Genomic DNA, 94,630 nt, shown 5'->3' with positions numbered 1-94,630 from the left:
CACTGCCTATAAAACCGCACGAAGCAAATTCTATAAGCTTCTCCCTGTCTGTTCTCAGGTTACTATTTTTTTTGTCTTACATCACTTCAAAGAACTTAGTGTCACTCATTTGTGACTCTGGTCAGATCCCGGTAACTCGCGTTTTCCGATCCGTTTTTTTCCCTTCCTTGCTGAAGGGAGTGCAAAGGTAAGAGGATAATTTTAACTTCCAATAACCTTCCCAAAATTTAATTCCTAAAGTTTCTTAGAGGCTAACCCCTCTCCGCTTTATCCCCCTTCCGTCCTGAAGGGAGCGCAAAGGTAAGTGATCATTCCTGACTTCCTAGCACCCTCGCAAAATTAATTTTTCAATACTTTCTGAGCTTCTCAACTCTTCCCTTTTCCGACGCCGTTCGCCTCGTTTGGGAGTGCAAATATCTACCTTTTTATTTTATTGACAAGAGCAGGCACAAAGAAAATCATAAAAAAGTGGGAGGATTTTCGCAGTCCATTAATTATCAGGACTTTTGTTTTTTGTAGAGCGGTACCGTACTACATGGCTCTCCATACATAATGGATTTTGCACGGCTTTGTACTAGTGCGATTATTTTGCCGTAGGCGAATAAAGGAATGGGGAAATCACTACATCCTTTAACTACAACTGGTCTATCCACAAATGACTCTAGGTCTAATTTTTTCAAACAATCCTCAGAAATCATCACTTCAAGCTCTTTTAAATCGCCAATGGCAAAGCCACGAGCAAAAGAATGAAGGTAAGTACCGACTAACATAAATGCCCAATTCGGAACAATTGCATCCGCAGTGCATGTGATCGCTACCCATTTATTCTCATACTGGGCCCAATCGATTTCCTTCAGAGCTGCCCTGAAATCCTTTTCCCTTAGAATTAACTCTTGAAAGAGAAAAGGCTTCAGATCAAACATCACACGTTCTTCCTTCGGATAAATCTCTTCCAGGTTAATCGTAATGATCGGACTACTTGCAACTCTATTTATTATTTCACTCATATAAGCAATGGATTCTTTTTGGACTGAAGGGCTTTAAACTCCTTCAGATAATTTGGGACAAAATAAGCCAGGTCGGCAAACTCTCCTTTTTGAAACTTTTCAAAAGCCAGAACACCTACATACTCGGCTGATATTTTTATATCTAGAAAAACCGCATTTGCCTGATGAATTACCTTTGATACTTTCTCTAATGCATCTCCCACAAAATAGACTTTACCCTTGTCAAGCAAATCGGAATATGATTCCTCATCGATGACCTCCGAGTCAAGTTTTCTGACAGAATTCAAATCCTGATCAAACACTTCCCTATAAACTTCCATCCGGCGAGCGTCTAGCATAGCCACTATCAACCCCGTTTCCTTGTTATTTATTAATGACTTTGCTCCGTATGACAGCGCTTTCATCGTGCGAACTGAAATCAGAGGTATATCACCCGCGAATGCTAAACCTTTAGCAACTGAAACACCAATTCTTAACCCTGTATAAGATCCTGGCCCCTCAGATACTGCTACTGCATTTATTTGCCCAATCGTAATCTGACATTCATCAAGGAGAGTAGCTATCATCCCCATCAATTTCTCAGAATGAGCTCCTGGAACGTCTAGAGATTTCTCTCCTATCAACACTCCGTTCTGATGAAGTGCAATGGAACAAATCGTTGTGGAAGTCTCCAGTGAGAGAATAATTGCCATAATCCCTATTTTGATGAGGCGGTTAAAATGGTTTTGATTTTCGCGGGCTCCTTCAAATACTCTTTTGCAAGCATCACATCTTCGTCACCCTGCAATCCAGCTTGGATCATTCCCTCCTGAAAGTAGTACCTAGAAACGATTTCCTGAGATAGGATTTCTTTGATCTCCTCCTTATTGGTAACCAAATCTTGCTCTTTGCTATGATTCACTCTCTTTTCAAGTAAATCTATCTGAGCTTTGATCTCTTCATAGTAATCTACTTTCTCTGCATTCTTTCGCATATCCTCCACAGATTTCTCTAAGTAGGTAGTGTAATCGTATTCTTTTCCGACTAGCCATTTTACAAAACCATCATAATCTGCATCCGAGATAGAAAAGCTGGATGGATCATCAATCTTAGCGTGCTCATAGAAGTACTTTGTACCATAATCAAACACGTGATTTCTAGCCACCAAACTGTAAGAAATTGGCGCATAGCTTTTCTGCTCCATTTTTTTGTCAGGCTCTATTCCCGCACCATCCAATACTTTTCTGCCATTTTTAGTGTAGAACACCTTTCTCAAGGAGTCAGGAACAGTAACCAATTCATTGCTTTCTCTACTTTGTAAATAATCAATAGCCTGAATACAGCGCCCACTTGGAATATAGTATTTAGCAGTAGTCACTTTCATCTGAGCATTGTAAGTCAGCGGTACTGTAGTCTGAACCAACCCTTTGCCAAATGATTTTCTACCAATTAACACAGCCCGATCATAATCCTGCAGCGTACCAGCAACAATTTCTGATGCAGAGGCGCTATGCTCATTGAGCAATACGACCATTGGAATATCCTTATCCACCGGAGTTTTGGTAGTCTTATAGGTGTAATTCACATTTTCAAGCTTACCTATAGTCTTAACCACCTCTTTACCTTTTGGAATAAAAAGGTTAATAATCTCAACGGCTTCATTCACCAATCCACCTGGATTATCTCTCACATCTAACACCAAACGATCTATCCCTTGGCTTTTCAAGTCAACCAAGGCATTTCTAACTTCAGTGGAAGCATTGGTAGTAAACTCAGCCAACTTGATATATCCTGTATGCTCATCAAGTTTCCCATAGTAAGGCACATTTTTAATTGCGATTTTCTTTCTGACTATGTCAAATTCAAGCGTATCCATATCTCGTTTCACTTGCAAATGTACAGGCGTGTTTGCTGGACCTTTTAGAAGTGTTGATACATCAGCCGTCCCTAGGCTTGTAACGTCAGTTGTGTCTATTTTTAGAATATAATCAGCAATCTTCAAACCAACGGTTTGAGCGGGGAAACCTGTGTATGGCATAATAACCATACTTCCTTCGCCTCGATTACCTATCAAAGCTCCAATCCCTGCATATTCGCCTGTAGTCATCATGCGATAATCGTCTGAATCCTCTTCAGGTACATAGGTAGTATAAGGATCTAGTTCTTCCAGCATCGCGTTGATCCCGATAGTCACCAAAGCATCCGGATCAATATCATCCACATAATAGGAATCCAGCTCCCTTATAAGCGTAGCGAAAATGTCAATATTCTTAGCTATCGCAAATAGCTTATCGTTTTTAGCTTTGAATGCAAAAAATCCTGTAAGTACAAATGCTCCCAATACGAAGATCAGGAGGGATTTTTTCAATGATTTATTCATATGATTATAATTTATCTTCAATTGCCATATGGAATCTCGCAAGGTTTACAATCATCCCAGAGTGTGACTTTTTAGTCATGCTCGATTTCATGTGTTTATAATTTTATTTCAAAGGTCACATGGAATCTCGCACCAAATAATCATTCCAGTGTAGGACGACGTTGGTCATGCTCGATTTCATGCTTTTTTTGGTTTTCGCTTACAATGCTGGCCAATTTTTTTAGAACCAGAGTGATTTTAGTCTGAATTTCTAAGAACTCCATCAAATCCGAACTTACATAAATTAAGCCAATAGACATAGCTGGTGCAGAAGGCGGGATCAGATCTTTATTAAGCCTATAAGCCTCGCGTATTCTTCTTTTCACGAAGTTACGCCCGACGGCTTTTTTGATCTTCTTCTTCGAAACGGAGAAAAGTACCTGCGAGGTTCCACTACCCTGATCCTTTTTAACAAAAAATTGGACTTTAAATGGGTATAAAAAAAAAGAGGAACCTTCGTTAAAAAGTTCCTTGATAAGTTTGTCGGCATGAAGCCGCTCACTTTTTGGGAGTCTGTAATTCATCACAAGGACTTAATTGCATGTAAACATACAATTATCAGTGCTAAGAATTACTTCTTCAATGTCTTTTCGGAAGAAACAGACAATTTATGTCTTCCTTTTGCTCTTCTAGCTTTCAGTACTCTTCTACCGTTAGCAGAAGACATTCTTTCTTTAAAGCCGTGCTTATTTTTTCTTTTTCTACGAGAAGGTTGAAATGTTCTTTTCATGATCGAATATCTTTATCTAATTGCTTTCTATTTCTTTGTTCCCCAGGTTCACCCCTGAAAAGGACTGCAAAGATAAGTACCATTTCTTAAAATTCAAACAGGGTAAAAAACATTTGTTTGAAATCATTCAACTTCACAATGATTAAATACCACATAAAATCAAAGAGCCCAGTATCCCAATTCATAGAAATCAAGCTATTCATCCCTGTGAGGCATCTTTCGCAGGTAAGATTGCAACTTCCTGCTTGGCGGGCAGGGCGATATCAGCTGGCAAATTACGTTCAAAATATTCGGAATCTCAACGTATACTCACCTGCAGGAAAGCAGATTTTAGCCTCTAAACTCACCAAAGATTTGTGGGAATTCACTCCTGATCATGTGGGTGACTACGAAGTGCGCTACGAATATTACTGTGCAAAAATGGATGCAGGTTCTTGCTGGGTAGACGACGAGCAGATATACTTAAACTTTGTCAATTGCTGTTTTGATGTCGAAGGCAGGTCAGACGAAAAGATCCAGGTCGAAGTCGCCTATCCCAAACACTTCCAATCCTGCACTACTTTGCTAGCAGAAAATAACGAATTATTTGCCTCCAACTTCCAGCAACTGGCAGACGGAAGCTTTCTGGCTTCGCAAAGTTTGACTCATGAGTCCTTTGAAATCGATGATGTAATATTCCATCTGTGGTTTCATGGGGAAGTCCATTTTGATTTAGCTGAGTTTAAAGCAAACGTCCAACGGTTCTCAGAAAAGCAAATCGAGGCTTTCGGGGAATTCCCAGTTGATGAATATCATTTCATCTATCAACTCCTGCCCTATCCTCACTACCATGGAGTGGAGCATCAGCGAGGCACGGTAATCACCTTTGGGCCTGCAGAAAGCTTGGTAGATAGAATGCATATGAATGAACTCATGGGTGTGAGTTGTCATGAACTCTATCATGCTTGGAATGTCTGTCAGATCAGACCAAAAGAAATTATGCCTTACGACTTCTCAAAAGAAGCATATCACGAAGCTGGATGGATAGTAGAAGGAGTTACAACTTACATGGGAGACATTTTCCTTCTACAATCTGGCTATTTCTCGTTGAGAGAATACTGTGAAACGTTTGAAAAAGTGCTGAACAGAGAATCCGTGAACTTTGGTTGGCAGAATCAATCCATTCTAGAATCTAGCTTTGATCTATGGATAGACGGGTATGTTGCTGGAATTCCTGATAAAAAGGTTAGCATCTACACCCATGGTGCTTTGATCGCCTTTTGCCTGGATGCGATGCTCTTGGATGAAAACTCTACTCTCCATGAAGTGATGAAGATACTGTGGAAGCGTTTCGGGAAACCTAAAATCGGCTACAGCCTAGATGAGGTTTGGGAAGTCGTGCTCTCACAAACGGAACACCCTATTTATTTCAATCAATTCTATGATGATTTTATCACAGGTAAAGAAGATATTTTCCCTGTGGTAGGGAAGCATCTCGCTTCTTTAGGCTTCGAACTTGAAACCAGAAGTAGAGAAGACAACTTATCTTCTTCTTACGGTATAATTAAACTGGATGAAGGTAAAATTACTAAACTCCACCCAAACAGTGAGGCTTCCAAGAAACTTATGGTGGGTGACTTGATTAAATCACAAGAACTGATATCCACTGGTATTAACTTGTCTATAGATAGATTTGGTAGAAATCTAGAAATAGAATTATTGATTTCTCATGAGCAATTATTTAGAGACCATCTCATCGTTGACAATAAAAGTAATCCCAAAAGAGAAGCTTGGATAAATGGCTAAAACAAAAGGGCTGTCTTCACAGACAGCCCTTTTAAAACTAATATTTCATTTACGCTCTAATTAAACACAGAGTCATCCAAATCCTGATTGAACTTAATAGAAGTAATCTTGGCTTCCAATGGCATCGGTATCATACTATTTTTAATGATCATAGTCATTGGCATCATTAGCCCGTCGACTTCCTTATAATCCTTATATACGATAGTTCCTGCTACTTTTGATTCCGTTTGCAGCTTCAGGCCGCTAGCCACACTGTAGTATTCTGTGGTATTAGCATCTCCTCCAGCTTCAAAAGACAGCTTATAAGCTTGCTCGCCCTCTACCTCCTCAGTTCCATCATATATCACAGTGATACCTAATTCTTCCAAATACAATTCACGGAACAGATATACTTGATTTTTCAGCACATCAGCCACTTGCGCATCTGTTAAGACTTGTTCTTGACCCATCGCGGACACCGAACCAGCTCCATCTTTTACAACAGTCTTGGAAACCACATTACCGTTCATCTCGGTCACATTCACCATCCGTTGGTTTTCCTGATCCGTCACTCCAGACATAATCAGTTGCATTCCCTGAATCTCAGCTTGCATGTTCATTTCCATGTTACGTACTGATTTCATCTTAGTCTCTCCACCAGTCGCTTTGACGTAATTATCGATTACTTCCTTGACAGAATTTTCAACAACACGTTTAGATGAAACTTCCTTTTCTACTACACTAGCTTGTGTAGTCAATGGCGCTGCAAGCAGGCCAAGAGCTAATACTAATATGCTTTTCTTCATTATTATTTAGTTAAAATCTGCCTCAGTCAATTCCGGATTGATTTCAAGACTTGTGATTTTTGCCTCAAGTGGAACAGGAATCATCGCCGACTTGATGGTCTGAGTCATTGGTATCAAAACGCCGTTTTTCTCCTCATAATCACTGTAGAACGTATCTCCTGAAACAGGGTTCTCATTTTTGATTTTCAATCCAGATTCAACTGAATAGTAATTAGTCACAGTAGATCCTAATGGAGTGGTGACGATTACTTTGTATGCAGGAGTTCCCTCTACATCCTTAATTCCGTCCAACGTCAAAGTATATCCCATAGCTGCGAAATGCAATTCAGGTAAGAAGTAGGTGCCCAGCTTTGCTGCATCCACTTGCTCGTCTGTCATTGCCATAGATTGACCTTGCACACTTGCAGTCCCTTTACCATCCTTCACTACGGAAGTTTGCATTACATTTCCTCCCACAAGCGTCTTCTGTGCAAATCTCATATTTGCATCATCATGGATTAATTGAATGGTTAACTGTGTACCCATCACTTCTGCTACCATTTCTAGTTTCGCAGCTTTGATGGATTTTGCTTTATCCATCCCCCCTATTGCAGCAATATAATTTTCAATCACTTTTTCAGAAGTCATATCAGCATCCACAGCTACCATTTCTTTGGCGGGAAAGCCCATATTATCATACATCGTCACTTCTCCAAACTGTGCCAGTTTATCCTTAATCTCTGTACCATTACCTACTGCAGTGATATAAAGCTTACTTGGATCTATCAGATCGCCAGCAGTTTTGTTGATATCAGCGACGGTCAAAGCATTCATTTTTTGCAAATATGTTTCGTAGTAATCTTTAGGAAGATCATACCGCTCGATATTCAAGGCAAAATTCGCTATCGCTGCCGGGCTTTCTAGAGATCTTCCAAATGAGCCAGCTAGGTTAGCCTTCGCCTTATCCAATTCTTCCTGAGTTACTCCATCTTTTACCAATCGGTTGATTTCATAGATGAATTCATAGACTGCAGAATCCGTCACCTCTGTACGAACTGAAGCGCTAGCAGAGAATTGTCCAATAAGTTTGTCAGCAGCGAATGAAGAATAAGCTCCATAAGTGTAGCCTTTGTCCTCGCGAAGATTCATGAAAAGTCTTGATGAAGATCCTCCACCAAAGATTTGATTCAAAACTCTACTTGAAATATATTCCTCATCACCAAGCGTCAAATCAATCGGCTGAGCAATATCAATCACAGTTTGCACAGATGAACTGCGATCCACCAAGCCTACAACATTTTTGGTCGCTGGAGCCGGAGCATCATAGGTGAATTTCGGCACATCTCCACTTTTCCATTTTGAAAAATGCTCCTTCACTACTTTCTCCGCTTCCGCCTTACTCATATCACCCACAATAGCTAAGTAAGCAATATTCGGTTTGAAGAATGTTTTATAATAAGTTTTCAAATCCTCCACACTCACGTTACTCAGTGAAGCTTCAGTAGTTACTTCGCCATAAGGATGATCTTTTCCGTACACCATCGCATTGGAAAGTCTACCCGATATAGCATTTGGCTCATCCTTACTAGTAGCCAAAGCCGTCAGCGATTGCTTCTTCAATTTCTCCAATTCTTCTTCAGGAAAAACAGGATTATACAACACATCAGCCATCAAGTCAAGAATTTTGCCCTGATGCTTTTTAAGTGAGGATGCAGAAACGGAAGTAGCGGAAACACCGAGGTTAGCTCCAATAAAATCAACTTCTTCGTCTATCTGATCCTTGGTCCGGCTGGTAGTACCTGCCATCATCATCTGACCTACATAACCCGTCAAACCGGCTTTATCGCCTTCAAATAAAGGATCTCTTTCAAGTACTAGCGTGAATGAAACTCGAGGGAGCTTATCATTTTCTACTACAAAAACTTTCAGCCCATTGTCCAGGGTAAAAGTCTCTGCCTCGCCTATTTTAATTACGGGCGCTGGCCCAGCTTTTGGGAATTGACTTCTGTCCACCTGAGCAAAGCTCGCGACAGACACCAAAAGGCTCAATACAAAGGATATTGTTATTTTTAACATGTCATTTCGATTAATAAGGTGAATCAATTACTGAGCTGGTTCAGCTGCCTTTGGCAAATAATACAAAACTACGCGACCGTCTAGTGTCAAATACTCTTTGGCTACTCTCTGAAGATCAGCCTTTGTCACTTTACCGTATGCTTCCATCACCTTATTCACGTACTGTGTATCACCGTAAATCACGTGAGCCTCCGCAAGGTTTTCAGCTACTCCTGCCATTGAAGAGTTTCCACTCACGATATTATTCTCCATGATATTCTGAAGCTTCTCAAAATCCTTGTCTGAGATTCCCTGATCCTGCACCTGCTTGATCAACTTATCTATTTCTGTTTCCAGATCCTTTGGTTCTACGCCCATGTTGGTAATTCCATACATGATAAAAATGCCACCGTCTTCCAAATCCAATGGAATCGCAGCCAATGCTAGAGCCTTTTGTTGCTTATCTACCAACTCTTTGGTCATCAAGGAAGAATTCCCGCCTGTCAGGTAAGTAGAAAGCATAGACATGGCATAAGAATCCTCATCCGTTTTAGGAGGAAGATTGTACGCCTGAATCACCGCAGGAATCTGAATATTGTCATAGATGATATCTCTGATCTCAGCAGTTTTCTTTGGCTCCTTTATATCAGGTCTATAGATCGCTTTCGTACCCTTAGGGATTTCAGAGAAGTATTTTTTCACCCACTCTTCCGTCGTCTTGTAATCTATATCTCCGGCAATGGTCAAAGTTGCATTGTTTGGCACATAGAAATCCTTGTAGAACTGCTGGAATTCTTCAATGGAAGCTGCGTTCAAATCATCCAAAGAACCAATTGGCGCCCAACGGTAAGGATGCTCAGTATAAGATCTTTTCAGAGTTTCGATTAGAATACTTCCGTAAGGTCTGTTATCATAGCTCTGACGCTTTTCTTCTTTTACCACTTCGCGCTGAGTCTCCACTCCCGTCATATCCACTTTAGAATGAAGCATACGCTCACTTTCCATATAAAGTGCGAGCTCCAATTCATTGGAAGGCAATGACTCATAATAATAAGTAATATCATTTGACGTGTAGGCATTCAGCGTACCACCGTGTGCCTGAATAATATTCATGTATTCTCCCCGGTCGATATTCTCAGTTCCTTCAAACATCAGGTGCTCAAAAAAGTGTGCAAAACCAGTTCTGTCTGGCTGCTCATTCTTAGAGCCTACATGGTAAAGAACTGAAGTCACCACGATTGGCGTGGTATTGTCTTGGTGCATGATTACATGCAGACCATTGTCCAAGTCAAATTCCTTGAACTCAATTTTGGTTTGTGAAAAAGCCGGGACGCTTAGCATCCCTGCCACTAACCCCAAAGCAGTAAGTTTTCTCATCATAGTATATTGGATTTTATTCTCATTCTTTAATCTGGAAGAAGATCTATCAGTGCAGTCTTTTCAAAAGCCTAATTCAACGCTGATATAACCATTCGACACAATTTTACCCTAAAAAAATACTATTAATTGTAATCTAAAAATTTAGGATAAAATTTTAATAAAAAATAAGGCCCTGAAAAATCAATTTCAGGGCCTTATTTTATGGATTTAGCTTTGCCAAAATATCCTTCGCTTCATGCCATTGTAATCTTGGACCATATTGACTTACGATCTTCGAACTAGCCATCGATGCAAGTTTCCCACTCGAAGCATAACTATGGCCATTAGTAATACCATACATAAATGCTCCTGCAAACATATCGCCTGCTCCATTGCTGTCAATCGCCGTAGTAGCATAAGGTTCAATATCAATAAAGGTATCTCCATCAAAGATCATTGCGCCGTTTTTACCTTGGGTAATCACAAAGTGCTTGGCTACTTTTTTCAACTCTTCACGAGCCTCCAGCAAATTGTCTTTGCCAGTGAAAGTCATCGCTTCTTCCTCATTTGCAAAAAGCAAATCCACACTTGCTCCGATCACTTCTGCCATCGGATCCTTGAAATACTTCACCATCGCTGGATCAGAAAAAGTCAAGGCTACTTTTACACCATTTTCTTCAGCGGTTTTCTTTGCATGAATCATCGCTTGCTTCCCGTTCTCAGAAGTAATCAAATAACCTTCTATATATAAATACTGCGAATCTTTGATCGCTACTTCATCTACATCTGCAGTGGAATAGGTCTCAGTGATTCCCAAAAATGTATTCATGGTACGCTCGGCGTCTTCGGTCACCATTACCAGACATTTACCGGTTATTCCTTCCGCTAAATTGCTTTCATTCAGATTGTGTGAAACTCCAGCGTCATTCATGTCATTCATGTAGAAATGACCTAGTTCGTCATTGGCAACCTTACAGGAATAGTAGGATTTCCCTCCAAACTGCGAAAGTGCAATCACTGTATTTCCAGCTGATCCACCACACTGCTTCTTTGCTTGCTCGGTATTGATGACTTGCATCAATGCATTTTGGCGATCCTCATCTACCAAAGTCATCAATCCTTTCTCTACGCCATTGTCAGCAAAAAACTGATCTTTTACTTTGAACTCTATATCTACTAAGGCATTTCCAATGCCGGTTACGTCGTATTTTTTCATTTTTTATTCTGTATTGGAAAATTGAAATATTTTAAAAACTAGTCCGCCGTGGCGGATTGGAAGATTGGGTTTCAAAGGCGGTAAAGTTGAAAGGTGGAACATGTCAGACTGAGCGAAGTCGAAGTCATTAAGAAATCGTCCTCTTGCCTTCAGACTTTCGTCTTGCAGGTGCTCGGACTGACACCAGTCAAATTGTATCTTGCTCACCATTCGAAATGATAGAATTGGAAAATAGGGTCAAATACTACTTTGAATCTCGTACTTCGTATATCGTCAATCGAAGATACGGTGTCTTTCAAAAGGCTTCTCTCTGTCAAATAAGAATCTATAGGTATGGTGCGTCTTGTAAATATCTGCCAAAAGCTGTTCGCAAACACGCATCATCTTTGGATTGAAATCCCCTATCCAGTTCATCTCAATAGTTTTGTATTGGAAATCTGGCTTGCCACTCATCTTGTCGTAAGTGATGATCATCGCACTTTCCACACCTTTTCCCTGATGCTCCGGCACTACTCCAAACACCAAACCGAGCATTTTGTTAGGCGGTGAAAAGGTTTTGTACCATAGAAATTTGAGTTTACCAATCAGATCCATCTTGCCATTCACATGCTTGAAGATCTGATTAATTTCCGGGATCTGGATAAAGAATGAAACCGGCTCTCCTTTATAAAAACCAAAGTAGATCAGCTTTTCGTCAATGATTGGTTTCATCTTGGCAAACATCATCTGTGCTTCTTTTAGTGCAAGTGATTTGCCCATGTGCCTGGCCCAAGCTTTATTATACACAGTCATGAAGTACTCTGGTGCTTTTTCTTTTAGCTCCTTTCCTTTCAAGTAATGGAATTCATAATCAGGATTGTCCATGACTACTTTTGCTCGGGCTTTCATTTTATCATCAAAGCCCAAGTTCTGTACAGGCCTGGCGTAGGTAAATTGCTTGAAGTAAATCTGAAACCCGTAATCCTCGAAAAATTTCTGATAATAGCCAAAGTTCCAAGGCATATTATAGTTCGGCTCAGTGAATCCATCTACGAGCAATCCCCACCATTTGTCGCGCTCGCCAAAGTTGATCGGGCCGTCCATGGCTTCCATTCCTTCGCTTTCCAGCCAAGCTTTCGCCGTGTCAAAAAGTAAATATGCTGCTTCCTGATCGTTGATACACTCGAAAAAGCCCAATCCACCCGTAGGTTGCTTTTCCTTCATCTTTGGATTGATGAAGGCAGCTACACGTCCGATGGTTTCTGCTTTGTCATTTTGCAAAAGCCAGCGCTTAGACTTTGCTCCATTTCTAAAAAGCTTATTGGTTTCCTTGTGAAAAAGCCCCTCGATATCTGCATCAAGAGGCCGAATCCAATTCTTTTCATTTTTATACAACCTGACGGCCATCTCGATAAACTCTTTCTGATGGGCAGCTGTGGTGACTTCGATCAAATTCATGAGATTATTATTTGTTCTTCAATTGCCTCATGGAATCTCGCAAGTGACATACTCATCCCTGCGTCTGACTTCCTAGTGGTGCTCGATTTCATTCGGGTGATTTTAGAATGCTAAAATACGGGAAGTAGTTCAAAGGGCAAAAATCAAGCAAATGCCAATATGTGAATTTCAATAAAACTGAAGTACTATCCTAAAGTGAAATCTAAACTATTAAAAAAATAGTTAATAATTAATCATTCCAAAGGGATCAATGGACCCGATTTTTAAAGTTTAAAGGGTGAAATTCTTTCTGGGCAGAACCTAATGCACTATCGTTAGGATTTGTTTTATATGGATTAAAGTTTGACTGGGATGGTATAGTAGTACTTTCATCACTAGGAATATATTCGGGTCTATACTCAATCTGATCAATTAGTTCTCCTTCGAAACTATAAAAATCCCAAACTCCTCTTTTTTCTGAATCTTCGAATCTTCCTGTAGAAACTAGGTTATTCGAATTTGGATAATAAAAAAACCATTTTCTAACTCTTTGCCCCTTAGTGATCTTTCCTTTTGCCTGGATAAATCCGTCCTTATTAATATAAATCCGTTGGCCTTTTCCATTGTTTACAATTTCCGGCCTTTTAAGTTTCTCTGCATGACGAATCTCAATTACAGAAACCAAGTTTCCATTTTGATATTTTTCAGATTGCAAAATTTCTCCATTACTATCAAGCACAAACCACTCTCCTTCCTTCATGCCTTTAGTGTAGTTTCCTTTTCTAAAATATTCCGGGATTATATCCACCTGCTCAAGCCATTCACCAGATCGAACCCCTTCCTGAAAGCTACCTTGAATTTCAATTTTCCTATCTGAATTTTTACTTAACCATTCCCCCTCAGGGTTTCCATTTTTGAATATTCCTTTTTCTTTAATCTCTCCATCTGGAAAATAAGCCTCATATAACCCATTGGGTTCGCCTTGTGCATACGACATTTTGAATTCCAAGAGGCCATCAGGATAATAGTAAAGTGCATTCCCTTCAACTATTCCCTCGACATAGGCAATTGAAGACTTTATCTGACCTGATTCAAAATACTCCTGCCAATCTCCAACCCTTTTTCCCTTATCTAATTGCCCAGTGGATTTTTTTTCTCCATTTTCATAAAACTCCTTATAACCATTCATCAACTCTCCATCCTCAAAAAATGCCAAGCTTTTAATCGATCCACCAGGATAATTTTCCTGAAAAATACCATTTGGTAAATCATCAGAAAAATTAATAATAAACATAGGAAACTCTTGATTGAATTGTTTGTCGAAAACCTTTGGATCTGCTTCGTCAAAAATGGAATTGTCAGTAGTCTCAGGATTGATTTTGGAATAAACTTTCCACTCTCCCCATTTCTTTCCCTGGTCGAGATTCCCCACTCCAATTAGATTAGAACTCCCAAAATAATAATAGTGCTGCTCTGTTTCAAATTGTAAAAAAAGGCTAAATAATATAGAAAAAACGATGGCTAACATATGGATAAGATTAAAACATTATCAAGTTAAAAAACTCTTGCCTATACTCAAAAAATAAATTGATAATTAGCTTATTACGAACTTATTAGAAAATTTATCTACTATAAATCATGCTTTTTCAATTTAATTGTTTCAGTAGATTCTCACGATATCTCATTCCAATAGGAATCATTTTACCTCGGATTTTGATCTGATTCCCTTCGATAAATTCCACTTTGGAAGTATTAATAATATAAGATTTATGGGTCCTGACGAAAAGCTCCTTTGGTAATTCTGCCTCCATTTTTTTCATCGTCGAAGTAATGATCAACACCTGACTTTCCAAATACACTTTAGCATAATCTCCAAAAGCCTCGAAAAATAAAATATCCTCAAACGCAGTCCGATATAACTTCTTATCCACCTTTAGCATAATGTACTCAGGCGAATCCTGCTGAGTCTTCAGCCGTTCTTTTACTTTCTGAATGGCTTGCAAAAAGCGGTCAAAAGGAATGGGCTTCATCAAATAATCGACAGCATTAAGCTCAAACCCCTCCAAGGCAAATTCCGGATAAGCTGTCGTGAAAATCACAAGTGGCTTGTTTACCAGAGTTTTATAAAAATTGATACCAGAAAGCTTTGGAAGATTGATATCCAAAAGCAATAAGTCAACCGGATTGGTTTCTAAACCATTAATTGATTCCAATGCATCTTTATACTCTCCAGCCAAAATGAGATCTGGATGATCAGAGATAAATTGTCTCAAAACATCCCGACTAAGCGGTTCATCATCTATGATTGCACATCGGATCATACGAGCGTCAAGTTAACTTGAAATTCTGTTTCGGTTTTTAAAATCTCTAATTCATAAGAATTAGGATAAATAAGTTCCAGTCTTCTTTTCACGTTTTCTAGACCAATGCCTCCATATTTCCCTTTTTCCATGTCATCGATCTGGCCCAGTTTATTCTTGATTGAAAAAGAGATAGCTGTATCCACTTTCAGTCGGATATCAATAAATTCCTGTTTAGAATCGTCTTTCTTCCCATGTTTGAAAGCATTTTCCACCAAGGGAAATAACAACAGGGGTGCAATCACCACCCCTTCTAATTCACCTTCCAAAGTAAACCCGACTTTGGACCCCTCTTCCAATCTAAGCTTTTGCAACTCGATGTAATTTTCCAGCATTTCCACTTCCTTCACCAAAGGCACCTTATCCTCTTCCACCTCATACAACATGTAGCGAAGCAAATTAGAAAGCTCCAACACCGTTTCTGAAGTCTGGTCGCTTTTGGCCAAAGCCTGTGAATAAATGCTGTTCAGGCTATTAAATAGAAAGTGAGGGTTAATCTGAGTTTTCAGCGAATTGAGTTCTAGGGATAATTTCTCTTTCTCTACCTGCTGCAGCGTGTACCAGGATTTGGACAACTTAATAAGCGTAGTCAAGATCAAATAAATCGTAAAAATACTCACCAAGACCTGCCACTCAGTAAATGAAACCATGTAAAAATCCGAATCCATCAACGGAAACATCACCTCAAACGTCAGTTCATGAAATGCATAGGTAGCGAGTAAAAGCAACGGAATGCTTAGGAAGTATATGAGATATTTGCCCTGATCAAGAAATCTAGGAATCAGCACTCTCAAATTGACATAAACCAGAAAGAACAATGGCACATGAAACAGCAAACCATAAAATACATCTATGAACTTGAAGACATTGGAAATAGAAAAATAACTTCCGATTGCATAAATGGAAAGCATCCAAAAAACCGGATGCTGAAACCATTTCGAATTGATAAGCTTGACCATAGGATTGATTAGCTAGCTCTTTTGTACTTCTCCGTTTCCTCAAACACCGATTCGTCATCAGAATATCGATCGATAAATTTCTGAATTTCCTTAGGCTGAGCTGTAATCAGAATTGTTCCATCCACATTTTCATGTCTCAGGCGGATGAGATTACTTTCAAAAAGCTTATTCAGTTTTTCCAGATCAAAGGAAGTCAAGTATAATTGCTTACCGCTGAATTTCAACTTAACAAAAGTATGGACTGGAATCACGTTTGAAAGTGTTGATCCATTAGAATAAGGATCGTCAGGATACAGATCAAGAAATAAGTCATTGCCAATTTTAGCAATATGTCCGACAAACGCCATTAATTCTTCACCATCCATAATCTCAATAGAGTATGCTTTATTTTTAGATAAGTCGGTGGATTCGGATGAACTTCCAAAAAAACTAGGTCCGGATGAAGCATTGCTAAATTCAATATAATCTTCATCATCCATCTCCCATCGACCAATTAATTCGGGAAAATACACCAGCGTGTCATCAGTGTAAATAGGGAAAAGTGAATACACACAGGAATTCAATAAGACGACCAGAAGTCCAAACGCGAGGATTGATTTTGCTTTTTGCATAATTAGAGTATTTGAGTTGTTAACAGGCTCAAATTGACTAATTAACTAATGTCGAGAAAAAAATCTCTATGAACACAGCAAATATCCAGACGAACAGGTGATTTTAGCGAATTAGACTTTTTGGGTTCTTCGAAATCCGGAGTACATAAAAAAATGCTGCTTCTTGAGAAGCTGGACTTACACTCTGAAATTTTGATACCTCCGTTGTGCTGCTTCTCCAGAAGCAGTACTCTAAGAACTAGTACAATTCTACTTTTACCAAACCTTTTCTACCTGCATAATCTCTCGCGGAGCTGAACAAATATTCCTCTGGTTCATCTACAATCATAGCTTCAACCGGATTTTGATGAATGTAATGCAGTTTCTGTTCCAAAAAATGATTTGATTCTATTGCTACTGTATGCAATCCATCAACCCTAAACTTATAATTAGTTATTCTATTTTGATTTGCTCCCTTTTCCTTAAAAGTTTTCAAAATCCATGCTGCTCTGGATTCAATTGATTCTCTTTCCATACTGGCTAAAATCTTTCTTGCAGTGAATTTTTTAAAATCTTGAATAGTATCACTTAATCTAAAAGCCTCTTTTGATCTACATAACAAATGGAGGTGATTGCTCATTAAGCACCAAGCAAAAATCTCTAATCCCTTTCTCTCAACGCAGAAATTTAGGCTATCAACAACTTCTAGCTTGTATTCTTTCCTTGTAAAAACATCTATCCAGTCGACAATCGTTAATGTCAAAAAATAAACTGCATGCTAATCAGAAACTTGAAATGGCCTCATTATTAAAGTTTAAAAATTAGTTCACAAATAATATGAAGTCAGTTGCACACTGAACTTTAAAAATAATAAAAATGCTGCTTCTGGAGAAGCAGCATAACGTCACCTACTCCTCCACCGTCGCATACAGATCAAACTCTGTCGCATCAGTTACTTTCACATTTACAAAGTCTCCTACTCGGCAATAGAATTTTGAAGCATCAATCAACACTTCATTATCCACTTCAACAGAATCGTATTCTGTACGACCTACGAAGTGACCACCTTCTTTTTTGTCGATCAATACTTTGAAAGACTTGCCGATTTTTTCCTGATTCAGATCATAAGAAATCTGCTCTTGAATCTCCATCAGATTATTTGCACGCTCTTGTTTTACTTCCTGCGGAATGTTGTCTTCCATCGTATAAGCATGCGTACTTTCTTCGTGAGAATAAGTAAACACTCCAAGACGCTCAAATTTCATTCGCTCCACGAAGTCAACCATTTCCTGATATTCTTTCTCGCCTTCACCTGGATGACCAGCGATCAGCGTCGTACGGATAGCGATATCTGGTAAAATATCGCGGATATTATGGATTAAACTCTCCTGCTTCTCACGCGTAGTACCGCGACGCATCGCCTTCAATACATCTGAAGAACCGTGCTGCAAAGGAATATCTAGGTAATTACAGATATTGTCACGCTCTTTCATCACCTCAATCACATCCATCGGGAAACCAGTTGGATAGGCATAATGCAAGCGAATCCAGTCGATCCCCTCTACATCAGAAAGTCTTCGCATCAACTCAGCAAGATTTCTCTTTTTGTAGATATCCAATCCGTAATAAGTAGAATCCTGAGCGATCAGAAGCAACTCTTTCGTTCCGCCAGCTGCTTTATGCTGAGCCTCTTTCACCAATTCTTCAATCGGTCTGGAAATGTGACCTCCACGCATAATAGGAATAGCGCAAAAAGAGCAAGGTCTATCACAACCTTCGGAAATCTTCATATAAGCATAGTGAGAAGAGTGAGTCAACAGACGCTCTCCAACCAACTCATGCTTATAATCTGCTTTGAATTTCTTCAAAATAGCTGGCAAATCCCTGGTACCAAAAAATGCATCGACCTGAGGAATTTCCTTCTCCAGATCATCTTTGTAGCGCTGCGAAAGACATCCCGTCACATAGACTTTATCCACCAAACCTTGCTCTTTGGCCTCCACGTACTGCAAAATAGTATCAATTGACTCCTGCTTTGCATTGTCGATAAACCCACAAGTATTGATAATGATGATGTTATTGTCATCCGTACCAGACTCATGGCTGGCGTTGATGCCGTTACCTCGAAGCTGGGTAAGTAACACTTCCGAATCAACAAGATTCTTGGAGCAACCCATGGTTACAATATTGACTTTGTCTTTTTTTAACGTTCTCGCTTTCACAGTTTTCCTACATTTTGAGGCTGCAAAGGTAGACAAAAAAGTGCGAAGCGAAATTTTGAATTGGAAAATTGGAAAATTAAAAGATTGAAAAATTATTAGCTACCGACATCGGGAGACAAGAAGCGATTGCTCTTGAATACTAAAAGCGTTGATTTTTATCTTTTACCACAAAGTCGCTGAGAACACGAAGGAAAACGCAAAGGTTAGTATTTCAATAGTAGAAGGCTTAAAAAGAGTTATAAACGATTTGTACAACAAACAATTCCTACTCTTTGCGATTCTTCTCTGCGAACTTAGCGGCTCTGCGGTAAAAAGAACCTCTTGCATTCTTTACGCAAATTTCAAATTCTCTCAATACCCTGTAATCTCCTTCAGCAACTCAAAAAAACCTTTCTTCCGCTCAGAATTGATCCCCCAATCAACCGGCACGCTTTGATAACCTTCTTCAAATCCCTCGTCTTTCATGCGGTAATCAAAGTATCCCCAAGATGCATAGGCAGAAACTGAAGCGGTAAAATTGTTTAAATCCTGATCAAAATTGAAGTGATCGTCCTCATTGTAAACGATTGGTTTATTCGTATATCCATTCACTTTGCGCGTCGCTTCCACCTGCTCGATAATCTTATTCGGATCTTTTACGCCATTTCCATGAAGCAAAATATAATCAGAAGCTCTCACTACATTTTCCTTCGGCACCTCACCTCCACCATAGCTGGTGCTCACTAGAAATCTATAGCCATTTTTCTCCTTGCTTTTCACCAGCTCTATCAATTCATGAACTCGCTCAGGCTGGAGAATTGGATGATCGTAGCGAATATTACATTCATTATTCACTTCGATTAGCACATTCCTATAGTCCTTGCTGTGCAACCAATCAATCACATTGCTCACAGCATTTATGACAGCTTGTTCATCAGCGAGATTTTCATCTTGTCCAAAGTAAAATAACCCTAGCATGGGAGCCATTCCCAATTCATCTGCTTTATCCAAAATCCGCTCCAGTCGTTTGAAATAGGCTGGTATCAGTTCTCCACTTTCTGTATATGCGGAATTGATCCAAGGCTGACTCTGTGAATAGCCATAAGGGCTTCCTCCTTGTAGATTCAGCGTAAATGATAAAAGCCCATACGACTTCCAAATAGACATATTCGCCACAAACTCATCCGTATTCCGATCTGCATCCCACTTTTTGGTGTCAGTATATTGCCAGTTTTTGACAGTCTCGGCATTCAAGTCGTCAAACACTCCTTGCACCATTCTGGAATTCATCAACAAACCTTCAATTGGATTTCCTTTCCAATTTCTGTCCGAATAGGTCAATTCATTATTGATGTAGAATTTCCCTTCAGAGATACTGACCTCAGTCTTTCGTGCAGTTTGGGAAAAGGAAGCAAAAGCAGAGAAAAGAAATAAAAAGGCTATTAATGCGGTGGACTTAAGGTTCATAAATTCAGGTTTTCGGGTTTTGGTAATATTTCTAATTTCCAGTTTCTTTTGGACATCAGCCTATTAACACCCATTTTTTTTTATCCGAAAGTCCAATATTATCTAAAGATCATTTCCTGCAACGTAATGTTAAACTAAGCTTAACTCGCTTCATGAGTTGGGGCAACCGCGTTTTACTACTTTTGAGACGTACAGCAAACTTTTTAACTCCTTGCATTTATTTTTCGCCCCGATTAACGTCGGGGCCCTTTTGCAGGGCGCGGATTCATCCTTTGGCTTTTTGCTTCCTTCCTGTAACTTAGAATGGAAATCACCAATCTATGGAAACCACTACCCCAATTTTAGCTTTCGATCGTAAAGATTTATCGGACAAAAAACTGATCGAACTATACGAATCGCTCATCATACCTCGCAGGATTGAGGAAAAGATGCTCATTCTCTTACGCCAAGGCAAAATATCCAAATGGTTTAGTGGCTGGGGTCAGGAAGCAATTTCCATCGGAGTTGTCAATGCCCTTCTAGCTGATGAGTTCATCCTTCCTATGCATAGAAATCTCGGGATTTTCACTGGGAGAAATATGCCACTGGAACGACTGTTTGCACAATTTCAGGGAAAGCTTTCAGGTTTCACCAAAGGCCGTGACCGCTCCTTTCACTTTGGCTCAATCGAGCATCATATCGTAGGGATGATCTCACATCTTGGACCTCAGTTAGCCATTGCAGATGGAATCGCTTTGGCAGATAAGCTTTCAGATGAAAAGAAAGTGACGGTTGTTTTTTCGGGAGATGGTGCAAGTTCGGAAGGTGATTTTCATGAGGGATTAAATGTGGCTGCCGTCTGGAAATTGCCGGTGATCTTTGTCATAGAGCATAATGGCTACGGGCTTTCCACGCCTAGCGAAGAGCAATTTGCATTCAAAAACTTCACTGATAAAGGCCTTGGATATGGAATGGAAGCCATTCGAATTCAGGGAAATAATGTACTTGAAGTCTATACAGCAATCAAAAGTCTAGCGGAAGATATCCGTCAAAATCCACGTCCAGTGCTCGTAGAAGCAATCACTTTTCGGATGAGAGGACATGAGGAAGCTTCTGGGACAAAATATGTCCCAAAACAGCTCATGGAAGATTGGAGCAAACTGGATCCCGTGGAAAACTACGAGCGCTATTTGGAAGAAAATGGCGTCTTGGATGAGAAGACAAAGGAACGCATTAACAAAAAAGTCAAAAAAGCGATAAACGATGCCTTGGAAGTTGCCTTCGCTGAGGAGGCCATTTCCCCAGACTTAGAAACTGAGCTAGCGGATGTCTATGCGCCATTTTCTCAGGAAGTCATTTTCCCATCAGCAAATAGCCCCAAGTCTGAAAAGCGGCTCGTCGATGCGATTTCAGATGCATTGCGACAATCCATTGAAAAGTATTCGAACCTCATCCTCATGGGACAAGACATAGGTGAATACGGGGGAGTTTTCAAAATTACTGATGGTTTCAAAGCTCAATTCGGAGCGGATCGTGTTCGCAACACACCGCTTTGCGAAAGCGCAATTATAGGAACTGGACTGGGACTTTCCATCAAGGGCTACAAAGCCATGGTAGAAATGCAATTCGCAGACTTTGTATCGGTAGGATTCAATCAAATAGTAAATAATCTAGCTAAGATCCATTACCGCTGGGGACAGCAAGCAGATGTAGTGATCCGCATGCCAACTGGAGCCGGGATGTCTGCCGGACCTTTCCATTCCCAATCCAACGAAGCTTGGTTCTTCCATACTCCCGGGCTTAAAATCGTTTATCCTTCCAATCCATACGATGCCAAAGGCTTGCTAAATGCTGCTTTGGAAGACCCAAACCCTTATCTCTATTTTGAACATAAGGGAATGTATAGATCCATCAGTGCTGAGATCCCAGACGAGTTTTACACGGTGGAAATTGGAAAGGCAAATTTGGTAAAAGAAGGAAGCCAGGTTTCCATAATCACCTATGGGATGGGTGTTCATTGGGCGCTGAAAGCCGCGGAAGAACTTGGTATTTCTGCTGATATTTTGGATTTGCGAACACTTCTACCTTGGGACAAAGAGTCTGTAAAAGCCACAGTGAAAAAGACCGGGAAAGTTATCTTTCTTCAGGAAGACTGTCTGACTGGCGGAGTCGGCGCAGAAATTTGTGCTTGGATTTCAGAACATTGTTTTGAATACTTAGATGCGCCCGTGATGCGAGAAGGGAGCTTAGATACGCCAGTTCCTTTTGCTCCAAACTTGGAAAAGCAGTTTCTGCCTGTGGAGCGTTTCAAAACTAAATTGACTCAACTTTCAGTCTATTAGAATTGCATTTCGAGCGCATTTTCAATTATTTTGTTCTGCTTTATTTTTTGCTTGTCAGATAATACCTTCTAAATCCCATCTATTATGAAATCACACTTTTCACTATTCACTCTTACTTTTTTCTCACTAATCCTATCTGGGAATTTAGCAGCCCAATCCTACATCGGTAGCACTGTTGGCAATTACGGCGGCATACAATCCGTACTGATCAACCCTGCAAATGCTGCTGATTCAAGAATGCGATTAGAAATCAACCTCATCTCCACAAGTGCATTTGTAGGAAATGATTTTATAAGTATCGATGTCAGTGATATTGGAGGTTTCTCAGATGGCTTTGATTTCGATTCGGATACGGATACGAATCCTTTAGACAACAATAATTTCTTTGGAAACATAGATATTCTCGGGCCATCTGCCCTTTTCAATATAAATTCTAAAAACAGTCTTGCTCTCACTACCCGGGTTCGGGGCTTCTTTAATATTCATAATCTGGGCGGAGATTTGTATCAAGTTGCCAATGGTAGCCAAGGTGTAGACAACTTCAATATATCCATGGAAAACACGTCGGGCGTAGTACATGCTTGGGCAGAAGTAGGACTGACCTATGGAAGGGTTGTTTTGGAAAATAAGGATCATTTTCTGAAAGCTGGCGCTACGCTAAAATACCTTGGAGGAGCCGGTGGGGTATTTGGATTCAGTCCTCAGCTTGGTGCAAATTTCAATTCATCCTCCAATACCTTGAACACTTCGGGTAATCTCAATTATGGTTATACCTCAGAATTCGATTCGGAAAATATCAGTTTCTCAGATATTACCTCCAGTTTTGGCGCGGATCTAGGCGTAGTCTATGAACTCCGAGGTGACAGAGAATATTATCAAGTACCATACAAATTGCGAGTAGGCATCTCGGTGACTGACATAGGCGCGATCAACTACAGCGGCGCTAGCAACTTTCGCTATGACATGAATGCGACAATTGATGCAAGTGAGTTTGAAAACAAAGACTTGGATGAGGTTCTTGATGAAAATTACTCCAGTACGGAGACGATAGAGAAAACAAAGATGGGATTGCCTACAGCTATTCAGGTATTTGCTGATTATCCTATTACCAACAAGTTCTTTGTCAGTGCGCAAGGAGCCATATCCGTCAAAAAACTTGATCAAGTCCCTGTAAGCAATATCATCAACTCTTTCACGCTTACTCCTAGATTTGAGATGCGATGGATTTCTGTCTACAGCCCCGTCTCTTTCCGTAAATATGATTCTAGCATCGCATGGGGATTTGGCTTACGTGCGGGGCCACTCATGGTAGGTTCAGGCTCAATTTTCACCAATCTGATCTCCAAAACCTCCAGAAGTGCTGATGTGTATGTGGGTTTTAAAATACCACTCTATAAATAAGGAGGCTTCCATCACAAGAAAGGGGCAGATGAAATTGATAATTCATCTGCCCCTTTTTTATTTAAATCTGAGCCCGAAGCAATTCCAAAAACTTCCGATCCAGTTTCTCTCCGTACCAATCTTCATACTGGACATCTTTTCGGCCGGAATTCAATACTCCGAAAGTCCCTGAGAATTCCCAGATCCCGAAGCCAATTCCATTTTCTTTTAATACCGTCAACACATCACCGAACCAGCTTAGGAACACGTCATGAGGCGTTTCATTATAGCAACCGCATTCTCCACAATGCACTCCGATCCCCTGATCGACCAAAGCTTTCCAAGGAGCATAATACCTCCTGATTTCCTCAATATCTAAAATCCTTTCTCCCTGTGTCAATGGCCAATCCACTGGCGGAACGCTTTCCGGATCCTTATATACCCATCCGGCTTTGTAATGTGATATTGGAAAAGGATGGTATCCGCGACAACTTTGCGCCAGCTCCAAATCCGCCAACTCAGGCATGGCTGTCCCTCCTCCACCATTTCCATCAGCAATCACCAATCGGGATTTCTTCACGGATTTGATGGTATCTAAAGCTGCTTCGGCCACCCGATGATAATCCGCTACATTTACAGGCCCTCCGGGACTATGCTGATCATTTGGATCGAGCCGCTGATAAGGTTCATTCACTAAGTCGAAGCTCAATTTCTTTTTGGAGATTCCTTTGTACCGATTTGCCCACATTTCCCAGTGCGCACAGAATGCATCCAGAGCTTCCTGATCCTTCCAGAGATTATAGGGTTCTACAAAACCTGCATTGATGCAAAATCCAGGAGCACGATGAAGATTTAAGCTCACATGCAATCCTTGGGAAATGCATCGCTCTACTAGCTCATCCACTTTCTCCAAGCGACTTTCGTCAAAATTCAACACTTCATCTGGACGAATCGGACGCGAGCGATCTATATCCAAATAGCTTGGATAGGAAATAGGAATGCGGGCAAAATCAAATCCCCAATCAGCAATCCATTTCACGTATTCTGGTTTGGTCGGCCTACCTCGATCTGGATGATCTGAGAAAAAGTCGAGTAGGTTAAAGCCTTTCCAGGCAGGTAGTTTGTTTTTGGACTTGGCAACTTCGGCAAAAGCCTGAAGCGAAGTACTAGCAGCTAAGCTAAGTCCTGTACCAAGCAAGGCGGATTTCTTTAGAAAATCCCTGCGGGAATCTGAGGTATTCATGGGTTAGTTTTAGGTTTGACATCATTAAGTTACTAAAGTCAGTCAAACCAACAGAAGACAATACATAGATGGCTTCTTCTTTATTTTTTTGGAATTCGCTAAACAAACCCACCTATTTATCCCGTATGCATAACTAACTGTATGATTATCCTAAACGCTGCCAGTAGCGATAGTTTCTTTGCTTTACAGGACGGAAGACCGATGACCGATGACCGAAGTGGCCTAAATGCCAACTTTTACCATATTAGAAGTCGCTTTTAGGCCTTTACTGGTGCGATTGCGGATTTACATAACTAACTCTAAGCTCATGCGGAAATCCTTACTCATTCTTCTTTTTATAGCCAGCGCCACAAGTCTACAAGCGCAATTTTTCATAGCCGGAGGGCATCTCAATGGCGGATTCCCTGCATCCAATCTAAAGCAAGAAGTGGATAAAACATTTTTCCCATCCCTATCCGGAATACTACTGTATGAATTCTATGCACAACCTATCCAAGTGGGAATGGAATTGAGCTATGGAATCTATGGTACCAAAGTAGAGGTGCGAGACGATCTTTACCCTGGGTATACAGTTGATTACAGGATCAGAAGAAACAATAATTATACTTCCGGCATGACAGTATTCCGATACTTACCTTCCCTGACCAGCAAACTAACACCATTTATTGAGATCCAAGCAGGCGCAAATTACCTCTACTCCAGATTTAAAATTCGCCCATCCATTTTTGAAGATGTGGTGGAAGCAGGTAAAGACATGCAGGACTGGGCATTTGCCTATAAGATCGGCGGAGGAATCCAATTTCCACTTCCGGGAATAGAGGGAGGAAAACTGGAATTAAGAATCAATTACCAAGATGGAGGAAGCATGCGTTTTCTGACCAAGGGAGACACTAATTTCTTACCGGACAAAGGCGATGGAGAATTCGAATACAGTCCCCGCCAAAGCCCGCTTCATCTGATTACAGGCTCTGTGGGAATAGTGATATATGATGCGTTTAGGTAAACCCCTTTAACAAATTAGTCTTGGATAGATTTCCCAAATTTATACTTCACCTTCACCAAAATCATCTCTTCAACTTCCTTATGATATCTCACCAGATATATTTCTGAATCACTTGCCCAGAGAATCATCTGAAAAGGATCAACAAGTGTTGAGTAGGTTAATTGATTCTCCAGATCCTCCACAAATAACACCCCTTGGTGATTTAACCTATTCCGTCTTTCATCTTTAAATAACATACCAAAAGACACTATTCGGTTAGTACTGGCCACTTTCATCCCATAATTATGATCGCTCACAGAAGCTTGAAACCACTCCTCCCCATCCTTATTTTCGAATATATTATAAGAAAGAAATGATGATCCTAGATCATAGGAATTCTCTAGATTCCCGGCTGCATCATACTTATTTACCGTAGAAGAACCAACCGTCTCTCTGATGTAGAATTCATCATTAAAGGAATCAAAATTGATAAGACCTTGGCTATTGACATAAGCATCTATCTTTTTTCTCTCTTCACTAAACTCACCGAAAGACGTTTTTAGCTTACCCGAATTCCCATCGAATACTCCAACAAATCTTGTTTCATTTGAAAATGCCCTATGATCTTCCAGCTTACCGCTCAACATTCCTATATAGTATTCTTGTCTAGTTGAATCATAGAAAAACACCTGACCATAAGGCATATACATATAGGTCAATTCTTGGATGCCGCTTAAATTCACTTCCTTTTCTATTTCAAGATTTGAGTCCAAATGAATGATCTTACTCCGTTGAGGAAAAAAAAGAATCAAGGAGCTATCTGCCTCATGATAGAGTGCTTGGAGCATATTGACCTGAGGTAATACCAAATTTGTAGTGTCTAAATTAATAGACCTGACCATAGAATCTTTTTGTATGTCAAACCAATACAGCTCTACGCCTTGGTGGATCAGTACAAAATTATTTTGATCCGACATTCGGTACTTTGTCCCAACATATCTAAAGTTACCTCCTTTAAACACAGTGGTATCGTAGCCTACTATTTCGAGAGGAAGGTCCTGAGTAATTTTCCTATTACAGGACATGATGGTAATTCCTAAGTAGACAAGTATAAACAACCTATTAATTGCTTGTTTCATTATAAAAATTTATTGAGGATCAACAGACACTAAGTAATACTTAAATATATCCTCATCAGCATCCTTGGAGGATTGCATCAAGATTTTTCCTTCAGCGGTGATATGAAATCCTTTCAGTTTTGGCTGAATAGCAGTGAGATCAAATTCACCAACCTTTTCAAGTGAGCTGTCGAATAACTCCAAAAATTTTTTAGGAGACTCATCTTGAGATTCAAATACGATTCGATACATCAAACGCTCATTCAACCTGTAAACGACACCATAACTGACATCATCATCCCACTTATTTTTTATTTCTACAAACTCCTCCCAATCATTGAACCCACTATTTTTTTCAGGTTGATCCTTTTCGGTTTTAAAAAGTGTGGACTCATATTGAAAATCTGATTGCTCAAAGTCACCCAAACCAACCGTACTTATTTTATTCATAAACGGATAGGATACTATCAGCAATGAATCAGCGAAAGTTAAAAAAGGAGAAAAAGAATTTGAAACGGTAGATCCTTTACCAAATTCAAAAGAAATCCTCTGTCTATTCAGCTGCTCATAATCAAATGAAAAAGGTATTTCTGTGAAGGATTCAAAATCATACTTCATCAAAGAGAACTTTTCCGTCTTTGAATCCTTAATAATCAAGCAAAGATGATCTCCTTTAAATGGAGCCGGTTGAAAAACGCCATTGCCTCCTGCCTCTGCAATAGCCTTCATTGACCCACTACCATCATTAAGAACCTGAGTCATCTTCATCTTTATAGTTTCCCCATTTTCGAAATAGTAAAACTCATTGGCTGTAAAGAAGAGGATTCCTTGTTCTGTATAATTAATAGTGTGAAAACTAGGAATACTACCCGGCCCCTCTTTGGGGATTTCCAAACCAGGTGCCAGCCTCATTTTCTTTGGGCTAAATGAAACAGTATCCAATCGCCTATAGAAAGTATTAAAAACCAAAAACGACTCATTCTTCTCATCTAACGGAGAAATAGAAAAGGGAACTTCAGAAGACATGCCCACTTCGCCGAAATCTAAACTAAGTTCCTCACTGAAGGAGATTTGGTAGTTAGGCACTGAGGAGGATTTCTCCTCGGTGCATCCAAATAGAAAGGCGATAATTCCCAAAAACAATAAATTCTTCATCTGTGTCTTACTCTATAAACCAAAAATATAAGTAAGACAAACTAAAGATTTTTCAGAAACTAACACATGTTTAGCCTGTTAATAATTGTAAAAGGAAAATGATAAACTTCTATTTATCACTCCTCCACCAACCTCACCTTATAAAACAGATTATAATCCCGCTCTACTTCCCCGTCAGCAGCTTTGACGATTAGCGTACCGTCTGGCAAACCAAGATTTACAACACCTGCAACTGGAAGCTCATTAAGGATTCCGATTTGCTGATCTCCTTTGACTACGATATATCGCGGAGTTCTGTATTTCGCTTGTGCCTTTCTCCATTCTGGATCTTGGTAGTAATCCTCTCCTTTAGACCGATACTCCATAAAAACATCTTCTGGAATCGCTGTATAAAATATCGCCAACTGATATTCTCCAAAGGTCTTGACATCGCTAAAAGATGGATAAAGCTGATTTTCACGAGCAGGATCCGGAATTTCCTGATCACGATCAGGATGAGATAAGGCTACAGCTTTTTCATTGATCAATGAATTCCCATCAAAATCGTACACAAAAAGCTGATCGCCAATCGGAGGAAGAACAGCTGCTTTTTTACGTTTTGGATCAAAAGACAAAAATGGAAAGCTTTGGCCGATCCATCTATTGGTTTTCCGAGGTACCCAGTCTTCAGAATACAAACTCAAATACTTGATAGAGTCCTGACTTGAATTATACAAAAATCCCGTTTTCACTTCATTGTAAAAATCTCCTCCGATTTTTTCCGGATCCACATCGCCAGGATTATATGAATTCACTTCCTCTCCCAAAATGTAGTCCTCTCCGCCTTCCGTCCAGGTAGTAAAAGTCTGCCTGAAAAAGGAAATAAAAATTGCATTCAAGCCAACGGCTGGACCTTTGATCTTTTCTATTTTCTGGAAATCCCGGTCAAAAACATGGAAATCCATAGTCGCTGACATTTCTTTGAATATTAACCGATCAGAACCAAAAAAGCGACCCTCCCAAATCATCGGAATTTGGTTCGGTCCCTCTCCCGCCAATGCTACTTCTTTGAGCAGTTCACCTTTTCCATTCACCAATAATACTTTGTCTCCGCGCTGTTCCTTCATTAGGTATTGATCTAACTTTTCCTGATAATCGAGAATGGTCACATTCTCCAACACATTTACCATGATAGAATCATAGACCTCAAACTGAAGTTCATTGAACGGATCAGTTTCAGTTGATTCAGCTTTCTTTTCGGAACAGGAGAAAAGTATAGTGGCAAAAAATGCGGTAAGGATCAGGAAATGCGATTTATTCATATCAAAGAGTTAAGGTTTTATGATTAGTCGGGAAAGGCGGGAATTATAGGACAAGAGATGTAAGAAAAATAGAATCATCCCTGCAAATCTAAAAATAATTTTTAGATTTGCAGGGATGATTTATAGAACCTTAGAGAAACCATTCCTAAAATCAGTATCACAATTTCCTGTGACTGGAATAGTTGGGCCTAGACAGGTTGGTAAAACTACCTTAGTAAAACAGTGTCTAAATAACCTAAACACAATATATCTTGATCTAGAAAAAAATTCAGACATCAACAAGCTGAAAGATCCTGAATTATTCTTCTCCCAAAACCAAGAGAAAACTATTATTCTGGATGAGATCCAACATCTACCTGCTATATTCCCCTTACTGAGAGCTGTCATCGATGAAAACAGAAAACCAGGACGATTTATAATACTCGGTTCTGCTTCACCTACCTTACTTCGCCAAAGTTCTGAAAGCTTGGCAGGTCGTATCAACTACCTAGAAATGATGCCGTTTTCCATTTTGGAAACCACTGGGAAAATAACAAGTCAAGACCTCTGGATTTATGGCGGATTTCCTGAGCCTGCATTGTCAAACGATTCGGAATTTGTCCAAGATTGGTACCGCAGCTTCACCACGAGTTACATACAGCGAGACTTGCCTCAGTATGGACTACCTGCTGATCCAAGAGTGACAAGGCAATTTTTGATGATGATTGCCTCAGTACATGGAGGAGTACTCAGCTATTCGACTTTTGCCAAATCATTAGGATTGACCGCGCCCACGATCAAAACTTATCTTAGTTTTCTTCTAGATGCATTTCTCATGAGAGAGTTACCCGCTTGGTCAGTCAATACAAAAAAGCGGCTCGTCAAATCCCCTAAACTATATTTTCGAGATACAGGAATGCTACACTACTTGCTTGGGATCAAGAATATGGAAAGCATCTTTGGCAATATCGTTCTAGGCAGTTCATGGGAAGCTCATGTCATCAATCAAACTGCTGCGGTATTGAGATCTGATGACGAAATGTACTTCTATCGTACGCAAGACGGTTCTGAAATTGACCTCTTGATTAGGCGTAATAACCAATGGCTTGCAGCTGCTGAAATCAAATTCAGCCTTAGCCCCAAGCTCACCAAAGGCACCTATCTAGCAATGGAAGATTTGGGGATAGAAAAATTACACGTCGTAATTCCCAGAGAAGAAAATTACCCCATGGCAAAAAACATTCAGGTGGTTGGACTTACTCATTTCATCCAAATGATTTCTGGCTAACAACCTTTGCATATCTGGTGGAGTCGTCGAAAGCGGGAGATTCTTACCTTCCTACAAAACCTTCGAAGAGGCCCTTCAACTTCGCTCTGGATAACAGTTTAAAGGTTATCCCACTTCCGTTGCGTCGCCGCGCCGCCGCGAGAAAAACCATTTGCGCCTCTGCGCCTTGGCGGGAGACAATGTACTTTCAACAGCGCCTTTCTTCCATAACAACACAGGCAGCACCCAAAACACCCCAATCATACTGAATACCAATCCGCCAATCGTACCTATCGCCAGTGAGAACCAGAAAATCTCGTTTTGACCTTCCATGATAAATGGAATCAAGCCAAAACAGGTGGACATAATCGTAAGCAAAATTGGAATGGCTTTGCCTGCTACGGACTTCAACACATTTCTATTGTAAAGCCCCTGAATTCTATTATTCAAATCATTGACGATGAATATCCCGGCATTCACTGCCAAACCTCCCAGCATCACAAAGGCTGCATAACCGCCCTGATCAAAGTAAAAATCGAATAGTGAAAAGATCAAAAACAGGCCAATAAAACTAATCGGGATGATCACAATGATGTATACCGGCTGCTTCAGATTCTCAAAGAGAACTGCACAGATCATAAAAATCCCAACGATCAACAGACCTAGCAAAGAATACTGACGCTTCTGTTGATCATAGTTCCAATAATACGAGTCCTTCTTGGCTTCATAGCCAATCGGCATAATCTGCTTCATCTCAGCTAGTACTTCTTCGAGGTATTCATTCCCAAATTTCCCAGAACCCATGTATTCAAAAGCTACAATTCGGATGTACTGTCGATCTTCCTTGTTAAGGGAATTGGTCGTAGTCTCCTTTGTCAAGGTGCCATAATCGGAGATTTTGAAAACTCTGTTTTCTCCACCGATCAACCCTTTTTGCTCCAGATCAAACTTGCTAAAATCACCAGACTTACGCTCACGTACCATGAGACCATAGTTTTGATTCTCCAAGGTCAAAATAGTCGAAGTACTCTGAGGCTTGGACATATCCTGCAAAGCGGTAAGAACTTCGAATTGGTTAGTCTGGCCTAATGCCATTTTGCTCTGATCGAGACGAAGCACAAATTCTTCAGTCTTCTGCTCGCCGTAGTTACGCTCATTAGTTTTCACTTCCTGAATCCGCTTATGCGCCAAAAGTTTATCCGCCAACACATTTGCCTGCCGCTCCAATTCATCAAAATTGTAGCCCTTCATTTTCACCCGGTAGCTTGGTATCTGATCGCTGGAACCTCCTGTATAAAACCCTTGGCCCACTCCATACACATTCCACTGTGCTCCAGACCAATCCGTAGATTTCACAGAAAGTTTCCCCTTCAACTGGTATGGCAAAGCACCTCTTTCATAGGCTTCCTTGAAGGTAATTTCTATCCTAGCACTTTGCCCAGAGTACACCGAAGTCACAAATTGATCGATCCCTTCCACATCCTGTAGATAGGACTCAAACTCCCGCATGATAAAGTCCATTTGCTCCAGCGTATTCCCAAAAGGCAATCGGCAAGTGACATAGAGTCTAGTCTTTGCAGCCTCTCGATAACCACTTTTTTCATACACACCACGCACAAACATGCGCATGGATCCACCCAGTGCTTTATCTACATATGGCCTGATTTCCTCCTGATAGAAGGTGTTTCCCACGGTTTTATTGTACCATTCCTGATCTTCCCATTTGGCCGGGAGGAAAAATATCGGCAGTCCAAAAAGCAAAATCAAAAACACAAGAAATGTCTTCCGGTATTTCGCTGTCCAGTCTATCCCTCTTTCGTAGTTTCGTAAGGCTTTGACCCGCTTCCGCAATTTAGGAATGGTCAACTTCCGCCCTTGATTCACCGATTCTTTGAACATCACCTGATAGAAAGCCGGAGTAAAAACTAAGGCAATCAACAGCGAAATTCCCAGCATCACCGAAACGACAATAGAGAATTCGGACAGATTTTTTCGTTCTTCTTCAGGTAGGAAAAAGACGATCATCAGTGCCGCAATGGTCGTGAGCGAGGCTGCCAAAAGTGCCAAGAAAACCCGACGGTTTTTGTGCTTGTGCAGGTGATCGATCATAATGATCGCATTGTCCACGATCAAGCCAAAACTAATTGTCAATCCCGCCAGGGAATAGAGGTGAATATCAACCTTGAGGAAATACAGCACGATGGCGCAAAGGCTTAGATTTGCCACAATCCCCAAAAAGAGAATACTCAGGTACTTAATATTTCTATTGATTAGAAATATAAAAACCACCAAAATCAAGATCGATAGTCCGGACCTCTTGTAGATTTTATTCAGTTCTTTTTCTAAAAACTCGGTGTCGTCATTCTCCAATCGAACTTCAAAACCAGCAGGAAGCAATTCTCCTGCATTTTTGATGGCAAGCTTTAGATTTTGCGCCAGCAAGACCTTATTTACTCCATCTCGGTTGTAGATGGTAAGTGTTACTGAGTTATTGCCGTTGATTCTATAGTATCTGGTAGGTTCCGCTTCTTCCAAAGTCAAGCTAGCCACATCACGTAGCCGGATTTCCATACCATCCATTTCGCTTACGACCAAGTTCTCCAGTTGATCCTTCTCCTTGAGCGAGCGATCCACTTGTACGAAAAGCGTCTTGCCCTGATTGTTCATCACAGCGCCTGGAAATGTCAATCCAAATGCACTTCGGATGCTACCATCCAATTGATTTTTAGTAACGCCAAAAGCTTGCATCTTTTGGATATCATAGGTCACGAATAGCTGCAGATCATTTGCCCCGAGCACTCGCACGTCCTCCACTTCTTCGAAGCGGGTCAATGCTGGCTTCAGGATATCTTCCGCTATTTTCTTGATTTCAAAAGAAGCAAATGGACCATTTACACTATAGGTCAAAATCGGCGTTTTATCGTCTGACCTCTCCTGTGATGATTGTGCAACTGTGGGATAACTTACCCTAGAATCCATCTGGGGATAAACCTGTCGAATCATAGAAGAGATTTCAAACTTCTTCATCTCCATATCCGACTTCTTATCGAAAGTCAGCGTGATATACCCACCATTATAATTGGAAGTTGATTTGATTTCTTTAAGCTCACTCAGTCTGGAAAAAGCCCCCTCTAAAGGTGAGGTAGCCAGTTTCTCCACGATTTCTGGAGAAGCATTGCTTATCCCAAATGAGATTGATAAAATTGGTGCCCTTTCCTTCGGATTCAAATCCACAGAAAGCATAGGAATCACCGCCAATCCAAGGATTGACACGACGACAAAGACTATCAGAATTCTGAATGGAGTCATATCAAGTCGCTTTCAATGATTTTTTAGAAACAGTAAACCAGTAAGCCAGAGGAACAAAATACAAGGCTGTGATCGTACCTATCGTCAAACCTCCGATCACTGCAAACACCAAAGGCCGCTGCAAATCGGCTCCCAAACCACTACTAAACACGATCGGTATCAATGCCAAAATCGTGGTTATCGAAGTCATTAAAATCGGCTTAAGGCGAATCTGCCCAGCTTTGTGAAGTGCCATTTCCAGCGCTTCAGCAGCCGAAATCGTGTCTGACTCTACATAAGTGAGACGAAGACGATTGATCGTGTCGATCTTCAAAATCGCATCATTCACCATGATTCCCAGCATCACCACCAGACCGATCGCAGACATTACATTCAGCGAAGCTCCGAAAAGAAACAGCACCAAAAATGCACCTCCGATTCCCAGCGGAAGTGTGAATACCACAATCAACGGCTGAATAAAACTCTCAAATTGCGCAGCCAAAATAAAATAAAGCAGCAAAACTGAAATCAACAAGATCCCTATGAGCTGACGGATATTTTCCTTGTCTTTAAAGAACTGACCTACCACCGTCACTCCCAGGTTTTTCTCCTGACCCCAGCGAAGATATTCACTGGCATTCTCATCTGGATTCTCAGACGTCACATTGAGCGACTGATAAATCCCGCCCTTGTCAGCGGTCACATATTTGTAGTGATCTTCGTAGTTATACTCTACAAATTCACCTAGCATGTAAGAAGTCGTATCCGAAGCTATTATTCTGGTATTCCGTAGAATATCTTCAAATCGAGCATTTGGCTCTTTCAGTCGAATCGGAGTGATTTCTCCAAATCGCCTGATATCCGTGATCGTATAGCTTCCAAAAAGCATCGCAATCCGATCTTGAATGCTACTCACAGGAATTTGATACGTTGCCATTTTATCCGCATGAAGAGTAAAGACCACAGAAGCTTCCTTCTGCAATCCCGGGCCACGCTCCCATTCCTGAGTTGGAAACTGACTGAGCCAAGGATCCATCTTTTCCTCTGGAACTGGCTCTTTTGCTCCCAGATCTTTCCATCTCACTTCGTAAAACGGCATATTGGAACTGAATAACTGATCAAAAGCATTTGGCGCATCGCCAAGGGTAAAAGACGCTTCCGGGTAATTCGTCTTTAGATTTGCTTCCAATTCCTTGATAGCGGATTCTTTTTCCTCCACCGTAGGGAAAAGGAAATAAAGCAAGGATTGCTGTATGGAATTCTCCCCATCGAAAAGCAAAAATTGCTTCACCCCAACATCCGCTTCCGCCTGGGAGTAACTTCCCTCCAGGCTTTTCAATAAGGTTACTACGCGGTCTCTGTTTTCAGCTGCGGAAATCGGTTCGCTCCAATCCACATCCAGCGTAGCATCCAGCTTTTCGATCTCTGGTAATCCAGTTGTTTCCAGCAACTGACTAATTCCCAAACCAAGCGGAATCAGTAGCAAAAACACCAGCATAGCCATTTTTCTATTCCCGGTAACTTTGCGGTAGCCAAATTCATACATTCCTAAAATCTTGCTGAAAAATGCTCCTTCACCGTCATCGAAGGCTTTTTTGCTCCGCGAAAACATCAAGTAATAAAGCATAGGAAGCAGAATAAATGCCACTGCAAGGGAAACCGACAGAATCGCTGTCACGGCCACGGCCTGATCAAAAAACAGCGCTCCAGAAATCCCACTCAGAAAGACCAGCGGCACAAATACCGCCAGCGTAGTAAGTACGGAACTGACAAGCGCTCCCATCACTTCGTCTACACCTTCAACGCATGCTTCGAAAAGAGGCAAACCGCTCTCACGCTTTCGGGTGATATTGTCCAAGACGATGATCGCATTATCGATCAGCATCCCGATTCCGAGAGCTAGACCTGAAAGAGAAATGATATTGATAGAAAGATCAAAAAAGTAGAAAATCAAGAAAGAGATCAGCAAGGAAGATGGTAAACTCAACCCTATAATCAGCGGAAGTCTGTAATCTTTCATAAAGAGAAAGAGAACTGCGAAAGCGAAAATACCTCCGAAAAGTAAGGACGTTTCCAAATTGGAAATCGCAGCATTCAGCAAATTTGATTGATCTTGAGTCAGTTCAAATTCTACGAGTGGGTAATCCTCCTTGAACAATTCCAGTGATTTTTTCAGCTCAGGAATCAGCTCATTCATTTTGGCGGAAGCCTGCTTGTGTACCGTAATGACCAAACTTTCTTGCGTTCCGAAAAGATGGTAACCAAGCGTCTCTTGGGTCTCATAACTCACCTCAGCAAGTTTCCCCAATGGAATGATTACTCCTGAAGGAGCTGCTACTGGCAAACTCTCAATATCCTTGGGCGTGTCAACTCGCGTAGCTAAGCGAAGGTAGTAGCGGAATTGACCGTCTTTTACGGATATCCCACCAAGCTCTCTGTTACCTGATTGAATGGCGGAGATCACGTTTTGCTGCGTCATTCCCAGTGCTGCCAAAGCTTCCTCATTTGGCTTTGCGGTGATAATTCGCTCTTTTTTGCCATTGATATCCACCAGAGATACTCCTGGCAGCTGTTCAATTCTTTTCTTCAGAACATTCTCTGCTAGGAGACTTACCTCCACTTCGTCCGCTCCTTCTTTTGGCACCACCTGTACTCGGGCAACTGGAATATCAGAGGTGTTGATTCGGATTACTTCCGGGCGTCCAAGATCTTCGGGAAGACCATTTGTCAAGCGATCAATTTTCTCATTGACATCGATATAGGCCAACTCCATCTTGGTACTATAGTCGAAGGTCAATCGGATTGTACCTACTTCAGAACCTGCTTTGGAATCCATTTCTTCCAAACCATTCAAGGTGATCAATCCCTCACGGATTGGACTTAACACATTTTGCTCTATAGCTTCCGGAGAGGCATTTGGATAACTGACCTTCACCACTATCTGCGGTACATCAATCGGAGGCAAAAGCGAAATTGGCAGTGTACGTAAGACGATGAAGGCAAAAACCATCAGCGCCATAAAAGTCATAAAAACTGCAATCGGCCGGGCCAGTAAAAATCTAACCATGGCTTATTCTTTTATAATTTGAACTGGAGCCTGATGCGCAAGTTGAAGGTTATTGGTAGTGATTACCGTACTATTTTCTTCAATTCCATCAAGAATCTCCACTTCCTCCCCATTGTCTTTGCCCACCTCCACGTAGTTCCATTTGGACTCTTTATTTTCTATGGTAAAGACTACTGCGCGACCAGATCTATAGACCAGGGCATCCTTGGGAACTACTAGACTGTTATTTTGCGGAGCTCGGATAATTGCACGGGCATTCATTCCCGGTAGGAGATTTTTATTTGCAGCCAACGTAATGGAAACCTGCACTAGGCCGCTCTCATCTACTTTAGGATTGATACCAGTTACTCTTCCCTCTAATGCTGTTTGGGTATTTGAAATCGGATAAACTTCTGCTTTTTGATTGATGGAAATAAGGCTAATGTCAGATTCCAACACTTTTACTTTGAGGATAAACTGGCTGGTTCCCAAGATTTGACAAAGAACCTCATTGGAACCGACTAAGCTTCCAGCTTTATATTTCAGATCGGCTACCTGACCAGAAATTGGAGCTTTGACTATACTTCTATCAAAGCTCATTTGCGCTTCCCTCAGTTCTACTTGGGCAAGGAACACACCAGACTTTGCTTTAAGTTGCTCATCCACAACTTCTTTTTGCTCGGTATTATCAGAAGCAAATAGGGTCTCAAAACCCAACTTGTCAGATTCATATACTGCGTTAGCATTTCGAAGGGAGATTTTAGCTTTTTCAAGCCTAAACTCCGGCTCAGTAGGATCCAACTTGGCGATAACATCTCCTTTCTTGACGAACTGCCCTTCCCGGACATTTACTTCAAGGAGATAGCCAGCCTGTTCTATCACGGCTAGAACTTCAGCGCCAGCTTCAAGTTTACCTGGGGCTTGAATCAAATAATCAAAGCTTTTACGCTCTGCAGTTGCGATATTCACTTCTGTGGCGCCAACTTCGTTTCGAAATGATTCTGTAGGAGCTTCTTCGACCTTTTCCTTATCTTCTTTGCATGCAGAAAATAGGACTATTAAAAAACCGAAAAGTATGAGAGTTGAGTTTTTCATTTAAATAGTAGTTTCAGGTATTAAGAAACTAACTAATTATTCAATCTCAAAGTCTTTATTGTAGAAAGGACGTTAATGATTCTAAAAAACAGGAATTGACTTATCAATTTTCACAAAAGGAGGATTAATAGCATCATCCACAGGACGTAAGCGCATGGTAGGTGGTGGATTATCTCCAAAGTATTCTATAAGCCTATCGATCTCTTCAATAGTTGCCACCTCAATACGCACTTTAGCAATTCCATCATCGAGCAAACCTAATTGGGTGCCCGCGGCTCTAGACAAATCAATAATACGCCTGGAAGTTTTTGGAAGTCTATCGTTGATCCTGACCCAGACAAATTCGCCTGTATCTGGTCTTGTCACTTTGATTCTAGTATCAAAAGGTAAAGTCTTGTGCGCAGCAGTTAAGCTGTCCATGTGAAAAATCTCCCCATTGGATGTCTTTTTCAAATGAAATCTGCGACCATAAAAACTGGCCGTACCTTCCTGAATTAGCAAAGCATCTACAGCCATCTCAGGCTGAGTATACTCTGGTATGAGTGCCGCAACTAAAATAAGAAACCAATTCCACATAGGGTGATATGAATTATCGCCTGCCATTCCAATAAAGATGCCAATTAATGTCATTTATATCAAATGGCTTGCAGCAAGTCTACCACTGAAGTAACTTAGTTAATCACTTATATAATTATCCGAAATGGTGCCATTAACCATCATTTCTTTGATTTACCAGACGGAAGACCGAAGACGGGTGACCGAAGTAGCGACAATATTAGTGTTAAACATCTATGACGCCACTTTTTGTCTTTTACTAGTTCCATTTCAGATATACTTACTAATTCTTTTTTGATGAAAAGCATGATCAAAATCCTCCACACTGCAGATTGGCATTTGGGAAAAAGACTACAGGAATACTCCAGGCTGGAGGAGCAAAAACTTGTTTTAGAAGAAATCAGAACCATCGCTGATCAGGAAAACGTAGATTTAATCCTACTAGCTGGAGATATCTTTGACACCTTCAACCCCAGTCACGAAGCAGTAGAATTGCTTTACAAATCACTCCGCAGATTGACGAATGGTGGAAAACGACCGATTATCGCCATCTCAGGAAATCATGATAGCACTCAGTTTGTCGAAGCTCCAGATCCACTGGCTCGAGAGATGGGTATTTTTTTCTATGGAAAATATGATACTGTCATCCCAACTGGAAAGCTTGATAATGGTATAGAAATCATAAAAGCTGCAGAAGGTTTTGTGGAAATGAAACTACCTGAAATTGATTTTCCAATTCGAATCATTCTAGCCCCTTATGCCAATGAGGTTTCTATGAAAACCTATCTGGGCGAAGGAGATCGTGAGGAGGAATTCCGCAATCTGATGGGAGCAAATTGGACTAGAATAGCAGATCAGTATTGCGATGAGCAAGGGGTAAACCTCTTTGCAGGACACTTTTTCTTTATGAAAGAAGGAGATAAGCCCGAAGCGGAACCAGAATCTGAGCGACCAATTCTCCACGTGGGTGGAACTCAAGCACTATACACTAGAAATATCCCAGCGCAAATTCAATATGCTGCTTTGGGACATTTACATCGCTATCATGCCGTGGGACACGAACACTGCCCTGTGGTATATTCCAGTTCTCCCCTCGCCTACTCCTTCAGCGAAGCAGATCAGCAAAAGCAAGTAGTGATCATAGAAGCAGAACCGGGAAAACCTGTTACTTATACACCAGTCGGGTTAAAAGAAGGAAGACCGCTGTATCGTAAAACATTCGATAATCTTCCAGAAACACTGGCTTGGCTAGAAGAGAATCCTTACTGTTTTGTGGAATTGACCTACGTAACCGAAAGCTCTATCGAAGCCGCAACTCGGAAAGCAATTATGAAAGCGCATGATGGTATCGTGAATTTGATTCCGCAGATCAAAAACCCTTTGGGCAGAGAGAATCAAAGTTTGAAGGTGGAAGATCTGGGAAAAGACATGGAAAGTCTATTCAAGCTGTTCTACGAAAGTGACAAGGGTCAGCAACCAAACGAGGAATTACTCACCATCTTCAAAGAAGTCCTCAGCCAAAACGACCAAGCATGATTCCTATCAAACTTGACATTCAGGGATTGTATTCCTACAAAGAGAAGCAAACCATAGAATTTGATAAGCTCACAGCGGCTGGATTATTTGGGATTTTTGGCGCAGTAGGAAGCGGAAAATCTTCCATTCTGGAAGCAGTCCTTTTAGCCCTTTATGGCAGCACTGAGCGACTTTCTGATCGGGGAGAAAAGAATAGCATGGTCAATCTACAGAGCGATCTACTGCTTTTGAATTTCGAATTCAGCTCAGGCAGAAACAATGCTAAAACCTATTTGGCTCGTTATTCTGCAAAGAGAAATCCGAAGAATTTTGATGACATCAAGCCTGCAGAGCACACTTTCTATGAAAAAGTAGACGGGAACTGGGAGCCTATCGCAGCAAGAGCAGAGGAGATAGTAGGGATGAAAAAGGAACACTTCAAACAGACAGTGATTATTCCACAGGGGAAATTCCGTGAATTCATAGATCAAAAGCCCATAGATCAGGCGAAGATGATGAAGGAGCTTTTTGGTTTGGAGCGATTTGATCTTTCATTTAAAATAGGGATTCTTCTGAAAGCTGTAAAAGAGCAGAAGATCCGTCTCGAAACTCAATTGCAAGGTTTGGAGGATTACTCGGAAGAAATTCTTGTCGAAAAACAGAGTCAATTCACTGAAATACAAACTCAGGCTGCCGATGCTTCTCAAAAGCTAAAAAGTGCAGAAACAGAAATTCGACTCCAAGAAAACCTGCGAGCTAAAAACCAGCAATTACTAAAGTTCAGAACAGAGAGAGAAAGTCTGAATCTTCAACGCTCAGAAATAGAAAAGCAGCGTCAGTTACATTCCGAATTCATCAAAGCTAAAACCTACCTCCGACCAGTTTGGGAGCAGATTCGTGATACCAGCGCGGATTTAGAAAAGTATAAAGTAAGCGTGATCGATTGTGAACGTTTCAAAATTGAGTTTGCCAAAGAAGTAGCGGAACTTGAAGAACAGGAAGCCGATCTAAAAGCAAAAAACAAGGAAAGGCCACAGCGCGAAGGCAAAATCCGGGACTTGAAAAAAGTCATTGAAATTCAAACACTAGAAACTCAGCGCGAGCAGGCGAATGCTACGCTGCTCAATTTGAAACCAACTATAGAAAGCAAAAAACAAACTCAGAAGACACTAGAAACAAAAATCGCTGAGTTAGAAAGCGAAGCTGACAAAATCAGCACAGCGGACAGCTCGGTTTTAGCCAATTTGATGAGTTCGGCAAAAGACTGGAAGCAGGCAGAAAATCAATTGAGTAAAATTCAATTGGAATCAAATGAAATAACTCAGGAAATTGAATCAGTCAATGGGAAAATTGAAGCGCTCAACATCGCTATCCCTGCTAATGAAAGTTCATTTGAAACCTGGATAACTTCTCAGAAAACAATCATTCAAGAACTGGAGAAACATCGCGATCTCTTGATGCAAAAACAAGGACTTGCTGCCCATGTCCATTTGCTTCACAATGGAGAGGCATGTCCACTTTGCGGAGCGCTAGAACATCCGAATCCGCTTGAAGGTGATGCGGAAAATAACTTGGAGCAAAAAGGTCTTCAAATACAGGAAGCCAAATTGCTACTCGATCAGATTCAATCGTCTAAATCCAGGCATAGTGAATTCGCCTTTCATCTAGAAAATCATAAAAAAAGCGCAGGTGCCAAAAGCATTGAATTACAAGAAGCAAAGCAAAATTTCGGCTCGATTAAATCCAGCCTAGCGGAAAGTGGAATAGAGCGGCATGAGGATTTAGTGGCAAAAATCCAGTCTATAGAGCACAGTTCTCAAACTCGAGAAAAACTGCTTCAAGAAGTAAAGTCACTTCGTAAAAACTGGGATTCTGAGCGAATCATAATTGATCAATCCGAAAAAGAATTGCAACAAGCGCAATTAAAGCTGCAATCTGTCCAGTCCAATATTTCCTCCAAAAAAGAAGAAATCAGAGACATGGCTTTCTGCAAGCAGTTTTTTGCTAGAGAAACTACTCAAATCCAATCAGCTATAGACAAGGTCGAAAAAGACATTGAGGAAGCACTTCAAGCACTCGAGGGAAAACAAAAGCACCTACGGGAAAAACGCAGTGTGACTGATAAGAACTTAGCTGATCTGATCAATTTCACGCAGCTTCGTGACCAGAGTTCGACAAAGCTAGAAAAGCTAAAGACAGATTTTGAATCGCTCAAAATTCAGCATGGATTTATGGATGAGGAGCGATTAATCCACTTATTCCAGCATTCACTGGATGCGGAGAAAGTAGCTCGGGATATTGCGGACTTTGACCGTAAGCATGACATCGCAGAAAATAGAATTCAGGAATTGGAAACAGAAGAAGGGGTGATTTCTTTTCAAGAAGAAGCATATCAGGAGCTTTCCTCCTCGTTCGAAAACTTAAAAATCAATGCTGAGTCCTTTCAAAAACAAGTTCTTTTGCTCGACAAAGAGATTCAAGAAACAACTAGCAAACTAGCCGAAAAGAAGATTCTTCAGGCAGGCTTCGCAAAACTTGAAATCAGAGAAAGCTATCTCAAAGAGCTGGACAATATGTTTCGAGGCAGTGGTTTTGTGAAGTTCGTGAGTTCCATTTACCTCAAGGAACTGTGCAACACGGCCAATGTGCGCTTTATGAAGCTCTGCAAAAATCAACTAAGTCTGGATATCGATGACAATAATACTTTCTGGGTGATTGATTACCTGAATGGAGGTAAGAAGCGTCTGCTTAAAACACTATCAGGCGGACAGACTTTCCAAGCATCGCTATGTCTTGCTTTGGCACTGGCTGAGAAAGTAAAAGCACTCAACCAGGCAGATCAAAGTTTCTTCTTTATGGATGAAGGCTTTGGAGCTTTGGACAAGAATGCGCTTCGGGTGGTCTTTGAAACCCTCAAGTCACTTCGACATGAAAACCGAATCGTCGGGATCATCAGTCATGTGGAAGATCTACAGCAGGAAATCGGCGTCTTCGCGAATATAGAGCTCGATCCAGAGCGAGGCTCTCAGGTGAGTTATTCCTATTAGATATATTTTTCTTACTGTACTGCGTAAAATTACTCAGTACATTGAGTAAAATATTTAAAAGTACATCTACTTACTGATTATCAGCTAATTACAAAATAATTTTTAAGTGAAAAACAGGACTAAAATGGAGTGATATATAGGCAGTTCAAAGCCTTTTTAACTCAAAGGATTGTGAAAGATTTACTTAAAACCATTTATGAAATCAGCTTTCACAACCCTAGATGGAAAGATAGTCTGAGTCCAGCTTCCTGAGAAGTTGTTCAGTTGTGTCCTCCGTGTAAATATCTGTGGACTTTGCGGTAAAAAATTAAACAAAAAAAGACAGCCATATGACTGTCTTTTTAACTATATAGATCTAGCACATCCATCTGCAAGAACTCTTCCCAGGGAATTCCGTCCGTACCAACGACAAGTGATTTTTCTGGATGATAGGTATTAGTGAAGGCATTCATACCTGTCAATCCGCCTACTCTCGAAGTCTTCACTTCTAAAGCAATGATCCGCTTTTTGTACTCCACTATGAAATCAACCTCATCATTCCCTTCTCTCCAATAGTAGATGTGCAACTTTCTCTCTTTGAAGGCTTGATTCACCAAGTGTGCTCCTACTGCTGACTCGACCCAGCGACCCCATGCACGATGATCCTCCTGAAGCGTATCCATAGTTTCATTGGATACTCCTGACATGATTGCTGTATTGTGCACCATGAACTTAGGACTGGAAGAGCGCTTTCGTACTATATTGGGGCTGTATTTCTCCAGTCCACTCAGCAAGCCGGCTTCATTCAACAGCTCCAGGTAGTTAGCCAGCGTAGTGGTATTGCCTGCATCAGCAAGCTGCCCCATAATCTTGGTGAAGCTAAGAACCTGCCCCGAGTAGGATGACCCAATCTCGAAGAGTCGCTTCATCAGCGCTGGTTTATCCACTCGAGTGAGCATAAGAATGTCTTTCGAAATACTGGTCTCTAAGAGCGCATCCCGCACATAATTCTTCCAGCGATCTTCATCTTCCTTGAGGAGAATCGCTCCTGGATATCCGCCATACCAGATGAATTCTTCTGGTGAAAGACCGAAAGCATCTTTCATTTCTTTGTAAGACCAGTGCCCTAGATAAGTGGACTCGAACCTCCCAGCTAGTGATTCTGTCAATCCTTGCTGAAGCATCAGTCGAGACGAACCTAAAAGCACCACACGAATATCACGTTCCTCTGCAGTATCCTTATCCCATTCGGCTTTGACTTGTTCGCTCCAATTATAGATTTTCTGAACTTCATCGATCACCAGAATATATGGCACATCAGGTGTTGTGCTTTGCTTAATGCGCGCATTTTCCCATTGCTGGGCTATCCACAACCTATCCGTCGCTGGTACCGCATCAGCCGCCACCAGCGTATGTGGCCAATTGATATCCTTCATGATCTGACGAATCATCGTAGTCTTACCTACTTGGCGTGGACCATAGATCACCTGGATGAACATTCGAGGCTCATCATGAAGACGTTTTTGTATTTGATTTTTCTCTGATCTCTGGTAACTCATAATATTTACTCTTTAACCTGAGTAAATTTACTCAACATATTAAGTAAATTATAATATCACCTAATATTTATCTTACTATCAATGTGTTACAAAATAATTATTAAGACAATTTTTATTCATTTCAACTTAAAATTATCCTAAAAATCAAGATTGATTCTTAAGCCGTTATTTTTTGAGCAAAAAAAATCCTCTGACAAACTGCCAGAGGATTTTCGTAAGTAAGAAAACCTATTTACAATATATTTCCATTTACCCAATCAATCTCTTCCTTGCGGATGGTATGATTTGAGTCCTCGAATATTAACAATTTCACTTTTGCACCCATCCTGCTCAGTAGGGTTTCTGATTCTTTTATTCTAGAAAGTGGTACATGAACGTCTTTTTCACTACTTCCAATAAAGACAGGTGTACCTTCAAAATCTCCGGAATACTTCTCTTCAAAGATCCTTTCACCAATCAATCCTCCGGTAAATGCAATAACTCCTCCTAGCTTCTGGGCATTTTGCGCAGCAAATTCAAGACTCAGACAAGCTCCCTGAGAAAAGCCTATGAACATCACATTTTCCGGAGAAATGCCTGCTTCAATTACTTGCTTCCACACTTCTTTGATAGCCTGTAGGGATTTAGCTAAAGCCGAATGATTCGACTCATCTGGAGCCATAAAGCTATAAGGATACCAAGAGCCACCATCGGCTTCTGGTGCTAATAACGCATAATCATCTAGGCTAAGGTATTGTGCAAGCGAAAGAATACTCTCTGCACTTGCACCTCTTCCATGAATGAGAATTGCAGCTTTTTTTGCCTCAGACAAGGGTAAACCTGCTATTTTTATCTTAGTCATATTCTTCAACATTTAACTTTATAGGCGCTAAACTCTCTTCTAGTTTTTTACGATTTGGCTCAGCCCATTCTGGCAATTTGATCAACTCGCCCAAGTGTGCTTCTTCCTCATCTATGGCAAACCCTGGTTCATCCGTAGCCACTTCGAATAAGACTCCTCCTGGCTCACGGAAATAAATGGATGTAAAGTAGCTTCTATCTTTCACCTCAGTGACCTGATATCCATTTCGCATCAAGATTTCCTGGACTTGAAGTTGTGAAGCAGCATTCTCTGTTCTGAAAGCGATATGGTGCACCGTGCCTGCACTTTGCACACCTCTATTTCCAGATTTATCAATGACTATATCCACAATATCTCCGGGTTTACCTGCTGTGCCATAACGAAATCTTCCATTTTCCTGTCCAATGAAATGATAATCCATATGCTCAGTAAGCAATTTCTCAGTCAAGTCCTTAGCTCGTAGGTTCAAAGTTGCTCCATAGAAACCTTTGATAGAATGCTCAATTGGCACTTGGCCATAAGACCAACCCGCTCTGTCATCCTGATCATTGGCAATCAATTCTATTCCCATACTATCATGGTCTTCGAATCTGATCAATTGATCACCAAATCTTGTCAGGATATCAGAGACTGGTATCCCATATTTTTTCAATCGCTCCATCCAATAATCCAAAGATCCAGAAGGAACAGAGAAGGCCGTATAAGTAACCTCACCAGCTCCCTTAGCTCCCTTACGTGCACCCGCAAATGGGAAGGTGGTAAATACGGTACCTGGCCGTCCCAATTCATCGCCAAAATAGAAATGATAAACACCAGGTGCATCGAAATTAATTGTCTTCTTCACCAGTCTCAGTCCAAGGATTCCAGTGTAGAAATCAATATTTGCTTGAGGGTTTCCAGCTATCGCAGTGATATGATGGATTCCAGTGATTAATGGTTTCATGATTATTGAGGATAGTTTTTAAAGGCAAGCCATGAGCTATACAATCTCATGGCTTGCTAATTTATTGATTGAGAAATTAATCTCAGTTTTCTACTACTTCTTCAACTTGCTTTACAATCTGAACATTCAAGATCAGACGAACTTGATCACTTACTACTACAGATCCTGCTTCAGTCACTGCAGACCAAGAAAGTCCAAATTCTTTTCTGTTTACTTTTCCTTCGATTTCAAAACCAGCTTTAGTTTGTCCATAAGGATCTCCAGCAACGCCTCCAAAATCAACGGAGAATTCAGCTTTTTTAGTTGTTTCTCTCATGGTCAAATCACCAACTAGTTTATAATCTCCACCTTCATTAATGATTTTACCAGAGAAAGTTAATTTAGGGAAATTTGCTGCGTCAAAAAAATCGGCTGATTTCAAGTGATTATCTCTATCCTTCTGGTTAGTATCAATACTGTCGATATTTGCAGAGAAAGAAACTGTTGCTCCCTCGAAATCATCAGAAGAACTTTCAGCAGCTCCTTCAAATTCCCTGAAATAACCTGTTACGGTAGAAATCACCAAGTGTTTTACTTTGAATGAAACTTCAGAGTGTGTAGGGTCGATAATCCATTTTGTAGTACTCATAGCTTTTGTTGTTTTAGTTAAATTTTTATTTGTCTTGATATTAATTGTATATACACGTAATAGGGTAAAATTTTTTAGCCTCTAAGTTTGTCGAGAAGGTCATTCATGATTATAACTTCTTCTTCAGATAAATTGATGACTTGAGTATTAAATCCTTCCATGTGAACCTGTAAATCATTCAGTATTTGAAGTCCTTTTTCGGTAATTAAAATATCCACTTGACGACGATCACTTGGACACTCTCTTCTCTCTAGCAACTCTTTAGCTTTCAACTTATCTACCAAACGACTAGCATTTGACATTTTGTTCAGCATTCTATCTTGAATAGAAGAAACCGTAGTCGGAACACCGTTTTGTCCTCTCAGGATTCTTAGCACATTGTATTGCTCCGGTGAAAGATCAAAGGGCTTTAGAATATTATTTTGCGCAGTTACTAAATAACTGTGTGTGTAAAGAAGATTGACCACTAATTTATTATATGGGTCTTTGAACTCCTTCTGCTTGATTGCTTCTTCTAGACTTCCCATATCTTTTGTTACTGTATTTAATGTATATACATATAAATATAGCAAAAGGTTTCAACTGATTAGCTTTTTTCTAGAAATAAATAAAAAAAGACCTCAAAAGAGGCCTAAGTGAACAAAATCAGGTATAAGATAAAGGAATTAACTTCTATCAACCAGCCAATCGCCTATTAGCCGATTGACCTCTTTAGGCTTTTCTATGCTACTACTATGACCAGCACCTGGAATCCTATGCAATCTTGCCCTACCGATGCTCATTTGTATAAACTTAGCTTTAATAGGTTTAGTAGCCACATCTTCATCACCTACAATCACCATGGTGGGACAGGAAATATCTCCAAGTTCATTTTCAATTCCCTTTCTATAAATCACACCTTCAACTGCCCCAGTAACGCTCCTTTTGTTTGATTTCAACTGAGATTTCCAGAAATCTATTTTCTCCGAATTTATGGGATCATCAAGCCAGCTTTCCGCAAACATAATTTTCATGACCTTATTGGCAACTGGAGGAATTACACCAAGCCATTTCACTATACCGTTAAGGGTTTTGTATTTGGGAAGATTCTCTACCGGTTCAGAGTTAGCAGAAGTCTCCAAGAGAATAAGGCTTTTAATAAGTTTTGGAAATCTAGCAGCAAGCCTCATCCCAATAAATCCTCCCATAGAAAGCCCAACAAAATGCACTGGCCCAGAACCCAATTCTTTGATCAATTCTGCTGCATCCTCTGTAAGTGTATCCATATCAAATGGTCCCGTCACCTCACTTTGTCCTTGTCCTCTATGATCGTAGGCAATCACACGAAACCGCGGCTGGAGGAATTCAATTTGATCAGCAAACATCTTATGGCTCCAAAGTAAGCCATGTGAAAAGAGGATCGTTTCTTCCCCCTTGCCTTGATCAGTGTAGAAAATATCGACTCCGTTTACTTTAATTTGGGGCATTCTATGCTATGTTTTCGAGTAATCAGTCAACTGGACTGTGAAAGCTCTATTATAAAAATCTGTTTACCAATCCAAACCTGGCTGTGTGATTGTAAACCCTTCTTCAGCTTTATGTTTGTCTACTATCGCCTTTACATCTTCCAATAGCTTTTTGGCATCATATACTATCCCATCCTTCACAGTGTACTTTACACCACCTACGCGTATTGGATTGTTATTTTCATCAATTCTGATGGCTCCGGTTCCGTATAGAACTTTAAGGTTTTGAAGTGGATTTTCCTCAAGAATAACAAAGTCAGCCAACTTTCCTACTTCCACAGAACCTATTTCCTTTTCCATCCCAAGTAATTCAGCACCATAGAGTGTTGCTGAGCGTAGTACTTCCAGGGGATGAAAACCGGCCTCTCTGAGAAGTTCCAGTTCACGTATATAGGCAAAACCATAGAGCTGATAAATAAACCCAGAATCAGAACCTGCTGTCACTCTGCCTCCTTTATTCTTGTATTCATTTACAAAAGTCATCCAAAGCCTGTAATTCTCTTTCCACTGAACCTCTTCCTCCGTCGTCCAATCAAACCAGTAGGAACCATGAGATTGGCGACTGGGCGCGTAGAATCGCCAAAGCGAAGGTAAAGTATATACATCATGCCACTCAGCTGTACGCGCTCGCATCATGTCACGATTGGCTTCATAGATATTAAAAGTCGGATCAAGTGTAAAATCCAACTCAAGCAATTCATTCATCACCTTATTCCAATGCTCTGACCCAGGCTTAGCGGCCTGCTTCCAAAGTTTTCCTGCTTCACCGAAACGATGCTGCTCATTTTGATAATTATAATCCAGTCTAAAATCCTGAATCGTACGATTTTCAAAAAGTGCCTCTGGCAAACCATACCAATGCTCCATGGAAGTCAGACCAGCTTTTGCTGAATTCATCACATTCCAACGAGCTACCTCCATCTGCTGATGATGCATGGCCGAGCGAAGTCCAATTCTCTTGTTTTCAGAAATGGCAGCTTCCATGACCTCGGGATTGGCTCCAAAAAACTTAATCCCATCTGCTCCTTTTTTAGCATTCTCATTCACCCAAGCTTTGGCCTGGTCTGCGGTAGTAATTGGAGCTTTTGCTCCTTGCCCGAAGCTCGTATAGGCAAGGATTCGAGGAGCAGTAATTTCATTGGCAGCTGATCTTTTCTTTTGATCAAGCACCCAATCCAATCCATTCCCTGCTGAAGGGTCTCTAATCGTCGTGATTCCGTGAGCCATCCAAAGCTTGAATACATATTCAGCTGGTGTACCCTGACCGCTTCCACCAATATGCCCATGAGAATCTATGAATCCAGGCAGTAAGTAGTGCCCTTCGAGTTCATAAACCTTATCATCAGGCCCTGCCTTTGGTCTGCGGTTTTCACTGATCGGCATACCAGGATAACCAACCACTTGAATTTGGGAAATTCTATTTTTTTCTACTACAATATCTACTGGACCTACAGGTGGTGCACCCGTACCGTCAATCAGGATTACTCCTCTCAAAATCAATCGTCCATATTGACCATCTCCTTCGTCACGATCAGGAGCAGATTCTATTTGAGAAAAAGAAGAAAAGGAAAGGTATAAGCCAAAAATAGCGAGGAGTAAAAGTCTTTTTTTCATAGTTCAGAGGCCTTATTAAGCTCAATAAGTTAATCCAAAAAACCACAACAAAAAACAGAAAAAGTGATGAGCTGCAAGCACAAAAAAAGCCCTAAGGAAATTTCCAAAGGGCTTTTGAGGATTGTTGGTGGTATTTTATAAATCCTTAAACTTCTCCATAATATCTTCAGAGATTCCAGTAAAGGAATATCCTCCATCGTGGAAGAGGTTTTGCATAGTTACTAATCTAGTGTAATCAGAGAACATCGTTACGATATATTCTGCACAGGCTTCAGCGGAAGCATTTCCCAATGGAGAAAGAGACTCTGCGAAATTGTAGAAGGAATCAAATCCTCCAATACCTGTTCCTGCAGTTGTTTTGGTTGGAGACTGAGAGATAGTGTTTACTCTTACTTTCTTAAGCTTACCAAATCTATACCCATATCCACGTGCGATGCTTTCAAGCAAAGCTTTGGCATCAGCCATATCTGTGTAGAAAGGGAAAACTTTTTGTGCAGCGATATAAGAAAGACCTACGATCGATCCCCACTCATTCATCACATCTTGTTTCTCGGCTACTTGCATCATCTTGTGAAAAGAGATTGCAGACACATCGTAAGACTTCATCGCCCAATCATAATTCAGATCTCCATAAGATCTTCCTTTTCTGATATTTGGAGACATCCCGATGGAATGTAGAATAAAATCAAAGTTTCCTCCAAGATATTCTTTAGCTTCTGTATAAAGCTTCTCGATATCTTCTGTGCTTGTAGCATCGGCAGGAATTACGATAGTATCACATTCCTTCGCAAGCTCATTGATAGCACCCATACGCATTGCAATTGGCGCATTGGTCAATACAAATCTTGCTCCTTGCTCTTTCGCTTTAAGCGCTGTTTTCCACGCAATTGAGTTCTCGTCAAGAGCACCGGTAATGATTCCCAGTTTTCCTTTTAGCAAATTATCTGGCATATAGCTAGGGGGTTATTTTCAAAAATATTGCCCAAAAATAGGAAAAAATAATCATTCAAGCCCCGAAATTGATGTAATGCACGAATTACCGACGTAGTAACTCTTTCGCGCTTTCGATAGCAGATACAGACGGTGAAGCTCCTGAGATCATTTTTGCAAGCTCTAGCACGCGCTCTTCTTTATCGAGTAACTTTATCTTACTCACGGTTTTCTCAGAAGAATTATCTTTGAAAACATAATAATGAAGATCTCCCTGCCCAGCTACCTGAGGCAAGTGAGTAATGCAAATCACCTGATGTTTCTTCGAAATATCCTGCATCATCCCAACCATTTTCAAAGCTACTTCACCAGAAATCCCCGTATCGATCTCATCAAAAATCAAGGTTGGCATTGCCATTTTATCTGCCATCAGGTATTTAATAGCAAAAAGCAATCTGGAAAACTCGCCTCCTGAAGCCACTTTCTTCAACGGCTGAGGAGAAGATCCTTTGTTGGCAGAAAACAGCAATTCGATCTCATCCATTCCATTAGCAGATGGCTCTATGGATTTATGTTCCATCACTACTTTGGAATTCTCCATCCCTAATCCTCCGAGTAAATTCTCAAGTGAACTCTGAAAATCTTTGAAGCTTCCCTGTCTTTTTTTGCGAAGTATCTTTCCTGCATCTGCCACTTTCACTCTGCTTTCTTCCAGCTCTTGTTCGGCTTTTGCAAGCGTTTCGTCCAGGTTTTGAACCTGGAAAACCTTATCCGCCAGCTCTCTTTCCAGCTCCATCAACTCTTCTACTGACGCTACTCCATGCTTTTTCTGAAGTTGGTAGATTTTGCTAAGTCTATCTCTGATTTCATCCAATCGCTCAAAGTCAACTTCTACCCTACTATCTTCATCACCAAGAGTCTCTTCTATATCTTTCAATTCAATATTTACAGCCTGAAAACGCTCTTTCAAGGAAGAAAACACATGTGCCAATCGCTCTAGAGATTGCATTCCATGCTGCACTTGAGACATTCCTTGAATGATTCCGAATTGCTCATTCTGGAAAAGATTAAGCATTTCACTAATCTTTAGCTTAATTTCTTCGGCATTCTCGAGAATCTCCTGAGTGGATTCTAATTCTGTTTGCTCATTTTCCTTCAAGCCTAAAATACTCAATTCTTCCAATTGAAATTGATTGAAATCAGCTTCCTTTTGCAGTTCAATGGCTTTTTTACTTAGCTCATTGAAAGTCTTTTGTGTCTTTTGAAAAGTCTTAAAATCCGCTTTATACTTTTTGATTTCCTCCTGAGTCTGAGCAAATGCATCTATTAAGCTAAGCTGATAACCTCCTTCCCCCAGTTGCAACGTGTCATGCTGGGAATGTACATCCATCAAAAAGCTTCCTAGTGACTTCAGAGCATCCAAAAGCACTGGGGTGTCATTCACAAACGAACGGGATTTCCCGGCAGGGCTAATCTCCCTACGTATGATACAAGTAGGCTCATAGTCTAGCTCCGCCTGATCAAAAAATTCCTTCAAACCATAAGTAGCCACATCAAATACTCCTTCTATGACACACTTTTTATCGGCATGAAACAAGACCTTAGTATCTGATCTATTTCCCAGAAGCAAACCTACAGCACCAAGCATAATAGATTTCCCAGCGCCAGTTTCACCGGTAATCATACTAAGCGCCGGACTAGGCTGCATGTGCAGTTGGTCAATCAGAGCATAATTAGAAATGCTAAGAGATTTAAGCATGGTAAAGATTTCGTTTGGGCAAAACTAAAAAATCGAGCTTAGCTTTTCAGCAGCTCATTATACTTTCTCGCATTATTAGGATCAATTTCCAAAAGTAACTCGACAATTTCTGTCCGAATCTCAAGAGAAGCATTTTTCATGATTGAGGTAATCTCATCACTTTTGGCATCCATAAATGAAATAGTAAATATTCCATTTGGTTGGGTTTTATTAGCTGATGCCAAAATCCGAACTGCTTCAAGAATATTGGCATAGGCCTCATCTGGGCGAATTTGCAGAATATCTAATCCTTGTCGATGATACAAATAATAGGCATCTCGAATCACCGAAAACACAGAGGATATATAAATATCGTTGTTTAAAGAATAGCGATTACGACGGTCCGAAGTACTCTGCACCCATCCAGGTCTACCTGATTGCTGTGCGTTATTTACAATATCATTTGCTGCCGCAAAGAATTCGCTACCTCCACGACTTTCGAAGGTATCATAATCCAAGCCCAATGCTATTTGCGCATAAAATGCCAAGAGTGAACTGATATTATTCAAATAGGTGAATCGGTTGAACTCAAGGGGTTGAGATTCTATGTAGTCAAAACTCCAGTTTCTATCGGCAAAATTAAAAACCAAGCTTTCGTAATTAGTACCGTACACAGGCCTTACAGTCTGAATCTGTACGGTTGCATTATAAGTCCCGACTTGCGGTACATCGTTAATTGTGATCAGTAGGTTTCCTTTGATCCGTTCCTCAGGACGAAATTCATCAGAAGTCCAAGATCTACCATTTAGAAATTGCTCAAAACTGGTTTTCATCTGGCTAAATACATTCGTATTTTGAATTCTAGCACGATCACTATTAATGATCACAGTGAAATTCAGCTCTTGAGAAAAGCTGAAGAAAGAATTGCAAAAGAGGAGGAGTAGGAAAATCCCTTTTTTCATGTGTGTGAATTTATCTTTCAAAGGTCTTCCCCCCGATAATTATCGGGGCTATCAGGAGAAATCTCGCATACGAACAATCATCTGTCCGTGTGTTGCTTAGAACATGCTCGATTTCATAGTCTTAAAAATAAGGAAATATCTATGCTCAAACCCAAACTGGGATATTTTTGATTTGATCTAATATAAGATCTGCAATCTGATTTTTTGGAGCGACCTCAGATTGTACTGACAATCCAGAGGCATGGAATATGTGCACTTTATTAGTATCCAGCTGAAATCCTGCACCAGAATCCCTCATTGAATTAAGCACTATAACATCAAAGTTCTTCTTAGATAGCTTCACCTGAGCATTTTGAGCTTCATTCTCCGTCTCCAAGGCAAAGCCTACATGAACTTGATTTGGCTTTTTCTTGGCTCCTAAGCTAGCTGCGATATCGACGTTTTTTATTAATGAAATTGTAAGCGACGTGTCACTTTTTTTGATTTTCTCTGGAGCAATTTCTGCTGGGGCATAATCTGCTACTGCTGCTGCAAAAACACAAATATCCATTTGATCGTGGAGTTGAGAAGCAGCTTCATACATTTCCCTCGCTGACTTTACGTCTTTCCAATGAAAATTCTCCTTATTCACTTTCAATGAAATAGGTCCTGAGACGACAAAGACATCAGCACCTCTGGAAAGAAAGGCATCTGCAAGAGAAAGCCCCATTTTACCACTAGAATGATTGCTAATGTATCTCACTGGATCAAGTGCTTCCTGAGTCGGCCCCATAGTGATCAATACCTTTTTTCCACTGAAATCAGTATTGCCAGCAAAAAACTCTTTGACTCTCGAAGTAATATGCTCAGGCTCCATCATTCGGCCTTGACCGGACAAGCCACTCGCTAATTCTCCTGATTCAGCATCAAGAATGATATTCCCGAAAGACTCTAATTTTCTAATATTGGACTGTACCGAAGGATGCTGATACATATCCAAATCCATTGCTGGGGCTACCATTACAGGACATCTTGCGGATAAATAAGTTGCAGAGAGCAAATTATCACATAGACCATTGGCGAATTTAGCCAAGGTATTAGCGCTGATTGGCGCTACTAAAAATAAATCAGCCCAAAGTCCTAGCTCTACATGGTTATTCCAAACTCCTGTTTCATCCTTTTGAAATTGGCTTAAAACTGGTCTTTTGGAAAGTGTAGCTAGTGTGAGCGGGGTAATAAAATCAAAAGCAGAAGTGCTCATAATGAGTTGCACTTCTGCTCCTGCTTTAATCAGTAAACGAGTAAGAAAGGCGGACTTGTAAGCAGCAATGCTACCTGTCACTCCTAATATAATTTTCTTACCCTTCAGGCTCATAATTATTCGCCTGTAGGTTCTTCTGGAAATCTATAATAAATTTTATCTTCTATGAATTCTTCCAATGCAAGAGCACTTGGCTTTGGCATTCTTTCATAAAACTTAGAGATTTCAATTTGCTCTTTATTCTCAAATACTTCTTCCAAGTTATCGACTGTAGAAGCGAATTCGGAAAGCTTTGCATTTAGCTCTTCCTTCAATGTATTCGAGATTTGCTTTGCTCTCTGTCCTACGATATGAAGAGACTCATAGATATTACCGGTTTTATCGGCGATTTTATCAAGATCTCTTGTAATGATGGATGGATTAACTGCCATATTCTTATTTGATTATATTTCTATTTATTATCTACTTTTTCTAAAGGCTTATTCTCTAACTCTTTGGCTTTTTGCTCAGCTAAACGATCAGCATATTGCTTTTTCAAAACTGCGTGCTCTTCAAGTTCTACTTTGGCTTCGGCCTCAAATTTCTGAACTTTCTCAGTAAAGGCGCTGCTTGGATACCTACGATAAAACGTAGTAGCAAAGGCCAATGCATCTTTCAATCTCTCTTCCTTTTTAAGAAATGCACTGTTTTCAGCATATCCAGTACTCACTTCCACTAGTTTGTAAGCAAGCTCTTCATTATGCTTACTTTCAGGAAAATCCTTGGCAAAGTTTTGAAAGTTTATAATACAAGCTCTATAAAAATCACCCGGATATAGACCATCTTTCAGTCTATAATACATGGATGATTCCATGTAAGCCTTTTCTTCAAATCTACCTTGCAAATCAATTAGCATCTCCATCGCCCGCTCATAGCTAGCTGATGCAGGGAATTTGGTCACAAACTGTTGAATAGCTGCAACCGCTTCCTGAGAACTTTGTTGATCAAGATTTGCATCAGGAGCATCCAAGTACAGAGAATAGGCATTCATAAATAAGGCTTCCTCTGCCAATGGACTCCTATTGTATGTTCTATAGAAATTACTGAAATATCCAGCAGCCTCAATGTATCTCTTAGTCTTGAAATGGCAATTGGCATAATTATAATCAGCCAACTCAGCCTTCTCACTACCTCTAATCACAGGCAAAACCTTGTCATAGAGTATAATAGCCTTGTTGTATTCTCCCTCCTGATAATATTTATTTGCTCCTGCATAAAGCTCCTCCCAGTTAGTGCTTTTCTCAAGCTTGTTAAATGGGCCACAAGAACTTGCAGCAAGTATGATTATTAGTAATAGAATGGATTGTACGCGCATTTTCATTTTCAAGACCGCAAATATACGGGATAATTATTCGGATTCAAATGGATGAGGACTGTATAGTCAAGTCTTACTTCTTGACAACGAGCTTCTTGGTCACAATATTCTTATTGTCCAAGAAAAGGGTGTAGAAATAAATGCCAGGATTGAAATCTGACACGTTAATTGGCAGTGTATTTCGCTCTGGATCAAGCTCATAATCAGCTATTGGATTGCCGATGAAGCTATTTATAGAAATTCTCGCTTTAACAGACTTGTTCTTAAAGCTGTAATCAAATTGAGCCATTCTTACACTAGGGTTTGGATAAACATCACTAAGAATGATATCCTTATAGTCAAATTCATCAACTTTAATGGCAGGATCATCGACTTCATACCTAGCTTCAACGACAAACAGGTCTCTAAGATTGCTTTCATTTACAAATGACAAATCAAAAGAACCTCTTGTCTCAACTATCCCCATTTCGAAATCCAAGTACAAATCTGTCAACAATTCCCCTGGCTCTAGCGTCAACTTAATTTTGGCAAGATCTTTTTTAGGATCGTAGCACTGCTCTCCGATGCATATTTTCACCCGTTGGGAAGAACCTATATTGCCTCGAAGACTTTTAAGAAGATAAGTTTTGGCTTGATTTGTTTCGTTTTGAAGAATTACTGTTTTACGTTGAGTAGATCCTAAATCTCCACGAAATTCTAATCCCTCACTCAACACACGCACCTGTTGTGCTTCCGTAATTAGCGGAACCAATAGCCATAGCCATGTAAAAAGTATAAGTAATAGTTTCATGTAGAGTTTTAATCGATACGCCTTCAGTATTTGTAACTGTATTCAATATACGGACAAAAATAAGCCAATGGCTACTGAAACTGAGAAAAATGCGGTTAAAATCTGTTAACCTTTTTAAAATTTTTTCATACTACGTACGTTGCTCTACAAGCTACCACCCGAAAAATGACTACGTATCTTTTTTTTCTGGTCTCCAACCGCGTTTTTCTAGTGACTTTAGGATTTCTTCATCTGTTGGAAGGGTCAGTTCAATTTCAGGCTCATTAAACAAGTTATTTGCATTAGGATCAATTTCTTCTGGTTTTCTCCATGCATTAATCTGCTCCATCCCTGGCCGCTCTTCAAATCTCCAAATAAAACCTTCAAGCCTGGAATTCTCCTCATTTACTAATTGAAATGGCGTGAACTTCCCGTCTGGCTTTATTCCGTAGGTCACTCGCTGTATTGCACCATCCTTAAACCGTAGTTTTATATTGGCGCTTAGTGTCTTATTAATTCCCTGAGAAAGCGTATCTGCCTGCAGAGCAAAGTACAATGACTCTCCATTCCCATCGATGTCAATTTTATCCATTTGACCATCTTTAAAATACCCCACCATGGTCCGGCCTTTCATCTGATTGAAATTCACAAGTGTGTCTTGAGTGATCACAAAAACTTTGTCCTTCATTAACACACGATCCAACTCCTCGTTGGCCAGGTAAAAAACCATGCTGTCGGCTGTGATCTGACTTTTTTGATTCCACATCACAGGGTCTTTGAAAAGCTGAATCGAGGAATCAGAATAATTGTAAACCAGTGAATCTGAAACACCCGCCAAGTCAGTTTTTACCAATTTAATAGATCGAAAAGCCAGAAGGTATTTCATGGAATCAGACTCTCCATCCTGAGAAATCAAGGTATCGGAAGCCATATACAAGGTGTCTTTTTCAAAATACTTTCTCACCAATGCATTTCCATGCACCAAACTATATTTGCGCTCCTCCCAGTATTCTCCAACATCACCAAAAATCTCAACCTTCCGCTCTTTATTAAGGACACTCACATCCTCTTTCCCCTCATAGTAAGCATCTAACTCACTGTAATACAGTTCTTTTGCCTTTATTCTACTGGTTTCCGTTTCTACAATCCCGTCATAAAACGTAAACTTTTTTGCCTGAGTATTATAAAAACTACCATTTTTTGCATCAAGCGTATTGCCGTCTTTAGAAATCAGATTAGTCAAGCCTTTTGTTTCCGCCGTCTTCGGAATAGTCATGTAAACCAGGTCGTTGGTTTTCATTGTATAATCAGGGTTGACTAGCACCACATCCTTCTTAAATGTAATCTTCTCGATATTCACCTCGTAAGTGCCTCGCTCGCTCGTAAGAACATTTACAGAGTCTACTACTTTCCCATCGTTATAGTAATATGCAATATTTCCGGAACGGTCATAATCTAGGTACTCAGTAGTTAGCGTGGTTTTTTGGTTTGTGAAAACTACATGATTCCTAAGCTTCGCCAGCTGCGTATTTCCATCGTATTCTGCATATCTACTAGTCGTTATGACAGGATCCTTTTGGTCTACTATCCTCACATTGCCAAACAGTCGGGCTTTATTTTCGGCTCTAAAAAAATGGGCAGAGTCACAATAAATTAATGAATTCTTATGCTCCATCTCCACATTGCCTACAAAACGAACAAATCCATTGCCCCCTTCACCAAGTAAATCATCTGCTTTGTTTATCCGCAAGATGGACGTTTCCTGAGCTTTTGCACAAAATGATAGAGACCAAAAAGTCAAAAGGAAGAAAGAAATACGAAATAAGGCTGAAGTCATAGCTGCACGAATGTGGACAAAATTAGTAGAAAATGATATTTTTGGTCAATGGTTGAAGCTTTTATCCGGCATATCCGGAACAAAACAATTTTAGATCCCTCCAAAACCTACCTATTGGCAAGCAGCGGCGGTATAGACAGTATGTGCCTAGGCAATCTTCTTACCAAAGCGGAAATTCCTTTTGAGATAGCTCATGTTAATTTTCAATTACGCGGTAAAGACAGCGATGAGGACGAAGAATTTCTAAGAAAATGGTCGCAATCCTATGGTAAAACATTCCATGTCTATCATGCTGACACATACACTTTCGCTTCTGACAGAAATATCTCTACGCAAATGGCAGCCCGAGAGATTCGTTATGAATGGTTTGAAAAACTAAGAGCAGAGCGAAAATTGGATGGAATCATCCTGGCACATCATGAAGACGATCAGATTGAGACTATTTTTCTGAATCTGCTTCGAGGCACCGGCATTGAAGGTATTTATGGAATGGCCGAGCGTAGAGGCTGGTTGATCCGTCCTCTTTTACCTTTTGGGCGACAAGATATTCTAGCTTATGTGCTTGGTAATCAGATCGAATGGAGGGAAGATAGTTCTAACGAAAAGACCGATTACAAACGCAATAAGCTCCGTCATATTAGTTTACCGGCACTTTACGCTACGGCTGACGATGCGAAGTCAAATTTGCTCAACAGTTTCGCTAGGCTAAAAGACACCGGAAAGGCTTTTACAGCGCTTTTTGACAATTGGAAAATGGAAAAGGTCAAAGAAATTGATGGACTTCATTTTGTTCAATTAGCTGATATTATGAGAACCACTGGCGCAGCTTCTCTACTCTACTTTTGGCTGCGCCCCTACGGCTTCAATTCCGATCAGGCGCAGGATATATTGGAAACATGCCAATCTGGCGATTCGGGGAAATTATTCGAAAGCTCAAGTCATCTACTCAATCTTGACCGTGGTCAACTTATTTTGGCCCCAGCTCCTGTAGACTTTAATTCTATCTTAATTTCTGAAAACGACATTGACTTTACATTGCCTGAAGGCAGGTATGAAATCCTAAAACTCGATGGAAAAGAAGATCTGGATAAAACTAGACTAAATGCCATGCTTGATCTGGAGCGACTTAATTTCCCTTTAGAAATTCGAACTTGGCAAGAAGGTGATCGATTTATCCCCCTTGGTATGAAAAACACCAAGAAAATCTCCGACTTTTTAATAGATTTGAAAATACCAGTAGTGAAAAAACATGCCGTGAAAGTATTACTTTCAGAAGGAGAAATAGCCTGGGTAATTGGTTTTAGAATTGCTGATTGGGCGAAATCAACAGCAGCAACCCGAAAATTACTTTATCTAAAAAAACGATAAGAAATGCGTAATCCATTTTCTAAAACATACACTGAGTCAGAAGAAAAAATGTTCGAGTTTCTTGGGCAAATCAAATTCTTTGAGCGCTTGAAAAACAAAGAAATGATTCGATTCATTCCGGCGATGCATCATAGAAAATATGTGAAAGACGAAGTTGTTTTCTTTAGTAAGGATCCTAGCCAAGCTCTTTATCTAGTTCAAAGTGGAAATATTTCCCTTACTATAGACATCAAAGACAATTTCGAGACAATACTAGACGTCAAGAGAGGTGAAGCTTTTGGAGAAAACTCTCTGCTCGAAAATACCAAGAGAACATACACTGCGCTAATTGTCTCGGACGAGGCGGAATTAATCGTAATCCCTCACTTTGCCATTCAGGAGGTTTTTGACAGCAACCCAAAGATCAAAGCAAAAATGATGACTTCCCTAGCAGAATACTATAACCTGAATAATCAGCGTCTTTTCCGTTCATATAGAGAATCGTTTGGGTTCTTTAGTCTCCGCCAAATGTTTGAATAATAACATTCAAACACCTAATCTCACTTTTGTTAAAAAACAGTAATTACTTCCAAAGTATTCCGGGCTCAATTTCGAATCCTAGGCATTGTTTAATAACTTAGCGCCGCTTTTTAACGCAACATATTCATATAAAAATTTATAAATCTAATGAGCAAAGTAACCGTAGTAGGAGCTGGTAACGTAGGCGCAACTTGTGCCGATGTATTAGCTTATCGCGAAATCGCTGAGGAAATTGTACTAATTGACATCAAAGAAGGCGTAGCTGAAGGTAAAGCACTTGACATCTTCCAAAAGGCACCTATCAACCAATACGATAGCCGCACCACTGGAAGCACTAATGATTATAGCAAAACTGCTAATTCAGATGTGGTAGTAATCACTTCTGGCCTTCCTCGTAAGCCAGGCATGACTCGTGACGACTTGATCGAAACCAATGCAGGTATCGTGAAGTCTGTGACTGAAAATGTAATCAAGCATTCTCCAAATGCAATTATCATCGTGGTTTCTAACCCACTTGATGTAATGACTTATCAAGCTCATATCACTGCAGGTATCTCCAGAAATAAAGTAATCGGTATGGCTGGTATCTTGGATACAGCTCGTTACAGAGCTTTCCTTGCTGAAGAGTTGAACGTATCTCCAAAGGAAATCCAGGCGATCCTAATGGGAGGTCATGGTGACACGATGGTTCCACTTCCTCGTTACACTACAGTAGCTGGTATCCCAGTGACTGAATTGGTAGCTAAAGACAAGCTTGACGCGATCATCGAGAGAACGAAATTCGGTGGCGGTGAGCTAGTGAAGCTAATGGGTACTTCTGCTTGGTATGCTCCAGGAGCTGCTGCTGCGCAAATGGTAGAAGCGATCTTGAAAAATCAAAGAAGAGTATTCCCAGTTTGTATCAAACTAGAAGGTGAATACGGTATCGACGATTGCTACCTAGGTGTACCAGTTATTCTTGGCAAAAACGGTGTTGAGAAAGTATTGGAACTAGATCTAAATGCTGAAGAAAAAGCACTTCTTGAGACTTCTAGAGGTCACGTGAAAGAAGTGATGGAAGTTTTGAACAAACTAGGTAAGTAATCCTAGTACATTTATATATCAGACCTGAGATTCTCTTTCTTTAGCGAGGGTTTCTTAGGTCTGATTTTTGTAATATGCCGTCTGAATCATCCTTGAGCCTGTGAAGATCTGGAAAAGCCTACTTATACTTTTTATCACCATTCTCCTAGTTGGAGGTGGATTCTGGATCTACAAATCATACTTTTCTTCACGTCAAGTCAATAGCTTAGAGGTCATTAGCCAAAATGCAGTTTTTGTTTTTGAAACTCATGAAGGCGCAGAACAGTGGAATTCAATCGTCGATGATCCCATCTGGCAGATTTTAAAAACTTTCCCGGCATTTCAACGATTATCAGATCAACTCATCACTTTAGACAGTCTAAATGGTGGTTCTGGAAAAATAGCCAAATCCCTCAACAATCAGCAAGCCACTATCAGTCTTCATTCTACTGGCATTGAGACTTTCGAAATACTTTTTACCCTAAATCTTAATCCTTCAACGGCTACCAATTTCATTGAGGAAATTAAGTCACGCATTCCTTCAGGATCTCGATTTCAACCCAGAAAATATTCTGATCAAGACGTATTAGAATATTACGATTCAAACAACGACCGACTTTGGAGTATCTCTTTACTAGGAGACCTAGCCGTCATCTCCTCCTCTTCCTTCCTAGTGGAAGAAGCTATCCGCTTCTTTGTCAATGAGGATCAGCAAAGTTTTTACTCACTTGTTAAGTCCATCCCATACAATTCAGATGCACAAGGTAGACTTCTGCTTTCTGGCAAAGGACTGGGTAGCCTACTGAAGGGAATAAGTGGACAAAGAGAAAGCACGGCAATTTCAAGCTTAGAGATAATGCCTGGTGTAGTTGCGCTAGACTTAATTCTGGAGGAAAACCAGATGGTTTTCAAAGGACCAGTACTTTATGAAGAGAATATAAATTTCACACCTTCGATTCAAGCCAATTTCACCGCTTTTGAGGAAGTAATCTCCAACCGGACGCTAGCTATCACCCAGATCAATTTAGAGAGTATTTACGAAACACAAAAAATCACCAATCGAGCATTTACAGCAAGAGCTACTTTTAGCGGTGATATACAGCGCAAGCTTCTCGACAAAGGTTTCTTGGATAGCTTCACTGGAGAGTTGTATTTGCTTGATTTAGAAAATACCGGCGGTGTAGATCAAAATCTCGCCTTACTCACACGAACCCGGGATATCGATCTTGCCATACAGCAACTCAAAGAATTTCAAGCAAGTGAAAGTGATGAGGGGTCAGACTTCTACTCAGGACACGAGATACTTTACTTTTCAGAAGAAGATTTTCCTGCACATTTATTTGAAGGGAAATTCCCGGGCTTTGGACAAACCTTTATTACTTCAGAAAATGATGTGCTGATTTTCACCAATTCCCAACAAGCCATGAAGCTGATGTTGGCGGACATTAATTCTGGGAGCACTTGGGGCAAATCATCCAAAGCACCTGAAGCTAAAAAGGACTTGAGCCCAACTTCAGGCTTCAGCCGCATCTATTTGACAGATCATATTTGGGATACTTGGACTGAAAAAGCCAATCCTTCCTGGAGCTCTTTCCTTCAGAAATACTCCGAAGCTTTCCAGTCTTTCCCTTGGGTTTCCTTCAAAATCAATCAACTCCAAGATAGAACTGAGGCAACCTTAAACTTCCCCTATGACGGACAATCCAAACCAACCATAGAAACAACCGATGCAATCTCATTGCAGCCAAGCAACCGAATATCCTTTGATCAGCGGCTAATCTATGGACCAAAGTCTATTATTAATTATCAAGACAACACCGAAGACCTGCTCGTTCAAGATCAAAATAATGTACTGCATTTGATCAACTCTGCGGGGCAAGAAGTGTATTCTGTCCCTCTTTCTGGTCCGGTCGTGTCGGATGCTTTCCAAATTGATTACTACAAAAACTCAAAACTTCAGGTTTTGGTGGCAACAGCTGATAAGATATATGGAATTGATAGGCTCGGAAGCTCCTTGCCTGGCTACCCTTTTGGGGTAAATAACGAAAATATCAATCATCTAAATCTGGTAGATTATAGCAATTCAAAAGACTACCGTTATTTCATCAGCACCGCCGAGGGCAATTTATATTTACTAGACAAAACAGGTGACAGATTGGAAGGCTGGGATCCAAATCGAATAGGCGCCAAAACAATTGGAGCACCTGCGCATTACCGAGTGCCTGGCAAAGGTGATTACATGGTCGCTTTGACGGAAAACGGAAATCTGCAGCTTTTCAATCGCAGAGGCGAAAGTCAATCGGGTTCTTCTGTTAAACTAGGTGATTCTTTCGCTTCTAGCTTGATCGCATGGAGTGATCCAAAGTCTCGCTCAACGCAGCTCGTAGGGATTACTAAAAATGGCGAGGTCATTCACTCTAATTTCAACGGAGAAATCAGCTATAGAAATCAGCTGATCAAAAATGACCGTGACAGTGAGTTCCTATTGGTTCCTGATCAGAAGCAAAATGACTTTGTTTTTATTTCCCGTCAGTTTAACGAAGTAAGTGTCCTAGATCGAAACGAAAAGCCACTTTTCAATACGCGCGTGTCGGATGAAAATCTCATCTACCAGTATTTTGATTTTGGATCAGAAAGGCAATTATTCGCCGTTACTGATCTTAATCAAGAGTTCTGCTACTTGTATGATCTAAAAGGAAACTTACAAACGACCATGCCATTGGAAAGCACTGGACCTATCCAGATCACCTATCAATCTTCCTTAGGACAATATCTGATCAGAACAGTGAGTGGGTCTACGCTTACAGAATTCCAACTGGCAGATTAGGCATATCCGAATTTTCTTTGGCTTAGGCTGATGATTGGCTAACTTGCAAAAAATCACCAATTCAACTAATGCTGAAAAAGTACCTCCTACTATTATCCTTGCTTTTATGGGTTAGCACTCACTCTATTGCTCAGTTGATTTCCGACAATCAGGATATCTATAAAGTAGGCAATTCAGTAAACTTGAGTTCTCCTTATCACACGACACTTTCATTTTTTTACAATCTAGAAGAAGGACATTATAAGCCTGAGAATGCCGCTAAAGCACTTGATCTATCGGATGTCAAGGATCAAAATGGACAAAGCTTAGCCATCAAACTAAAGCAGATATTTGAAGGAAAAGGGATTTTGGTGCGCACGAGCGAAATCCCAAATGAGCAAAACTACAATGATACCACTTCCACTTCTGGAGAGAGCATCTACTATTTCGATAAACAAAAGCTCCCTGGGATTTTTCTACAAAAGACTGGTAATACTTGGAAATATTCGGCTTTCAGCGTCAGCCAAATAGACGAGCTTCATTCGGAAACTTACCCATATGGCACAGCTAAACTCCTGAACATCCTGCCAAAAATTGGTAATCAGGAATATTTAGGACTTCACCTTTGGCAGTTAGTTGGCTTGTTTATCATGGTTCTTCTAGTCTTCCTCTCGCATTGGATTTTCACATTAGTTGTGGACAAATTAATGCTGTACCTATTTAAAAGGTATGGTTATGGCAAAGTGGGTGAAGATTACATTTTGCCAGTGGCCCGAGTGATCAGCTTCTATCTGATCGTAGTACTACTATCACTTTTCATTCGAGTTCTTCAGCTACCTATAGAGATTTGGTCATGGATTTTGATTGTGCTGAGAACACTGAAGCCATTCCTGATTACTATCATTTTCTACAAATTGGCTGATGTAGTAGGGGCATATTTCTCTAAACTAGCTACTAAGACTGAATCTACACTGGATGATCAGTTAGTGCCTTTGATGCGCAAAACCCTCAAGGCATTCGTGATCATTGTGGGCACGTTGTTTATCCTCCGTGATGGTCTCAATCTAGACATCATTCCATTCCTGACTGGTCTGTCTATTGGTGGTGTTGCCATCGCATTGGCAGCTCAGGACACGATCAAGAACTTCTTCGGGTCAGTGATGATCTTCATTGACAAACCGTTCCAAGTTGGCGATTGGATCACCTCAGGAGAAATTGACGGGACCGTGGAAGAGGTAGGTTTCAGATCCACTAGAATCAGGACATTCAGAAACTCCCTGATGTATGTGCCAAATGGAAAAATCGCTGATGCAGTTCTGGATAATCATGGTTTGCGTCAATACCGGAGATTTTACACCACATTGACGATTACTTATGACACCCCACCGGCACTGATCGATGAGTTTGTAAAAGGATTGCGTGAAATTGTATTAGCTCATCCAGACACCAGAAAAGACGGGTTTCACGTATATTTTAACAACCTATCTTCTTTCAGTCAAGACGTTATGTTTTACATTTTCTTCGAAGTCCCTAACTGGGGAGAAGAACTGAGATGCAGGCATGAGATCTTGATTCAGATTGTAAAGCTTGCCAACACGTTAGGTGTACGGTTTGCCTTCCCTACGCAGACTTTGCATATGGAATCTTTTCCTGAGAAAAAGACACTAGTTCCTGAATATACTGGCGGATATGAATCAAAATTGAATGATTTTCTGCAGGGCGAACTAAAGAAGAAAAAGGATTGAGGTATAATCAAATCACTTTTTGACCTCAAAGGTTCTATCCATACTTTCCCCATTTTCCGTCTCCACCGTGATTTTGAATTTCCCGATAATCTCAGGCACACTGATTTCAATCGCACTACTAGCTGGAGCTAACTCAGGAATAGCTGACCAATAAAGTACAGTACGCCAATCCATAATATTACTCTCTTGGCCTGGAGCATCAAACAATTCAGTGGCAGCAGAAATTCTGGGTAAGATGCCTTGATAATCTAGATATATTCCATTGGATGGTATAGGGAAGCCTCCAAAATCATTCTTGTAGGAAACAAAACTCATTACCCCCTCAAATTCTTCTTCATTCAAGTAAAAAGTTCGGGTGAGAACTTCGAGTTTTTCAAACCCATCCGGATTAAAAGCTGCTAGCTGATTGGAATCAAACACCGGCATGGCATCCACCAGCATAAGTGGGTTAGCGTCGAATGAGTAAGAGCGAATTTCATTCAATGTTCTAAACTCCTTCATCTTCTTAGAAGTCTTTACGGACACCTCCGGCACATATTCTTTGATCACCGTCTCCACAGTTTCGAATCGGGTGTAATCATCCAACAAGTACGTCCTATCCTCCACAAAACCGGTGACTACAGGAAATAAAGTAGCATCATACTCATGGACAAAATATCCTTCTACCTGACCGCCTTTAAGCAACTCCTTCAATAGGAATTCATCAGCTGGACTTATTTCCAATTCAGGGAAAACAAAACTTTTCTTAAAATGGGTAATTGGAGCAGGTGAAACAATCCCAAAATCCAGCAAACTGCCATTGCCATCTGCTTGGGCTATTAAATAATCCCAGTTTTTCATCCCACCGGCATCAAAGAACATTCTGCCTTCAGCGTCTGGCCTGTCTGTAAAAAGGGCAGATTTCTCTCCATGCAAAGAAAGGTAATACAGGCGTGTAGTATCGACTGCTTCAGCCTCCACTTTGGCTTCTATTATATGTCCAAAAAGCTCTGGAACGAGGCTATGTGCGTCTATTGATTCATAGGCATTAGCAGAGGAAATCATTCCCTGATCATTCAGAAATGGATTTTCTGCAGCTATACGTATCTCCTTTACCTTCACCCCTTTCGGCAACTCTATTTTCAATTTAGAGCCCGGTTGGTTTATGTTTGCGGAAAGAATAAGCTCATCGGACTCATTACTTGGAGAAGTTTGCTTACGCTCCGGAACTACTGTAGGAGGAACTTTACTATTGAATACCGTGATAAACTGCTGAACTATACCATTTTCCAAATTTTGGTAAGGACTTATTCTGGTAAATACGCGCAACAAATAATTATCTGAAGGCAGGTTCGTAGGTAGCTGTAGGAAGTTAAATCCTTTCCCTCCTTCTAAAGGTATTTTCGCGATTGCAACAGATTCATTGTATCGATCTACCAGTTCGGCATAGATAATCTTAGATTCTGCGGGAAGGTCATGCTGAGTAGCATGGCTGGAAATCCATATACGTTCACCTCCGAAATAGATTGTTTTAGGAATTGAAAAACCTACCGTTTCAAAGTCAGACTCAGTTATTTGGCCAAAAGCCAATGAGGTACAACATAGAATAGAAATCAGGACGGGAATTAATCTGTACAGTATCTTCATATCAATCCTCCCAAAAATCAGGTTTTACATTTGTTCCTCTCAGTGTACAATCTGTACAGCGTCTCTCCGCTCCCTGAAACCCTATTGGATTAAATGCACCTTCAGGAATAATAGCGACTACAGGCACAAAACTACCACTGGCAAACGCTTGACCATATTTCTCCATTAACACCGTATCTGGTTCTATGTAACATCCATAATATTCTGGTACCTCAGCCCTCCAGGGAACTACTTCACTTACATCGATAAAGTACCTTTCTTGCTTGACGGTCCCCAAACTCACATAACCAACTACCGGTAGTGTAGGATCTTGATCATTCTTGATATTGCCTCTAATATTTGAAGGTAAAGGACTAAAAATAGAACCTAGATCATTGGTGTTTTTACGAAGAATCTCCCAAAACTCAGAAGCTTTTTTATCTAATGCTTTCTGTGAAATCAAGATACTGTAGCGTACAGATAGCCTTTCATCATTTTGTGGAATTTGAGTAATCGACTGTCTAAAAACAAACTGATCTTCAAACCTAGAAGAAGTCTCCAAAATCAGATCGGAACTTACTTCTCCTCTATAGCACAAATTTGTTCTCTCATCTAAACTTCTAATCACGACATCTTCCTGCTCTGAATCATATCGGTAAGAAGATGAGATTTTTGGTCGGAAAGCATAGGTCTCTTCGTATGTCCACAAGAAATCATCAGCGTTTTGATCTCCTTTTGTAGTCAGATATACCTCTACTCCATTTTCATTTTTCTCAAAACCAACATCAATAATCTCCGGAGTAAGGATAGGCTTAATCAATTCGGAAGTATATGTCTTCCCATCATTAGCTATGATTCTCAAGGTGTAATCATCATTTTCAGGAATATCATAAGCAAATTCATATACTCCTCCTCCCAAATCAGTCAGCGGATAATCCATTCCCGAAGCTGACTCCAGGTATACCTCTGCACTAGGATAACTTGGCAATGAGAAATCATCAAGCTGAATATTCCGGGTATAACTCAGTTTTAGCTGACTTGGCAATCCTTCCGTATCCAGATAACCTTCCACGACCAACACAGTAAGATCTGCTGCTTTAATATCTGGCTCAAAGGGTTCTCTACAACCTGAGACTAGTGCAACGCAAAGAAGTATAAGTACGACTAATCTATTCATCAGAAACGGAAATTGTAAGTAATAAATGGAATAGGACGAGCAAAAATGGACAGTTGATAGCCCTTGAGCTGACCTTCCACAGGAGTATAATACACGGAGTACGGATTGCTTCTTCCTAATACATTGTATATCCCAAACGACCAGGAAGAATGAGCCAATTTCTTGATTTTATGACTTCCTTCTACATTCACAGAGAAATCAATCCGGAAGTAATCAGGGATTCTATAGGCATTTCTTTCAGAAAAGTAAACACGCTCAGAGCCAGCATAATCAAACTTAGATATAGGTAAGGTAATTGGCCTGCCTGTACTGTAATTCAAATTAAAAGAGGTATTTACTCGCTTACTCAATTCATAATTTGCGACGAGCACCAAGTGATGTGGCTGATCAAAATTACTGGAGTAGAAATCTCCACCATTGATTTTTTCGATACTTGGTTCATCTGATGTTTTCATCAGTGACCTAGAGTAAGTATAAGCCAAAGAACCTTTTAGAGCCCCAGTACTTTTCTTCAGCAATAATTCTAATCCGTAGGCTTTGCCATCCGAGTTCAACACGTCTTGCTCAATATTTTCATTGAGGATAATATTGGCACCTGAACGGTAATCCAAAAGATTACTCATGTATCGATAATACACTTCCGTAGAAAATTCAAGTCTGTTTTTTGCTAGATTCCGATAATAACCCAGAGAAGCCTGACCACCCGTCTGTGGTTTAATATACGTATCGCTCAACTTCCAAGAGTCCGTAGGGGAAATAGAGGAAGTATTAGACAAGAGATGGATATTCTGTCTCATGGTATTGAAACCGGCTTTTATAGACGATTTGTTAGTTAATGTATAACGAGCAGAAGCACGGAATTCTGGTCCATGATACGTTTGCACTGATTCCCCTGACCCAAAAGTTTGCTCTCCTGTCAAGTTGCTTTCGGTAATAGGTTCCCCATCCACATATTGATTCACTGTCATTGGCCCAAGTAATTGGTACAACATATACCTACCTCCGTAACTCACCGACAATTTCTCACTCACTGTAAATTCATCTCCAAAATAGATTGAAACCTCGCGGGCATTTTCCTCATCGAGATTCTTTTCTATCACGATAGACTCTGGCCCATAAGGCTTATTACTTCCTGGATTCAGGGTGTATTGAATACCATGCACACCAAACTTCATGATATGGTTCTCATTCTTTCGGTATTCAAAATCCGCACGAAGGAAAAGCTGTTGAACATCAAAACCGAAATCAAAGGAGTTTAAAGGATTGTCTTCACCCCGGATCCCAAATTGATAATTGTCGCTTCCCACTGTAAATCTTCCTTCCAGCTGGTCATTGAAAAAGTGCTTCCATCCAAGTGCAAGATTTATATTCTGGTAGGAATAGGTAGTATCTGCATCAAATCGGAAATCATCTTGACTTAAATAAGCTGTCAACTCGATTACATTCTTTTCATTAATATTATGCTGAATATTTGCATTGATGTCATAAAAAGTGATTTTACTATCATTCAAATCTGCATCATCGTCCAAAAGGTCTAATGCCCAATTGGAGTAAGTAGTCCTTCCTCCTACAGTAAATATAGTTTTATCACCTATCGGACCTTCCAAACTCAATCTGCTAGTTAGAATTCCTATACCACCCGAACCTCCGATTTTATCTTTTCTTCCAAACTTAGGATCCACCTGCAATACTGACGAAAGTCTCCCCCCATAATTGACAGGAATAGAACCTTTGTATAGCTCCACTCCATTCACCATATCTGAATTGAAAGCAGAGAAGAAGCCGAATGCATGCGTAGGATTGAAAATGGTAGAATTCCCATACAATATCAAATTCTGATCTGCAGCTCCACCTCGCACATTAAATCCGGAAGTCGCTTCGCCTACCGTATTCACACCTGGCATAATCAGCACGCCTTTGAGCACATCCACTTCTCCCATCACTGCTGGAAGTCGCTTCACTTCAGCTATAGTGATAGACTGTACTCCCATATCTAGTTTATTCAAATTGGACAGTGCTCCAGAACTTACCACTACTTCGTCCAACGAAAGTATAGTTTCTTCAATACTCATATTCAGCACGCCATCCCCTTTTAAATCGATTTGGCGTTGCTCTTGAAACCCTCCAATATTTTGGACCCAAATGGTATGTCTTCCTTTTGGAAGAGTAAGTTTATAATTACCATTCTGATCGGTAGCTATCTGAGAGTAATTCACTTTCTCCAAAACTATAGCACCATTCATGGGTTTCCCAGACTCTATACTGGTTACTACCCCACTCAAGATTGCGGTTTTAGATTGAGGATTATCTGCAGACTTACCGATGACAAATCGTTTATTCTTGTCAAAAGCACTCAAGGAATCTCCCGCTCTAGCTAGATTATCATCTTGCTTTTCCTGAACCAAAAAGTAATCCTGAGGAAAGTCAATCAGCATCCTTTTACCTTTGCTGACCCAAACACGTTTGGATGCATCAATAGAATAGCTAAGTCCTGACTCAGCAAAAACTTGATCTAGGACCATTCGTATATCCGTATCCCTCGCTTGGAGATTGACTTGAAGATTTTCTACATCTGCCTTTTTGAAATAAAATTTGTAATCGGATTCAGATTCAAGCTTTTCAGCAAACCTTTCAAAAGACATTCCCAGATACAGACCAGTCAGCTTGGTTGTATTGGTTTGAGCGTTAATTTCCGCAAAAAAAGAAACGAGTAAAATCAGTAGTAGAATTCTTTTCATTCGACAAAACCATTAAAAGTTTCAGCTTTGCTATCCTTCAATCTAGCTAACTCAACTATGTACTTTTCCTTATCCGTGGAGAAATAGATTGACTTATCTCTCATATGTTTATTTACTTCTCGCTTACTCAATCCCAGACTTTTAATTGCTTGCTTTTTCTTTCTTACAAGGACAAAATCACCAGCGTGCCAGTAGAAGTAATCTGTGCTCTCCACAAAGCTATGAGTGAATTTCCCCACCTCTTTTGTTGGATCTATATATTTATAGTACTTCATCAAGACTTTGATTTCTCCATCTTGAAGCACACGATAAAATCCATTCTTATGACGACCGTAGGAATCATTGCCCTCAAGTCTCCTAAACACACTTCCATCCTCTAATTGAACTTCCTCAATTTTCTCAGGCTTTATCAGAATCTTCTGGCGGTGAATCGGGTGAAACGTAATCACCGCATCCGCATTCTCATCATATAAGAGTGGTACCTCGGTGTAGGTTATCTTATTTATCGATAAGCTGCCCATACCGAACTTCCTGTTTAGATAATATGGATTTCCCTCATAATTCAAAGGTGGCTCCTTGTACTGACCTCCAGTAATTATTTCTTGGAAATACGGTAACTGTTCTTTATATAAAGACAAATAGGTCTGAGACTGAGCAAAGGAGCTGGCAGTCCAAATAAAAAACAGAATAAAAGGTGTGAAAAAGTTTATTTTTAGCATATGTTCGGCACTATACTAGATTAGATTAGTCTCTCTTTTTTATGGAATAATCTGAACGGTAATTACAGTATTTAAATGGAGTACGTCTCTTAAATTATCAATAAACCTAAGATGAAATCGAGCATCACTCAATCGCCACACAGAGCTACGGGTATATTACATGCGAGATTCCATGTGGCCGGTAAATAACAAATTATAAACACATGAAAAGAAGAAATTTACTTAAAACTATTGCAATCGGTGCTGCTGCTCTTCCGCTGGCACCCGCTCTTGCTTCAACGACGAAAAAAAAGGAAGCAACGATACAGTTCTCACTAAATACCAGCACGCTTCGAGGACAAAAACTTGATTTACCCCAAATCATCGAAATCGCATCCAAAGCAGGATATGATGGTATTGAACTTTGGATCGCTGAGATGGAAGCTTATCTCAAATCCGGCAAATCTTTAGCCTCTCTCAAGAAACTATTTAGCGATGCGAAAATAATTCCAGTAAATGCTATTGGATTTGCTCCATGGATGGCTCAGGATGTAGCAAAAAGCAAAGCTGGATTTGAGCAAATGGAAAAGGAAATGGGTATGTTGTCCGAAATTGGTTGCACAAGAGTAGCCGCGCCAGCAATCGGAGCTACAGATCCAATTGACTTATTAGCTGCTGGTGAGCAATATGCCCGTTTGATAGCTTTAGGGAGAAAAACTGGAGTAATGCCTCAGTTGGAATTCTGGGGTTCTTTTGCTCCATTCCATCACCTCGGCCAGACGCTAGCTACTGCCGCGGCAGCAAATGATCCAGACGCTAGAATTCTTCCAGATATCTTTCACTTATTCAGAGGAGGATCAGGATTTGAAGGATTGAAATTGGTTAATGGAAATGCTATTGAAGTATTTCACATGAATGACTTCACCACAAAACCAAGACTAGACCAAAAAGACAGTGATAGAATATATCCTGGAGATGGCATCGCACCTTTGAAGGAAGTTGCCGCCACTTTGAAGGCAATGGGCGGCCATAAATTCATGTCCCTAGAGCTTTTCAACGAAACCTACTGGGCTCAGGACGCACAGGAAGTTGCAAACACTGGACTGAAGAAAATGAAGCAGTTCTTTTAAAAAGCAATTCAGAAACTTCTCCTAAAACAAAAACAGGAAGGGATAACCTTCCTGTTTTTTCATTTTTTAGACTTTTGATTTTATACTTGAGCCGTTCAGACTTTCTCTATCCAATCCACTCCAGTATCCTTCCAAGCTCGCTCATTTGCCGAGTCGATTACAGCTTCGCAAACTTTCTGCGTCTCAAACGCATCTCGGAAAGTAGGATGGCAAGCCTCTCCAGTTTCTAGGCTTTTGAAGAAATCAGCCACTTGATGTACAAATGAGTGCTCATAACCGATTGATGTACCAGGAATCCACCATCTATCCATGTAAGGATGATCTCCGTCTGTCACGTGAATGGATCTCCAACCACGAACTTGGCTTTCATCTGCATGATCGAAATACTCCAAACGAGTCAGATCATGCAAGTCCCAACGAATGGAAGCATGTTCCCCGTTGATCTCAAATGTGTAAAGTGCCTTGTGCCCTCTAGCATAGCGAGTTGCCTCGAACAAGCCCAAAGAACCATTTTCAAAATGACAATGGAATAGACAAGCATCATCTATAGTTACTTTTTTCTTTTCACCGGTACTTTGATGTACTCGCTCCTTGATGAAAGTTTCGGTCATGGCAGACACATCTTTGATACCGCCATTCAGCCACATCGCAGTATCTATGCAATGCGCCAGCAAATCTCCAGTCACACCAGATCCTGCCGCATCAGCATCCAATCTCCAAAGTGCGTCTCCACCCTGAGGCAAATCTGGACTGATCGTCCAATCCTGAAGGAAGTTTGCTCGGTAATGGAAAATCTTGCCCAATTTGCCTGAGGCAACAATCTGCTTGGCCAAAGTCACAGCTGGTATTCTTCTGTAATTATACCAAACGGTGTTTTTCACACCTGCTTTTTCCACTGCTTCCACCATTCCTTGTGCTTCTTTGATAGATCTAGCCAATGGCTTCTCACAAAGAATCATTTTGCCCGCCGCAGCTGCAGCAATTGAAATCTCAGCATGTGTATCATTTGGAGTACAAATATCCACCGCATCGATATCATCTCGCTTCAGCAATTCTCTCCAGTCAGTTTCTACAGACTTATAGCCCCACTGATCTGCAAAAGCCTGAGCTTTATCGGCTCTTCGGGAGCAGCAAGCCTGCAAAACTGGAACGTACTCGTACTCTGGAAAAAAATCAGGTACTCTCTTGTATCCGTTGGTATGGATTCGGCCCATCAAGCCAGTTCCGATCAGACCTATTCTTATATGTTTCTTTTCTTTCATGTTTCTATAATTTTAATCCCGATAGCTATCGGGACAAATATTTAAAATTTGAAATTGCCTCAAAAGGCAATCTTCACTTACATTGGAAAGATTCGAGTTTGAATTTCAAATATCAAATCTCAAATTCTTTTTACCATCCATGAGCATTCCGCACTTTCACCAAGGCAGCAAGAATGTCATTCCAGGTTTGCTGATTGTTCATGACATCATTTGGGAACATACAACCATCCCAGCAGATGTGCTTGAAGGCTTTGGTCAACTCGCCTTTTTCGTCACGAAGCCAGTAACCAGCATCATGTGCTATGTCCAAAACTCCATTTGGATCAGTGGCTTGGCAATGTCTTCCTGTCTTATCATGAGAACCTTGTCCGAATACAGATCCGTCATTTTGAGCGACGTGGAAATCAATAGTCCAAGGTCTAAGCGCGTCAGTTACTATTTTCAAAGCAGCTTTGACAGCTTCACGATCGTTGAGATCTGCGTCTTTTGGGAGAATTCTATGCTCAGGAGCATTATATCCCATAGTATAAAGGAACGTATGTGACATATCCGCCTGGAAACCAATATTCGGTCGATCCACCATCTCTAGCAACTCTACCATGTATTTCCAGCTGTGCATGGCACCCCAGCATATTTCACCTTCAGTAGCTAGCTTTTCTCCATAACCAGCTGCCACATCACACGCCTCACGGAATGTTTCTGCAATGATTTTGGTGTTACCCGCAGGATCTTTTGCCCAATCTTCTACTCCAGCAGCAGAATCAATTCTGATAACTCCATAAGGACGAACCCCTTGGTCTCTAAGTTTTTTTCCAAATTCACATGCCTTGCGAACCATATCTACGAAAGTAGCACGCTGATCAGCGGTACCCATCGCTGATCCTGCCCAAATCGGGGCTACCAATGATCCAGCAACTAGGTTGTTTTTTTGAAGTTTTTCTGCCAGAATTTTAGTCTCATCAGAATCATCTAACTTAAAGTGTGGCTCAAGTAGTCCTAAATCTAATCCATCAAATTTCACTCCGTCTACTTCAGCTGCTGCTGTCATAGATAGAAGCGTATCAAAAGGAATTACAGGTTCAGAGTCTGCTCCTTTGCCCACGATTCCAGGCCAGGTAGCATTATGTAGTTTTGGAAAATTATTTTGACTCATTGTTAAGTGGGTTATTAGTTATTAAGGAAAGACCGAAGCTGGGAGACGGAAGAAGGAAGTAGTCCCGATCTTTATCCGGCATTCGATGTTCATAATTTATTTATTTTATGAAAGTTAATAGGCTTCTACTTTATGAATCATTGATTTCCAATTTGATATCTAACTTTATAATAGATATCGTAAATCAAAAATCGTAAATCCAACTTTACTCCCACACTTTCAAATCTGGATTATCAGGCCCGAAATGCTTCAGCATTACGATAGGATCAGTTTTGGAATGGTTAGTGATTTTCACACCAGCCTGTGCAGCTTTTTCAGTGACAAAATACTCATCATGCGTCAACTGGCCAAAGCGAATAAGCGCTGGGGTTTCTATATCCCAATTATTCATTTTACCATATCCCTGCATCATGATCATTCCATAGGCAGCAGAATCTTTGATTGTCACTGTCTGACCAGGGAATACAGTTAATTCTTTTGCACTGTAATCATGAGACCTATAGCAAATCCATTTGTCATCATACCCAGCAGCATTCATCTCTTCTCTATTTCCTACCGGGATCGGCGCCATAAAGCGAGTTTCCAGCAGATTAGGATTCACGTTCAATTCCCAATCAATCATTTCTACCAATAGATCGAAGTCTCCTACTCTATCTTTTGGCGTAGCATTCCAAAGCAACTCATCCGGAATAATCGCCTCGTTCACCAAAGATTGGTACATCGCAAAAATATCAGATGCTTTCTGCGGCTCATAGGTACACAGGGAACCCGGTGCATGAAGCATTCCCGGAGGTACATCCCAGCCTGTTCCTGGCTCTAGCCTGAAAGCTTGGGAGAAATTAGTAATCTTATTGTCACCCTTATTGAAGTTCATCAAGCATTCCTTGATCTGCTCCTTGGTCGTACCTGGAGCGATACCGAAGAAAGTATATGGAAAATCACCGCCGTGGTTGTTCAGTTGCGGAGGATAGTAATAAGCTTCTGGCTTACCGTTTTGGCCGGTCAGTTTACCAAATTCATCACTTGGATGAATGTGATGCGGAAGAGGCCCCATGTTGTCAAAAAACTTGGAGTACATAGGCCAGGACTTGTACTTGTCCCAAAGACGGCTACCGATGATCTCAGTACCTATTTCATCAATCGCATCCTTTAAAAGGAACAGCTCTGTCTTATCACCATCTTCTAATGCGATGTGACTTAAACCTTCATTCTTGCTAGTCAGCGGACCATTTTCTGCTGGAGTCGTAGATGAGAACCAACGCTCATCAATTCCGCCGCGCTCACCGCCTAAGCAATAATAATCATCTGGATGAAGTTTGATTCTTCTGCCTGGTACACAAAACGACCGAGGCACCCAGGTTGGTGTTAATCTAAGTATTCCCTCTCCTTGTTCGAGAGCTTTTTTTGCTAAACTCATGGGTTTATTAATTTGAGATTTGAGATTTCTTATTTGAGATTGAATTGGAAGATTGAAACATTGAAAAATTTGAAAATTCTTCAAATCATTTCATTTCTTCATATATCTTACATTTTAAATTCATTCACTTCTTTTCCTTTTAGCACTTTCAGTTTGATTTCGTAAGTCCTGCTTTCTCCAGATTTCAATATAATCAACGTACCATTTTTGCGGGCAGCAGCTTGACCGATTGGAGGATTCGTAGCTGGCTCTAGCGCTGTCACATATTCATTTTTGCCCCAGTGTTGCCAGTTGATCAGCCAAGGCATTTGTTTCTTGGAAAATGAGATACTTAAGCCAAGCTCCAACTTGTCATTCATATATCCGCAGGTAACCTGATCATTCTCATCAGTTTTTGGATCGATGAAAGCTACATCCTCACCAAAAGCCGCGTGCTCATCTAATGGAGCAGCACATTTAGTAAATCTGTTTTTCTTGTTGAAATCTGACATAGAATCGTCTGATTCTCTTTTTTGAATTTCTCCTTTCCAAACTATCCTTGTATCCTCATCGATCAGTGGCCAGCCGCAATTGATATGGTATAAAACCATATGCGGTGCGGGGGAATTACCGCGATTGAAAACCTCATCTTTGATGTTGATTTCAGCTGACCCTATAGTCCCTGAGATGGTTCTCTTCAGTTCCAGACTTGGTCCAAAAGTCGTTGTCTCACGAATGATTCCTACGATTTCAAAATCCAGATTTCCAAAATAAATATTCGGCTGCTTAATTGAAATCAGTTCCGCAGGAGTGTTGCTATAGTTCCCATGCAATCCACGGCTTCCAGTCTCATCTTCATTAGGTGGTCCCATGGAAGAAATCCCGCAGGTAGTCAATAAGCCTCCACCGAATGTCCTCAGCCAATCTATTCCTTGGTTAGAAAAAGGCTGCGAAGACACATGGCCTACATTACTGATCCAAGATAAGCTATGCTCATTATGAAATGCGTCCAAAATATCCATTCCCCGATCCAAAATGACTTTAAATCGTAGACCAGTTCCGGTATTAATCCAGGCTATGCGTGTACCGCGACCTGCTCCATTGTCAAGGACGGAAGTTTCTATTCCCCCAAGCTGGCGGGAATTGGATAATTTATCTTTCCAGTTGGATGGATCTGAGAGGTTCATTCTAAGGTTTGAGACTAGTCTGTAATCTATTAAAAAGGGCTCCTGACACTGTCCTGCCCTATATGGGTTGGGTACAAAAGCTCGGGAATAAGTTATGCAACTTATGAGAGAGAAATATGCCATTAATAAAAAAATGGCACAAGTTTTTAAACAAGTGCCCAACTGGTTCAAGTCTTCAGACTTGGACCTAATGAAATTGCAGTCTTCAGATTGTCAAACAACAAAAATGTACAATGAATTAATACAGATCCCATTTTAGGATAGAATCAAGTATTACCTCCATTCTCATATTTAATAACAGCAGTCTGAAGACTGCATTATTGTGAGTCCAAGTCTAAAGACTTGAACTACAGAGTAAGGTTCAGTTCTAGCTAGTGCATTTTAATCTTCATTCTCGTCTTCTTCAAAAAGAATAACTTCCGCATCAAACTCCGCTTCCACAAACTCATCCCGAGCCATCCAGTATTCCGAAGTGATTAGCTGATATTGACCCCCTTCTATTTTTCTCAAAACCCAAATGATCGAATCTGCTTCTTCGAAATTGACTTTGCCTTCCAAGTGATCTGCGAAAAGACGTTTGATCAAATTGCTATCATTTAAAGTATGCTGCAATGCCTTCAAAACAACCTCTTTGGTAATTTCTTCAGCATGAGCATCCTCACTACTAATTTCAAATTCTACGATAGTCGCTTTGGCACTTGGAAATTTACCGTTGTAAGCCTTGTGCAATAGCTGGTTGATATTGAAAAGCTGATGATGCAGGCCGATTTGTGGGTATTCCTCAGAGATTTTATCTAAGAGCATGTCATGAGACATTTGATCAATCTGACCTTCATTGAGAGCATCCGAAAGTCTATAGTCAAGCAGTATCGCCGCAGCTTCAGCTGGTTCAAAATCAGAAATAGCCATATTAAGCAATTCCTTTAGCTCCGATGGATTGGAATTGGAAGCATCAGGAAAACCAAATCGATCGAGCAACTCTTCTAAGTCTTGGTTGCTCCAACTTCCCGGTAATTCATCTACTGTTTTTACACTGTTAATGATAATATGGTAATTCATAAGAGTGGTTGTGGTATTAAATAAAATTGATTCCTGATTCGCTAGAAAAAGGTTACGCTAGCTAATCTTTCTATAGTTTTCTTAACGCAGGTTCTACGGCAAGCGTTCGAGTGAGGAAATAAATAGCCAATCAAAAATGATTAATACACATGCTAACTAACTCATTACAAGAGTCAGATCCAGGTATGTTAATGTTTGTGAGGAAAAATTTGAATGGTTCAGGCTTCCCTAGCACTTGGTTCAAGTCTCATGACTTGGACCTGGGGTATTGCAGTCTTCAGACTGCCTTTTAAGGAGCTATGTTTTCTATGGGCTATGTTGTAAAAATGATTAACCACATAGAATCGTAGATTTTCATAGTTTTCAAAAGGTAATATTACACCTCAACAGGAACACCATTTCCTTTGTTCTCTTTCTGACTTTTGTGGTTCAAAAATTTTCTACCACAAAGTAACAAAGGGCATAAGGTTACTAGCAATTGGTTCAAGTAAAAAAAATGGCCCATGTTTTTCAACAAGGGCCATTTAGATAATGGATCCAAGCCCGTCTGGCGTCGGACAGGCCTGAGGACTTGAACCAGATTTCTAATTACTGCTTCAGCATAATATCTTTATACTGAACTTTCATTGGAGGACCTACATGAACTTGAACTCCAAGATATCCTGACTCCATTCTATTCTTAGAATCTTCGTCATGAACCTCAGACATCAGCTTACCATTTACATAATGCTTAAGCACATTACCTTTGGCTACGATGTGAATTGTATTCCATTCACCCGCTTTGATTAATGATCCAAGCTCGGCACGATCTCCGAGTTCCTTTTCTACATTAAGACCTTTCCAGGCATTTTTCTCTACAAATTCCCGTACTCCTACACCGTCAGGCTGAGAAGTGATTTTGGTTTTCTGGCCCCTGTAGGCTAGCGTGGTACGCTTGCGCTCTTCGTAGTTTTGACCAGTATAATTATTCTTTCCGTCAATATCAGCTTGGTAGCCTTTCAAAGCAAAAGGCACATCCTCCACCATTTCACTTCTATAATTAATACCGGAATTACCTCCTTCGGAAATTTTAAACTCAGCTTTCAGCTCAAAATCGCCAGGCTGGCCGCCCTGCCAAATCAGAAAGGTATTGGCTTTGAGTAATGTCTCAGGCGTGATTACCCCTGTAATCGTTCCATCTTTCACAGACCAATAAACAGGATTGCCTTCCCACCCGTCTAGCGTTTTACCATCGAAAATAGCTTTAAAACCAGCTTCTGTTTCACTCATAGCTTTTACAGAGGAAGTTTTATCCTCAGCAGGCTGCTGGCAATTCACGAAACCAATTACCATCATCGCTCCTAAGCTGAGCGCTTCGATTCTTAACCACTTAGATTTTAATAGATTTTTCATTCTTCAGCTTGGGCTTTAGTTTGATACACTGCATGACTTGCATTACCACCTGAAATCAGGTAAGCCATCAGATCTTTCAGTTCTTCTTCATTTAGCCTGTTGATCATACCAGGCATCATGATGGATATCTTCGAATCCTTGACCGTAGACACGTTGCTTTTTGCCACTTTGCGAAGCACTTCAGGAGAGAACGGGTTTTGTGAAACTGAATAGCTTGTTTCATCCTCATTGACCACTCTACCCATCACAGAACTTCCGTCTTTCAATTCAAGAACACTTGCGACATATTGTTCAGAAATCTCATCGCTAGGATTGATCGTAGCTTCCAAGATATCTTTTGCTGAGAATCGAGTTCCCAATTGAGTTAAATCTGGCCCAATAACCCCGCCTTCACCACCTAGTGTATGACATGACATACATTGGGAGGCAGCAAACATTGCTTTGCCTCTCGCCAAATCTCTACCACTTAGGTCTGCCATCAAAGGCTCAGCTTCCTCTACAGTCCATCTTCTACCCGGACCTTCAGGCTGAATACTTGTATCAATCAGATCATTTCCGTTTCCTGTCAACAAGGCTGCACCAGAAAGCTCATTATATTTATCGAAATCGCTCTTCGCTACGTGCGTTAGCGCCATTTTTCTAGCTCTATCAATGAAACCTACGTAGCTACGACCACCTTTATACTTAAATGCGTTCTGAATCCAGGTGAAATACTTTTCATGAAGTTCAGGCGTCCAACCTGCTTCTGCTCCACCAAGAACTGTAGCAAGATAAGTCTGCTGAGCAGGAGGAACATTAGCTAGCATATTCGCGATATCCAAACCATACTGTGGATTTCTCATGATCAAATCAGAGGAAGAAGTAAACGTCTTCTGATAGTCAGGATCATCTTTCGCATTATCAAGTAGTGCCAAAGTCTTCTCAACTGCATCTGGAGCATCCAAATACACTAATAGAACTGCAAGTGCACGATCTAGATTATTATTGTTTGCAGGGAAATTAGCATCCAAGTAAGCTACAAGATCAGATTTCAATGAACCTGAAGGCTCACCTTGTCTGGCTAAAATCAATTCGAAAGCTCTTAACAAGTCTTGCTTGCCTTTTTCATTCAACCCTTTGTAATCAATACCCATCAAGGCTTGAATCATAGGTGTTCCAGTTCCTTTAGCTGAGTGACGTGACAAAGCAATCATCGCTTGGGTTAAAACCACTGGATCTTTCTCAGCGAGAGCTTTAGCTTTCCATGAATCAACAGGCTGATGCTCAACTGCAATTCTAGCCGCATACTGTACATATCTATCCTTGTTCTTCAAATTCTCCCATGCCAGATCAAGCCCTGAAGCTGGTGCTCCATCTACATGCAACGCTTCTAGCTCTCTTCTCAACTTAGCTTCTGCTGGCAAATCAGCCATTTGCAAAGGCTTCTTGTCGCTGTCTTTAATATCACCTTCATAGTAAACACGGTAAACATCAGACTCCAGTCTTCTACCACCAGTCATAAAGTACATCGCACCGTCTGGGCCAATTGTACCATCTGTCAATGGAAGTGGAGAACCCGAAATAAATTCCTCAGCTTTTGCCTCGTAAGTACCACCCTTTGGAGTCAAAGTCATGGAATAGATAATTCCAAAGCTCCAGTCAAAAGCAAAAAGAGATGTTCTATACTTCTCCGGAAACTTAGCATCTGTACCGAACATTACATTGGTAGGCGATCCTTGTCCAATATTCAAAACTGCAGGCAGGTTATCCGGATAATTAGGAGACCACTTATGGTTACCTGTTCTCCAGCCGTACTCACTTCCTGAAGTCACATGACAGATTCTGGTTGGTCGGTACCAAGGCATACCAAAGTCCCACTCCATATCTGAATCATAAGTAAATAGATCACCTACTTCGTTGAAAGCTATATCAAATGGATTTCTGTAACCTGCAGAGATTAACTCCCAGTGCTTTCCTTCTGGATCAATATTCGCTACCCATCCTCCAGGAGCCATTCTATCATTCGCATGACCTCTCGGATCTTTAATTTGAGGGAAAAGATTATCTTCTTGCCAAACATTTGGAAGTCTGTAGGCGTCCATTTCAGGAACATCCGTGTGATTTCCAGCTACTATATAAAGTGACTGTCCATCAGGAGAAAGCTTGATACTGTGAGGACCATGCTCGCCTGGCTGGCCAGTAAAACCTTTGATTTTGGTTACTGATTCATATTGATCATCACCATCCAAATCCTGTATTCTGTAGAGTCCAGTGCTTTCTTCAAATGTCTCGTTACCGTTGTGATTTACCATCACATAGATACTGTTGAAGGCGTAAAGTAGGCCTTGGGCATAACCCATTCCTACCTGTGGCTCAGCCACATTACCGATGATGAGTTTTTCTACTTTTGGTTCTACTGAAGCAGCTCCTATTTCCGGGATTTCTAATCTGTACAGAAAACCATATTGATCAGCAGTGATCAATCGATTTTTGTCATCAAAGGTCATTGCGACCCATGATCCCTCATCCTTTTCTCCAGGGCTTAAAAGGTGTTCTGCCACAAATCCATCGGGCAGTTTCAGCTTATCTAATTTCGGATTTCCGGTAAGCTGTCTAGTTTTGGATTCCTCTTGTTTATCTTTTGCACATGATACCGAGAGGATGACCAGGACTGATAAGAGAAACAAGTTCCTTATTGAATAATTTAGTCGCATAGGGCAAGTATTAATTGATTGCAATATTTAGAATTTTAAGTTGGCGAATAATTTCTCAATTCAGAAACCACTCATGAAATATACTAGCTGTTTCTCTCCTTAAAATAATTTTAGAAATTAGCTAAAGCAAAAATTAGAAAACCCAACACCATAGATTTAAATCATATCTAGATGCTGGGTTATCCTAAACTTTTATTTTTAGAAATAAGGGCTCAAGTCCGACTCTGCTGCCGGATAGGCATAAAACTTCTTGATGTTTGTAAATGCATTACTTCTTGGTACTGCCCCAGAAATTGGTGGGTAGTAGTAATCCAAAGGACTTGCAATGATTCGCTGTCCGTAAGGCACAATTATTTCCTGAATTCGATCTGTTCTCACAATATCAAACCAACGCTTATTTTCGAAAGCAAGCTCAACTCTTCGCTCCTTGAAAATCGCCTCTCGCATCTCAGCCTGACTAGCTGCAGTAGTAGGTAGCAGTTTAGCTCTATCTCTAACATCATTCAAAAATGGAGCCGCCTCACCTGTCTTACCTTGTTCATTAAGCGCTTCTGCCATAAACAGTAACACCTCAGCGTAGCGATATATTACCCAGTTTGTCCCAGTATTATTATTCTGAGAATGCTGCTTAGCATGCTTTTTAATGTAAGGATAGTTTTTATCATCTCTGAAACTACCTGCAAGAAACACAGTGCCAATTGAAGCATCTTTTCTAACGTCGCCTGACTCATAAGCAGCAATAATATCAGGAGTAGGGATATTATTCCCTTCCCCATCAATGTTCTGAGGATTACTTGTTCCCATGATAGGCTGAAGCTCTGCAGCGCTGATCGGTCTTGGCATGAATTGATAAATAAAATTACCGTTCAACCCAGCTGCTCCTTCTATAAACTGAACTTCAAAGACAGACTCTATATTGTTTTTATTTGACGTATTTCCTGGAAAAGCCATCTCATAACTAGGCATCAATTCATAGCCATGAGTCAATACAGGAGATAAAATCTGCTCTGCTGCAGGCCATTTCTTTTGGTGAATATAAACATTGGCCAATAGTGTTCTAGCAGATCCTTCTGTAGCTCTTCCTGGTTCTTGAGTAGCTTTTTTCGGCAACAATGCAACTGCTGCCACCAAGTCTTGCTCAATCTGAGTATATATTTCTGCCTCTGTAGACAATGGTAGCGCAGCTTCCTCTCTTGTAGCAACTGGCGTCAAATGAAGCGGCACAGATCCAAAATACCTAACTAATTCAAAATAGGCATATGCCCGAAGGAAAAGTGCCTGACCTTTCACATTCGCTTTGGCACCTGCATCAAAATCAACATCATCTATTAAAGATAAAATTTGATTGGTACGTGAAATAATCAAATAATCCTGTCTCCATTGCTGCAATACATGGCCATTTGCAGTGGTATTATTAGATTCAGGAACTGAGAAATCAGCCAAATCTTCTTGATTATCAGTCGCACCAAAGAGCACATTTCGAGCATAGTAGGTGTTATCAGAGTGCATCTCCGCAAGTAACCATGAACGGTCATTTGTAATGGTTCTCAGCGGAACATAGGCTGCATTTACTGCTTGCTCAAAGTCAGTTCGGTTTTTGAAAAAGGTAGCAGAACTCAGCTGAGTCTCTGGCACTACCGTAAGAAAGTCGTCACAGCCAGTCAGTGCTAAAGATGACACTAAGATGGCTAAGATATATTTTTTCATTTTTTTTTCTTTTTTAGGTGAATGAATGAGGTGAAATACTTCCGGTTAGAAAGTAACATTAACACCAAAAGTGATCGTACGTGGCACTGGATATCCTGCCAAATCTACACCTGGGCTAAGATTACCACCATCTCCTTGACCATTACTTTGCATACTAACTTCAGGATTTGATCCACCCCAATAGTCAGTAAATACCCAAACATTCTGAGCAGAACCGTAGATTCTGGCTGATTTGAATGTTTTTGGTAAATTCTTGAATGTATAGCCTACTGTGATATTTCGAATCGTGAAATAAGAAGCATCATACACGAAGTTGCTATTGTTCCAGTCACGCTCAATTCCTGTCACATTTCCTCCACCTACCGTGGTACCAAAAATGCCTGCGCCTGGATTTTCTGGAGATCTAAAGCGGTCAGCTACTTTAGCAACCATGTTAAATACTCCGTCAAGGTTTGCAGTAGAGTACAAGTGTCTCATATACAATTGATTTCCTTGAGAACCAGAAGCTGTGATACTTGCATCCCAATTTTTATAGGCAAAACTGTTAATGATTCCGTAAGTAAAATCAGGGAATGGATTACCGATGATCGTTCTGTCATCATTATCTCCACCATTTGTAATCACTCCATCTCCATTGACATCCTTCAATTTGATACTACCTACAGTTGATCTTCCAGGTATTTTAGGAGAGTTCGCCAAATCTTCCGCATTGGCATAATTCCCTAATTTTTGAAGGCCATAAAATTGACCAAACGGCTCACCAACTTTAGTGATATGCTGGCTTCCATATACACGATCGATACCATCTGCCAATTCAAGCACTTTATTTCTGTTAAACGAGATGTTTGCATTGGTAGTCCATCTGAATGCTCCAGGTGTATTTACTGAAGTGACGGAAAACTCATGACCCCAGAACTTAATCTCTCCGATATTATCATTGAAATTGGTGAAGCCTGACTCCTGAGGAATCTGAACTGCATACAGCAAGTTTGTTGTATTTTTTGTGTAATAATCATACACGAAAGTGATACGATCTTCCCATAATCCCAGGTCTAATCCGATATCAAATTGTGTAGTGGTTTCCCAACCTAAATTAGTGTTGTTCAATGAAGTTACTCCTGCTCCTGGGAACACTGTATTTCCAAAAGCTGCATTGATGGTGTTATTTACCAAGGCATACTGAGTATAGTTACCAATATTATTATTACCAGTAACTCCATAACTAGCTCGTAGCTTAGTGAAGGAAACAGTAGAACTAGTATTTAGGAATCCTTCATCAGATAGTACCCATCCTACAGAAGTGGAAGGGAAAACTCCCCAACGATTGTCTGCTCCAAAGCGAGAAGAACCATCACCTCTGACGGATGCAGTGAATAGATATTTACCTTTGTAATTATAGGTAAGACGAGAAAAGACTGAAGTCAAAGCCCATTCGTTTACGTCTGAATATGTTCCACCTCTGTTCACGTTAATTGCTCCCTGAATAGTAGGCAGTCGATCATCTGCGTAAGTATCCGCAGCAATTCTGGTTCGATCCTGTCTGAATCTCTGATTCGAAAAACCTAACAATACTTGGAAATTATGGTCTCCTACACTTCTTCCATAAGTAGCAATATTTTCATTCAACCAAGATAAATTTTGATATTCATCCCGAATAGAAGATGCTACCGTAGGAAGTGCCACATTGATTCGGTTCGTTGCTGTAGAAGGGTTGAAGAAAAAGTAATTGGAATTATTAAGTTCCGCATTAAAGGTTGTCTTAAAAGACAGTCCTTTAATAGGCTTCCACTCCAAGTAAGTATTTGCCAAGATATTGGTTACTTTAGTTTCATTTGTGATCTCATCAGCTGACCTAAGCCAGTTAGGATAGGCAAAAATATTTCCGGTATTCGAAGGGAAACGATTGTAAGAAGTTAATTCACCGTTTTCTTCATAAATCGGCATCACTGGCCAAGTATGAAGAGCATTGAATAAAATACCCGTTCCACGATCACCATCTGTCTGGGGCGTGTTGTCGACCACATAGCTAGGTGCTATATTGACTCCTATTGTCACTTTATCCGAAACAGCATAATCGGTATTCAATCGAAGTGAATATCTCTTATAATCGGTATTTCTTACAACTCCTTTTTGATCAAAAAATCCAACAATAACGGCAGTATTTACTTTCTCCTTGTTAGAAGTTACTGTCAAGTTGTATGAGGTAACAGGCGAAGTCTCCAACATAGCTCCATACCAGTCATTGTCCTTACCTCGGTAATCAGCAGGGTTTTGGAAAATCTCAGGAACAGGCTGACCTGCATCCGTATAATATTCTTTCTTGAATTGAGCGAACTCTTCAGCATTAAGCATTTCCAGTCGTCCTTTTTCAGGAACTGTCTGCCAGCCTGTGTACACATTCAGATTTACATTGGTCTGTCCTTTTACTCCTTTTTTGGTAGTGATCAACACTACGCCATTCGCAGCTCTAGATCCATAAAGTGAAGTAGATGCAGCATCTTTCAATACAGTAATCTCTTGAATTTCATCTGGGTTCAAGGCATTAATATCGCCAGTGATCGGGAAACCATCGACTACATACAATGGTGAACTACCCCCAGACACAGACAGCTGGCCTCGAATACGAACATTCATTCCTTGACCAGGCTTTCCAGTAGTCTGATTGATTTGAACACCTGCCAATCTACCCTGCAGCTTTTGTGCTACGGAAGATACCGGGAGATCCTTTAAATCTTTTTCGCTTACAGTTTGTATAGCACCTGTCAATTCCTTTTTGATCTGGCTACCATATCCCACTACTACTACTTCTGACAAATCCGAAGTAGAATAAGATAAGGTGATCTGAAGATTAGTACTGGTACCAACAGCCACTTCATTAGTTTTGAATCCAATAAAGCTGACAACTAACGTCTCGCCAACTGATGCCTGGATTGAGAATCCACCATCAATATCCGTAACGGTTCCTTTTTGAGTTCCTTTGACAGTAACTAAGGCTCCTGGGACTGGCTCATTGTCTCCCTCGGAGACTACAGTTCCTTTTACTGTAACAGTCTGGGCATTTGCCGACACAGACAGTACAAATAACATAAGTAAAAATCCTATAAATCGGACTCTCACATTCTTTTGATAATAGTTTAGCATAGAAATGGGTTTAATGTATATGATTAGAAATCTCTCCCAATTAACTATTCTACAATACTATTCCTATCCTGTACCATCCTGAATAGCACTTCCTTATATAATTATTTTAAAAATAAATTAATCAGGATAGAACAGGACAGTTATATAAAATAGAATTTGTATAACATTATATGAAACACACACATACCATACACGTATAATTTTCACCACTTAAAACATCCTTAGGCGCGAATCATAATATTTTAAACAGATAAACACAATAAAGAATAAATCATTTTACTTAAAACACTATTACATACAAGTATAATTATATTTATAAAATATGTTTCAGGATTCTACAGGACACTAGAGGTTTTACATAACAATAAATTGTACCAACAATAAACCTCACTAACTATGATAAAACATAAACTAAGTCTGAGGAAGACCCTAAAAATCGGTCTTCTCTTTGCATTATTTTCCTTCTGTGGATTTGCTTATGGTCAAACCACTTTATTAAAAGGAAAAGTAACTGAACAAGGTTCTCAACAACCAGTACCTGGAGCACTTGTTATTATCAAAGGTACACAACGTGGCACCGTGACTGAAAATGATGGGACTTTCAGTATAGAAGCGAATTCATCCGAAACGCTTGTAGTTAGTTTCATTGGTTACACTACAAAAGAAATTCTGATAGGAAACATATCAGAGACAATGAATATCTCCCTAGTAGTGGACGAAGCCGAACTTGATGAAGTCGTAGTAATCGGATACGGAACTCAAAAGAAATCAGATTTAACAGGAGCTGTTGGTTCTGTGGGAGAAAAAGACTTAAGGGATAGGCCTTCTGCTTCACTTAGCCAAAACCTTTCCGGTAGAGTGCAAGGAGTGAACGTCTCTGTCAATTCGGGCCGACCTGGCGGACGAGCAAACATTCGAATAAGAGGTAATACTTCTGTAAGTATTGCAAATGATCCACTTTATGTGATTGACGGAGTAATTCTACATTCTGCTGGACTAGCAAATGGTAGCACACCAATTGATTACATCAACCCAAATGACATTGCTTCTATAGAAGTATTGAAAGATGCTTCTGCAACAGCTATTTATGGTGCTCGTGGAGCGAACGGAGTTATTTTGGTCAGCACTAAAAGAGGAAGCAAAACAGGTGGCACAATTACTTACGATGGCAACTTTAGTTTAGGAGTTCTTCCTAAAAAAATCCCACTATTGAATTCTGCAGAATTCTTGGCAGCGGAAGATCTAGCCTATCAGAACGCTCAAAAATATGATCCAAACGGCTGGGCAAATGGGATCTATAAAGATCCAAAACTAAAAAGAACAGATCCAAAGCTTTTCGATGGTAATGGAAACCCTCTTTACGATACAGATTGGCAAGATGAATCATTCCAACAAGCGATCACCCAAAACCACCAACTGAGCTTCACCGGTGGAAATCAAGATGATAGTTTTGGAGCTTATTTAGGTTATAGAAATGAAGATGGTTTGATGAAAGAGTCTTGGATGAAAAGATTCTCAGGCAGATTTGTTTTTGATAGCAAAATTAAGAGTTGGGTAAAAGTCGGTGGTGGCTTGAGTTATAACGACCAAAAAGAAAGTCAAGTTGATCCATTAGGAAATGGTGGCATTATAGCTATGCGTCAAGTATTAGAAGCATTACCAATAATTCCAGTTAAATATCCTGATGGTAGCTACGCAGGAAATGCAGATTATCCTGGCATGGAAGGTGGAAACAGCCCTATTCAGGTTGCAAAAGAGAGAATCTACCTTGTAAATACTCAAACAGTATTAGGTAACATATACGCAAACTTTTACCTGGCAAAAGGTCTAGAATTAAGATCTAACGTTTCTACTAACATCGTGAATCAGCGAGTTGATTATTATGGAGGTAGAAATCTAAATTACATCGCTAAGAATCAAGGTGGAGATGCGTCAGTTTCTAATGACAGACTCAACTCATGGCAATTTGAAAACTACCTTACCTATATAAAGACAATTAATGAAAATCATGCTATCAACGCAATGGTTGGACTTTCTTGGCAGCATGTGGACAGATTTAATTCTACTGCAAGAGCTCAGAATTTTCAGGATGATTACTTCATGTTCAACAACTTAGGAGCAGGTGCAAATGCAATTCAGCCACAATCAGGAAGTGTTGCATATGGCCTAAACTCCTACTTTTCTCGCTTGAATTACACATTAAAAGACAAGTATTTATTTACACTGACTGGAAGAGTCGATGGTTCTTCCAAATTCGGTGAATCTAATCAGTTTGCATTTTTTCCATCTGCAGCTTTTGCATGGAGAGCATCAGACGAAAACTTCCTGCTAAACAGCCAAGTAGTTTCAAATCTGAAATTCAGATCCAGCATAGGAATGACTGGAAACTCTGAAATCACAGCCTATCAAGCGCTTGCCGGAATGGGTAACTACTCCGTGATTTTCAATAACCAAAGAGAAATAGGAATAGGGATAAGCAGACTGGCAAACCCAAACCTAAGATGGGAGAAAACAACACAGATTGATATAGGTGCTGAACTTGGTTTGTTCCAGAATAAAGTAATGTTTGAAATTGATCTATACAGAAAAATCACTGATGACATGCTCCTAAGTGCTCCTGTGCCATCAAGCAGTGGGTATTCGGTCGTGAGCCAAAATGTGGGAAGTATGGAAAATAAAGGAATTGAACTTGGCTTGAACACCGTCAATTTTGAACGAAACAACTTCTCTTGGAACACTACATTCAACTTCTCTTACAATAAAAATGAAGTCAAAGAGCTCGCTGGAGGTTCGGATATTTTCCTTGGATCTACCATTGTAAGAAAAGGAGAATCCGTAGGAGCATTTTTTGGATTCATCCATGAAGGGACTTGGAATACAAGTGAAGAATCTACAGCTGCGAAATACAACAAACGTCCAGGAGACATCAAGTATAAAGATGTGAATGAGGATGGAGTCATCAATGATTCAGACAGAGTGGTAATAGGCAAAGGTATCCCTGATGGATTTGGCACTTTTGCCAACACATTTACTTTTAAAAACTTTGAATTACTGGTTGATATCCAATATACCTATGGCAATGATGTGCTTTTTAGAAGTAAGCACTCAGCCGAGGATAGAACGGGGATTGCAAACAGTTTCAAAACTATATTAAATGCATGGACTCCAGAGAATCAGGATACAAACATTGCTCAAATCCGACCGCTCACTGCTGGGTACAATACCAACAATGACTCAGACCGTGTACAGAATGGTTCATTCGTGAGAGGCAGAAATCTGATGCTCTCCTACAATTTCCTCCCTCAGACATTGGAAAAAATCAACGTGGCACGAATGAGAGCATACGTGTCTGTGCAAAATTTCTTTCTCGCTACAAAGTACGCCGGATATGACCCTGAAGTGTCCACCTCAGGTGCAGCATTTGATCAAGGGGTAGATCTCTATGCCTACCCAAAGCCTAGAGTCTTTATGCTTGGTGTAAGTATCACATTGTAAATTTTAATTAGCAGAATTATGAAACGTATAGAACTATATATAAAAAAGATATCTCTGGTCGCTTTGCTGATTTCAGCCGCCAGCTGTGCTGATTTTCTGGATGAAAGTGACAGTTCAAACTTCACGTTGGACAATTATTTCACCAAGCCTGAGCATGCAAAAAGTGTAGTAAACTCCGTATATGAAAGTTTACAACCAGTTATGTCCAGTGGATTTGGAGGTGGCCCATGGATGATGGTAGAGTTTGCTACCGGACTGGCTGACACGGAACTGGGACAAGCTCAATACAGCCTATTTGTAAAAGACCTCGTAAATAACTCCGATAATGGATACGGTCAAACTATCTGGACTAGCTATTATAAAGGCATAGCTAACGCAAATATCGCAATTGCAAAAATTCCGGAAATCAAAATGGATGAAACCGCTAAACTGAAATTAATCGGTGAAGCAAAATTCATGAGAGCTTACTACTATTTCAATCTGGTAAGAATTTTTGGCAATATTCCATTGACTTTAGAACCGATTGATTTGACTTCTGAAGATCTATATGGCCCTCCTGCCAATCCTGAAGCGGTATATAATCAAATCGTTTTGGATCTCAAAGATGCCGAAGTCTCAGGATTGCCGATGCGTGATCCTAGTGGACGTGCATCTTTAGGAGCAGCCAAATCTCTGTTGTCTTCTGTGTATTTGACCATGGCTGGATATCCGCTTCAAAAGGGAGCTGAATATTATACATTGGCAGCAGCTAAATCCAAAGAAGTTATAGATTCAGAGGCATTTTCTCTATTTAGTTCCTATGATGATCTACACAATCCAGCTATGAAAAACCTGGGAGAAAATATCTTTATGGCTCAATTTGCCGCATATATTTTACCTTCCAGCTGGCAAGTATCTATCATCCCCTACAACAGAGGTATTTCCAATTACAGCGCAGAAACTGGGGGAATATTTGCCAATCAGGATTTTGTAGAATCATATGAGCCTGGAGATAAAAGAACTTCAGAGAAAGAATTCTATTACACCAGTTATTCCCTTCGAGCTGATAGATCCAAAACATTAGAACTCGGTGATTATTATATCTACAAGCATTTTGATGTAGTAGCCCAAACCAGCACTACCAGCAGCGGTATGAACTGGCCAATAATGAGATTTGCTGAAGTACTTTTGATTTATGCTGAAGCTTCCAATGAAGCAAAAGGCCCTAATACCGAAGCTTACAATGCAATCAACAAGGTACGAGAGAGAGCAGAGCTTGCACCTCTTGAAGGGCTGTCTAAAGACGAGTTGAGAGAAGCAATTTGGAGAGAGAAATTCTACGAACTTTCTTACGAAAACAAAACATGGTTTGACATGGTCAGAATCCGCAAAGGGTTCAATGTCAAAACGTTGGAATTTGAAGAATATGTTGGTCACAAGTTCGTCTATGGACCAACACTAAAAGAACGTGAATTGCTTTTCCCTATCCCTACCGCTGAAATCAGAAACAATAAGAACCTAATTCAAAATTCAGGATATTAATAAAGGCTAAAAGGCTATTCAGTAAATTAGATTATTACTATGAAAGGTATTGTTAGAATTATTTATCTGACCCTTTTCATAAGCTGTATCAATGAAGGTTTTGCCCAAAACGGCAAAACCTTCTTACAGTTTGAAGGGAAAGATGGGCCTGGAAAAGGCAAAAATATCGTGTTGATCTCAGGTGACGATGAGTATAGGTCTGAGGAATCTATGCCGATGATGGCGAAGATCCTTGCCACACATTATGGTTTTAATACGACGGTATTGTTTCCTATCGA

Annotated in this window: 68 protein-coding genes and 1 pseudogene; 16 read left to right on the top strand and 53 right to left on the bottom strand. The window is 40.4% G+C overall.

Translation table 11 applies throughout. The features are described from left to right. Positions 1–497: 497 nt before the first annotated feature. From ESV85_RS17730 to rpmH, 5 genes are all read right to left on the bottom strand, one after another. A complete protein-coding gene (locus ESV85_RS17730; RefSeq protein ID WP_146919968.1) occupies positions 498–1,007 on the bottom strand; it encodes a DUF2480 family protein in 510 nt (169 codons plus the stop codon). After that, positions 1,004–1,699, bottom strand: coding sequence for a tRNA (adenosine(37)-N6)-threonylcarbamoyltransferase complex dimerization subunit type 1 TsaB (gene tsaB, locus ESV85_RS17725; protein WP_146919966.1), 696 nt, complete (start codon positions 1,697–1,699; stop codon positions 1,004–1,006). The genes ESV85_RS17730 and tsaB overlap by 4 nt, the downstream gene beginning before the upstream one ends. Positions 1,700–1,704: 5 nt before the next feature. Then, entirely contained in the window at positions 1,705–3,366 is a 1,662-nt protein-coding gene (locus tag ESV85_RS17720) for a S41 family peptidase (RefSeq protein ID WP_146919964.1), read from the bottom strand. Positions 3,367–3,506: 140 nt separating this feature from the next. After that, positions 3,507–3,929, bottom strand: a complete 423-nt coding sequence (gene rnpA, locus ESV85_RS17715; protein ID WP_146919962.1) for a ribonuclease P protein component — start codon at positions 3,927–3,929, stop codon at positions 3,507–3,509. A 47-nt stretch (positions 3,930–3,976) separates the two neighbouring features. Then, positions 3,977–4,135, bottom strand: coding sequence for a 50S ribosomal protein L34 (gene rpmH / locus ESV85_RS17710; RefSeq protein ID WP_092900477.1), 159 nt, complete (start codon positions 4,133–4,135; stop codon positions 3,977–3,979). 138 nt (positions 4,136–4,273) lie between these two features. On the opposite strand from rpmH, the gene ESV85_RS17705 reads away from it, so the two are divergent. Next, positions 4,274–5,920, top strand: coding sequence for a M61 family peptidase (locus tag ESV85_RS17705; RefSeq protein WP_146919960.1), 1,647 nt, complete (start codon positions 4,274–4,276; stop codon positions 5,918–5,920). Between the two features lie 56 nt (positions 5,921–5,976). On the opposite strand, the gene ESV85_RS17700 is transcribed toward ESV85_RS17705, so the two are convergent. The 12 genes from ESV85_RS17700 to ESV85_RS17645 form a co-directional block, all read right to left on the bottom strand. Continuing rightward, positions 5,977–6,705 (bottom strand): outer membrane lipoprotein-sorting protein, encoded by a 729-nt coding sequence (locus tag ESV85_RS17700; protein WP_146919958.1) that lies wholly within the window; start codon positions 6,703–6,705, stop codon positions 5,977–5,979. A 6-nt stretch (positions 6,706–6,711) separates the two neighbouring features. Beyond that, positions 6,712–8,760, bottom strand: coding sequence for a M16 family metallopeptidase (locus tag ESV85_RS17695; RefSeq protein WP_146919956.1), 2,049 nt, complete (start codon positions 8,758–8,760; stop codon positions 6,712–6,714). Between the two features lie 27 nt (positions 8,761–8,787). After that, positions 8,788–10,116 (bottom strand): M16 family metallopeptidase, encoded by a 1,329-nt coding sequence (locus tag ESV85_RS17690; protein ID WP_146919978.1) that lies wholly within the window; start codon positions 10,114–10,116, stop codon positions 8,788–8,790. A 202-nt stretch (positions 10,117–10,318) separates the two neighbouring features. Continuing rightward, on the bottom strand, positions 10,319–11,314 hold the full coding sequence (locus ESV85_RS17685; RefSeq protein WP_146919954.1) for an adenosine kinase: 996 nt from the start codon (positions 11,312–11,314) through the stop codon (positions 10,319–10,321). Positions 11,315–11,587: 273 nt separating this feature from the next. Further along, a complete protein-coding gene (locus tag ESV85_RS17680; protein ID WP_146919952.1) occupies positions 11,588–12,751 on the bottom strand; it encodes a hypothetical protein in 1,164 nt (387 codons plus the stop codon). Between the two features lie 247 nt (positions 12,752–12,998). Then, complete coding sequence (locus ESV85_RS17675; RefSeq protein WP_191322048.1) at positions 12,999–14,162, bottom strand: toxin-antitoxin system YwqK family antitoxin; 1,164 nt, start codon at positions 14,160–14,162, stop codon at positions 12,999–13,001. A 214-nt stretch (positions 14,163–14,376) separates the two neighbouring features. After that, complete coding sequence (locus tag ESV85_RS17670) at positions 14,377–15,051, bottom strand: LytR/AlgR family response regulator transcription factor (protein ID WP_146919949.1); 675 nt, start codon at positions 15,049–15,051, stop codon at positions 14,377–14,379. After that, positions 15,048–16,049: a sensor histidine kinase gene (locus tag ESV85_RS17665; RefSeq protein WP_146919947.1), complete on the bottom strand. Its 1,002-nt coding sequence runs from the start codon at positions 16,047–16,049 to the stop codon at positions 15,048–15,050. Before ESV85_RS17665 ends, ESV85_RS17670 begins: the two co-directional genes overlap by 4 nt. Positions 16,050–16,057: 8 nt before the next feature. Continuing rightward, positions 16,058–16,660: a hypothetical protein gene (locus tag ESV85_RS17660; RefSeq protein WP_146919945.1), complete on the bottom strand. Its 603-nt coding sequence runs from the start codon at positions 16,658–16,660 to the stop codon at positions 16,058–16,060. A gap of 238 nt (positions 16,661–16,898) precedes the next feature. Beyond that, entirely contained in the window at positions 16,899–17,402 is a 504-nt protein-coding gene (locus ESV85_RS17655) for a transposase (RefSeq protein WP_146919943.1), read from the bottom strand. A 145-nt stretch (positions 17,403–17,547) separates the two neighbouring features. Next, positions 17,548–18,861, bottom strand: coding sequence for a 30S ribosomal protein S12 methylthiotransferase RimO (gene rimO / locus ESV85_RS17650; protein WP_146919941.1), 1,314 nt, complete (start codon positions 18,859–18,861; stop codon positions 17,548–17,550). A gap of 351 nt (positions 18,862–19,212) precedes the next feature. Continuing rightward, on the bottom strand, positions 19,213–20,307 hold the full coding sequence (locus ESV85_RS17645) for a hypothetical protein (RefSeq protein WP_191322047.1): 1,095 nt from the start codon (positions 20,305–20,307) through the stop codon (positions 19,213–19,215). Between the two features lie 320 nt (positions 20,308–20,627). On the opposite strand from ESV85_RS17645, the gene ESV85_RS17640 reads away from it, so the two are divergent. Continuing rightward, positions 20,628–22,628 (top strand): thiamine pyrophosphate-dependent enzyme, encoded by a 2,001-nt coding sequence (locus ESV85_RS17640; protein ID WP_146919939.1) that lies wholly within the window; start codon positions 20,628–20,630, stop codon positions 22,626–22,628. A gap of 84 nt (positions 22,629–22,712) precedes the next feature. Next, positions 22,713–24,029: a DUF5723 family protein gene (locus ESV85_RS17635; RefSeq protein WP_146919937.1), complete on the top strand. Its 1,317-nt coding sequence runs from the start codon at positions 22,713–22,715 to the stop codon at positions 24,027–24,029. A 61-nt stretch (positions 24,030–24,090) separates the two neighbouring features. On the opposite strand, the gene ESV85_RS17630 is transcribed toward ESV85_RS17635, so the two are convergent. Continuing rightward, the gene (locus ESV85_RS17630; RefSeq protein WP_146919935.1) at positions 24,091–25,251 is read right to left on the bottom strand and encodes a cellulase family glycosylhydrolase; all 1,161 of its coding nucleotides are present in this window, start codon (positions 25,249–25,251) and stop codon (positions 24,091–24,093) included. A 307-nt stretch (positions 25,252–25,558) separates the two neighbouring features. On the opposite strand from ESV85_RS17630, the gene ESV85_RS17625 reads away from it, so the two are divergent. Continuing rightward, entirely contained in the window at positions 25,559–26,254 is a 696-nt protein-coding gene (locus ESV85_RS17625; RefSeq protein ID WP_146919933.1) for a hypothetical protein, read from the top strand. Between the two features lie 14 nt (positions 26,255–26,268). Here ESV85_RS17625 and ESV85_RS17620 read toward each other — a convergent pair whose 3' ends face one another. From ESV85_RS17620 to ESV85_RS17610, 3 genes are all read right to left on the bottom strand, one after another. Further along, a complete protein-coding gene (locus ESV85_RS17620) occupies positions 26,269–27,372 on the bottom strand; it encodes a hypothetical protein (protein WP_146919931.1) in 1,104 nt (367 codons plus the stop codon). 9 nt (positions 27,373–27,381) lie between these two features. After that, entirely contained in the window at positions 27,382–28,506 is a 1,125-nt protein-coding gene (locus ESV85_RS17615) for a hypothetical protein (RefSeq protein ID WP_146919929.1), read from the bottom strand. Positions 28,507–28,622: 116 nt separating this feature from the next. Then, positions 28,623–29,807: a hypothetical protein gene (locus tag ESV85_RS17610; protein ID WP_146919928.1), complete on the bottom strand. Its 1,185-nt coding sequence runs from the start codon at positions 29,805–29,807 to the stop codon at positions 28,623–28,625. A gap of 115 nt (positions 29,808–29,922) precedes the next feature. Here ESV85_RS17610 and ESV85_RS17605 point away from each other — a divergent pair, with 115 nt between their 5' ends. Then, positions 29,923–31,074 carry an ATP-binding protein gene (locus ESV85_RS17605; RefSeq protein WP_146919926.1) on the top strand — a complete coding sequence of 384 codons (1,152 nt, stop codon included), beginning with the start codon at positions 29,923–29,925 and terminating at the stop codon, positions 31,072–31,074. Between the two features lie 105 nt (positions 31,075–31,179). On the opposite strand, the gene ESV85_RS17600 is transcribed toward ESV85_RS17605, so the two are convergent. The 4 genes from ESV85_RS17600 to ESV85_RS17585 form a co-directional block, all read right to left on the bottom strand. Continuing rightward, complete coding sequence (locus tag ESV85_RS17600; protein WP_146919924.1) at positions 31,180–34,362, bottom strand: efflux RND transporter permease subunit; 3,183 nt, start codon at positions 34,360–34,362, stop codon at positions 31,180–31,182. A 1-nt stretch (position 34,363) separates the two neighbouring features. Then, complete coding sequence (locus ESV85_RS17595) at positions 34,364–37,408, bottom strand: efflux RND transporter permease subunit (protein WP_146919922.1); 3,045 nt, start codon at positions 37,406–37,408, stop codon at positions 34,364–34,366. A gap of 3 nt (positions 37,409–37,411) precedes the next feature. Continuing rightward, entirely contained in the window at positions 37,412–38,482 is a 1,071-nt protein-coding gene (locus tag ESV85_RS17590) for an efflux RND transporter periplasmic adaptor subunit (protein ID WP_146919920.1), read from the bottom strand. 81 nt (positions 38,483–38,563) lie between these two features. Beyond that, complete coding sequence (locus ESV85_RS17585; RefSeq protein WP_146919918.1) at positions 38,564–39,112, bottom strand: septal ring lytic transglycosylase RlpA family protein; 549 nt, start codon at positions 39,110–39,112, stop codon at positions 38,564–38,566. 231 nt (positions 39,113–39,343) lie between these two features. Between ESV85_RS17585 and ESV85_RS17580 the strand changes: the two genes are divergently transcribed. Both ESV85_RS17580 and ESV85_RS17575 read left to right on the top strand, forming a co-directional pair. Further along, on the top strand, positions 39,344–40,573 hold the full coding sequence (locus tag ESV85_RS17580) for an exonuclease SbcCD subunit D (protein WP_191322046.1): 1,230 nt from the start codon (positions 39,344–39,346) through the stop codon (positions 40,571–40,573). Further along, positions 40,570–43,599 carry an AAA family ATPase gene (locus tag ESV85_RS17575; RefSeq protein ID WP_146919916.1) on the top strand — a complete coding sequence of 1,010 codons (3,030 nt, stop codon included), beginning with the start codon at positions 40,570–40,572 and terminating at the stop codon, positions 43,597–43,599. Before ESV85_RS17580 ends, ESV85_RS17575 begins: the two co-directional genes overlap by 4 nt. Positions 43,600–43,940: 341 nt before the next feature. Here the strand turns inward: ESV85_RS17575 and ESV85_RS17570 are convergent, their stop codons facing one another. From ESV85_RS17570 to ESV85_RS17500, 15 genes are all read right to left on the bottom strand, one after another. Further along, positions 43,941–45,137: an ATP-binding protein gene (locus ESV85_RS17570; protein WP_146919914.1), complete on the bottom strand. Its 1,197-nt coding sequence runs from the start codon at positions 45,135–45,137 to the stop codon at positions 43,941–43,943. A 232-nt stretch (positions 45,138–45,369) separates the two neighbouring features. Then, a complete protein-coding gene (locus ESV85_RS17565) occupies positions 45,370–45,978 on the bottom strand; it encodes an alpha/beta hydrolase (protein ID WP_146919912.1) in 609 nt (202 codons plus the stop codon). Beyond that, the gene (locus ESV85_RS17560; protein ID WP_146919910.1) at positions 45,971–46,921 is read right to left on the bottom strand and encodes a ring-cleaving dioxygenase; all 951 of its coding nucleotides are present in this window, start codon (positions 46,919–46,921) and stop codon (positions 45,971–45,973) included. Before ESV85_RS17560 ends, ESV85_RS17565 begins: the two co-directional genes overlap by 8 nt. A gap of 82 nt (positions 46,922–47,003) precedes the next feature. Beyond that, on the bottom strand, positions 47,004–47,549 hold the full coding sequence (locus ESV85_RS17555; protein ID WP_146919908.1) for a YceI family protein: 546 nt from the start codon (positions 47,547–47,549) through the stop codon (positions 47,004–47,006). Positions 47,550–47,623: 74 nt separating this feature from the next. Further along, complete coding sequence (locus ESV85_RS17550; protein WP_146919906.1) at positions 47,624–48,076, bottom strand: MarR family winged helix-turn-helix transcriptional regulator; 453 nt, start codon at positions 48,074–48,076, stop codon at positions 47,624–47,626. 138 nt (positions 48,077–48,214) lie between these two features. Then, the gene (locus ESV85_RS17545; RefSeq protein WP_146919904.1) at positions 48,215–49,015 is read right to left on the bottom strand and encodes an alpha/beta fold hydrolase; all 801 of its coding nucleotides are present in this window, start codon (positions 49,013–49,015) and stop codon (positions 48,215–48,217) included. A 63-nt stretch (positions 49,016–49,078) separates the two neighbouring features. Further along, the gene (locus ESV85_RS17540; protein WP_146919902.1) at positions 49,079–50,668 is read right to left on the bottom strand and encodes an amidohydrolase family protein; all 1,590 of its coding nucleotides are present in this window, start codon (positions 50,666–50,668) and stop codon (positions 49,079–49,081) included. A 135-nt stretch (positions 50,669–50,803) separates the two neighbouring features. Then, positions 50,804–51,619, bottom strand: a complete 816-nt coding sequence (locus ESV85_RS17535) for an enoyl-ACP reductase (protein ID WP_146919901.1) — start codon at positions 51,617–51,619, stop codon at positions 50,804–50,806. 85 nt (positions 51,620–51,704) lie between these two features. Next, a complete protein-coding gene (gene recN / locus ESV85_RS17530; protein ID WP_146919899.1) occupies positions 51,705–53,357 on the bottom strand; it encodes a DNA repair protein RecN in 1,653 nt (550 codons plus the stop codon). 38 nt (positions 53,358–53,395) lie between these two features. Then, positions 53,396–54,298: a DUF4835 family protein gene (locus tag ESV85_RS17525; protein WP_146919897.1), complete on the bottom strand. Its 903-nt coding sequence runs from the start codon at positions 54,296–54,298 to the stop codon at positions 53,396–53,398. A 145-nt stretch (positions 54,299–54,443) separates the two neighbouring features. After that, complete coding sequence (gene coaBC, locus ESV85_RS17520) at positions 54,444–55,652, bottom strand: bifunctional phosphopantothenoylcysteine decarboxylase/phosphopantothenate--cysteine ligase CoaBC (protein WP_146919895.1); 1,209 nt, start codon at positions 55,650–55,652, stop codon at positions 54,444–54,446. A 2-nt stretch (positions 55,653–55,654) separates the two neighbouring features. Beyond that, positions 55,655–55,969 carry a DNA-directed RNA polymerase subunit omega gene (locus ESV85_RS17515; protein WP_146919893.1) on the bottom strand — a complete coding sequence of 105 codons (315 nt, stop codon included), beginning with the start codon at positions 55,967–55,969 and terminating at the stop codon, positions 55,655–55,657. Positions 55,970–55,989: 20 nt separating this feature from the next. After that, entirely contained in the window at positions 55,990–56,898 is a 909-nt protein-coding gene (locus ESV85_RS17510) for an outer membrane protein assembly factor BamD (RefSeq protein ID WP_191322045.1), read from the bottom strand. 67 nt (positions 56,899–56,965) lie between these two features. Continuing rightward, positions 56,966–57,682 (bottom strand): T9SS type A sorting domain-containing protein, encoded by a 717-nt coding sequence (locus ESV85_RS17505; protein ID WP_146919891.1) that lies wholly within the window; start codon positions 57,680–57,682, stop codon positions 56,966–56,968. Positions 57,683–57,851: 169 nt separating this feature from the next. Next, a complete protein-coding gene (locus ESV85_RS17500) occupies positions 57,852–59,498 on the bottom strand; it encodes an OstA-like protein (RefSeq protein WP_146919889.1) in 1,647 nt (548 codons plus the stop codon). A 48-nt stretch (positions 59,499–59,546) separates the two neighbouring features. Here ESV85_RS17500 and tilS point away from each other — a divergent pair, with 48 nt between their 5' ends. The 5 genes from tilS to ESV85_RS17475 all read left to right on the top strand — a co-directional run bounded on the left by tilS (position 59,547) and on the right by ESV85_RS17475 (position 66,998). After that, entirely contained in the window at positions 59,547–60,866 is a 1,320-nt protein-coding gene (gene tilS, locus ESV85_RS17495; protein WP_146919887.1) for a tRNA lysidine(34) synthetase TilS, read from the top strand. A gap of 3 nt (positions 60,867–60,869) precedes the next feature. Beyond that, positions 60,870–61,385 (top strand): Crp/Fnr family transcriptional regulator, encoded by a 516-nt coding sequence (locus ESV85_RS17490; RefSeq protein ID WP_146919885.1) that lies wholly within the window; start codon positions 60,870–60,872, stop codon positions 61,383–61,385. A 147-nt stretch (positions 61,386–61,532) separates the two neighbouring features. Further along, complete coding sequence (gene mdh, locus ESV85_RS17485; protein WP_092900628.1) at positions 61,533–62,468, top strand: malate dehydrogenase; 936 nt, start codon at positions 61,533–61,535, stop codon at positions 62,466–62,468. Positions 62,469–62,568: 100 nt separating this feature from the next. Continuing rightward, positions 62,569–65,274 (top strand): hypothetical protein, encoded by a 2,706-nt coding sequence (locus ESV85_RS17480; RefSeq protein ID WP_146919883.1) that lies wholly within the window; start codon positions 62,569–62,571, stop codon positions 65,272–65,274. Between the two features lie 68 nt (positions 65,275–65,342). Beyond that, positions 65,343–66,998, top strand: coding sequence for a mechanosensitive ion channel family protein (locus tag ESV85_RS17475; protein ID WP_146919881.1), 1,656 nt, complete (start codon positions 65,343–65,345; stop codon positions 66,996–66,998). 12 nt (positions 66,999–67,010) lie between these two features. Here ESV85_RS17475 and ESV85_RS17470 read toward each other — a convergent pair whose 3' ends face one another. From ESV85_RS17470 to ESV85_RS17455, 4 genes are read right to left on the bottom strand one after another with little or no spacing between them, the layout of a single operon-like run. Further along, the gene (locus ESV85_RS17470; protein ID WP_146919880.1) at positions 67,011–68,624 is read right to left on the bottom strand and encodes a hypothetical protein; all 1,614 of its coding nucleotides are present in this window, start codon (positions 68,622–68,624) and stop codon (positions 67,011–67,013) included. Between the two features lies 1 nt (position 68,625). Beyond that, a complete protein-coding gene (locus ESV85_RS17465) occupies positions 68,626–69,780 on the bottom strand; it encodes a DUF4249 domain-containing protein (protein ID WP_146919878.1) in 1,155 nt (384 codons plus the stop codon). Continuing rightward, a complete protein-coding gene (locus ESV85_RS17460) occupies positions 69,780–72,518 on the bottom strand; it encodes a TonB-dependent receptor (RefSeq protein ID WP_146919876.1) in 2,739 nt (912 codons plus the stop codon). Before ESV85_RS17460 ends, ESV85_RS17465 begins: the two co-directional genes overlap by 1 nt. Further along, on the bottom strand, positions 72,515–73,237 hold the full coding sequence (locus tag ESV85_RS17455; RefSeq protein ID WP_146919874.1) for a hypothetical protein: 723 nt from the start codon (positions 73,235–73,237) through the stop codon (positions 72,515–72,517). Before ESV85_RS17455 ends, ESV85_RS17460 begins: the two co-directional genes overlap by 4 nt. A gap of 203 nt (positions 73,238–73,440) precedes the next feature. Here ESV85_RS17455 and ESV85_RS17450 point away from each other — a divergent pair, with 203 nt between their 5' ends. Beyond that, positions 73,441–74,346, top strand: coding sequence for a sugar phosphate isomerase/epimerase family protein (locus ESV85_RS17450; RefSeq protein WP_146919872.1), 906 nt, complete (start codon positions 73,441–73,443; stop codon positions 74,344–74,346). Between the two features lie 95 nt (positions 74,347–74,441). Here the strand turns inward: ESV85_RS17450 and ESV85_RS17445 are convergent, their stop codons facing one another. The 9 genes from ESV85_RS17445 to ESV85_RS17405 all read right to left on the bottom strand — a co-directional run bounded on the left by ESV85_RS17445 (position 74,442) and on the right by ESV85_RS17405 (position 89,336). Next, positions 74,442–75,608: a Gfo/Idh/MocA family protein gene (locus tag ESV85_RS17445; protein WP_146919870.1), complete on the bottom strand. Its 1,167-nt coding sequence runs from the start codon at positions 75,606–75,608 to the stop codon at positions 74,442–74,444. Positions 75,609–75,738: 130 nt separating this feature from the next. Then, complete coding sequence (locus ESV85_RS17440; RefSeq protein ID WP_146919868.1) at positions 75,739–76,761, bottom strand: sugar phosphate isomerase/epimerase family protein; 1,023 nt, start codon at positions 76,759–76,761, stop codon at positions 75,739–75,741. A 205-nt stretch (positions 76,762–76,966) separates the two neighbouring features. Then, entirely contained in the window at positions 76,967–78,178 is a 1,212-nt protein-coding gene (locus tag ESV85_RS17435) for a hypothetical protein (protein ID WP_146919867.1), read from the bottom strand. 107 nt (positions 78,179–78,285) lie between these two features. Continuing rightward, positions 78,286–79,344, bottom strand: coding sequence for an aldose 1-epimerase family protein (locus tag ESV85_RS17430; RefSeq protein WP_146919865.1), 1,059 nt, complete (start codon positions 79,342–79,344; stop codon positions 78,286–78,288). A gap of 381 nt (positions 79,345–79,725) precedes the next feature. Continuing rightward, a complete protein-coding gene (locus tag ESV85_RS17425; protein ID WP_146919863.1) occupies positions 79,726–80,403 on the bottom strand; it encodes a hypothetical protein in 678 nt (225 codons plus the stop codon). Between the two features lie 588 nt (positions 80,404–80,991). Beyond that, on the bottom strand, positions 80,992–81,795 hold the full coding sequence (locus ESV85_RS17420; protein WP_146919861.1) for a DUF1080 domain-containing protein: 804 nt from the start codon (positions 81,793–81,795) through the stop codon (positions 80,992–80,994). Continuing rightward, positions 81,792–84,488 (bottom strand): c-type cytochrome, encoded by a 2,697-nt coding sequence (locus tag ESV85_RS17415; RefSeq protein ID WP_146919859.1) that lies wholly within the window; start codon positions 84,486–84,488, stop codon positions 81,792–81,794. The genes ESV85_RS17420 and ESV85_RS17415 overlap by 4 nt, the downstream gene beginning before the upstream one ends. 198 nt (positions 84,489–84,686) lie before the next feature. After that, complete coding sequence (locus tag ESV85_RS17410; protein ID WP_146919857.1) at positions 84,687–86,195, bottom strand: RagB/SusD family nutrient uptake outer membrane protein; 1,509 nt, start codon at positions 86,193–86,195, stop codon at positions 84,687–84,689. A 45-nt stretch (positions 86,196–86,240) separates the two neighbouring features. After that, the gene (locus tag ESV85_RS17405) at positions 86,241–89,336 is read right to left on the bottom strand and encodes a SusC/RagA family TonB-linked outer membrane protein (RefSeq protein WP_146919856.1); all 3,096 of its coding nucleotides are present in this window, start codon (positions 89,334–89,336) and stop codon (positions 86,241–86,243) included. Positions 89,337–89,732: 396 nt separating this feature from the next. On the opposite strand from ESV85_RS17405, the gene ESV85_RS17400 reads away from it, so the two are divergent. The 3 genes and pseudogenes from ESV85_RS17400 to ESV85_RS17390 all read left to right on the top strand — a co-directional run. Next, a complete protein-coding gene (locus ESV85_RS17400) occupies positions 89,733–92,831 on the top strand; it encodes a SusC/RagA family TonB-linked outer membrane protein (RefSeq protein ID WP_146919854.1) in 3,099 nt (1,032 codons plus the stop codon). Between the two features lie 18 nt (positions 92,832–92,849). Next, entirely contained in the window at positions 92,850–94,352 is a 1,503-nt protein-coding gene (locus tag ESV85_RS17395) for a RagB/SusD family nutrient uptake outer membrane protein (protein WP_191322044.1), read from the top strand. A gap of 39 nt (positions 94,353–94,391) precedes the next feature. Next, positions 94,392–94,630, top strand: a pseudogene (locus tag ESV85_RS17390) (hypothetical protein); the annotation flags it as partial.

The organism is Algoriphagus aquimarinus, assembly GCF_007997215.1.
Taxonomy (GTDB): Bacteria; Bacteroidota; Bacteroidia; order Cytophagales; family Cyclobacteriaceae; genus Algoriphagus; species Algoriphagus aquimarinus_A.
Note: the sequence above shows the minus strand (reverse complement) of the source record. Positions and strands in the feature narration are given on the sequence as shown.

What these genes read in the sequence shown, in the direction of transcription:
- ESV85_RS17540 (WP_146919902.1), bottom strand. Translation starts at nt 50,668, where the DNA reads ATGAAAAAAAGACTTTTACTCCTCGCTATTTTTGGCTTATACCTTTCC.
- ESV85_RS17415 (WP_146919859.1), bottom strand. Translation starts at nt 84,488, where the DNA reads ATGCGACTAAATTATTCAATAAGGAACTTGTTTCTCTTATCAGTCCTG.
- ESV85_RS17575 (WP_146919916.1), top strand. Translation starts at nt 40,570, where the DNA reads ATGATTCCTATCAAACTTGACATTCAGGGATTGTATTCCTACAAAGAG.
- mdh (WP_092900628.1), top strand. Translation starts at nt 61,533, where the DNA reads ATGAGCAAAGTAACCGTAGTAGGAGCTGGTAACGTAGGCGCAACTTGT.
- ESV85_RS17595 (WP_146919922.1), bottom strand. Translation starts at nt 37,408, where the DNA reads ATGGTTAGATTTTTACTGGCCCGGCCGATTGCAGTTTTTATGACTTTT.
- ESV85_RS17665 (WP_146919947.1), bottom strand. Translation starts at nt 16,049, where the DNA reads ATGGTCAAGCTTATCAATTCGAAATGGTTTCAGCATCCGGTTTTTTGG.
- ESV85_RS17475 (WP_146919881.1), top strand. Translation starts at nt 65,343, where the DNA reads ATGCTGAAAAAGTACCTCCTACTATTATCCTTGCTTTTATGGGTTAGC.
- ESV85_RS17720 (WP_146919964.1), bottom strand. Translation starts at nt 3,366, where the DNA reads ATGAATAAATCATTGAAAAAATCCCTCCTGATCTTCGTATTGGGAGCA.
- ESV85_RS17700 (WP_146919958.1), bottom strand. Translation starts at nt 6,705, where the DNA reads ATGAAGAAAAGCATATTAGTATTAGCTCTTGGCCTGCTTGCAGCGCCA.
- ESV85_RS17565 (WP_146919912.1), bottom strand. Translation starts at nt 45,978, where the DNA reads ATGACTAAGATAAAAATAGCAGGTTTACCCTTGTCTGAGGCAAAAAAA.
- ESV85_RS17405 (WP_146919856.1), bottom strand. Translation starts at nt 89,336, where the DNA reads ATGCTAAACTATTATCAAAAGAATGTGAGAGTCCGATTTATAGGATTT.
- ESV85_RS17465 (WP_146919878.1), bottom strand. Translation starts at nt 69,780, where the DNA reads ATGAATAGATTAGTCGTACTTATACTTCTTTGCGTTGCACTAGTCTCA.
- coaBC (WP_146919895.1), bottom strand. Translation starts at nt 55,652, where the DNA reads ATGAGCCTGAAGGGTAAGAAAATTATATTAGGAGTGACAGGTAGCATT.
- ESV85_RS17450 (WP_146919872.1), top strand. Translation starts at nt 73,441, where the DNA reads ATGAAAAGAAGAAATTTACTTAAAACTATTGCAATCGGTGCTGCTGCT.
- ESV85_RS17670 (WP_146919949.1), bottom strand. Translation starts at nt 15,051, where the DNA reads ATGATCCGATGTGCAATCATAGATGATGAACCGCTTAGTCGGGATGTT.
- ESV85_RS17500 (WP_146919889.1), bottom strand. Translation starts at nt 59,498, where the DNA reads ATGACTTCAGCCTTATTTCGTATTTCTTTCTTCCTTTTGACTTTTTGG.
- ESV85_RS17620 (WP_146919931.1), bottom strand. Translation starts at nt 27,372, where the DNA reads ATGAAACAAGCAATTAATAGGTTGTTTATACTTGTCTACTTAGGAATT.
- ESV85_RS17695 (WP_146919956.1), bottom strand. Translation starts at nt 8,760, where the DNA reads ATGTTAAAAATAACAATATCCTTTGTATTGAGCCTTTTGGTGTCTGTC.
- ESV85_RS17435 (WP_146919867.1), bottom strand. Translation starts at nt 78,178, where the DNA reads ATGAGTTTAGCAAAAAAAGCTCTCGAACAAGGAGAGGGAATACTTAGA.
- ESV85_RS17470 (WP_146919880.1), bottom strand. Translation starts at nt 68,624, where the DNA reads ATGAAGATACTGTACAGATTAATTCCCGTCCTGATTTCTATTCTATGT.
- ESV85_RS17550 (WP_146919906.1), bottom strand. Translation starts at nt 48,076, where the DNA reads ATGGGAAGTCTAGAAGAAGCAATCAAGCAGAAGGAGTTCAAAGACCCA.
- ESV85_RS17560 (WP_146919910.1), bottom strand. Translation starts at nt 46,921, where the DNA reads ATGAAACCATTAATCACTGGAATCCATCATATCACTGCGATAGCTGGA.
- rpmH (WP_092900477.1), bottom strand. Translation starts at nt 4,135, where the DNA reads ATGAAAAGAACATTTCAACCTTCTCGTAGAAAAAGAAAAAATAAGCAC.
- ESV85_RS17705 (WP_146919960.1), top strand. Translation starts at nt 4,274, where the DNA reads ATGATTAAATACCACATAAAATCAAAGAGCCCAGTATCCCAATTCATA.
- ESV85_RS17420 (WP_146919861.1), bottom strand. Translation starts at nt 81,795, where the DNA reads ATGAAAAATCTATTAAAATCTAAGTGGTTAAGAATCGAAGCGCTCAGC.
- ESV85_RS17590 (WP_146919920.1), bottom strand. Translation starts at nt 38,482, where the DNA reads ATGAAAAACTCAACTCTCATACTTTTCGGTTTTTTAATAGTCCTATTT.
- ESV85_RS17510 (WP_191322045.1), bottom strand. Translation starts at nt 56,898, where the DNA reads ATGAAAATGCGCGTACAATCCATTCTATTACTAATAATCATACTTGCT.
- recN (WP_146919899.1), bottom strand. Translation starts at nt 53,357, where the DNA reads ATGCTTAAATCTCTTAGCATTTCTAATTATGCTCTGATTGACCAACTG.
- ESV85_RS17425 (WP_146919863.1), bottom strand. Translation starts at nt 80,403, where the DNA reads ATGAATTACCATATTATCATTAACAGTGTAAAAACAGTAGATGAATTA.
- ESV85_RS17490 (WP_146919885.1), top strand. Translation starts at nt 60,870, where the DNA reads ATGCGTAATCCATTTTCTAAAACATACACTGAGTCAGAAGAAAAAATG.
- ESV85_RS17515 (WP_146919893.1), bottom strand. Translation starts at nt 55,969, where the DNA reads ATGGCAGTTAATCCATCCATCATTACAAGAGATCTTGATAAAATCGCC.
- ESV85_RS17455 (WP_146919874.1), bottom strand. Translation starts at nt 73,237, where the DNA reads ATGCTAAAAATAAACTTTTTCACACCTTTTATTCTGTTTTTTATTTGG.
- ESV85_RS17660 (WP_146919945.1), bottom strand. Translation starts at nt 16,660, where the DNA reads ATGCAAAAAGCAAAATCAATCCTCGCGTTTGGACTTCTGGTCGTCTTA.
- ESV85_RS17600 (WP_146919924.1), bottom strand. Translation starts at nt 34,362, where the DNA reads ATGACTCCATTCAGAATTCTGATAGTCTTTGTCGTCGTGTCAATCCTT.
- ESV85_RS17585 (WP_146919918.1), bottom strand. Translation starts at nt 39,112, where the DNA reads ATGACATTAATTGGCATCTTTATTGGAATGGCAGGCGATAATTCATAT.
- ESV85_RS17635 (WP_146919937.1), top strand. Translation starts at nt 22,713, where the DNA reads ATGAAATCACACTTTTCACTATTCACTCTTACTTTTTTCTCACTAATC.
- ESV85_RS17460 (WP_146919876.1), bottom strand. Translation starts at nt 72,518, where the DNA reads ATGAAAAGAATTCTACTACTGATTTTACTCGTTTCTTTTTTTGCGGAA.
- ESV85_RS17555 (WP_146919908.1), bottom strand. Translation starts at nt 47,549, where the DNA reads ATGAGTACTACAAAATGGATTATCGACCCTACACACTCTGAAGTTTCA.
- ESV85_RS17545 (WP_146919904.1), bottom strand. Translation starts at nt 49,015, where the DNA reads ATGCCCCAAATTAAAGTAAACGGAGTCGATATTTTCTACACTGATCAA.
- tilS (WP_146919887.1), top strand. Translation starts at nt 59,547, where the DNA reads ATGGTTGAAGCTTTTATCCGGCATATCCGGAACAAAACAATTTTAGAT.
- ESV85_RS17645 (WP_191322047.1), bottom strand. Translation starts at nt 20,307, where the DNA reads ATGAACCTTAAGTCCACCGCATTAATAGCCTTTTTATTTCTTTTCTCT.
- ESV85_RS17445 (WP_146919870.1), bottom strand. Translation starts at nt 75,608, where the DNA reads ATGAAAGAAAAGAAACATATAAGAATAGGTCTGATCGGAACTGGCTTG.
- ESV85_RS17580 (WP_191322046.1), top strand. Translation starts at nt 39,344, where the DNA reads ATGATCAAAATCCTCCACACTGCAGATTGGCATTTGGGAAAAAGACTA.
- ESV85_RS17525 (WP_146919897.1), bottom strand. Translation starts at nt 54,298, where the DNA reads ATGAAAAAAGGGATTTTCCTACTCCTCCTCTTTTGCAATTCTTTCTTC.
- ESV85_RS17505 (WP_146919891.1), bottom strand. Translation starts at nt 57,682, where the DNA reads ATGAAACTATTACTTATACTTTTTACATGGCTATGGCTATTGGTTCCG.
- ESV85_RS17570 (WP_146919914.1), bottom strand. Translation starts at nt 45,137, where the DNA reads ATGAGTTACCAGAGATCAGAGAAAAATCAAATACAAAAACGTCTTCAT.
- ESV85_RS17680 (WP_146919952.1), bottom strand. Translation starts at nt 12,751, where the DNA reads ATGAATTTGATCGAAGTCACCACAGCTGCCCATCAGAAAGAGTTTATC.
- ESV85_RS17625 (WP_146919933.1), top strand. Translation starts at nt 25,559, where the DNA reads ATGCGGAAATCCTTACTCATTCTTCTTTTTATAGCCAGCGCCACAAGT.
- ESV85_RS17730 (WP_146919968.1), bottom strand. Translation starts at nt 1,007, where the DNA reads ATGAGTGAAATAATAAATAGAGTTGCAAGTAGTCCGATCATTACGATT.
- ESV85_RS17535 (WP_146919901.1), bottom strand. Translation starts at nt 51,619, where the DNA reads ATGCCAGATAATTTGCTAAAAGGAAAACTGGGAATCATTACCGGTGCT.
- ESV85_RS17640 (WP_146919939.1), top strand. Translation starts at nt 20,628, where the DNA reads ATGGAAACCACTACCCCAATTTTAGCTTTCGATCGTAAAGATTTATCG.
- ESV85_RS17615 (WP_146919929.1), bottom strand. Translation starts at nt 28,506, where the DNA reads ATGAAGAATTTATTGTTTTTGGGAATTATCGCCTTTCTATTTGGATGC.
- rnpA (WP_146919962.1), bottom strand. Translation starts at nt 3,929, where the DNA reads ATGAATTACAGACTCCCAAAAAGTGAGCGGCTTCATGCCGACAAACTT.
- ESV85_RS17690 (WP_146919978.1), bottom strand. Translation starts at nt 10,116, where the DNA reads ATGAGAAAACTTACTGCTTTGGGGTTAGTGGCAGGGATGCTAAGCGTC.
- ESV85_RS17440 (WP_146919868.1), bottom strand. Translation starts at nt 76,761, where the DNA reads ATGAGTCAAAATAATTTTCCAAAACTACATAATGCTACCTGGCCTGGA.
- ESV85_RS17430 (WP_146919865.1), bottom strand. Translation starts at nt 79,344, where the DNA reads ATGAACCTCTCAGATCCATCCAACTGGAAAGATAAATTATCCAATTCC.
- ESV85_RS17400 (WP_146919854.1), top strand. Translation starts at nt 89,733, where the DNA reads ATGATAAAACATAAACTAAGTCTGAGGAAGACCCTAAAAATCGGTCTT.
- tsaB (WP_146919966.1), bottom strand. Translation starts at nt 1,699, where the DNA reads ATGGCAATTATTCTCTCACTGGAGACTTCCACAACGATTTGTTCCATT.
- ESV85_RS17685 (WP_146919954.1), bottom strand. Translation starts at nt 11,314, where the DNA reads ATGAAAAAATACGACGTAACCGGCATTGGAAATGCCTTAGTAGATATA.
- ESV85_RS17605 (WP_146919926.1), top strand. Translation starts at nt 29,923, where the DNA reads ATGATTTATAGAACCTTAGAGAAACCATTCCTAAAATCAGTATCACAA.
- ESV85_RS17630 (WP_146919935.1), bottom strand. Translation starts at nt 25,251, where the DNA reads ATGAATACCTCAGATTCCCGCAGGGATTTTCTAAAGAAATCCGCCTTG.
- ESV85_RS17410 (WP_146919857.1), bottom strand. Translation starts at nt 86,195, where the DNA reads ATGAAAAAATATATCTTAGCCATCTTAGTGTCATCTTTAGCACTGACT.
- ESV85_RS17610 (WP_146919928.1), bottom strand. Translation starts at nt 29,807, where the DNA reads ATGAATAAATCGCATTTCCTGATCCTTACCGCATTTTTTGCCACTATA.
- ESV85_RS17395 (WP_191322044.1), top strand. Translation starts at nt 92,850, where the DNA reads ATGAAACGTATAGAACTATATATAAAAAAGATATCTCTGGTCGCTTTG.